This window comes from Isoptericola halotolerans, from assembly GCF_013149785.1.
In the GTDB taxonomy this organism is placed as follows: domain Bacteria; phylum Actinomycetota; class Actinomycetes; order Actinomycetales; family Cellulomonadaceae; genus Isoptericola; species Isoptericola halotolerans.
Genome location: NZ_JABEZU010000001.1, coordinates 1,417,500 through 1,531,824 on the forward strand (window position 1 = coordinate 1,417,500; position 114,325 = coordinate 1,531,824).

Annotated in this window: 107 protein-coding genes and 4 pseudogenes (1 of these 111 running past the window's edge); 83 read left to right on the forward strand and 28 right to left on the reverse strand. The window is 72.5% G+C overall.

Going from position 1 to position 114,325, the window contains the following annotated elements; translation table 11 throughout:
• A complete protein-coding gene (locus HDG69_RS06700; RefSeq protein ID WP_171782905.1) occupies positions 1–1,581 on the forward strand; it encodes a molybdopterin-dependent oxidoreductase in 1,581 nt (526 codons plus the stop codon).
• Positions 1,582–1,606: 25 nt separating this feature from the next.
• On the opposite strand, the gene HDG69_RS06705 is transcribed toward HDG69_RS06700, so the two are convergent.
• On the reverse strand, positions 1,607–2,245 hold the full coding sequence (locus tag HDG69_RS06705) for a LysE family transporter (protein WP_171782906.1): 639 nt from the start codon (positions 2,243–2,245) through the stop codon (positions 1,607–1,609).
• 17 nt (positions 2,246–2,262) lie between these two features.
• Positions 2,263–3,657, reverse strand: a complete 1,395-nt coding sequence (locus HDG69_RS06710) for an aminotransferase class I/II-fold pyridoxal phosphate-dependent enzyme (protein ID WP_171782907.1) — start codon at positions 3,655–3,657, stop codon at positions 2,263–2,265.
• 178 nt (positions 3,658–3,835) lie between these two features.
• On the opposite strand from HDG69_RS06710, the gene HDG69_RS06715 reads away from it, so the two are divergent.
• The 9 genes from HDG69_RS06715 (at position 3,836) to HDG69_RS06755 (ending at position 13,183) form a co-directional block, all read left to right on the forward strand.
• A complete protein-coding gene (locus HDG69_RS06715; RefSeq protein WP_171782908.1) occupies positions 3,836–4,684 on the forward strand; it encodes a nitrilase-related carbon-nitrogen hydrolase in 849 nt (282 codons plus the stop codon).
• 38 nt (positions 4,685–4,722) lie between these two features.
• A complete protein-coding gene (gene hydA, locus HDG69_RS06720) occupies positions 4,723–6,156 on the forward strand; it encodes a dihydropyrimidinase (protein ID WP_171782909.1) in 1,434 nt (477 codons plus the stop codon).
• A 33-nt stretch (positions 6,157–6,189) separates the two neighbouring features.
• On the forward strand, positions 6,190–7,221 hold the full coding sequence (locus HDG69_RS06725) for a TIGR03842 family LLM class F420-dependent oxidoreductase (protein ID WP_171782910.1): 1,032 nt from the start codon (positions 6,190–6,192) through the stop codon (positions 7,219–7,221).
• Entirely contained in the window at positions 7,218–8,078 is an 861-nt protein-coding gene (locus HDG69_RS06730) for an ABC transporter permease (protein WP_171782911.1), read from the forward strand. Before HDG69_RS06725 ends, HDG69_RS06730 begins: the two co-directional genes overlap by 4 nt.
• On the forward strand, positions 8,075–8,971 hold the full coding sequence (locus HDG69_RS06735; protein WP_171782912.1) for an ABC transporter ATP-binding protein: 897 nt from the start codon (positions 8,075–8,077) through the stop codon (positions 8,969–8,971). Before HDG69_RS06730 ends, HDG69_RS06735 begins: the two co-directional genes overlap by 4 nt.
• Positions 8,968–9,744: an ABC transporter permease subunit gene (locus HDG69_RS06740; RefSeq protein ID WP_171782913.1), complete on the forward strand. Its 777-nt coding sequence runs from the start codon at positions 8,968–8,970 to the stop codon at positions 9,742–9,744. Before HDG69_RS06735 ends, HDG69_RS06740 begins: the two co-directional genes overlap by 4 nt.
• 22 nt (positions 9,745–9,766) lie before the next feature.
• Positions 9,767–10,915: an ABC transporter substrate-binding protein gene (locus HDG69_RS06745; protein ID WP_171782914.1), complete on the forward strand. Its 1,149-nt coding sequence runs from the start codon at positions 9,767–9,769 to the stop codon at positions 10,913–10,915.
• Between the two features lie 96 nt (positions 10,916–11,011).
• The gene (locus HDG69_RS06750; RefSeq protein ID WP_171782915.1) at positions 11,012–12,337 is read left to right on the forward strand and encodes an aminotransferase class III-fold pyridoxal phosphate-dependent enzyme; all 1,326 of its coding nucleotides are present in this window, start codon (positions 11,012–11,014) and stop codon (positions 12,335–12,337) included.
• 54 nt (positions 12,338–12,391) lie between these two features.
• Entirely contained in the window at positions 12,392–13,183 is a 792-nt protein-coding gene (locus HDG69_RS06755; RefSeq protein ID WP_171782916.1) for an SDR family oxidoreductase, read from the forward strand.
• 10 nt (positions 13,184–13,193) lie between these two features.
• On the opposite strand, the gene HDG69_RS06760 is transcribed toward HDG69_RS06755, so the two are convergent.
• Complete coding sequence (locus HDG69_RS06760; protein WP_171782917.1) at positions 13,194–14,549, reverse strand: MFS transporter; 1,356 nt, start codon at positions 14,547–14,549, stop codon at positions 13,194–13,196.
• Between the two features lie 147 nt (positions 14,550–14,696).
• Here HDG69_RS06760 and HDG69_RS18910 point away from each other — a divergent pair.
• A pseudogene (locus tag HDG69_RS18910) lies at positions 14,697–15,272 on the forward strand (ArsR/SmtB family transcription factor); the annotation flags it as partial.
• On the opposite strand, the gene HDG69_RS06765 reads toward HDG69_RS18910, so the two are convergent.
• Positions 15,236–16,141: an alpha/beta fold hydrolase gene (locus HDG69_RS06765; protein WP_171782918.1), complete on the reverse strand. Its 906-nt coding sequence runs from the start codon at positions 16,139–16,141 to the stop codon at positions 15,236–15,238. The pseudogene HDG69_RS18910 and the gene HDG69_RS06765 overlap by 37 nt on opposite strands.
• Positions 16,142–16,716: 575 nt before the next feature.
• Here HDG69_RS06765 and ileS point away from each other — a divergent pair.
• From ileS to HDG69_RS18915, 26 genes are all read left to right on the forward strand, one after another.
• The gene (gene ileS, locus HDG69_RS06770; protein WP_171782919.1) at positions 16,717–20,040 is read left to right on the forward strand and encodes an isoleucine--tRNA ligase; all 3,324 of its coding nucleotides are present in this window, start codon (positions 16,717–16,719) and stop codon (positions 20,038–20,040) included.
• The gene (locus HDG69_RS06775) at positions 20,037–21,446 is read left to right on the forward strand and encodes a bifunctional folylpolyglutamate synthase/dihydrofolate synthase (protein ID WP_171782920.1); all 1,410 of its coding nucleotides are present in this window, start codon (positions 20,037–20,039) and stop codon (positions 21,444–21,446) included. Before ileS ends, HDG69_RS06775 begins: the two co-directional genes overlap by 4 nt.
• An 81-nt stretch (positions 21,447–21,527) precedes the next feature.
• Entirely contained in the window at positions 21,528–22,523 is a 996-nt protein-coding gene (dhaK, locus tag HDG69_RS06780; RefSeq protein ID WP_171782921.1) for a dihydroxyacetone kinase subunit DhaK, read from the forward strand.
• A 32-nt stretch (positions 22,524–22,555) separates the two neighbouring features.
• Positions 22,556–23,170 carry a dihydroxyacetone kinase subunit DhaL gene (gene dhaL / locus HDG69_RS06785; RefSeq protein ID WP_171783224.1) on the forward strand — a complete coding sequence of 205 codons (615 nt, stop codon included), beginning with the start codon at positions 22,556–22,558 and terminating at the stop codon, positions 23,168–23,170.
• The gene (dhaM, locus tag HDG69_RS06790) at positions 23,167–23,937 is read left to right on the forward strand and encodes a dihydroxyacetone kinase phosphoryl donor subunit DhaM (RefSeq protein ID WP_171782922.1); all 771 of its coding nucleotides are present in this window, start codon (positions 23,167–23,169) and stop codon (positions 23,935–23,937) included. The genes dhaL and dhaM overlap by 4 nt, the downstream gene beginning before the upstream one ends.
• A 58-nt stretch (positions 23,938–23,995) precedes the next feature.
• Positions 23,996–24,589, forward strand: coding sequence for a TetR family transcriptional regulator (locus tag HDG69_RS06795; protein WP_171782923.1), 594 nt, complete (start codon positions 23,996–23,998; stop codon positions 24,587–24,589).
• A gap of 85 nt (positions 24,590–24,674) precedes the next feature.
• Positions 24,675–26,360 (forward strand): MDR family MFS transporter, encoded by a 1,686-nt coding sequence (locus HDG69_RS06800; protein WP_171782924.1) that lies wholly within the window; start codon positions 24,675–24,677, stop codon positions 26,358–26,360.
• Positions 26,357–26,800, forward strand: a complete 444-nt coding sequence (locus HDG69_RS06805) for a DUF4233 domain-containing protein (protein ID WP_343036292.1) — start codon at positions 26,357–26,359, stop codon at positions 26,798–26,800. The genes HDG69_RS06800 and HDG69_RS06805 overlap by 4 nt, the downstream gene beginning before the upstream one ends.
• A 23-nt stretch (positions 26,801–26,823) precedes the next feature.
• Positions 26,824–27,264 (forward strand): nucleoside-diphosphate kinase, encoded by a 441-nt coding sequence (ndk, locus tag HDG69_RS06810; RefSeq protein ID WP_171782925.1) that lies wholly within the window; start codon positions 26,824–26,826, stop codon positions 27,262–27,264.
• A gap of 161 nt (positions 27,265–27,425) precedes the next feature.
• A complete protein-coding gene (smc, locus tag HDG69_RS06815) occupies positions 27,426–31,001 on the forward strand; it encodes a chromosome segregation protein SMC (protein ID WP_171782926.1) in 3,576 nt (1,191 codons plus the stop codon).
• A gap of 11 nt (positions 31,002–31,012) precedes the next feature.
• Positions 31,013–31,345 carry a hypothetical protein gene (locus tag HDG69_RS06820; protein WP_171782927.1) on the forward strand — a complete coding sequence of 111 codons (333 nt, stop codon included), beginning with the start codon at positions 31,013–31,015 and terminating at the stop codon, positions 31,343–31,345.
• 39 nt (positions 31,346–31,384) lie between these two features.
• Positions 31,385–32,554: a signal recognition particle-docking protein FtsY gene (gene ftsY, locus HDG69_RS06825; protein WP_171782928.1), complete on the forward strand. Its 1,170-nt coding sequence runs from the start codon at positions 31,385–31,387 to the stop codon at positions 32,552–32,554.
• Between the two features lie 204 nt (positions 32,555–32,758).
• A complete protein-coding gene (locus HDG69_RS06830) occupies positions 32,759–34,039 on the forward strand; it encodes an ammonium transporter (protein WP_171782929.1) in 1,281 nt (426 codons plus the stop codon).
• Positions 34,036–34,374: a P-II family nitrogen regulator gene (locus HDG69_RS06835; RefSeq protein WP_171782930.1), complete on the forward strand. Its 339-nt coding sequence runs from the start codon at positions 34,036–34,038 to the stop codon at positions 34,372–34,374. The genes HDG69_RS06830 and HDG69_RS06835 overlap by 4 nt, the downstream gene beginning before the upstream one ends.
• Before the next feature lie 5 nt (positions 34,375–34,379).
• A complete protein-coding gene (locus HDG69_RS06840) occupies positions 34,380–36,239 on the forward strand; it encodes a [protein-PII] uridylyltransferase family protein (protein WP_171782931.1) in 1,860 nt (619 codons plus the stop codon).
• A 43-nt stretch (positions 36,240–36,282) separates the two neighbouring features.
• Complete coding sequence (gene ffh, locus HDG69_RS06845) at positions 36,283–37,923, forward strand: signal recognition particle protein (RefSeq protein ID WP_171782932.1); 1,641 nt, start codon at positions 36,283–36,285, stop codon at positions 37,921–37,923.
• A 20-nt stretch (positions 37,924–37,943) separates the two neighbouring features.
• Complete coding sequence (locus HDG69_RS06850; RefSeq protein ID WP_171782933.1) at positions 37,944–39,056, forward strand: amidohydrolase family protein; 1,113 nt, start codon at positions 37,944–37,946, stop codon at positions 39,054–39,056.
• Between the two features lie 199 nt (positions 39,057–39,255).
• Positions 39,256–39,666, forward strand: a complete 411-nt coding sequence (gene rpsP, locus HDG69_RS06855) for a 30S ribosomal protein S16 (RefSeq protein ID WP_171782934.1) — start codon at positions 39,256–39,258, stop codon at positions 39,664–39,666.
• A complete protein-coding gene (locus tag HDG69_RS06860) occupies positions 39,666–39,905 on the forward strand; it encodes an RNA-binding protein (RefSeq protein WP_171782935.1) in 240 nt (79 codons plus the stop codon). The genes rpsP and HDG69_RS06860 overlap by 1 nt, the downstream gene beginning before the upstream one ends.
• A 112-nt stretch (positions 39,906–40,017) precedes the next feature.
• Entirely contained in the window at positions 40,018–40,560 is a 543-nt protein-coding gene (gene rimM, locus HDG69_RS06865; protein ID WP_171782936.1) for a ribosome maturation factor RimM, read from the forward strand.
• Between the two features lies 1 nt (position 40,561).
• Positions 40,562–41,452, forward strand: a complete 891-nt coding sequence (trmD, locus tag HDG69_RS06870; RefSeq protein WP_171782937.1) for a tRNA (guanosine(37)-N1)-methyltransferase TrmD — start codon at positions 40,562–40,564, stop codon at positions 41,450–41,452.
• A gap of 143 nt (positions 41,453–41,595) precedes the next feature.
• On the forward strand, positions 41,596–41,952 hold the full coding sequence (rplS, locus tag HDG69_RS06875; RefSeq protein WP_171782938.1) for a 50S ribosomal protein L19: 357 nt from the start codon (positions 41,596–41,598) through the stop codon (positions 41,950–41,952).
• Positions 41,953–42,088: 136 nt separating this feature from the next.
• Positions 42,089–42,886: a signal peptidase I gene (gene lepB / locus HDG69_RS06880; protein WP_343036293.1), complete on the forward strand. Its 798-nt coding sequence runs from the start codon at positions 42,089–42,091 to the stop codon at positions 42,884–42,886.
• Positions 42,883–43,698: a ribonuclease HII gene (locus HDG69_RS06885; protein ID WP_171782939.1), complete on the forward strand. Its 816-nt coding sequence runs from the start codon at positions 42,883–42,885 to the stop codon at positions 43,696–43,698. The genes lepB and HDG69_RS06885 overlap by 4 nt, the downstream gene beginning before the upstream one ends.
• Before the next feature lie 7 nt (positions 43,699–43,705).
• Positions 43,706–44,005 (forward strand): DUF2469 family protein, encoded by a 300-nt coding sequence (locus tag HDG69_RS06890; RefSeq protein ID WP_171782940.1) that lies wholly within the window; start codon positions 43,706–43,708, stop codon positions 44,003–44,005.
• 140 nt (positions 44,006–44,145) lie between these two features.
• A complete protein-coding gene (locus tag HDG69_RS18915; RefSeq protein ID WP_171781749.1) occupies positions 44,146–44,787 on the forward strand; it encodes a hypothetical protein in 642 nt (213 codons plus the stop codon).
• A 37-nt stretch (positions 44,788–44,824) separates the two neighbouring features.
• Here HDG69_RS18915 and HDG69_RS18920 read toward each other — a convergent pair.
• Positions 44,825–45,016: pseudogene (locus HDG69_RS18920) on the reverse strand (transposase); the annotation flags it as partial.
• A 185-nt stretch (positions 45,017–45,201) separates the two neighbouring features.
• On the opposite strand from HDG69_RS18920, the gene HDG69_RS06905 reads away from it, so the two are divergent.
• The 6 genes and pseudogenes from HDG69_RS06905 (at position 45,202) to HDG69_RS06930 (ending at position 51,310) form a co-directional block, all read left to right on the forward strand.
• Positions 45,202–45,558 (forward strand): YraN family protein, encoded by a 357-nt coding sequence (locus HDG69_RS06905; protein ID WP_171782941.1) that lies wholly within the window; start codon positions 45,202–45,204, stop codon positions 45,556–45,558.
• Positions 45,558–45,809 (forward strand): annotated as a pseudogene (locus HDG69_RS06910) (magnesium chelatase domain-containing protein); the annotation flags it as partial. The gene HDG69_RS06905 and the pseudogene HDG69_RS06910, both read left to right, overlap by 1 nt.
• A 22-nt stretch (positions 45,810–45,831) precedes the next feature.
• Positions 45,832–47,220, forward strand: a complete 1,389-nt coding sequence (locus HDG69_RS06915; protein ID WP_171782942.1) for a recombinase family protein — start codon at positions 45,832–45,834, stop codon at positions 47,218–47,220.
• 879 nt (positions 47,221–48,099) lie between these two features.
• Positions 48,100–49,035: an AAA family ATPase gene (locus HDG69_RS06920; protein ID WP_171782943.1), complete on the forward strand. Its 936-nt coding sequence runs from the start codon at positions 48,100–48,102 to the stop codon at positions 49,033–49,035.
• Positions 49,036–49,434: 399 nt separating this feature from the next.
• Positions 49,435–49,665, forward strand: coding sequence for a hypothetical protein (locus HDG69_RS06925; protein WP_171782944.1), 231 nt, complete (start codon positions 49,435–49,437; stop codon positions 49,663–49,665).
• Positions 49,666–50,134: 469 nt separating this feature from the next.
• On the forward strand, positions 50,135–51,310 hold the full coding sequence (locus HDG69_RS06930) for a phage major capsid protein (RefSeq protein WP_171782945.1): 1,176 nt from the start codon (positions 50,135–50,137) through the stop codon (positions 51,308–51,310).
• Between the two features lie 310 nt (positions 51,311–51,620).
• Here HDG69_RS06930 and HDG69_RS06935 read toward each other — a convergent pair whose 3' ends face one another.
• A complete protein-coding gene (locus tag HDG69_RS06935; RefSeq protein WP_171782946.1) occupies positions 51,621–52,133 on the reverse strand; it encodes a hypothetical protein in 513 nt (170 codons plus the stop codon).
• Between the two features lie 95 nt (positions 52,134–52,228).
• Here HDG69_RS06935 and HDG69_RS06940 point away from each other — a divergent pair, with 95 nt between their 5' ends.
• The 3 genes from HDG69_RS06940 (at position 52,229) to HDG69_RS06950 (ending at position 53,002) form a co-directional block, all read left to right on the forward strand.
• Positions 52,229–52,471, forward strand: a complete 243-nt coding sequence (locus HDG69_RS06940) for a helix-turn-helix domain-containing protein (protein ID WP_343036294.1) — start codon at positions 52,229–52,231, stop codon at positions 52,469–52,471.
• Positions 52,471–52,710, forward strand: coding sequence for a helix-turn-helix domain-containing protein (locus tag HDG69_RS06945; RefSeq protein WP_171782948.1), 240 nt, complete (start codon positions 52,471–52,473; stop codon positions 52,708–52,710). The genes HDG69_RS06940 and HDG69_RS06945 overlap by 1 nt, the downstream gene beginning before the upstream one ends.
• Positions 52,711–52,846: 136 nt before the next feature.
• Positions 52,847–53,002, forward strand: coding sequence for a hypothetical protein (locus HDG69_RS06950; protein ID WP_171782949.1), 156 nt, complete (start codon positions 52,847–52,849; stop codon positions 53,000–53,002).
• Positions 53,003–53,115: 113 nt separating this feature from the next.
• Here the strand turns inward: HDG69_RS06950 and HDG69_RS06955 are convergent, their stop codons facing one another.
• From HDG69_RS06955 to HDG69_RS06980, 6 genes are all read right to left on the reverse strand, one after another.
• The gene (locus HDG69_RS06955; RefSeq protein WP_171782950.1) at positions 53,116–53,760 is read right to left on the reverse strand and encodes a PIN domain-containing protein; all 645 of its coding nucleotides are present in this window, start codon (positions 53,758–53,760) and stop codon (positions 53,116–53,118) included.
• 100 nt (positions 53,761–53,860) lie between these two features.
• Positions 53,861–54,064 carry a helix-turn-helix domain-containing protein gene (locus HDG69_RS06960; RefSeq protein ID WP_171782951.1) on the reverse strand — a complete coding sequence of 68 codons (204 nt, stop codon included), beginning with the start codon at positions 54,062–54,064 and terminating at the stop codon, positions 53,861–53,863.
• A 2-nt stretch (positions 54,065–54,066) separates the two neighbouring features.
• The gene (locus HDG69_RS06965; RefSeq protein ID WP_171782952.1) at positions 54,067–54,342 is read right to left on the reverse strand and encodes a helix-turn-helix domain-containing protein; all 276 of its coding nucleotides are present in this window, start codon (positions 54,340–54,342) and stop codon (positions 54,067–54,069) included.
• 9 nt (positions 54,343–54,351) lie between these two features.
• Entirely contained in the window at positions 54,352–54,801 is a 450-nt protein-coding gene (locus HDG69_RS06970; RefSeq protein WP_171782953.1) for a hypothetical protein, read from the reverse strand.
• Entirely contained in the window at positions 54,798–54,989 is a 192-nt protein-coding gene (locus tag HDG69_RS06975; RefSeq protein WP_171782954.1) for a hypothetical protein, read from the reverse strand. Before HDG69_RS06975 ends, HDG69_RS06970 begins: the two co-directional genes overlap by 4 nt.
• 1 nt (position 54,990) lies before the next feature.
• Positions 54,991–55,197 carry a hypothetical protein gene (locus HDG69_RS06980; RefSeq protein ID WP_171782955.1) on the reverse strand — a complete coding sequence of 69 codons (207 nt, stop codon included), beginning with the start codon at positions 55,195–55,197 and terminating at the stop codon, positions 54,991–54,993.
• Between the two features lie 85 nt (positions 55,198–55,282).
• On the opposite strand from HDG69_RS06980, the gene HDG69_RS06985 reads away from it, so the two are divergent.
• From HDG69_RS06985 to HDG69_RS06995, 3 genes are all read left to right on the forward strand, one after another.
• On the forward strand, positions 55,283–56,584 hold the full coding sequence (locus HDG69_RS06985; protein ID WP_171782956.1) for an ATP-binding protein: 1,302 nt from the start codon (positions 55,283–55,285) through the stop codon (positions 56,582–56,584).
• Positions 56,577–57,827, forward strand: a complete 1,251-nt coding sequence (gene dprA, locus HDG69_RS06990; RefSeq protein WP_171782957.1) for a DNA-processing protein DprA — start codon at positions 56,577–56,579, stop codon at positions 57,825–57,827. The genes HDG69_RS06985 and dprA overlap by 8 nt, the downstream gene beginning before the upstream one ends.
• A gap of 67 nt (positions 57,828–57,894) precedes the next feature.
• Entirely contained in the window at positions 57,895–58,839 is a 945-nt protein-coding gene (locus HDG69_RS06995) for a tyrosine-type recombinase/integrase (protein ID WP_171782958.1), read from the forward strand.
• 15 nt (positions 58,840–58,854) lie between these two features.
• On the opposite strand, the gene HDG69_RS07000 is transcribed toward HDG69_RS06995, so the two are convergent.
• On the reverse strand, positions 58,855–59,358 hold the full coding sequence (locus HDG69_RS07000) for a M23 family metallopeptidase (protein ID WP_343036295.1): 504 nt from the start codon (positions 59,356–59,358) through the stop codon (positions 58,855–58,857).
• Between the two features lie 503 nt (positions 59,359–59,861).
• On the opposite strand from HDG69_RS07000, the gene rpsB reads away from it, so the two are divergent.
• From rpsB to HDG69_RS07055, 11 genes are all read left to right on the forward strand, one after another.
• Positions 59,862–60,803, forward strand: a complete 942-nt coding sequence (gene rpsB, locus HDG69_RS07005) for a 30S ribosomal protein S2 (protein ID WP_171782960.1) — start codon at positions 59,862–59,864, stop codon at positions 60,801–60,803.
• Between the two features lie 77 nt (positions 60,804–60,880).
• On the forward strand, positions 60,881–61,720 hold the full coding sequence (tsf, locus tag HDG69_RS07010) for a translation elongation factor Ts (protein WP_171782961.1): 840 nt from the start codon (positions 60,881–60,883) through the stop codon (positions 61,718–61,720).
• Between the two features lie 156 nt (positions 61,721–61,876).
• Positions 61,877–62,641: a UMP kinase gene (gene pyrH / locus HDG69_RS07015; RefSeq protein ID WP_216645170.1), complete on the forward strand. Its 765-nt coding sequence runs from the start codon at positions 61,877–61,879 to the stop codon at positions 62,639–62,641.
• A 42-nt stretch (positions 62,642–62,683) separates the two neighbouring features.
• The gene (gene frr, locus HDG69_RS07020; RefSeq protein ID WP_171782962.1) at positions 62,684–63,241 is read left to right on the forward strand and encodes a ribosome recycling factor; all 558 of its coding nucleotides are present in this window, start codon (positions 62,684–62,686) and stop codon (positions 63,239–63,241) included.
• On the forward strand, positions 63,241–64,074 hold the full coding sequence (locus HDG69_RS07025; RefSeq protein ID WP_171782963.1) for a phosphatidate cytidylyltransferase: 834 nt from the start codon (positions 63,241–63,243) through the stop codon (positions 64,072–64,074). The genes frr and HDG69_RS07025 overlap by 1 nt, the downstream gene beginning before the upstream one ends.
• Positions 64,075–64,091: 17 nt before the next feature.
• Positions 64,092–65,273: a dual-specificity RNA methyltransferase RlmN gene (gene rlmN / locus HDG69_RS07030; protein WP_171782964.1), complete on the forward strand. Its 1,182-nt coding sequence runs from the start codon at positions 64,092–64,094 to the stop codon at positions 65,271–65,273.
• The gene (locus HDG69_RS07035) at positions 65,270–65,824 is read left to right on the forward strand and encodes a DivIVA domain-containing protein (protein ID WP_171782965.1); all 555 of its coding nucleotides are present in this window, start codon (positions 65,270–65,272) and stop codon (positions 65,822–65,824) included. Before rlmN ends, HDG69_RS07035 begins: the two co-directional genes overlap by 4 nt.
• Before the next feature lie 36 nt (positions 65,825–65,860).
• A complete protein-coding gene (gene dxr, locus HDG69_RS07040) occupies positions 65,861–67,045 on the forward strand; it encodes a 1-deoxy-D-xylulose-5-phosphate reductoisomerase (RefSeq protein ID WP_425484014.1) in 1,185 nt (394 codons plus the stop codon).
• A 33-nt stretch (positions 67,046–67,078) separates the two neighbouring features.
• Entirely contained in the window at positions 67,079–68,344 is a 1,266-nt protein-coding gene (locus HDG69_RS07045) for a site-2 protease family protein (RefSeq protein WP_171782966.1), read from the forward strand.
• Positions 68,345–68,428: 84 nt separating this feature from the next.
• The gene (gene ispG, locus HDG69_RS07050; RefSeq protein WP_171782967.1) at positions 68,429–69,592 is read left to right on the forward strand and encodes a flavodoxin-dependent (E)-4-hydroxy-3-methylbut-2-enyl-diphosphate synthase; all 1,164 of its coding nucleotides are present in this window, start codon (positions 68,429–68,431) and stop codon (positions 69,590–69,592) included.
• 33 nt (positions 69,593–69,625) lie between these two features.
• A complete protein-coding gene (locus HDG69_RS07055) occupies positions 69,626–70,555 on the forward strand; it encodes a GNAT family N-acetyltransferase (RefSeq protein WP_171782968.1) in 930 nt (309 codons plus the stop codon).
• 25 nt (positions 70,556–70,580) lie between these two features.
• Here HDG69_RS07055 and HDG69_RS07060 read toward each other — a convergent pair whose 3' ends face one another.
• Complete coding sequence (locus HDG69_RS07060) at positions 70,581–71,486, reverse strand: Fpg/Nei family DNA glycosylase (protein ID WP_171782969.1); 906 nt, start codon at positions 71,484–71,486, stop codon at positions 70,581–70,583.
• Between the two features lie 48 nt (positions 71,487–71,534).
• On the opposite strand from HDG69_RS07060, the gene HDG69_RS07065 reads away from it, so the two are divergent.
• Positions 71,535–73,382: a proline--tRNA ligase gene (locus HDG69_RS07065; protein WP_171782970.1), complete on the forward strand. Its 1,848-nt coding sequence runs from the start codon at positions 71,535–71,537 to the stop codon at positions 73,380–73,382.
• Positions 73,383–73,404: 22 nt separating this feature from the next.
• On the opposite strand, the gene HDG69_RS07070 is transcribed toward HDG69_RS07065, so the two are convergent.
• Entirely contained in the window at positions 73,405–74,574 is a 1,170-nt protein-coding gene (locus HDG69_RS07070; protein WP_171782971.1) for a DUF4439 domain-containing protein, read from the reverse strand.
• A gap of 164 nt (positions 74,575–74,738) precedes the next feature.
• Between HDG69_RS07070 and HDG69_RS07075 the strand changes: the two genes are divergently transcribed.
• The 12 genes from HDG69_RS07075 to HDG69_RS07130 all read left to right on the forward strand — a co-directional run bounded on the left by HDG69_RS07075 (position 74,739) and on the right by HDG69_RS07130 (position 87,819).
• Positions 74,739–75,263, forward strand: coding sequence for an LSm family protein (locus HDG69_RS07075; protein ID WP_171782972.1), 525 nt, complete (start codon positions 74,739–74,741; stop codon positions 75,261–75,263).
• Between the two features lie 2 nt (positions 75,264–75,265).
• Entirely contained in the window at positions 75,266–76,306 is a 1,041-nt protein-coding gene (gene nusA, locus HDG69_RS07080) for a transcription termination factor NusA (protein ID WP_171782973.1), read from the forward strand.
• A 104-nt stretch (positions 76,307–76,410) separates the two neighbouring features.
• Positions 76,411–76,680, forward strand: a complete 270-nt coding sequence (locus HDG69_RS19335; protein WP_343036297.1) for a YlxR family protein — start codon at positions 76,411–76,413, stop codon at positions 76,678–76,680.
• A gap of 186 nt (positions 76,681–76,866) precedes the next feature.
• Positions 76,867–79,752, forward strand: a complete 2,886-nt coding sequence (infB, locus tag HDG69_RS07090) for a translation initiation factor IF-2 (protein ID WP_171782975.1) — start codon at positions 76,867–76,869, stop codon at positions 79,750–79,752.
• 88 nt (positions 79,753–79,840) lie between these two features.
• Positions 79,841–80,263 (forward strand): 30S ribosome-binding factor RbfA, encoded by a 423-nt coding sequence (gene rbfA, locus HDG69_RS07095; RefSeq protein ID WP_171782976.1) that lies wholly within the window; start codon positions 79,841–79,843, stop codon positions 80,261–80,263.
• A gap of 19 nt (positions 80,264–80,282) precedes the next feature.
• Positions 80,283–81,245: a tRNA pseudouridine(55) synthase TruB gene (truB, locus tag HDG69_RS07100; RefSeq protein ID WP_343036298.1), complete on the forward strand. Its 963-nt coding sequence runs from the start codon at positions 80,283–80,285 to the stop codon at positions 81,243–81,245.
• Between the two features lie 93 nt (positions 81,246–81,338).
• Entirely contained in the window at positions 81,339–82,343 is a 1,005-nt protein-coding gene (locus tag HDG69_RS07105; protein ID WP_216645172.1) for a bifunctional riboflavin kinase/FAD synthetase, read from the forward strand.
• Positions 82,344–82,471: 128 nt separating this feature from the next.
• Positions 82,472–82,741, forward strand: a complete 270-nt coding sequence (gene rpsO, locus HDG69_RS07110) for a 30S ribosomal protein S15 (protein WP_106268080.1) — start codon at positions 82,472–82,474, stop codon at positions 82,739–82,741.
• Between the two features lie 210 nt (positions 82,742–82,951).
• Positions 82,952–85,207 carry a polyribonucleotide nucleotidyltransferase gene (locus HDG69_RS07115; protein ID WP_171782978.1) on the forward strand — a complete coding sequence of 752 codons (2,256 nt, stop codon included), beginning with the start codon at positions 82,952–82,954 and terminating at the stop codon, positions 85,205–85,207.
• Positions 85,208–85,215: 8 nt separating this feature from the next.
• Entirely contained in the window at positions 85,216–86,544 is a 1,329-nt protein-coding gene (locus tag HDG69_RS07120; protein ID WP_171782979.1) for a M16 family metallopeptidase, read from the forward strand.
• Positions 86,545–86,554: 10 nt separating this feature from the next.
• Positions 86,555–87,334, forward strand: coding sequence for a 4-hydroxy-tetrahydrodipicolinate reductase (gene dapB / locus HDG69_RS07125; RefSeq protein ID WP_343036299.1), 780 nt, complete (start codon positions 86,555–86,557; stop codon positions 87,332–87,334).
• Positions 87,331–87,819 (forward strand): hypothetical protein, encoded by a 489-nt coding sequence (locus tag HDG69_RS07130; RefSeq protein ID WP_343036300.1) that lies wholly within the window; start codon positions 87,331–87,333, stop codon positions 87,817–87,819. Before dapB ends, HDG69_RS07130 begins: the two co-directional genes overlap by 4 nt.
• Here HDG69_RS07130 and HDG69_RS07135 read toward each other — a convergent pair.
• Both HDG69_RS07135 and HDG69_RS07140 read right to left on the reverse strand, forming a co-directional pair.
• Positions 87,803–88,336, reverse strand: coding sequence for a hypothetical protein (locus HDG69_RS07135; RefSeq protein WP_246256008.1), 534 nt, complete (start codon positions 88,334–88,336; stop codon positions 87,803–87,805). The genes HDG69_RS07130 and HDG69_RS07135 overlap by 17 nt on opposite strands.
• A gap of 45 nt (positions 88,337–88,381) precedes the next feature.
• A complete protein-coding gene (locus HDG69_RS07140) occupies positions 88,382–89,587 on the reverse strand; it encodes an MFS transporter (protein WP_171782980.1) in 1,206 nt (401 codons plus the stop codon).
• Positions 89,588–89,745: 158 nt separating this feature from the next.
• On the opposite strand from HDG69_RS07140, the gene HDG69_RS19340 reads away from it, so the two are divergent.
• Complete coding sequence (locus HDG69_RS19340) at positions 89,746–90,621, forward strand: HdeD family acid-resistance protein (protein WP_171782981.1); 876 nt, start codon at positions 89,746–89,748, stop codon at positions 90,619–90,621.
• Between the two features lie 20 nt (positions 90,622–90,641).
• Here HDG69_RS19340 and HDG69_RS07150 read toward each other — a convergent pair.
• Positions 90,642–92,527: pseudogene (locus HDG69_RS07150) on the reverse strand (glycoside hydrolase family 3 protein).
• A complete protein-coding gene (locus HDG69_RS07155; protein ID WP_171782982.1) occupies positions 92,527–93,795 on the reverse strand; it encodes an MFS transporter in 1,269 nt (422 codons plus the stop codon). The pseudogene HDG69_RS07150 and the gene HDG69_RS07155 overlap by 1 nt, the downstream one beginning before the upstream one ends.
• Positions 93,796–93,946: 151 nt before the next feature.
• On the opposite strand from HDG69_RS07155, the gene HDG69_RS07160 reads away from it, so the two are divergent.
• Entirely contained in the window at positions 93,947–94,582 is a 636-nt protein-coding gene (locus HDG69_RS07160) for a TetR/AcrR family transcriptional regulator (protein WP_171782983.1), read from the forward strand.
• 71 nt (positions 94,583–94,653) lie between these two features.
• On the opposite strand, the gene HDG69_RS07165 is transcribed toward HDG69_RS07160, so the two are convergent.
• From HDG69_RS07165 to HDG69_RS07190, 6 genes are all read right to left on the reverse strand, one after another.
• Positions 94,654–96,954: an aryl-beta-d-glycosidase gene (locus HDG69_RS07165; RefSeq protein ID WP_171782984.1), complete on the reverse strand. Its 2,301-nt coding sequence runs from the start codon at positions 96,952–96,954 to the stop codon at positions 94,654–94,656.
• 107 nt (positions 96,955–97,061) lie between these two features.
• A complete protein-coding gene (locus tag HDG69_RS07170) occupies positions 97,062–97,568 on the reverse strand; it encodes a GNAT family N-acetyltransferase (RefSeq protein WP_171782985.1) in 507 nt (168 codons plus the stop codon).
• Between the two features lie 9 nt (positions 97,569–97,577).
• Positions 97,578–98,804: an MFS transporter gene (locus tag HDG69_RS07175; RefSeq protein WP_171782986.1), complete on the reverse strand. Its 1,227-nt coding sequence runs from the start codon at positions 98,802–98,804 to the stop codon at positions 97,578–97,580.
• Between the two features lie 57 nt (positions 98,805–98,861).
• A complete protein-coding gene (locus HDG69_RS07180; RefSeq protein ID WP_171782987.1) occupies positions 98,862–99,182 on the reverse strand; it encodes an AzlD domain-containing protein in 321 nt (106 codons plus the stop codon).
• A complete protein-coding gene (locus tag HDG69_RS07185; RefSeq protein ID WP_171782988.1) occupies positions 99,179–99,898 on the reverse strand; it encodes an AzlC family ABC transporter permease in 720 nt (239 codons plus the stop codon). Before HDG69_RS07185 ends, HDG69_RS07180 begins: the two co-directional genes overlap by 4 nt.
• A 42-nt stretch (positions 99,899–99,940) precedes the next feature.
• Complete coding sequence (locus tag HDG69_RS07190; protein WP_171782989.1) at positions 99,941–101,404, reverse strand: NAD-dependent succinate-semialdehyde dehydrogenase; 1,464 nt, start codon at positions 101,402–101,404, stop codon at positions 99,941–99,943.
• Between the two features lie 142 nt (positions 101,405–101,546).
• Between HDG69_RS07190 and dapA the strand changes: the two genes are divergently transcribed.
• From dapA to HDG69_RS07210, 4 genes are all read left to right on the forward strand, one after another.
• Positions 101,547–102,470, forward strand: a complete 924-nt coding sequence (gene dapA, locus HDG69_RS07195) for a 4-hydroxy-tetrahydrodipicolinate synthase (protein ID WP_171782990.1) — start codon at positions 101,547–101,549, stop codon at positions 102,468–102,470.
• Between the two features lie 22 nt (positions 102,471–102,492).
• The gene (locus HDG69_RS07200; protein ID WP_343036301.1) at positions 102,493–104,178 is read left to right on the forward strand and encodes a ribonuclease J; all 1,686 of its coding nucleotides are present in this window, start codon (positions 102,493–102,495) and stop codon (positions 104,176–104,178) included.
• Positions 104,179–104,327: 149 nt separating this feature from the next.
• On the forward strand, positions 104,328–105,071 hold the full coding sequence (locus HDG69_RS07205; RefSeq protein ID WP_171782992.1) for a DUF4328 domain-containing protein: 744 nt from the start codon (positions 104,328–104,330) through the stop codon (positions 105,069–105,071).
• 315 nt (positions 105,072–105,386) lie between these two features.
• The gene (locus HDG69_RS07210) at positions 105,387–107,936 is read left to right on the forward strand and encodes an FtsK/SpoIIIE family DNA translocase (protein WP_216645403.1); all 2,550 of its coding nucleotides are present in this window, start codon (positions 105,387–105,389) and stop codon (positions 107,934–107,936) included.
• A gap of 4 nt (positions 107,937–107,940) precedes the next feature.
• Here the strand turns inward: HDG69_RS07210 and HDG69_RS07215 are convergent, their stop codons facing one another.
• A complete protein-coding gene (locus tag HDG69_RS07215) occupies positions 107,941–109,245 on the reverse strand; it encodes a CapA family protein (RefSeq protein WP_343036302.1) in 1,305 nt (434 codons plus the stop codon).
• Positions 109,246–109,324: 79 nt separating this feature from the next.
• Here HDG69_RS07215 and pgsA point away from each other — a divergent pair, with 79 nt between their 5' ends.
• The 3 genes from pgsA (at position 109,325) to HDG69_RS07230 (ending at position 110,913) form a co-directional block, all read left to right on the forward strand.
• Positions 109,325–109,918, forward strand: a complete 594-nt coding sequence (gene pgsA / locus HDG69_RS07220; protein WP_171782994.1) for a CDP-diacylglycerol--glycerol-3-phosphate 3-phosphatidyltransferase — start codon at positions 109,325–109,327, stop codon at positions 109,916–109,918.
• Positions 109,915–110,379 carry a CinA family protein gene (locus tag HDG69_RS07225; protein WP_171782995.1) on the forward strand — a complete coding sequence of 155 codons (465 nt, stop codon included), beginning with the start codon at positions 109,915–109,917 and terminating at the stop codon, positions 110,377–110,379. The genes pgsA and HDG69_RS07225 overlap by 4 nt, the downstream gene beginning before the upstream one ends.
• Before the next feature lie 204 nt (positions 110,380–110,583).
• Entirely contained in the window at positions 110,584–110,913 is a 330-nt protein-coding gene (locus HDG69_RS07230) for a helix-turn-helix domain-containing protein (protein ID WP_171782996.1), read from the forward strand.
• Here the strand turns inward: HDG69_RS07230 and HDG69_RS07235 are convergent.
• The gene (locus HDG69_RS07235) at positions 110,897–111,706 is read right to left on the reverse strand and encodes a DNA-formamidopyrimidine glycosylase family protein (RefSeq protein WP_171782997.1); all 810 of its coding nucleotides are present in this window, start codon (positions 111,704–111,706) and stop codon (positions 110,897–110,899) included. The two genes, HDG69_RS07230 and HDG69_RS07235, sit on opposite strands and share 17 nt — an antisense overlap.
• Before the next feature lie 128 nt (positions 111,707–111,834).
• Here HDG69_RS07235 and HDG69_RS07240 point away from each other — a divergent pair, with 128 nt between their 5' ends.
• Positions 111,835–112,563, forward strand: coding sequence for a DUF998 domain-containing protein (locus HDG69_RS07240; protein WP_171782998.1), 729 nt, complete (start codon positions 111,835–111,837; stop codon positions 112,561–112,563).
• Here the strand turns inward: HDG69_RS07240 and HDG69_RS07245 are convergent.
• A protein-coding gene (locus tag HDG69_RS07245; protein ID WP_171782999.1) for an ATP-dependent helicase crosses the window boundary here: on the reverse strand, positions 112,529–114,325 show its end. Its footprint extends 2,913 nt past the window's final position; only the last 1,797 of its 4,710 coding nucleotides appear in the window; the start codon falls outside the window, past its right edge; it ends in the stop codon at positions 112,529–112,531. The two genes, HDG69_RS07240 and HDG69_RS07245, sit on opposite strands and share 35 nt — an antisense overlap.

Consider the following 114,325-nt stretch of genomic DNA (forward strand, 5'->3'; position numbering starts at 1 on the left):
ATGGACCACAGCACCGGCGGCCGCTGGGCCGCCCTCGCCGGCGTCGTCGCCGCCGGGGCAGGGCTGGCGGCGGCCGAGCTGGTCGCCGCCGTCGTCGACCCCGCCGCCTCGCCCGTGCTCGCGCTGGGCGCTGCCTTCGTCGACGTCGTCCCGCCCTGGCTCAAGGACGTCGCCGTGGAGTGGTTCGGCACGGCGGACAAGGCCGTGCTGCTGGCGACGATGGGACTGGTCCTGGTGGCCGGTGCGGCGCTCGCGGGCTGGTTGCAGCACCGGCGTCCGCCGTGGGGTGGCGCCCTGCTGGGCGCGGTCGGCGTGGCGCTCGCGCTGATCGCGGTGAACCGTCCGGGCGCCACCGCCGTGTGGGCGGTGCCGAGCCTGCTCGGCGTCGGGGCTGCGGTCGTGCTGCTGCGCGTGCTCGTCGCCCGGGTGCCGGCGTCGTCGGCCGCCCTGCCGGCCGCGCTGCCGGTCACCGTGCCCGCTGGCGGGGAGGTCACCGCGCTGCCCGGTGACGGTCCCTCGCGCCGCTCGTTCCTGGCCTGGACCGGAGCGACCGCGGCCGGTGCGATCGTGGCGCTGGTGGCCGCGCGCGTGGTGTCGGCGGGAAGCCGGGCGGTCGAGGTGGTCCGCGAGGCGATCCGGTTGCCTGCTGCCGCGACCCCGGCGCCCGCCGTCCCCCCGGGCGCCGACCTCGGTGTCCCCGGCGCGGACCCGTACATCAGCCCGAACGACGGCTTCTACCGCATCGACACCGCGCTGCGGATCCCGACCGTCGACCCGGCCGACTGGTCCCTGCGGGTCACCGGACTGGTCGACGAGCCCTTCGAGCTCACCTGGGACGAGCTGCTCGCGCTGCCGCTGACCGAGCACCACGTCACCCTGGCCTGCGTGTCGAACGCGGTCGGCGGGGACCTCATCGGCAACGCGCTGTGGCTCGGCTACCCGATCCGTGAGCTGCTCGCCCGCGCCAGGCCGCAGGCGGACGCCGACATGGTGCTCTCGTCCAGCGTCGACGGCTGGACGGCCGGCACGCCGTTGGAGGTGCTGACCGACCCGGACCGCGAGAGCCTGCTGGCGATCGGCATGAACGGCGAGCCGCTGCCCGAGCGGCACGGCTTCCCGGCGCGGCTCGTGGTGCCGGGGCTGTACGGGTACGTCTCGGCGACCAAGTGGGTCACCGAGCTGAAGGTCACCCGGTTCGCCGACGACGAGGGCTACTGGACGCCGCGCGGCTGGTCGGCCCTCGGTCCGGTGAAGCTGCAGTCGCGCATCGACGTGCCGCGCTCGGGCTCCGTCGGGGCCGGCGAGGTGGTCGTTGCCGGCGTCGCCTGGGCGCAGCACACCGGCATCGACGCGGTCGAGGTCAGCATCGACGACGGCCCGTGGCAGGCCGCCGAGGTCGCCGACACCGTCGGACCGGACACGTGGCGGCAGTGGCGGTACGTGTGGGACGCGCCGCCCGGCGACCACACGATCACGGTGCGGGCCACCGACGCCGACGGCGAGGTCCAGACGAGCGACCAGGCGCCGCCCGCCCCCGACGGCGCCACCGGCTGGCACTCCGTGCAGGTCAGCGTCGGCTGACCTCTCCCCGGACGGGCGCGGCAGGTCAGGCGCGCGCCTCGAACGCGAGCCGGGCACCGAAGGCGACGAGCAACCCTCCGGTGACCCGGTCGAGCCAGCGCACGGCACCCGAGCGGCGCAGACGTGGCCCGGCGACGCCGGCACCGAGCAGGACCGCCGAGAGCCAGAGCGTGCCGAGCACGCAGTGCACGGTGGCGAGCAGCAGCCCCATGAGCAACGGGTTCACCCCGGCAGGTGTGAACTGCGGGATGGCCGCCACGTAGAAGACGCCGACCTTGGGGTTCATCAGGTTCGTGCCCAGACCCAGACCGAAGTGCCGCCATCGGCCCGACGCGGGTGGGGGTGCCCCGACGGCGCCGTCCTCGACGCGCCGGCGCAGAGAGGCCGCGATCATCGACACGCCCATCCACACGAGGTAGACGGCGCCGGCGATCGTCAGCACGCGGTACGCCGTCTGGCTCGCGGCGAGCAGCGCCGCGGCTCCACCGGCCGCGGCAGCCCCCCACAGCAGGGTGCCGACCTGGATGCCGCCGAGGGCCGCGACGCCGTGCCGGCGCGAACGCGTCAGCGTGCTGCGGAGCACGAGCGCGGTGTCCATGCCGGGGATGACGGTCAGCAGCCCGGCCACGACGACGAAGGCCAGCACGGCCTGGGTGACGGTCACGGCGTCACGGTAGCGCCTCAGGGGCGCACGGCGAGCGCCACGGCGCGGGCGACCGGTCCAGGGTCGTCGCGCAGCATCCCGACCGTCAGTCGAAGGTGCCCGTCCGCCCGACCAGCGTGCGCGCGACCGGCGCGGAACGGTGCGCCCACCGCGACGCGGACCCCTGCGGCCTCGAGGCGGGTCCGCGCGGTGGCCTCGTCGTCGACCGCGAGCCACAGGTTCACGCCGTCGCCGGCCTGCACGTCGAGGCCCTGGCGGGCGAGTGCAGCGACGAACCCGCGCTGACGCGCAAAGTACATCCGGCGGGCGTGCTCCACGGCCGCGACCGCCGTGGAGTCCGTCAGCAGGTCCACCAGGACACGCTGCAGCAGACGGCTGGTCCAGCCCGGGCCGAGCATCCGCCGGGCCACGAGCGGATCGAGGACCCGTGCCGGTCCGCCGACGGCGGCGATCCGCAGGTCGGGGCCGTGCGACTTGGAGTAGGAGCGCACGTGCACCACCTGGTCCGGCAGGTACGACCCGAGGCTGACGTCCCGCGCGGAGGAGATCAGGCCGGAGTGGTCGTCCTCGATGACGGCGACGCCGGGACCGAGCCGTCGGAGCAGACCGGCCAGCTCACGTGCCCGGGTGGGGGTCAGGCTGCGCCCGGTCGGGTTCTGCGCCCGAGGCTGGAGCACGACGGCTCGCACCCCCCGGCCGAGGGCCGCCGCCAGAGACCGGTGACGTACCCCGCGCTCGTCGAGCTCCAGCGGCACACGCTCCAGGCCGAGCTGGTCGAGAAGGTCGAACGTCGGGGGGAAGCCGGGGTCCTCGACGGCGACGCGGTCGCCGAACCCGACGACCTGCTCCAGCGTGCGGCCGATCGCATCGAGCGCGCCGTCGACGACGGTGACGCGTTGCGGGCTGAAGGGCCACGTCTCACGCGTCAGGGTCTCCAGCTCGGGCAGCACAGGCGACTCGAGATAGCTGCTGGTGTCGGCCGCCGGAACGTGGTGGGCGGCACGTGCGAGCGCCGGACCGAGTCGGGGCAGGAGGTCGGCGTCGGGGGTGCCGCTGGACAGGTCGACGCGCGGTGCACCGGGAGCCGCGCCCGCCTGGTCGGCCGGGGCGCCGGCGTCGGCCGCCATGGACCGGTAGCGAGGTGGCAGCCAGCTGCGCGGGGCGGGCAGGACGGAGGTCCCCGCCCGGCCGCGCGAGGTGACGAGCCCGACGGCGGACATCGCCTGGAACGCGCCGCTGACCGTCGCCGGGCTGACCCCCAGCTCGCGGGCCAGGTCGCGCACGGTCGGCAACCGGTCCCCGGTGCGCAGCGCGCCGGAACGGACGAGACGCGAGAGCGAGGCGGCGATGCCGCGAGGGCTGCGCTCGGCGACCTCGGCGGCGATCCGGGCGGCGTCGTAGGAGGGCTCCATGCGGTCATCGTGCCTGCCCGTGAGGCCCGGAACCGCAGTGTTTACGTGGCCGACCCCGATGGACCCGGCATCGAAACCCAGGGTTACGCCGCAGAAATGTTCAAGCCACAGAGTCACGTTCGTCGTCATCTCGTGGGAGGCCCGGCCGACCGCGACGGATCTTCGGAAGGTCGTAGACATGAGCGTGGTACGCGTCGCATTCACCCAGGCCCGGTGGACCGGTGACAAGGAGTCGATGATCGCCCTGCACGAGCAGTGGGCGCGGGAGGCGGCCTCGCAGGGCGCACAGGTCGTCGCGTTCCAGGAGCTGTTCTACGGGCCCTACTTCGGGATCACCCAGGACACGGAGTACTACGACTACGCCGAGTCGGTGCCGGGCCCGACGGTCGACCGGTTCGCCGCGCTGGCCAAGGAGCTGGGTGTCGTCATGGTGCTCCCGGTCTACGAGGAGGAGCAGCCCGGGGTGCTCTACAACACCGCGGCGGTGATCGACGCGGACGGCACCTACCTCGGCAAGTACCGCAAGCACCACATCCCGCACCTGCCGAAATTCTGGGAGAAGTTCTACTTCCGTCCCGGCAACCTCGGCTACCCGGTCTTCGAGACGGCGGTCGGCAGGATCGGCGTCAACATCTGCTACGACCGGCACTTCCCGGAGGGCTGGCGTGTGCTCGCGCTGAACGGTGCCGAGATCGTCTTCAACCCGAACGCGACCGCGCCCGGCGTCTCCAACCGGCTGTGGGAGATCGAGCAGCCGGCGGCCGCCGCCGCGAACGGCATCTTCGTCGTCGCGAACAACCGGGTCGGCCGGGAGGACAACGAGTACGGCGACGAGGCGGTGGCGTTCTACGGCAGCTCCTACGCCGTGGGACCGGACGGCAACTACGTGGGTGACGTCGCCAGCGCCACCGAGGACGAGCTCGTCATCCGTGACCTCGACCTGGGCCAGATCCGCGAGGTGCGCGAGCGCTGGCAGTTCTTCCGCGACCGCCGGCCCGACGCCTACGGGCCGATCTCGGCTCCCTGACCGGCACCCACCGCGACCTGCCAGCCCTGGAGGCCCCCATGAAGACCCTCATCACCGGCGGGACCGTCGTCAACGCGTCCGGCCGCTCCCGTGCCGACGTCCTGATCGACGGCGAGAAGGTCGTCGCCCTGCTCGACCCGGGCTCCACGGCCCTCGGCGTGGACCTCGCGGCCAGCGTGGACACGGTGATCGACGCGACCGGCAAGTACGTGGTGCCGGGCGGCATCGACGCGCACACCCACATGGAGATGCCCTTCGGCGGCACGTTCGCCTCGGACACCTTCGCCACCGGGACGACGGCGGCCGCCTGGGGCGGGACGACGACGATCGTCGACTTCGTCGTCCAGTACCCGGAGCAGAACGTGCTCGACCAGTACGCGCTCTGGCACGAGAAGGCCGCCGGGAGCTGTGCCGTCGACTACGGGTTCCACCAGATCCTCTCGGACGTGCAGGACTCCTCCCTGCAGGCCATGGACGAGCTGATCGACGAGGGCGTGACCAGCTTCAAGCTGTTCATGGCCTACAAAGGGGTCTTCCTCTCCGACGACGGCCAGATCCTGCGGGCCATGCAGAAGGCGGCCGACAACGGCGCGATGATGATGATGCACGCGGAGAACGGCGCCGTCATCGACGTCCTGGTGCAGCAGGCGCTCGCCGCGGGCAACACCTCGCCGTTCTTCCACGGCACGACCCGACCCTGGCAGGCGGAGGCCGAGGCGACGTCGCGAGCGATCATGCTCGCCGACCTGACCGGCGCGCCGCTGTACGTGGTGCACGTCTCCGCCAAGCAGGCCGTCGAGCAGATCGCGCTCGCCCGCGACCGCGGCCAGAACGTGTTCGGCGAGACGTGCCCGCAGTACCTGTACCTGTCGCTGGAGGAGCAGCTCGGCGCCCGCAGCGAGCAGTGGGGCGACTTCGAGGGCGCCAAGTGGGTGTGCTCGACGCCGCTGCGCTCGCGGGCCGAGGGCCACCAGGACCACATGTGGCAGGCGCTGCGCACCAACGACCTGCAGCTCGTCTCGACCGACCACTGCCCCTTCTGCATGGCCGACCAGAAGGAGCTGGGCACGGGGGACTTCTCGAAGATCCCCAACGGCATCGGCTCGGTCGAGCACCGGATGGACCTCATGTACCAGGGCGTCGTCACCGGCCGGATCAGTCTCGAGCGCTGGGTCGAGATCACCTCCGTCACCCCGGCGCGGATGTTCGGCATGTACGGGCGCAAGGGCGTCATCGCCCCGGGCGCCGACGCCGACGTCGTCGTCTACGACCCCGCCGGGCACACCAGCATCGGGGTGGGCAAGACCCACCACATGAACATGGACTACTCGGCCTGGGAGGGCTACGAGATCGACGGGCACGTCGACACGGTCCTGTCCCGTGGCCGCGTGATCGTCCAGGACGACGCCTTCGTGGGCGAGGTCGGCCACGGCCGGTACGTCAAGCGTGACCTGACCCAGTACCTCGTCTGACGGCACCCGCCGACCAACCTCAGGAGATTCCTCATGGACTTCGGTGTCGTCCTCCAGACCGACCCGCCCGCCTCGCGCGTCGTCGAGCTCACCCGCCAGGCCGAGAACCACGGCTTCGACTACGCGTGGACCTTCGACTCGCACCTGCTGTGGCAGGAGCCGTTCGTCATCTACTCGGCGATGCTCGCCGCCACCCGCCGGATCACGGTGGGCCCGATGGTCACCAACCCCGCGACCCGGGACTGGACGGTCCTGGCCTCGCTGTTCGCCACCCTCAACGACATGTACGGCAACCGCACCATCTGCGGGATCGGTCGGGGCGACTCCGCGGTACGCACCCTCAACGGACGGCCGTCGAACCTGGCCACGCTGCGCGACGCCGTCCACGTCATCCGCGAGCTCGGCAACTCCCGGCCGGTCGAGCTCGGCGACCGCACGGTGCAGTTCCCGTGGAGCAAGGGCTCGGTGCTGGACGTCTGGGTGGCCGCCTACGGGCCGCGGGCGCTCGCGCTGACGGGGCAGGTGGGGGACGGCTTCATCCTGCAGCTCGCCGACCCGGACATCGCCGCCTGGATGATCCGCGCGGTGCGCGACTCGGCGGAGGCCGCCGGACGTGACCCGGACGAGGTCGCGTTCTGCGTCGCGGCGCCGGCCTACACCGGCGACGGCGCCTCCCCGGCGGCGCGCGCCCACATGCGTGAGCAGTGCCGGTGGTTCGGCGGCATGGTCGGCAACCACGTGGCGGACATCGTGTCGCGGTACGGCACGGACTCGGCGATCCCGAAGGCCCTGACCGACTACGTCCGCGACCGCGAGGGGTACGACTACAACGAGCACGGCCGGGCCGGGAACACCCACACCCGGTTCGTCCCCGACGAGATCGTCGAGCGGTTCTGCGTGCTCGGCTCGCCCGCGGAGCACGTCGCCAAGCTGGAGGCGCTGCGCGACCTGGGCGTCACCCAGTTCGCCGCCTACCTGCAGCACGACAACAAGGACGACACGCTGCGCACCTACGGCGAGCGCGTCATCCCCGCGATGCGCGAGCTGGTGGCGGCGAGCGCATGAGACGCCAGGTCCTCACCGGTACCGCCGGGGTGATCTCCCTGGTCGCGCTGTGGGAGGGGTACAAGCTCCTCGCGCCCGACGACGGCGTGGTCGTCGCCGGGATGACGGTGCTGCCGCGCGCGAACGACGTCGCCATGCCGCACTTGTGGGACATGGCGGCCCGGGCGGCCGCGCCGGTGACGTCCGCCCCCGGGGCCGACCCGCTGTGGCTCGCCGTGGGGCAGGCCGCGGCGTTCACGCTCGGGGTCGCCGCGGTGGGCTGGGTGATCGGCGTGACCGTCGGTCTGCTCACGGCGACCCTCATGCAGAGGTTCCGCACGGCGGAGTCCGCCCTGCTGCCGTGGGTCGTGCTCAGCCAGACCGTCCCGCTCATCGCGCTCGCCCCGCTGGTGCGCCGCTGGGGGAGCCAGCTCGAGATCGGCGCGTTCGCCTGGCAGGACTGGATGTCGGTGGCCGTCATCGCCTCCTACCTCGCGTTCTTCCCGGTCTCCGTCGGGGCGCTGCGCGGGCTGTCCTCGCCCGACGCCGTCCACGTCGACCTGCTGCGGTCCTACGGGGTGGGCTGGTGGCGCACCTACTCCACGCTGCGGCTGCCCGCCGCGGTGCCCCACCTGCTGCCCGCCGTGCGCCTGGCCGCAGCCAACGCCGTCGTCGGCGCCGTCGTCGCCGAGGTCTCCATCGGCCTGCGCGGCGGCATCGGCCGCATGATCGTCGAGTTCGGCGCCAGCGCGAGCGCCGACCCGGCCAAGCAGTGGTCGCCCATCGCCGGCGCCGTCGTCGTCGGCCTCGTCGCCGCGGGCGTGTGCGTCCTGCTCTCCCGTGCCCTGGACCGCTACCGCGTCTCGGAGGTCTCATGAGTGCCACCGCCCCCACCAGCCGGTCCGCCCGGTCCGGTCCCGTCGAGCCGGTCGGCCCACCGGACGGCTCCGCCGCCACGGCAGCCGCGGCCGCGGTCGAGGTGCGCGGCGTCAGCCGTCGGTTCGCCTCGCGGTCGGGCGACGTGGTGGCGCTCTCGGACGTCGACCTCACCGTGCGGGCAGGGGAGTTCGTCTCGCTCATCGGCCCGTCCGGGTGCGGCAAGTCGACGCTCCTGCGCCTGATCGCCGACCTCGACCGGCCGACCGGCGGCGAGCTGACGGTCTTCGGCAGGCCGCCGCACGTGGCGCGGCAGAACCATGACTTCGGCATCGCGTTCCAGCAGGCCGGCCTGCTGCCCTGGCGATCGGTCCGGGCCAACGTCGAGCTCCCGCTCGAGCTGCACGGCACCGGTCGCGCTGCGCGACGTGCCCGGGCCGCAGAGCTGCTCGGGCTCGTCGGTCTCGCCGACTTCGCCGACCACCGCCCGGACCAGCTCTCGGGCGGGATGCAGCAGCGGGTCGCGATCGCCCGGGCGCTCGCCGAGAGCCCCAGCCTGCTGCTCATGGACGAGCCGTTCGGCGCGCTCGACGAGATGACCCGTGAGCACGTCCAGACGGAGCTGCTGAGGCTGCGGGCGGAGTCCGGTGCCGCCGTCGTCTTCGTCACCCACTCCATCCCCGAGGCCGTGTACCTCTCGGACCGGGTCGTCGTGATGTCCGCCCGGCCGGGCCGGGTCCGCGAGATCGTGCCGGTCGCGCTCGGCAGCGCCGGTGACCGGACCGAGGAGCTGCGCGAGGACGACCAGTTCTTCGACCGGGTGCGGGCCGTGCGCGAGGCGCTCCACGGCACGGACCCCGCCGACGGCACCGCGCGCGGGGTGGACCAGCGGTGAGGGCGGCCGGCCGGTGGCGTGAGGTTCTCGCGCCCGTCCTGCTCGGTGTCGTGGCGCTGCTGGCGTGGCAGGCGACCGTGATCGGCCTGGAGCTCCGGCCGTTCGTCGTGCCGAGCCCCACCGCGATCGGCGAGCAGCTCGTGGACCACGCCGCGGTGATCGCGGCGGCGAGCTGGTCGACGGCTCGCAACGCCTTCTGGGGACTGGTGATCGGTGTGGCCGTGGCGCTGCTGGCCGCCGCGGTGTCCGCCGCCGTGCGGGTGGTGGACGAGATGACCGCGCCGCTCGTCGCCGCGGCCGCCGTCGTGCCGATCGTGGCGCTGGCCCCGGTGCTGTACACGATGTTCGGCGCGAACGCGCAGACCGCACGGGTCGTCGTGGCCGCGATCGTGTCGTTCGTCCCGGTCTACGTCAACACGCTGCGGGGCCTGCGGACGGTCACGCCGGTCCACCGTGACCTCATGCGGGTCTACGCGGCGACCCGCCGCCAGGCGACACGGGTGGTCACCCTCCCCGGAGCGCTGCCGTTCTTCTTCTCCGGGCTGCGGGTCGCGGCGTCCGTGGCCGTCATCTCCGCCCTGGTCGCCGAGTACTTCGGCGGTCCGGTGGACGGGCTCGGCAAGGCGATCACCTCTGCCGTGTCGTCGAGCAACTACCCGCTCGCCTGGGCCTACGTCGTCGGGGCCGTCGTCATCGGCCTCGTCTTCTTCTGCGCCACGCTCGCCCTCGAGCGCGGTGTGCTCCACCGCGGGAACCTCCGCCAGCGACCCTGAACGACCACGAGAGGAACGGAACATGAAGCACACAGCGCGCACCACCCTCGGGATCGGTGCGATGGCGACCACCGCCGCGCTCGCCCTGTCGGCCTGTGCCGGCGAGGCCGAGTCGGCCGACGTCGGCTCGGGCGACGGGCTGACGCCCGTCACCCTGCAGCTGCAGTGGGTGGCGCAGGCGCAGTTCGCCGGCTACTACGCGGCGCTCGACCAGGGCTACTACGAGGACGAAGGACTCGACGTCACGATCGTCGAGGCCGGCACCGACACCGTCCCGATCGACGTCCTCGCCGCCGGCGACGCCGACTACGCGATCTCCTGGGTGCCCAAGGTGCTCGGCTCCATCGAGCAGGGCACCGAGGTGACGAACGTCGCCCAGGTGTTCGAGCGCTCCGGGACGCTGCAGATCGCGTTCGCGGACTCGGGCATCTCGGGACCGGAGGACCTCGCGGGCAAGAACGTCGGCTCCTGGGGCTACGGGAACGAGTGGGAGCTGTTCGCCGGGATGCAGGAGGCGGGCCTGGACACCTCGAGCGACATCTCCCTGGTGCAGCAGGCCTTCGACATGAACGGGTTCCTCGCCGGAGACATCGATGCGGCGCAGGCGATGACGTACAACGAGTACGCGCAGGTGCTGGAGACCGTGAACCCCGACACCGGGGAGCTCTACCAGCCGGAGGACCTGACCGTCATCGACTGGAACGACGTCGGCACCGCCATGCTGCAGGACGCCATCTGGGCCGACACCGCGCGGCTGGCCGAGGACGACGCCTACGCCGAGACCACCGTGAAGTTCATCAAGGCCTCGCTCCAGGGATGGGCCTACGCCCGCGACGACGCCGAGGCGGCAGCCGGCATCGTCACCGCCGCCGGCTCCACGCTCGGCCAGAGCCACCAGCTCTGGCAGACCAACGAGGTCAACAAGCTCATCTGGCCCTCGACCTCGGGCGTCGGCACGATCAACGCCGACCAGTGGGAGCAGACGGTCGACATCGCGATGGGTACGCAGAACGAGACCGGCGCCAGCATCATCACCTCCGAGCCGCCGGAGACGGCCTACTCCAACGACTACGTCGAGCAGGCGCTCGCCGAGCTCACCGAGGACGGCATCGACGTCCTGGGCGAGGACTTCGCACCGATCGACGTCACCCTCCTCGAGGGCGGCGAGTAGCACCCCGGGCACCGGGCGTGGCGCCGCACCCCCTCGGTGGCGCCACGCCCGGCCCCTCGTCCGCCCACCCCCGTCGGTCCCACGGAAGGAACCCCAGTGGACACCGCCCCCCTCACCGGCGCCGACCTCGACGCCGCGGTCCTTGCAGCCGATCACCGCCACGTGCTGCACTCCTGGTCCGCCCAGGCGCACCTGCCGTCCTTCGTCGTCGCCGGTGGTGCGGGCTGCCGGGTCTGGGACCATGCCGGGACCACCTGGCTGGACTTCTCCAGCCAGCTCGTCAACACCAACATCGGCCATCAGCACCCCGCCGTCGTCGCGGCGATCAAGGAGCAGGCGGACCTGCTGACGACCGTCTCGCCGGCCACCGCCAACGCCACCCGCGCCGAGGCCGCCGAGCGCATCCTGGCACTCGCGCCCGCCGCGTTCCGCAAGGTCTTCTTCACCAACGGCGGCGCCGACGCCAACGAGAACGCCGTCCGCATGGCCCGGTTGCACACCGGGCGCGACAAGGCGGTCTCCGCCTACCGCTCCTACCACGGCAACACGGGCGCCGCCGTCGTCGCCACGGGAGACTGGCGGCGCGTGCCGAACGAGTACGCGCGGGGTCACGTCCACGCGTTCGGGCCGTACCTGTACCGGTCCGACTTCTGGGCCGACTCGCCGGCGCAGGAGTGCGAGCGCGCCCTGCAGCACCTCGAGCGCGTCGTCGTCGCCGAGGGGGCCGCCTCGGTCGCGGCGATCCTGCTGGAGACGATCCCCGGCACCGCCGGCGTGCTCGTCCCGCCGCCCGGCTACCTCGCCGGCGTCCGCGAGATCTGCGACCGGTACGGCATCGTGCTCGTCCTCGACGAGGTGATGGCCGGGTTCGGCCGGACGGGCTCGTGGTTCGCCTTCTTGCAGCACGACGTCGTCCCGGACCTGGTGACCTTCGCCAAGGGGGTCAACTCCGGCTACGTGCCGGCCGGCGGCGTGCTCGTCAGCGCCGAGATCGCCGCCACCTTCGACGAGCAGGTGTTCCCCGGCGGGCTCACCTACTCCGGCCACCCGCTGGCGATGGCCGCGATCGTCGCGACGCTCGACGCGATGCAGTCCGACGGCGTGGTCGAGAACGCGGCCCGCATCGGCCGCGACGTGCTCGGTCCAGGCCTCGCCGAGATCGCGGCCGGGTGCCCGCTCGTGGGCGAGGTGCGGGGGACCGGCGTCTTCTGGGCCCTCGAGCTCGTGGCCGACCAGGACTCACGCGCCCCCCTGCCCCCCACCGTGATGGCCCGGATCAAGGGGTTGTGCCTGGAGCGCGGCCTGCTGCCGTTCGTGGCCGAGAACCGCGTGCACGTCGTGCCGCCGTGCATCATCGGCGAGGATGAGGCCCGCGAGGGCCTCGGGATCCTCGCGGGCGTCCTGCGCGACGTCACGACCTGAGCCGCCGTCCTGGCCCGCCACCATCGGCCACCATCGCACCACCGAGGAGATCCGATGAGCACCACCCCCGCGCCCGCACGCCGCATCCTGGTCACCGGCGCCTCGTCCGGCATCGGCGCCACCACCGTCCGTCGTCTGCGCGCCGAGGGGTTCGACGTCGTCGCCGCGGCACGGCGTGCCGACCGGCTCGAGGCGCTCGCGGCCGAGACCGGCGCCGAGGCCTACCCGCTGGACGTCACCGACGACGACGCCGTCGACTCCCTGGTCGCCCACCTGAGCGAGACCGGCGGGCTCGACGGCGTGGTGAACAACGCCGGGGGCGCGTTCGGCCTCGACCGGGTCGAGGACGCCGACGTCGACCAGTGGCGGCACATGTACGAGCTGAACGTCCTCGGCACCCTGCGCGTCACGAAGGCCGTGCTGCCGTTGCTGCGGGCGGCGGCCGAGCGTCGCGGAGGCGCGGAGGGGGGCGGCGCCGACGTCGTCGTCGTCACCTCGACTGCCGCGCACGGTGCCTACGAGGGCGGTGCCGGGTACACCGCGGCCAAGCACGGCGAGCGGATGCTGTCCACGACCCTGCGTTGGGAGCTCGCCGGCGAGCCGGTCCGGGTCGTCGAGATCGCCCCGGGCGCGGTCGCCACCGAGGAGTTCTCGCTGGTGCGGTTCGACGGCGACGCCGAGAAGGCCGCGGCCGTCTACGAGGGCTACCAGCCGCTGCAGGCCGACGACGTCGCCGACGCCATCGCGTACGCCCTGACCCGGCCGCCGCACGTCAACCTGGACCTCATGGTGATCCGGCCCCGGGCGCAGGTGCACAACACGAAGATCGCCCGCACGGGCGTCTGACGTCGCGGTGTCATGCCGCTCCGGACCGAGACGTTCGGTGCGGTGCGCGGCCGGCAAAGGCGATGACCGGCAGCACGAGCAGCGCGAGCAGGCCCCCGCCGAGGGAGAGGGCCGCGAAGCTGGACCCGGCGACGACGAACCCGGACCCGAGCCCGCCCGCCGCTCCGGCGAGCGCCACGGCCAGGTCCACCGACCCCTGCGTGCGAGCCCGGGTCGCCAGGGGCACCGACGTGGTGAGCAGGGCGGTGCCCGAGACCAGCCCGAGGCTCCAGCCGAGCCCGAGCAGGCCCAGGCCGACGGCCAGGCCGGCCACCGACGACGGCGGGACGAACGCCGAGACCAGCCCTGCGGCCAGGAGCGTGGCCGCGGCCGCGACGGCCACGCGGATCGGTCCGAAGCGGTCGGTCAGCCACCCCGACAGGGGCGAGGGCAGGTACATCATCCCGACGTGCACGGCGATCACGAACCCCGCGGTGGCCACGGCGTGCCCGTGGTGCTGCATGTGGATGGGCGTCATCGTCATGATGGCGACCATGACGCCCTGGGTGAGCACCATGATCGTCCCGGCGAGCAGCACGGTGCGGCGCACCTGGCGGTCGGTGGGCTCGACCGGCGTGGACGCTGGCGCGACCGTCGCCGTCGAGCCGGGCTCCGACGGGGCGACGGGGTGGGGTGCGGGTCGCGCCGCGACGGCGGCGCGCTGGGCCCGCTCGCGGGCGAGCAGCAGCGGGTCCGGTCGCAGCAGCACCCACAGCACGACGCCTGCCGCGGCGTAGGCGACGCCGCCGAGGAGGAACGGCCCGGCGAGCGGCGGGATGCCCCAGCCGGCTGCGAGGTCGCCCATCACGCCGACGAGGTTGGGGCCGGCGACGGCGCCCACCGTGGTCGCGACCAGCACCGTGGAGACGGCTCGTCCGCGTCGTTCGGGCGCCGCGAGGTCGGCGCCCGCGTACCGGGCCTGCAGGTTCGTCGCGGTGCCTGCCCCGTAGACGGCGAAGGAGATGAAGAGCAGCACGACGTCGTCGAGCACGGCTGCGACGACGACGCCCGCCGCGCCGACAGCCCCCGTGAGGTAGCCGAAGGTCAGGCCGGTGCGGCGGCCCCACCGCTGGGAGAAGCGGCCGACCAGGAGCGCGGCCGCCGCAGACCCTGCGGTGAACAGCGCGGCGGGCAGCCCGGCGAAGCTGGTCGCCCCGAGCATGTCGGCAGCCAGCAGGGCGCCGACGGTGATCCCGGCGGCGAGCCCGGCACCAGAGAGGACCTGCGCGAGGACGAGGACGAGGACCGTCCGGCGTTGCTGGGCGTCGGGCACCGTCGTGGGCGGCGCGGCGTCGTCGACCGCGGTGGGGTCGGGGCGTGCGCCCATTTCATTCTCCAAAGATCCATGGAATAGTGGATTCAACGGTAGGCGACGAACGGGGCGCCTGTCCACGACGAACCGACGGGCGACGGGAACTCGACGGTTCCTGGCAGGCACGCGCGCGTCCGGTGCGGCAGAGCGAGGGAGACGACGATGGGTCGGCGCGAGGAGAAGGAGCTGCTGTTCGACCAGTTCGCGCACGTGGCGCGGGCGCTCGGCAACGCCAAGCGCCTCGAGCTCGTCGACCTGCTCGCCCAGGGCGAGCGCTCCGTCGAGGCGCTCGCGGCGACGTCGGGCATGAACCTCACGACCGTCTCGGCCAATCTGCAGGCGCTCCGTCGGGCGAACCTCGTCGCGACCCGACGAGAGGGGACCCGCGTCTACTACCGGCTCGCCGGCCCCGACGTCGCCGGGCTGTACCTGCAGCTGCAGCGCGCTGCCGAGGCCAGGTCACCTGGTCTGTCGCCGGCTGCCGAGGCCTTCCTCGGGCCGGACGACACCGAGGAGATCGGCCGCGACGAGCTGCTCCGTCGTCTCGACGAGGGCAGCGTCACCCTGCTGGACGTGCGCCCGGCCGAGGAGTACGCCGGCGGGCACCTGCCCGGGGCCGTGTCGATCCCGTACGACGAGCTGGCCGAACGCCTCGACGAGCTGCCCACCGGGACAGAGGTCGTCGCCTACTGCCGCGGCCCCTACTGCGTCCTGGCCCACGACGCCGTGCGGACGCTGCGTGACCGGGGCCGCGTCGTCCGGCGGCTGGCCGACGGCGTGCTGGAGTGGGAGGCGGCGCGGCTCCCGGTCGTCAGCTCCTGACCCAGGAAGTCACGCAGCACGGCGATCCAGTCGTCGCGCGCGTCGAGGTGGGCGTCGTGGCCCGCACCGGCGAGGTCGACCCGTCGGGTCAAGGGGCGGCGACGGATCAGCTCGTCCTTGGCCTGCGCGGTGAACAGGCCGTCATCGGCGAAGATGGCGAGCGTCGGTGTGGTCAGGGCCGCCCACTCGTCCCACCGGGGGACGTGGACCGCTGCGATCACGGCCTCCATGACGTCGGCGTCGAACCGCCGGCGCAGCCCCCCGACGGTCCTCTCGAGGTCGGCGATCCAGGCGTCCGCGAGCGGGGACTCTCCGAGGAAGGCTCGTGCCGCCGCCTCGTCGGCGAAGACGGACGGCCAGGACGCGAAGAACTCACCGATCGCACGCGCCGCGCCGGGATCGTCACCGGCGACGTGCCCCTCGAGCATGACGAGACGGTCGACCAGGTCGGGGCGGGCGGAGGCGGTGAGGAAGGCCGTGTGCGCTCCCATCGACTGTCCGACGAGGCGCACCGGGCCGGCGTCCAGCTCCTCGATCATCGCGACGACGTCGGCGACGAACGCCTCGCGGGAGACGTCGCGGGGCCGCCGGCTGCTGCGTCCGTGACCGCGCTGGTCGACCAGGAGCACGTGGAAGCGGTCGGTGAGCGCGTCCGCGGTCGGCAGGAGCTCGCGCGAGCTGCCTGCCAGGCCGTGCAGCAGGACCACCGGCGGGCCGTCGCCGCCGCGGTCGGTGACGGCGAGGCTCACGCCGTCCCGCCGGAGAGTCAGCGCGGGCGTCGTCATCGGCAGGAGCCCCTTCGAAGTCGTCGGATGTCGGGCAAAGCGTACGGACTACTGGCCTCGGCGGCGAGGAGGACGGCGGCGACAACCGGTCTGTCCTGGTGAGACGTCCGGCGTCCGCTCGGGATGCTGCGCCTTCAAGCCGTGGACGCCGACCGGTGCCTCGGTGCCGGTCCCGTCGTGCAGGGCAGTGCCGTCTCGCTGCTGCTCGCGGCCTCAGGGCGCCCGTGCGCCCCGGCGAGCTGCTGGGTGCCGGTGCGGGCGGCCTGGTCTCCGCCGGCTGACCGGCGGTTTGCACGGGCTCGCTATCATCGACAGCACAGGCGTCGACCCGGCCATCACCGGTGAGCCTCCGGAAGAACAGAGCGACTCGTCGCTCCCAGTAGAACCGGACGGGCAGGCCCGTCACAGCCGTCAACGAGTGGTGGACCCCGATCCTCGACGTGAGGGGTCCGCAAGCGGGGTGGTACCGCGGCACGGTCCGCGCGACGTCCGAGAACCGGGCGGCGGGCGAGCCGACGTCGTCCTCGTGCCGCAGTGCCGTCGTCGTACCCGTCGCTCGTCCCAGGAGCCCACCCATGGCCTACCCGTTGCACCGCTCCGTCCCGTCGTCCGGGAGCACCCCCGGCGAGGCGTTCGGCATCCCCGCCTCCCCGCGACTGCCCGAGATCGAGCAGGACGTCCTGGCCTACTGGGCGTCGGACGACACGTTCCGCGCCTCGGTGGACAAGAACGACGCCGGGCAGGACGGCGACAACGAGTTCGTGTTCTACGACGGCCCGCCGTTCGCCAACGGCCTGCCGCACTACGGCCACCTGCTGACGGGCTACGCCAAGGACGTGGTGCCCCGCTACCAGACGATGCGCGGCAAGCGTGTCGAGCGCCGGTTCGGCTGGGACACCCACGGCCTGCCCGCCGAGCTCGAGGCCATGAGCCAGCTCGGCATCAAGACCAAGGACGAGATCCTCGAGCTCGGCATCTCGACGTTCAACGACGCCTGCCGCAGCTCGGTGCTGAAGTACACCTCCGAGTGGCGCGACTACGTCACCCGGCAGGCGCGCTGGGTCGACTTCGACCACGACTACCGCACCCTGAACCCCGACTACATGGAGTCGGTCATGTGGGCGTTCTCCGAGCTCTACCGCAAGGGCCTGGTGTACTCCGACTTCCGGGTGCTGCCGTACTGCTGGAACGACCAGACGCCGCTGTCCAACCACGAGCTGCGCATGGACGACGACGTCTACCAGAACCGCCAGGACCCGGCGGTGACCGTCGGCTTCGAGGTGGTCTCGGTGCCCGACGGCGGTTCGGACGCCGTGCGCCCCGGCGACAAGCTCCTCGTGTGGACCACGACGCCGTGGACCCTGCCGTCCAACCTGCTGGTCATGGTGGGCGAGGACATCGACTACGTGGTCGTGGAGTCCACGTACACCGGGGAGGCGCAGCGCTACGTGCTCGCCGAGGCGCGCCTGGGCCACTACGCCCGCGAGCTGACCGACGAGGGCGCGGACGAGCCCCGCGTCGTGGGCCGCCTCACGGGAGCCGACCTGCTCGAGGCCGTCTACCGTCCGCCGTTCTCCTACTACGAGGGGCGCGAGCGGGCCCATCGGGTCGTGGCCGCGGACTTCGTCACGACGACGGACGGCACCGGTCTGGTGCACTCCGCGGGTGCCTTCGGCGAGGACGACAAGATGGTCTGCGACCGCGAGGGCGTGGCCTCGGTCATGCCGGTGGGCGCCGACGGGAAGTTCACGCACCCCGTCGACGAGTACGCCGGGCTGCAGGTCTTCGACGCGAACCTGCCGATCATCGACCACCTCAAGGCCACCACCCGCGGCGAGCCCGACGCCGGTTCGGTCAGCTCCGGCACGGTCCTGCTGCGCCGCGAGTCCTACGACCACTCCTACCCGCACTGCTGGCGCTGCCGCCAGCCGCTGATGTACATGGGGGTGTCCTCGTGGTTCGTCGAGGTCACCAAGATCAAGGACCGGATGCTCGAGCTGAACGAGCAGATCTCCTGGACGCCGGACCACATCCAGCACGGCCAGTTCGGCCGGTGGCTGGAGAACGCCCGGGACTGGTCGATCACCCGCAACCGCTTCTGGGGGTCGCCCGTGCCGGTGTGGCAGAGCGACGACCCGGCGTACCCGCGTACCGACGTCTACGGCTCCTTCGCCGAGATCGAGCGTGACTTCGGCCGGCTGCCGCGCAATGCGGCCGGAGAGCCTGACCTTCACCGCCCGTTCGTCGACGAGCTGACCCGCCCGAACCCGGACGACCCGACGGGCCGGTCCACCATGCGCCGGGTCGAGGACGTCCTGGACGTCTGGTTCGACTCCGGCTCGATGCCGTACGCCCAGGTGCACTACCCGTTCGAGAACGCGGACTGGTTCGAGCACCACTACCCGGGCGACTTCATCGTGGAGTACATCGGCCAGACGCGTGGGTGGTTCTACACGCTGCACGTCCTGGCCACCGCCCTGTTCGACCGCCCGGCCTTCCGCACCGCCGTCTCGCACGGCATCGTGCTCGGCTCCGACGGGCGCAAGATGAGCAAGTCGCTGCGCAACTACCCGGACGTGTCCGAGGTGTTCGACCGCGACGGCTCGGACGCCATGCGCTGGTTCCTCATGGCCTCGCCGATCCTGCGCGGCGGCAACCTGGTGGTCACCGAGGACGGGATCCGTGACGCGGTGCGCCAGGTGCTGCTGCCGTTGTGGAGCACGTACTACTTCCACACCCTCTACGCGAACAGCGCCTCCGGGCCCGACGGCGCAGGCTACGTCGCGAGGCCGGTCGCGCCCGAGCGGGTGGCAGGGCTCCCGGCCCTGGACCGCTACCTCCTGGCGCGGACGCACGACCTCGTGGTCACGGTCACCGCGCAGCTCGACGCCTACGACATCTCCGGCGCCTGCGAGACCGTCCGCGAGCACCTGGACGTGCTGACCAACTGGTACGTGCGCACCCAGCGGACGAGGTTCTGGGCCGAGGACGCCGACGCCTTCGACACCCTGTCCACCGCGCTGGAGGCGCTCTGCCGGGTCATGGCGCCGCTCGCGCCGCTGCTGACCGAGGAGATCTGGCGCGGCCTGACCGGCGGCCGGTCGGTGCACCTGGCCGACTGGCCGACCACGGGTAACTCCCCGGCACTGGTGCGCGACGACGCCCTGGTCGCGGCCATGGACGAGGTGCGCGCCGTCGTGTCGACCACCCTGGCCCTGCGCAAGGCGAACCAGCTCCGGGTGCGGCAGCCGCTGGCACGCCTCACCGTGGCGGTGCCCGACCCGGCCGCGCTCGTGGACTACGTCGGCCTGCTCACCTCCGAGCTCAACGTCAAGGCCGTGGAGCTGCTGACCGCCGACGCCGAGGCCTCCGAGCGGTTCGGCATCACCGAGCGGCTCGCGGTCAACGCCCGCGCTGCCGGCCCGCGCCTGGGGCGCGGCGTGCAGGCCGTGATCAAGGCCGCCAGGTCGGGTGCCTGGCACAAGGACGAGGCCGGGGGCGTCGTGGTCGCCACCGCCGACGGCGAGGTCCCGCTGCTCGCGCCGGAGTACGAGCTGACGACGGTGGTCGGCGAGGAGGCGGGCGAGGACGTCGCGGCGAGCGTGCTGCCCGGCGGCGGGTTCGTCGTCCTCGACCTGGCGCTCGACGACGCGCTGCGCGCCGAGGGCTACGCCCGCGACGTCGTGCGCGACGTGCAGGATGCCCGCAAGGCCGCCGGGCTCGAGGTGAGCGACCGCATCGCCCTCGAGCTCGACGTCCCGACCGGGCACGAGGTCGACGTGGAGGCGCACCGTGAGCTGGTGATGCGCGAGACGCTGGCCGTCGCGATGACGGTCACGGGGGTCGACGGGCAGTCCCGTGCTGTCCGCGTCACGAAGCACGAGGGGGACGACGCATGAGCGACGCGAAGAAGGTCAAGGCTGCCGAGCGCAAGGCCGCCCGCGAGGCGGCCGAGGACGCGGCCGCCCGCGAGGACCTGGAGCGCGTCTACGCGCACATCGTCTCCCGGGCGCCCGAGCACGACGTGTCGCCGACCATCGACCGTGTGGCCCGCCTGCTGGAGCTGCTCGGCGACCCGCAGCGGTCGTTCCGGGCCATCCACCTCACCGGCACCAACGGCAAGTCGTCGACCGCCCGGATGGCCGAGCGGCTCGTGCGCGAGCACGGGCTGCGCACCGGCCTGTTCACCTCCCCGCACCTGACGAGCGTGACCGAGCGCATCTGCGTCGACGGCGAGCCCCTGAGCGCGGCACGGTTCGTCGAGGTCTGGGAGGACGTCCACCCGTACGTCCAGGTGGTCGACGCCGAGCTCGAGGAGTCGGGGCAGTCCCGGCTGAACTTCTTCGAGGTGCTCACGGGCCTGGCGTTCGCCGCCTTCGCCGACGCGCCGGTCGACGTCGCCGTGCTGGAGGTCGGCATGGGCGGCACGTGGGACACCACCAACACCGTCGACGCCGAGGTCGCCGTGGTCACGCCGGTGAGCGTCGACCACGAGAAGTGGCTCGGGTCGACCCCTGCCCGGATCGCCGAGGTGAAGTCGGGGATCATCAAGGCGGGTGCCACGGCCGTCGTGGCCGAGCAGCTCGCGGAGGTCGACGAGGTGCTCGCCGAGCGGGCCGCGACGGTCGGCGCCCGGCTGCTGCGCGAGGGCATGGAGCTCGACGTGGCCGACCGGCAGATCGCCGTCGGGGGGCAGATGGTGGCGCTGCGCACGCCGCTGGCGACGTACACCGACGTCTTCGTGCCGCTGCACGGCGCGCACCAGGCGCACAACGCCCTGCTGGCGCTGACGGCCGTCGAGCAGATGCTCGGCGGTCGTGCGCTGGACGGGGGAGTGGTGGAGGCGTCCTTCGCGGACGTGACGGTGCCGGGACGCCTCGAGCTGGTGCGCTCCAGCCCCACGGTGCTGGTCGACGCCGCCCACAACCCGCACGGTGCCGAGGCGCTGGTCGCGGCGTTGGGCGAGGCCTTCAGCCTGCGCTCGGTGGTCGGCGTGGTCGGTGTCATGGCCGACAAGGACGCCGAGGGCCTGCTCGCGGCGCTGGAGCCGGCGCTGTCGCACGTGGTGCTCACGCGCAACTCCTCGGAGCGTTCGGCGGACCCGTTCGCGGTGGCCGAGACGGCCCGCGAGATCTTCGGCGAGGACCGCGTGCACACGGCTGAACGGCTCGACTCAGCCCTGCAGCTCGCGACGGACCTGGCCGAGGTGGACGACGTCGTCGGCGTCGGCACGGGCACGGGTGTCGTCGTGACGGGGTCGGTCATCACCGTCGCGGACGCCAGGGTCCTGCTCGGCCGCGGCTGACGCCCCGGTGGCCGCGCACTCTGCGACTGACCCGCCGCGGGTGTTGGATGGTCCCAGGGACGACCGAAGGGGATGGTCCGAGTGAAGAAGCTGCTGGACGACCCGGCACAAGCCGTGACGGACTCCTTGCGCGGGTTCGCGCAGGCGCACGCCGACGAGGTGACGCTCCACGAGGACCCGACCTTCGTGGTGCGCGCCTCGGGCACGCCACCGGGCCAGGTGGCGGTGATCAGCGGCGGGGGCTCGGGGCACGAGCCGCTGCACGCCGGGTTCGTCGGGGCGGGGATGCTGGACGCGGCGGTCCCGGGAGCGGTGTTCACGTCGCCGACGGCGGACCAGGTGGCCGCCGCGATCGTCGCGGCGGACGGCGGCGCGGGTGTGCTCGCGGTGGTGAAGAACTACACCGGTGACGTGCTCAACTTCGAGACCGGTATCGAGCTGGCGCAGGCCGAGGGCGTCGAGGTGAGCAGCGTCGTCGTCAACGACGACGTCGCCGTGGAGGACTCGCTGTACACCGCCGGCCGGCGCGGCGTGGCGGGCACCCTCGCCGTGGAGAAGATCGCCGGTGCGGCGGCCGCACGGGGTGACGACCTGGCCACCGTGACGGCGCTGGCGGAGCGGGTCGTGTCCCGCGTGCGGTCGATGGGGGTGGCGCTGAGCGCCTGCACGGTCCCGCACGTGGGGCGGCCGAGCTTCGACCTGGCCGACGACGAGGTCGAGGTGGGCATCGGCATCCACGGCGAGCCCGGTCGGCACCGGGTGCAGGCGTCGGGCGCCCTCGACATCACGCGGAGGCTGGTCGAACCGGTGGTGGAGGACCTGGACCTCGCAGCGGGCGAGAAGGTGCTGCTCTTCGTCAACGGCATGGGCGGCACTCCGTCGAGCGAGCTGTACGTCGTGTACGCCCGTGCCCGTGACCTGCTCGTCGAGCGCGGCGTCGAGGTCACGCGCTCGCTGGTCGGCAGCTACGTGACGTCGCTGGAGATGCAGGGGGCGTCGGTCACCGTCCTGCGTCTCGACGAGGAGCTGACCGCGCTGTGGGACGCTCCGGTCCGGACGACGGCGCTACGCTGGTGAGCGTGCTGGACGTCGACTGGGCCGAACGCTGGATGCACACCGCCGCCGCGGACGTCGCGGCAGCGCGGGACGATCTGACGGAGCTGGACCGCCTCATCGGCGACGGCGACCACGGCGTCAACCTCGACCGCGGGCTGCGGGCTGTGGCCGAGCGCCTGGGCGACCCGGCCATCGCGCCGCGCGAGACGGTGGGGCAGGTGCTGCGGCTGGCGGCCACGACCCTGATGTCGACGGTCGGCGGCGCCGCGGGACCGCTGTACGGCACGGCGCTGCTGCGCGCGTCCAAGGTGACCGACCGGGCCGTGCTCGACGCCTCGGGCGTCGTCGCTCTGCTGGACGCCGCGCTCGAGGGCATCGTGGCCCGCGGCAAGGCGGCGTCGGGGGAGAAGACCATGGTGGACGCCTGGCAGCCCGCTGCCGAGGCCGCCGAGCGGGTGGCGGGCACCACCGACGACGTCGGGGACACGTGGCGTGCGGCCGCGGACGCCGCGGAGGCCGGCGCGCGGGCGACGATCCCGTGGGTGGCGACCAAGGGCAGGGCCTCGTACCTCGGCGAGCGCAGCGCGGGCACCGAGGACCCGGGCGCCCGCTCGACGGCGATCGTGCTGGCGGCCGCCGTCAGGGCCCTGCAGGGGCCTGGCGCGTGAGCGTCGGCCTCGTCCTCGTCTCGCACTCGGCGCGGCTGGCCGACGGCGTGGCCGAGCTCGCCGGCCAGATGGCGCCGGACGTCGTGGTCCGGTGCGCGGCCGGTGACCTTGACGGTGGGCTGGGTACCTCCCTGGATCGTGTGCAGGAGGCGCTGGCGGCAGCGTTGGAGAGTGCTGACGCGGTGGTGGTGCTGGCGGATCTCGGCTCGGCGGTGCTCACGGTGGAGTCGGCGTTCGAGCTCGACGCCGACCTGCCCTCGCGCAGCCGGCTGGTCTCCGCGCCGTTCGTCGAGGGGGCCGTCGCGGCGGCGGTGACCGCGCAGCAGGGCGCGGATCTCGAGGCGGTGGCCGAGGCGGCCGAGCGCGCGGTGCGGTCCATCGGTCCGGACCCGGTGTGGCAGGTCGTCGAGGCGGACACGGCGGCGACGGGCGACAGCCCCGCGATCGCCGCGACGCGCGCGGCGGGCGAGGCCGTGCCCGCGCCGGGCCCGCCGGCGTCGGGCGCCGTGGACGAGGTGAGCGCGACCGTCACCGTGCGCAACCCGCTGGGCCTGCACGCCCGTCCGGCCGCCGTCGTCGCCCGCGCGGTGGCGGACCTCGGCGCGCCGGTGACGGTGAACGGTGCGGACGCCACGAGCGTGCTGCAGCTCATGTCCCTCGGGACCGTGGCGGGCGACGTGGTGACCGTCACCTCACGGGGCCAGCAGGCGCAGGCCGCGGTCGCCGTCGTCGTGGGGCTGGTGGAGGGCGGGTTCGGCGAGGCGTGACGTAGGTCACCCAAATCTTGCATTGACTGCAAAGTTGCACACGCTGCAAACTTTTCCCGTGACCACCGAACCGGGCTTGCGCGAGCGCAAGAAGCAGGAGCGCGCGGACGCGATCGTCGACGCCGCGCAGTCGCTCGTGCTCGATCGCGGCCTGGACGCGGTCACGGTCGAGGAGATCGCCGACGTCGCCGGGATCAGCGCCCGGACCTTCTTCAACTACTTCGACACCAAGGACGACGCCGTGCTGGGCCAGACCGCCCTGCGGCTCGGCGAGGATTTCGTCCTGGCCTTCGTCGAGGGCGGTCCCACCGGCAGCTTCTGGGGCGACGTCGAACGGCTCGTGCTCGAGCTCGTCGGGCGCGTCGGCGACCCGGGCCGCGTGCACCGGGCGTTCGGGCTCATGCACTCCGAGCCCCGGCTCCTGGCCCGGCACGTCGTGTGGATCGAGGGGCACCGCGGGCGCATCACCGAGCTCTTCGCCGCCCGCGCCGCGACGGCCCCCCTGCCGGCTGCTGCGGACCTGTGCTCCCTGACGACCTTCACCGCGCTGCGGGCGGCCGGCGAACGCTGGGAGAGCACCGGACGTTCCGGCAGTCTCGCCGACCACCTGCACGACGTCGTGGCCGAGCTCGCCGCGCTCGGCCGGGCCTGACGGCCCCGCACGCCACCCCGGCCCCCTCCGCCGTCCCGGGCGCTCCAGCAGCCCTCCGAATCCGCTCCCCGAACGAGGTACCTCCATGGCCCACGCCCCCGCGCCGGCGCCCGACAAGCCGGTCGTCGTGCTCACGCAGCGCACGATCTGGCTGATCTTCGGCGCGCTCATGGCGTCGATGTTCCTGTCGTCGCTCGACCAGACCATCGTCTCGACCGCGATGCCCACCATCGTCGGCGACCTCGACGGCGTCGCCCGGCAGGGCTGGGTCATCACCGCGTACATCCTCGCGGTGGCGATCGGCATGCCGCTGTACGGCAAGTTCGGCGACCTGTACGGGCGACGCTGGCCCTTCCTCGTCGCCATCGGGCTGTTCACCGTCGCCTCGGCAGGAGCGGCACTGGCCGACTCCATGACGGCGCTGGTGCTGTGGCGGGCGGTCCAGGGCCTCGGTGGCGGCGGGCTGATGATCCTGTCGCAGTCGATCATCGCCGACATCGTGCCCGCTTCGGAGCGCGGCAAGTACATGGGTCCGCTGGGTGCCCTCTTCGGGGTCTCCGCCGTCCTCGGCCCGCTGCTGGGCGGCTGGCTCACCGAGGGCCCGGGCTGGCGGTGGGCGTTCTGGATCAACATCCCGGTGGGACTCGCGGCCTTCGCCATCGCGTGGTTCGCGCTCAAGCTCCCCTCGCACCGTTCGACGCGACCGGTCGACTGGGCGGGCATCGTGACGATGGCCGTGGCCACCACCGGCGTCGTGCTGGTCACCGAGACCCTCGCCGAGGGTGAGCACGGCTGGGGCGAGCCCCGGGTGATCGGGCTCGTCGCGATGACCGTGGTGGCCGTGGGTGCCTTCGTCCTCGCCGAGAACCGTGCGGCCGAGCCGCTGATCCCGCTCCGGCTGTTCAAGAACCGCACCTTCACCCTCACCACGCTCATCGGGCTCGTGCTGGGCATGGGGCTGTTCTCCGCGATGGCGATGCTGCCGACCTTCCTGCAGATGTCCACCGGCGCCGGGATCACCGAGTCCGGCTGGCTGATGCTGCCGATGATGGCGGGCGTCATGCTCACCTCGATCGTCTCGGGCTTCGCGGTCTCCCGGTCCGGGCGGTACAAGGCCTACCCCGTCGTGGGGCTGGCGGTCGTCGCGGCGGGCATGGTGTGGCTGACCACGCTGACCGGGGACACCCCGATGTGGCTGTTCGGCGCGATGATCTTCACCCTCGGTGCCGGCATGGGCCTGGTCATGCAGGTCGTGGTGCTGGCCGTGCAGAACGCGGTCGACCCGAGCGAGCTGGGCACCGCGACGAGCGCGAACAACTTCTTCCGGGAGGTGGGAGCCTCCGTCGGGGTGGCGTTGTTCACGACGATCTTCACCTCGCGGCTCACGGAGAACCTCGGCGCGGTCTTCGCGGGTGTCCCGGGTGCCGCCGACGCCGGGACGGAGTCGGGCCTGACCCCGGCGCTGGTCGCCCAGCTGCCGGAGCCCCTGCACACCGGTGTCGTCGACGCCTACGCCGACGCCCTGGCCCCGTCGTTCTGGTACCTGGTGCCGCTGGTCGTGGTCGGCTTCGTGATGGCGATTTTCCTGCCGGTCCTCAAGCTGTCCGACGTCGCCGGGATGGTGGCGCGCGGCGAGGCCGTCGAGGACCCGGAGAAGGTCGCGGCGCGCGAGCGGGCGGCGGCGGCCGACGTCTCCGGCGAGGACGACGTGCCGGCCGGTGCCCCCGCGGGACGCGAGCACGCCGCGAGGGCGGATATCGTGGACCGGTGAGCAAGAAGGACGACCGGCCCCGCCCGGGGGACACGATCAAGCCGCGCAAGTCCGCCACGGTGCAGTTCACGGCGACGGTGCTGCAGCTGGAGGCCTTCGCGGTGCTGTTCGCCGCGCTCGCGCTGCACGGCCTGCGCGGTTCCGCCTACGAGCGCGGGCCGCTCGTGCTGGACTCGGCGGCCGCCGTGTGGGCGGTCACGGGTGTGCTGTGCGTGGTGCTGATCGTGCTGTCGCGGCTGGTCTCGCGCCCCGGCGGCTACGTGGCCGGCTCGGTCGCCCAGGTACCGGTGCTGGCGCTGGGACTGTTGCTGCCCATGATGTTCCTGGTCGGGGCGATCTTCGTCGCGATGTGGGTGGTGTCGTTGCGCCTCGGCGGACGGATCGACCGGGAGCGCGCGGCCTACGACGCCGCCCACCCGGAGACGGCGCCGAACACCTGAGCCGTCCGGATAGGGTTTGCGGCATGACCGACGCAACCACTCCTGCACCTGAGCGCACCCTCGTCCTCGTCAAGCCCGACGGTGTCCGTCGCGGTCTGTCCGGCGAGATCCTGCGGCGGATCGAGGCCAAGGGGTACACCCTGACGGCCGTCGAGCTGAAGAACGCCACCCCCGACGTCCTGGCCCAGCACTATGCCGAGCACGAGGGCAAGCCGTTCTACGCACCGCTCGTGGAGTTCATGCTCTCCGGTCCCGTCCTCGCGGTCGTGGCCGAGGGGCAGGGCGTCATCGCGGGCTTCCGCTCGCTCGCCGGTGCCACGGACCCGACGGCGGCCGCCCCGGGGACGATCCGCGGCGACCTGGGCCGGGACTGGGGGCTGAAGGTCCAGCAGAACCTGGTGCACGGATCGGACTCACCGGAGTCCGCCGAGCGCGAGATCGGCCTCTGGTTCCCGCAGCCCTGACGACCACCGAGTGTTGTGGGCGCGATTTCTGGCCCGGTATGTCGCTTGAGCGCTGATATCCGGGCCAGAAATCGCGCCCACAACACTCCGACCGGGTCGGGGGCGGGCGACGCCGGGGCAGATGCGCTGGTTCCCGGCCGACGGCGGATACCCTCGGCCATGTGCACCTCAAGACGCTGACGCTCCGAGGCTTCAAGTCGTTCGCCTCGGCGACGACGCTGAGCCTGGAGCCCGGCATCACGTGCGTGGTGGGCCCCAACGGCTCGGGCAAGTCGAACGTCGTCGACGCCCTGTCCTGGGTGATGGGCGAGCAGGGCGCCAAGTCGCTGCGCGGCGGGAAGATGGAGGACGTCATCTTCGCCGGCACCGCGGGCCGCCCGCCGCTGGGCCGTGCCGAGGTGTCCCTGACGATCGACAACACCGACGGCGCCCTGCCCATCGAGTACACCGAGGTGACGATCTCGCGCACGCTGTTCCGCAGCGGCGGCTCGGAGTACGCGATCAACGGCAGCTCGTGCCGCCTGCTGGACATCCAGGAGCTCCTCAGCGACTCCGGGATCGGACGCGAGATGCACGTCGTGGTGGGCCAGGGGCAGCTCGACCAGGTGCTGCGTGCGACGCCCGAGGACCGTCGAGGCTTCATCGAGGAGGCTGCCGGCGTCCTCAAGCACCGCAAGCGCAAGGAGAAGGCGCTCCGCAAGCTGGAGGCGATGGCCGGCAACCTCGCCCGGCTGACGGACCTGACCGCCGAGCTGCGCCGCCAGCTGGGACCGCTCGGGCGGCAGGCGGAGGCCGCGCGCAGGGCGCGCACCGTGCAGTCCGACCTGCGCGACGCTCGCGCTCGGCTGCTCGCCGACGACCTCGCCCAGCTGGGTGCCCAGCTCGAGCAGGAGCGTGCGGACGAGGCCGCCGTCGCCCGGCGTCGCCAGGAGACCGAGAAGGAGCTCGACGAAGCCCGGCAGCGCCTCGCGCGGCTCGAGGCCGCCGCCGCGTCGTCGACGCAGGCCGCCTCCCGGGCCACGGACACGTTCCACGCGCTCGGGGCCGTCCGGGAGCGGCTGCGCGGCCTGGCCTCCCTCGCCGACGAGCGGGTCCGGCTCCTCGGCACGGCCGAGCCCGAGCACCGCGGCCAGGACCCGGACGAGCTCGAGGCGCAGGCCGAGCGGGCCCGGACCTCCGAGGCCGAGCTCCAGCGAGAGGTGGAGATCGCGCGGGGCACGCTGGAGGAGGCCGTCGGGGCCCGCACCCGCACCGAGGAGGCGGCCGCCGACGCCGAGAAGGAGCTCGCCACGATCCTGCGGGGTGCCGCGGACCGTCGGGAGGGACTGGCCCGGCTGTCGGGACAGGTCGCCGCGCGGCGCAGCCGCGTCGAGGCCGCCGACGCCGAGATCGAGCGGGTGCGGGCCGGGCTCGCCGAGGCGGAGCACCGGGCCGAGGACGCCGAGCGCCGCTTCGTCGAGCTGGAGCGTGAGGTGCTGGGGGCCGAGGCCGGCGAGGAGGGGCTCGACGCCGAGCACGAGAAGGCCGTGGAGGACCTCGCCCGCGCGCGCGAAGCGGTCGACGTGCTCGAGGAGCAGGCGTCCACGGCCGAGACGGACCGCTCGACCTGGGCCGCGCGGGTCGAGACCCTCAGCCTGAGCCTCGACCGCAAGGACGGTGCGGGAGCGCTGCTCGCCGCCGACCCGGCCGGCGTCCTGGGCTCCGTCGCGGCGCTCCTCGGCGTCGAGGCCGGCTACGAGGAGGCCGTCGCCGCCGCCCTGGGTCCGCTGGCCGACGCCGTCGCGGTCGAGAGCCTGGAGGCGGCCGTCGACGCGTTGCGGCTGCTGCGCGACGACGACGCCGGCCGCGCGGGGCTCGTCGTCGGTGGGTCTGACGCCGGCGCGCGGCCCCGCCCCGACGTCCCCCTGCCCGAGGGGGCCCGGTACGCGGCCGACGTGGTGACGACCGCGGGTCCGGCCGCCGGAGCCCTGCGCGAGGTGCTCTGCGACGTCGTCGTGGTCGACGACCTCGCCCAGGCACGAGCTCTCGTCGCCGGGCGACCGGGGCTGGTCGCCGTCACCCGGGCCGGCGACCTGCTCGCCGCGACGCGGGCGTCCGGCGGGTCGGCCGCCGCGCCCAGCGTCCTGCACCTGACGAGCGCGCTGGACGAGGCCCGTGCCGGGCTCGACGACGCGCTCGGCCGCGGTGCACGTGCTCGCGAGGAGCTGACGGAGGCCCGTGCTCACCTCGAGACCGCGCAGGCGCGGCACGACGCCACGCTCGAGCGGCTCCACGAGTCCGACGCCGCGATGGCCGCCGTCGCCGAACGGCTCGGGACGTTGGGCGCGGCCCGCGCCAGCGCCCAGAAGGAGGCCGGGCGGCACCGGGCGGCTCTCGCCGAGGCGACAGAGCGCCGTGGGGCGGACGTCATCGAGCTCGATGAGCTCGCCCGGCGCCTGGAGGTGGCCGAGGGCCAGGACTCGGCCGACGCTGCTGAGCTCGACGCCGCCACCGCGACCCGCGCGCGGGACGCCGCCCAGGTCGAGGCGGCCCGGGCGCGCCAGGTGGAGACCGAGGCACGGCTGGCGCTGCGGACCGCCGAGGAGCGCGCCCGCGCCGTGTCCGGCCGGGCGCAGGGGCTCGCCCGGGCGGCGGCGCAGGAACGCCGGGCGCGGGAGCAGGCCGCTGCCCGGGCGGTGCGTCGGGCAGCGGAGGCCGACCGGGCGGTGGCGGTCCGCGCCGACGTGGCCACCGCGCTGGACGCCCTGGCCGTCTCTGCCCAGCGCGCAGCGGACGAGCGAGCGGCCGCCGAGGCCGAGCGGGACGCGCAGCGCAGCGAGCTGGACGCGGTACGGGCCGACGCCGACCGCCTCGCCGGCGAGCTGCGCGACCTGACCGACGTCGCGCACCGTGACGAGGTAGCCCGCGCTCAGCAGGTCGCCCGTCTGGAGCAGCTGCAGGCGCGGGCGGTCGAGGAGACCGGCACCGATCCCGAGACGCTGGTGGAGGAGTTCGGCCCGCACCGCGACGTCCCGGTGCCTCGGCCGGTGGACGCGGCCGAGGACGACCCCGACCCCGAACCGGTGCCGTACGTCCGCGCCGAGCAGGAGAAGCGCCTGGCCGCCGCCGAACGTGCGCTGAAGCGCATCGGCACCGTCAACCCGCTGGCCCTGGAGGAGTACGCCGCGCTGGAGGAACGGCACCGGTTCCTCACGGAGCAGCTCGCCGACCTCAAGGGCTCGCGCGAGGACCTGCTGCAGATCGTCGCCGAGATCGACGAACGCGTCCAGCAGGTCTTCGCCGAGGCGTACCAGGACACCGCGGCGCAGTTCGAGAGGGTCTTCTCCCGGCTGTTCCCCGGCGGTGAGGGGCGGCTGGTGCTCACCGAACCCGGGGACCTGCTCACCACGGGGATCGAGGTCGAGGCACGGCCCGCCGGGAAGAAGGTCAAGCGGCTGTCGCTGCTGTCCGGAGGGGAGCGGTCGCTCACGGCGGTGGCGTTCCTGGTGGCCATCTTCAAGGCCCGCCCGAGCCCCTTCTACGTCATGGACGAGGTCGAGGCAGCGCTCGACGACGTCAACCTGGGTCGCCTCCTCGAGATCTTCCGCGAGCTGCAGGAGGACTCCCAGCTCGTGGTGATCACCCATCAGAAGCGCACGATGGAGATCGCGGACGCGCTCTACGGCGTGACGATGCGCGGTGACGGTGTGACGACCGTCATCTCGCAGAGACTGCGTGAGACGGCGGAGGTCGGGTGACAATGAGCGTCATGGGCCTGGTCGTGTGGATTCTCGTGTCGCTCCTGGTGGCGGCGGCCGTCTTCCTCGTCGCCAACGTCATGGAGAAGCGTGACGACGACGACGTCCGTGGCGTGCGCGCCTTCCTGCGCGACTTCCGTGCCGGCCTGAGCCGTCGCCGTCGCACCGCCGCCCCGAAGCCGGTCGACACCGACATGGACGCGTTCTTCGCCGGTGCGGTGGAGGCCGCTCCCGCCTACGTCGACGCCGACGAGCTCGGTGACGTGCTGCAGCGCGCCCAGCACCGTGTGAGCACGCCGTTCCACGGGACCCCGCGCGCCGACGGCGACGCCTCGCGCGCCTGACGTCCCCGACGGCGTCCTCGTCTGGGAGACTGGGCGACCGTGACTGACCTTCTCTGGCTCTGGATCGTTCTCGGTGTCCTTCTCGTCGCGGCCGCCGGGTCCGCGCTCGTCGTGCCCCGGCTGCGTCGTCGCGGCGGCTCCCGCACCTCCGGGCCCGACGGCGGCACCGCCGTCGAGCAGGAGCCGGAGCGCACCACCGACCCGGCCACCGCGCCGGGTCCGCAGGTCGTGCCGACAGCGCCCGCTCCCACCGCCCCGTCGCTCGAGACGCCGGCCCCGGTCGCCGGACGGATGGTCCGCCTGCGCGACCGGCTGGCCCGCTCCGGCTCCCCGCTCGGTGCCCGCCTGCTGACTGTCCTGTCGCGGGACCACCTCACCGAGGACGACTGGGACGAGCTGGAGGAGACCCTCCTGCTGGCCGACATCGGCGCCGGTCCCGCCGGGGAGCTCCTGGAGGCGCTGCGCACCCGGGTGCGGGTCGAGGGTGCGAAGGACGCCGCCACGGTGCGTGAGCTGCTGCGCGCCGAGCTGCTGACCGTCGTCGACCCGACCATGGACCGCACCCTGGCGACCACGCCGCAGCAGGTCGACGGGACGACCAAGCCGGCCGTGGTGCTCGTCGTGGGCGTGAACGGCACGGGCAAGACGACCACGGTCGGCAAGCTCGCCCGGGTGCTCGTCGCCGAGGGAAGGAGCGTCGTGCTCGGCGCCGCCGACACGTTCCGTGCCGCTGCCGCCGACCAGCTCACCACGTGGGGCGCCCGCGTCGGCGTCGAGACCGTGCGCTCGGACCGGGAGGGGGCCGACCCGGCCGCGGTGGCCTTCGACGCGGTGGCGACCGGCGCACGGGACGGCGTCGACGTCGTCCTCGTCGACACCGCCGGGCGGTTGCAGAACAAGGCCGGTCTCATGGACGAGCTCGGCAAGATCACCCGGGTCATCACGCGGGAGGCTCCGCTGGGCGAGGTCCTGCTCGTCCTGGACGCCACCACGGGGCAGAACGGGATGCAGCAGGCGAAGGTCTTCGGTGAGGTCGCGGGGGTGACCGGCATCGTGCTCACGAAGCTGGACGGGACCGCCAAGGGCGGCATCGTGGTGGCCGTGCAGCGCGAGCTCGGGGTGCCCGTGAAGCTCGTCGGTCTCGGCGAGGGCCCGGACGACCTGGCACCGTTCGACCCGGAGGACTTCGTCGACGGTCTCCTCGGCTGAACGGACGCCCGACGCCGGTCACGTTCTGATCACGAGAAGATCACGACAGGGTCAGATCGTCTCGCAGTCTGGACGGAAACCCGATGTTTACGCGGGTGAGAGGTCTGTCACACGGTTGTAACACCACCTCCGTCCGGATGAAACCCGGCGCCGCCACGGTGGGTCTCGACCGGCCACACGGGCCGGCGAGGGGAGTGACACACGATGGAGCTGGATACCGGAGTGACCGCGTGGATGCTGACCTCAGCATCCCTCGTGCTCCTGATGACGCCGGGCCTGGCGTTGTTCTACGGGGGCATGGTTCGTGGCAAGTCCGTCCTGAACATGATGATGATGTCGTTCGGCGCCATGGCGGTCGTCGGTGTCATCTACGTGCTGTGGGGCTGGTCGATGTCCTACGCCGACCAGAGCTTCGGCGGCATCGTCGGCAACCCGTTCGAGCAGTTCGGCCTCGGCGGCGGCGGCGTCCTGGACGACGCCGGTGAGTGGGTCGTCGACGGCGGGCTGCCGATCATCGTCGACGTCGGCTTCCAGGCGACGTTCGCGATCATCACCGTCGCGCTGATCTCCGGCGCCATCGCCGACCGCGTGAAGTTCGGCACCTGGATGGTCTTCGCCGGCATCTGGGCGACGCTGTCCTACTTCCCGATGTCCCACATGGTCTGGGGCGGGGGCCTGCTCTCGGACGACGGGCCGTTCGTCTTCGGCGACGCGGCCCCGATCGACTTCGCCGGTGGCACGGTGGTGCACATCAACGCCGGAGTCGCCGCCCTGGTGCTGGCGCTCATCGTCGGCAAGCGCAAGGGCTTCGGTCGCGAGCCGATGCGTCCGCACAACCTGCCGCTGGTCATGCTCGGCGCCGCCCTGCTCTGGTTCGGCTGGTTCGGCTTCAACGCGGGCTCCGCCTACGGCGCCGACGGCGCCGCCGGACTCGCCTGGGTCAACACCACGACGGCCACGGCCGCCGCGATCCTCGGCTGGCTCATCACGGAGAAGCTGCGGGACGGCTCGGCCACCTCGCTGGGTGCCGCCTCGGGCGTCGTGGCCGGTCTGGTCGCCATCACCCCGGCTGCCGGCGACGTCTCGCCGGTCGGTGCGATCGCGGTCGGTGCGATCGCCGGTGTCCTGTCCGCCTTCGCCGTGGGCCTGAAGTTCAAGTTCGGCTTCGACGACTCGCTCGACGTCGTCGGCATCCACCTGGTCGCCGGGCTGTGGGGGACCGTCGCGCTCGGCTTCCTCGCGACCGAGACAGGCCTCTTCTACGGCGGCGGCATCGAGCAGCTCGGGGTCCAGGTGATCATCGCCGTGATCGCCATCGTCTTCGCCGGTATCGTCACGCTCGTCATCGGTCTGGCGCTCAAGGCGACGATGGGCTGGCGCATCTCCGAGGACGAAGAGGTCAGCGGCATCGACCTCGCGGTGCACAGCGAGACGGCGTACGAGACGATCCAGCAGGGTTCCGTCATCAAGGAGGTCCGTTCATGAGACTCGTCACCGGAGTCATCCAGCCCCACCGTCTCGACGACGTGAAGTCGGCCCTGGAGGCCGCCGGCGTCCGGGGGATGACCGTCAGCGAGGCCAGCGGCTACGGCCGGCAGAAGGGCCACACCGAGGTCTACCGCGGCGCGGAGTACACCGTCGACCTGGTGCCCAAGGTGCGCATCGAGATCCTCGTCGCGTCCGAGGACGCCCCGTCGATCGTCGACGTCGTGGTGGGCGCCGCCCAGACCGGCAAGATCGGCGACGGCAAGGTCTGGACGGTCCCGGTCGACGACGTCGCCCGTGTCCGTACCGGCGAGCACGGCGACGCCGCGCTCTGACGCCGATGACCGACCAGCCCTCCACGGGCGGTCCCGCACGGCCCCACGACAGGGCCCCGCACCCCGGCACCGGGGTGCGGGGCCCTGTCGTCGGGCTGCGCGCGGACCTGCTCGCCGCCGCCGCCGACCTCAGCGGCCCCGGACGCTCCGGGGTCGCCCGGCGCGCCACCCTCCAGCAGATCGTCACCGACCGGCTCGCGCTGCTCTACGCCGAGGCGACGGCAGACGTCGACCCGGCCGGCCTGGCGCTGGCCGCCGTCGGCTCGCTGGGCCGTGGCGAGCTCGGGCCGCTGTCCGACCTGGACCTCGTGCTGATCCACGACGGCCGTTCGCACAAGCCGGACGCGCTGGCCGCCGTCGCCGAGCGGCTCTGGTACCCGTTGTGGGACTCCGGGGTCGACATCGACCACGCCGTCCGGTCGCTCAACCAGACCCGCCAGCTCGCGAGCCGGGACCTGCCGGCCGCCGTCGGATGGCTCGACGTGCGCCCCGTGGCGGGGGACGCCGTCGTCGTGCACCGGGCGGCCTCGGGCATCCTCACCGACTGGCGCTCCGCGTCCCGCCGCCGGCTGCCGGAGCTGCTGTCCAGCGTGCGCGAGCGGGCCGAGCGGTCCGGGGAGCTCGCCTACCTCATCGAGCCGGACCTCAAGGAGGCCCGGGGCGGCATCCGTGACGCCGTCGTGCTGTCCGCCCTCGCGGCGACCTGGTTGACCGACCGCCCGCACGGGCGGGTCGACACCGCGTACGCGCACCTGCTCGACGTCCGGGACGCGCTGCAGGTCGTCACGCGGCGTCGATCGACCCGGCTGCTGCTGGCCGACCTCGACGAGGTGGCCGGGCTGCTCGGGTACGACGACCCGGACGAGCTGCTGGCGAGCCTGGCAGAGGCGGGGCGGGAGATCTCCTTCGCGCTGGACTCCACGGTCCGGCGTGCCCGCCAGGCGCTGCAGCGACCGGCGGCACGCAAGCCCGTGCTGGTCCGTGGGAGGCGCCAGCCACCGCGGCTGCGGTCGGTCGGTGACGGGCTGGTGGAGCACGACGGCGAGCTCGTCCTCGGTGTGACCGCCCAGCCCGCGGAGGACCCGATGCTGTCCTTGCGAGCCGCCGCGACGGCAGCACGCACCGGGCTGGCCCTGTCTCCGGTCACGGTGCACTCGCTGGCCGAGTGCCCGGCGCTGCCCGAGCCGTGGCCGCGCACGGCGCGCGGCCACCTGCTCACCCTGCTCGGGTCCGGTCCGGCGCAGGTGCACGTCTGGGAGGCGCTCGACCTGGCCGGGGCCGTCACGACCTGGATCCCCGAGTGGGCGGACGTGCGCAACAAGCCGCAACGGGCGGCCATCCACCGGCACACGGTCGACCGGCACCTGGTCGAGACGGCCTCCCTGGCCGCGGCGGTGCGCAAGCAGCAGCTCGCCCGGGGGGTCGCCGCCAGGGACCTGCCTGCGGACCTGCTGCTGATCACCGCTGTCCTGCACGACATCGGCAAGCGACGCCGGGCCGAGCACTCCGACCACTCGGTCGAGGGCGCGCGCATCGTCACGCAGATCGTGCTGCGCATGGGGTTCGACGAGTCGTTCGCCGCCGACGTCGAGACCCTGGTGCGCCATCACCTGACGCTGTCGAGGCTCGCCACCACCGCCGATCCCGAGGATCCCGGGACGGTTCGCGAGCTGCTGGAGGCCCTCGACCACCGGCGCGACCTGCTCGAGGTGCTCCGGGCGCTGACCGAGAGCGACTCGTCGTCGCTCGGCCCGGCCGGCTGGACGGGGTGGCGGGCGAGCCTGGTGGACCAGCTCACCCGTGCGGCCCGCATCGCGCTGGAGGAGGCGACGTCGGCGTCCGAGGAGATCGGAGGGGGCCGGTAGGCTAGGGGACCGCACGTCATCCCCCCGTGAAGAGGACCACCTGGTGTTCAACTCCCTGTCGGACCGGCTCACCGCGACCTTCAAGAACCTGCGCGGCCGGGGACGCCTCTCCGAGGCCGACATCGACGCGACCGTCCGCGAGATCCGGCGCGCACTGCTCGACGCGGACGTCGCCGTGCCCGTGGTGCGCCAGTTCACGGCGGCCGTGCGCGAGCGCGCGCTGGGTGCTGAGGTCTCCGGGGCGCTGAACCCGGCGCAGCAGGTCGTCAAGATCGTCAACGACGAGCTCGTGGGGATCCTCGGCGGGCAGACGCGGTCGCTCCAGCTCGCCAAGACCCCGCCGACGGTCATCATGCTCGCGGGCTTGCAGGGCGCGGGCAAGACGACGCTCGCGGGCAAGCTCGCCCTCGCGCTCAAGGAGCAGGGGCACACCCCGTTGCTCGTCGCGGCGGACCTGCAGCGGCCCAACGCGGTGACCCAGCTGTCGGTGGTGGCCGAGCGTGCCGGCGTGCCCGTCTTCGCCCCGCACCCTGGCAACACCTCCGACCACGACATGGCCGACGGCGCCCTGGTGGGCGACCCCGTCGGCGTGGCGCGCGACGGGGTCGCGGAGGCACGGACGAAGCAGCACGACATCGTGATCGTCGACACCGCCGGCCGTCTCGGCGTCGACGAGCTGCTCATGCAGCAGGCCGCGGACATCCGGTCGGCGATCACACCGGACGAGGTGCTGTTCGTCATCGACGCGATGATCGGGCAGGACGCCGTCACCACGGCGAACGCGTTCGCCGAGGGCGTGGACTTCACCGGCGTCGTGCTGTCGAAGCTCGACGGTGACGCCCGCGGCGGTGCGGCGCTGTCCGTGGCGAAGGTGACCGGTCGGCCGATCATGTTCGCCTCCACGGGCGAGAAGCTGACCGACTTCGAGGTCTTCCATCCCGACCGGATGGCCTCGCGCATCCTCGACATGGGCGACGTGCTGACGCTCATCGAGCAGGCCGAGAAGGCGTTCGACGCCGACGAGGCCGAGAAGATGGCCGCGAAGGTCGCCGGTGGCGAGGACTTCACCCTCAGCGACTTCCTGGTGCAGATGCAGCAGATGAAGAAGCTGGGGTCGATGAAGAAGATGCTCGGCATGATGCCCGGCATGGCGCAGATGCGCGACCAGCTCGAGAACTTCGACGAGCGCGAGGTCGACCGCGTCCAGGCGCTCATCCAGTCCATGACCCCGGCCGAGCGGGACAACCCGAAGATCATCAACGGCTCGCGTCGTGCCCGGATCGCCCGGGGCGCCGGCCAGACGACCGCCGCCGTCAACGGCCTGCTCGACCGGTTCGCGCAGGCGCAGAAGATGATGCGGCAGATGGCCAAGGGCGGCGGTATGCCCGGGATGCCGGGCGGTGGCATGCCGGGCATGCCGGGGATGCCGGGCGGCGGCAAGAAGTCGCGCGGCAAGCAGCAGCCCAAGAAGAAGGTCAAGGGCAGGTCCGGCAACCCGGCCAAGCGTGCCCAGCAGGAGCGCGAGGCGATGCAGCGGGCTCTCGGCGGCGGGGCCAAGAAGTCCGCGCCCGCCGGGTCGGCGTTCGGGATGGCGTCGCAGCCTGAGGAGCAGCCGAGCGCGAGGGACCTCGAGAACCTCGAGCTGCCCGGTGACCTCGGCAAGCTGCTCGGCGGCGGTCGCTGACGCCCCGGTAGGCTGCGGTCATGTCGGTGCCCCACGTCCCCTTGCACGTCACGGGACACATCCTGCTCGACGGCAACCGCGAGGTCGGCGAGATGTGGGTCCGGGACGGCCGGCTGAGCCTGCTGCGGCCCACGCCCCAGGGCAGCCCGGCCACCGAGCTCGAGGGTTGGGTGCTGCCCGGTCTCGTGGACGTCCACTGCCATGTCGGGCTCGACGCCGGGGGCGCCGTCGACGAGGCCACGGCGACCAAGCAGGCTCTCGCGGACCGCGACACCGGTGTGCTGCTCGTCCGCGACGCCGGCTCCCCGCTGGACACGTCCTGGGTGGCGCGTCGCCCGGAGCTGCCTCGTCTCGTGCGTTCCGGCGTGCACGTGGCGCGCCCCAAGCGGTACCTGCGCCGCTACGGCCTGGAGCTCGAGGACGTCACGGACCTGCCGCGGGTCGTGGCCGAGCAGGCGCGTGCCGGGGACGGCTGGGTCAAGCTGGTCGGTGACTGGATCGACCGTGACCTGGGAGCCGACGGGGACCTGCGCCCGCTGTGGCCGGTCGACGTGCTCACCGAGGCGGTCGAGGCCGCGCACGCCGAGGCGGCCCGGGTCACGGTGCACGCCTTCTCCACCGAGGTGATCGAGGACCTGCTCACGGCCGGGGTCGACGGCATCGAGCACGGCACGGGCATCACCGAGGACGTCATGCCCGAGATCGCCCAGCGCGGCATCCGGGTCACACCCACCCTGCTGCAGGTCGCGCAGTTCGGTGCCATCGCGCAGCAGGCGGACGGCAAGTATCCCGTCTACGCGGCCCGTATGCGCCGCATGCACGAGCGGCGCCACGAGCAGGTGCGGGCGATGCACGACGCCGGCATCCCGCTCCTGGTGGGCACCGACGCCGGTGGCACGATCGACCACGGCCGGATCGCCGACGAGTGCTCGGAGCTGGTCGCGGCGGGGCTGCCCGACGCCGAGGTGGTGGCGATGGCGACGTGGCGAGCGCGTGCCTTCCTCGGCCACGGAGCGATGGTCGAGGGTTCCAGCGCCGACTTCGTCGTCTACGGTGCCGACCCGCGCGAGGACGTCGAGGTGCTGAGGCACCCGACGGCGGTCGTGCTCCGAGGGCGTGTCGTCGCACCATGACACCGGCCGGGCCGGTCGTGGACGCCGTGTGACCCGGTCGAGGGTTGGGGTACCGGCAGGTGTCTGGCACAATAGCGGGGTACTCGGCATGTCCAGGCCCCTCTCACCTGCACGTGCCCAGTCCTGACCCGCCCACCTGCAGGACCCCACCCGCGTGGTGTTCCGGGTCGCACCCACAGAACCAGGAGAGTCCACACCAGTGGCCGTCAAGATTCGTCTGAAGCGCCTCGGCAAGATCCGGGCACCGTACTACCGCGTCGTCGTCGCCGACTCGCGCACCAAGCGTGATGGTCGGGTGATCGAGGAGATCGGCAAGTACCACCCGACCGAGGAGCCGTCGCTCATCGACATCAGCTCGGAGCGCGCCCAGTACTGGCTCGGAGTCGGCGCCCAGCCGACCGAGCAGGTCGCCGCCCTGCTGCGTGTCACCGGCGACTGGCAGAAGTTCAAGGGCCTGCCGGGTGCCGAGGGCACCCTGCGGACCAAGGAGGCCGCGGGCGACAGCGCCGCTGCCGTCGAGGCCGTGCACGCCGAGGCCGAGAAGGCCAAGGCGAAGGCCGCCGAGAAGAAGGCCGCCGACAAGTCCGACGAGGCTGAGGCCGAGGCCTGATGCTCGCCGACGCTCTCGAGCACCTGGTGCGTGGCATCGTGGACAACCCGGACGACGTCCGGGTCACGGCACGCACGCAGCGCCGCGGTGACCTGCTCGAGGTCCGGGTGCACCCCGACGACCTCGGGCGGGTGATCGGCCGCGGCGGTCGGACGGCCAAGGCCTTGCGCACCGTCGTCGGGTCCCTGGCGGCCGACGGTCCGGTACGGGTCGATGTCGTGGACGTCGACCGCCGCTGACCACCGAGAGCGACGAGCAGCACCGACGAGGCCCGGTCCCGCCACGGGACCGGGCCTCGTCGCGCTCACGGGGCCGCGGCGTCCTGGCCGGCCCGACGAACGAGGAGGAGACATGGAGCTCGTGGTGGCTCGCATCGGCAAGGCCCACGGACTGCGGGGCGAGGTCGCGCTGGACGTCCGCACCGACGTGCCGGAAGAACGGTTCGCCGTCGGCGCGGTCCTCACGACCGTGCCCGCGGAGAGGGGCCCGCTCACCGTCACGGCGACACGCGTGCACCAGGGCCGATGGCTCGTCGCGTTCGCCGGGTCGACGGACCGCTCCACGGCGGAGGCGCTGCGGGGGGTCGAGCTGGTCGTGGAGACGGCCGACTCCGAGGAGGACGACGCGTGGTACCCGCACGAGCTCGCGGGTCTGCGCGCCGAGCTCGTCGACGGGACCGTGGTCGGCGAGGTCGTGGGTCTCGAGCACCTGCCGGCCCACGACGCCCTGGTCGTGCGCGAGACCGGTGGGCAGCGGACGCTCGTGCCCTTCGTGCACGCCATCGTGCCGGTCGTCGACGTCGGCGGCGGGCGGGTCCAGCTGACCCCACCGGGAGGACTCCTGGCGCGCGACGCGGAGGCCGTCGTCGTCGACCGGCCCGAGGGCGAGGACTGACGTGCGCATCGACGTCGTCACGATCTTCCCGGACTATCTCGCCGCTCTCGACCTGTCCCTCGTGGGCAAGGCGCGCCGCGCCGGTCTGCTCGACCTGCGGGTGCACGACCTGCGTGACTGGACCACCGACCGGCACCGCACCGTGGACGACACGCCGTTCGGCGGGGGCGCCGGCATGGTCATGAGGCCCGACGTGTGGGGCCAGGCGCTCGACGAGCTGCTGACCGACCCCGCCGAGGCGGGCGCCGGCGATGAGGCCGAGGCCGACGTCCCCCCCGTCACCCGCGGCGCACACCTGGTCGTGCCGACACCGTCGGGCGAGGTCTTCACGCAGCGGCGTGCCGAGGAGCTCGCGACCGAGGACCGGCTCGTCATCGCCTGCGGGCGGTACGAGGGCATCGACGCGCGGGTCGTGGAGCGCTACCGCGCGTCCGGCCACCGGGTCAGCGAGCTGTCGATCGGCGACTACGTGCTCAACGGCGGCGAGGTCGCTGCCCTCGTCATGGTCGAGGCGGTGGGGCGGTTGCTGCCCGGCGTCGTCGGGAACCCGCACTCGCTGGTGGAGGAGTCGCACGGGGCGGCGGGCCTGCTCGAGTACCCGGTCTACACCAAGCCCCCACGGTGGCAGGACCGGGACGTCCCCGAGGTGCTGCTCTCCGGGCACCACGCCCGCATCGAACGGTGGCGACGTGACCGCGCCCTGGAGCGGACCGCAGCGCGGCGTCCTGACATGATCGCCGCGCTGGACCCCCGGCAGCTCGACGCCCACGACCGCGACCTGCTCGCGGCGCTCGGTTGGCGGGAGGTGGTCGAGGACCCACGGGGTGGTGAGGGTCACGACGGTGGGACCGGTGCAGGCCCTGCGCTCCGCCGGGAGCATGTGGCAGAATAGGGCGCTGGTGTGCCGCAGCCCGGACTCTGCCACAGGGGAGACCATCGGGTCGAGGACGGCGCACCACCTCTCGACACGAACCCGGCCCGCCGCGTGCGGGCCCCCGAGCTTGTTCTGACCTGTGGCAGGGCGGGGAGACAACCATGAAGACGCTCGACTTCGTCGACGCGGCAGCGATGCGCGACGACATCCCGGACTTCCGCGCCGGTGACACCGTGAAGGTCAACGTGAAGGTCGTCGAGGGCAACCGCTCGCGTGTCCAGGCCTTCCAGGGCGTGGTCATCGCTCGTCGCAACAGCGGCGTCGGCTCGACCTTCACCGTCCGCAAGATCAGCTTCGGTGTCGGCGTGGAGCGCACCTTCCCGGTGCACGCCCCGACCGTGGACTCCGTCGAGGTCGTCACCCGTGGTGACGTCCGCCGTGCCAAGCTCTACTACCTGCGCTCCCTGCGCGGCAAGAAGGCGAAGATCCGCGAGAAGCGCGAGACGCCGGCCAAGTGAGCCGTGCCGGACGGTCCCTCCCGCAGGGGGACCGCCGGTCCGACGGGCGGTCCCTCCAGCCGGAGGGGCCGCCCGTCGGCGTTTCGCGGTGGCGCCGTGCGTCTGGCAGGGTGTGGACGTGGCAGACTCCGACCCTGTGACATCCGCAGAGCGCCGCCCTGAGCCCGAGGGCATACCGGACCCCGACCCCACCGAGGGCTCGGCGGCCGACGTCCGGTCCTCCGGGGTCCCCGCGCACGCGGCCGGGCCTCGCGCCCGGTCGGGCGGCGGTCTCGGTCTGCTGCGCGAGACGGCGATCATCGTGATCAGCGCTCTGGTGCTCTCGTGGCTCATCAAGACGTTCCTCGTCCAGGCGTTCTACATCCCGAGCTCGTCGATGGAAGACACCCTCCAGGTCGGCGACCGGGTGATGGTGTCCCGGCTGGTGCCGGACGCTCTCGACGTGAACCGCGGAGACGTCGTGGTCTTCAAGGACCCGGGCGGCTGGCTGCCGCCCTACCAGGCCCCGGACAGGGGGCCGGTCGGCAACGCGGCGCGCGACGCCGCGACCTTCGTCGGTCTGCTGCCTCAGGACACCGGCGAGCACCTCATCAAGCGGGTGATCGGGACGCCGGGCGACACCGTCGTGTGCTGTGACGCCGAGGGCAGCGTCAGCGTCAACGGGGTCGCGATCGACGAGACGCCGTACATCGCGCCGGGGTCGCAACCCAGCGAGACCGAGTTCGAGCACGTCGTGCCGGCGGACATGCTGTTCGTGATGGGCGACAACCGGCAGAACTCGAAGGACTCCCGGTACAACACCGGCAACCCGGGCGGAGGGTTCGTGCCGATGGGCAACGTGGTGGGTTCTGCCTTCGTGATCGTCTGGCCGTTCGGGGACGCCCGTGTCCTGCGCAACCCTGGCGACGTCTTCGCCGAGGTGCCCGAGCCGTGACCGGACGCAGCGCTCGACGCAGCCCCACGCTGCGGTCGGAACGTGCCCTGCTCGGCGAGGGGGCGACCCTCGTCGGCGGGATGGACGAGGTCGGGCGCGGCGCCCTGGCAGGTCCGGTGAGCGTAGGGCTCGTCGTCGTCGACGTGAGCACCCGGACCGCCCCGCGTGGCCTGACCGACTCCAAGCTCCTGTCGCCCTCGGCCCGCGAGGAGATGGTCGGGCCGCTGCGGCGCTGGGCCGTGGCGTGGGCGGTCGGGCACGCCGGACCGGCCGAGATCGACGCGCACGGCATCGTCGCTGCCCTACGGCTCGCCGGTCGGCGAGCACTGGCACAGGTGCGGCGGTCGGCCGGGGACGTCGACGTCGTCCTCCTCGACGGTTCGCACGACTGGCTCAGCCGACCCCACGCGGACCTCTTCGAGGCGGCGGAGCTGGACCCCAGCCGGACGCTCGACGCTCCGGAGCCGGGGGTGCGGACCCTCGTCAAGGCAGATCTGCAGTGCTCGTCGGTCGCAGCGGCGAGCGTGCTCGCCAAGGTCGAGCGCGACGGGCTGCTGCGTCGCCTCGCCGCGCAGTACCCGGCGTTCGCGTGGGAGCAGAACAAGGGCTACTCCGCGCCGGCCCACCTCGAGGCGCTCCGGCGGCACGGTCCGACCCCCCAGCATCGCCGGTCCTGGAACCTCAGGGTCCTGGACGAGACCGCCGCAGGGGCGGCTCCGACCCCGGCCGCAGAGGGTGCTGCCCCGGGAGCCCCCACGCTCGACGAGGTGAGCGTGGGCTCCGGCGTGCCGTGGCGCACGCGGGTGGGATGATGTCCCGGTGAGTGCCGAGGACCTCGAGAACTACGAGAACGACATGGAGCTCGCGCTGTACCGCGAGTACCGCGACGTCGTCGGGCTCTTCTCCTACGTGGTGGAGACCGAGCGCCGTTTCTACCTGGCCAACCAGGTCGACCTGCAGGTGAGGGCGGCCGCGGGCGAGGTCTACTTCGAGCTGCGCCTCGCCGACGCCTGGGTGTGGGACGTCTACCGTTCGGCGCGGTTCGTGAAGTCCGTCCGCGTGGTGACGTTCAAGGACGTCAACGTCGAGGAGCTTGCCAAGGCGGACATCGCGCTCTAGGTGCACCTACCTCCTGGCCGGGTACACCGAGGTGTGCTGACCCGGGACCGGGCGTCCCGTTCATCTCCTGGACAGCGCGCAGCAACCGTGCGGCGAGACGGGCCGTCTACGGTCGCAGCACCGACTTCAGGAGGCGCGACATGGGCACGGAACCAGGTACCGCACGAGAGATCGCCCACGAGCTCTCGCGTGGAATCGACCCGGACGGCCTCGGCAACGACGCCCTCGGAGTCGACGTTGCACGGGCTGCCGAGGTGCCCGGCCCACCGCTGCTCGAGGCGGGCTGCGTGCGCGCCGCGTACGAAGCGATCGCGGGCGCGGGAGAGCGTGCCGACGCACCGGACGACGCGACGTTCGTCTCGCTTCGATCCGGTGCGAGGGCGGCCGCTGATGCGGCTCGCGTCGCTGATGAGATCGGGGCAGGGGCGGGTGGAGCGCTGCGCACCGCGGCCCGGGCGTGGTATCCGTTTGCCGTCGAGAGCGAGGGCATGTCGTGGAGAGCCGGCCTGAAGGCCTTCAGTGAGACGTGCGACAGCAACGCCGACGCGGACCAGAGTCTCGTCGTGCGGGCCGTCGAGGCGGCGGGAGCGGCAGCGGGACGCGATGACACCGCCACGGGGCGCGCGATACGCGCCTTCTCCGATGAGTTGAGGCGCAGGACCTCGGCTGGAGAAGACCTGCCGACAGCTTGGGGCGGCGCCGTTCACCACACGGCCGAGGCGGCACCCGACCCTGTCTTCCAGACCGTGGTCGACGCGGTGCACGGCGTGCTGTCCCGGTAGGAGACGCCAAGACCTGATCGCACGCTGTCACGTATCCGTGCAGGGCCTTCCACGGGCCGTACTTCGCCGGCACGTCTCGCCACGCGGCGCCGGTGCGTCGCCGCCACAGGATCCCGTTGACCACCTGCCGGTGGTCACGCCACCGGCCACCACGGCCCGTCGCGACCGGCAGCAGCGGCCCGATCCGCGCCCAGGCCGAGTCTGTCAGCTCTCCACGCCCCACCCCCACAACCCGGACGTTGCGCTACGCATGCCCGGAACATTCGCAGGACCGGCCCGAGGTGGGATGCATCGGCCGTGTGCGTGACGAGCCGCTGCACCGAGGCCGTCCACCGCCGAGGCCGTCCACAGATCGCACCACCGCCCCTCGACCTGCTCGGTCGCGCGTCACAGTCTGGGCGCGGAGGTGGTTCCGTGGGGGCCAAGGACGCCGTCGGGCGATACGGAGAACGGGTGGCGGCGCGCTACCTGACCGGGCGCGGCTACGAGGTGATCGACCGCAACTGGCGCGGTACGCGGGGCGAGCTGGACCTGGTGACCCGCCACGGCGACACCCTGGTGGTGGTCGAGGTCAAGACGCGGCGGGGGACAGGCTACGGGCACCCGGCCGAGGCCGTCACGCGCGCCAAGCTCGACCGGATCCGACGGTTGACGGGGGAGTGGCTGCACACGCACGGCGTGCCGTGGTTGGAGGTGCGCGTGGACGTCGTCGCCGTCGTCGTGGCACGGGCCGGTGCGGCACGCGTCGAGCATCTGCGAGGTGTCCTCTGATGGGTCTGGGGACGACTGCCTCGGTCGCGCTGACCGGGATGGAGGGCCACGTCGTCGAGGTCCAGGCACAGCTCGCCGCCTCGGTGCCGGGCTTCACCCTCGTCGGGCTGCCGGACGCCGCCCTCGCCGAGTCCCGGGACCGGGTCCGCGCCGCCGTGCTCTCGAGCGGCATCGCCTGGCCGCAGCGCAAGATCACCGTCAACCTGTCGCCGGCGTCGCTGCGCAAGTCCGGCACAGGCTTCGACCTGTCAAGCACCTAGAGTGGACAGCACTATGGAAGCTGTCATCTACGTACGCATCAGCCGAGACCGCGAGGGCGCCGGCCTGGGGGTCGACCGTCAGGAAGCAGACTGTCGCGAACTCGCCGACCGACTTGGCTGGAACGTGGTCCAGGTCCACTCCGACAACGACCTGTCGGCCTACTCAGGGAAGCCTAGGCCTGGGTACCGAGCCATGCTCGAGGATCTTCGCCATGGGCGCGCCAACGCTGTCGTCGCCTGGCACTCCGATCGGCTGCACCGCAAGGTCGCGGAACTCGAGGAGTTCGTCGCGATCTGCGACGAGCACAAAATCGCCGTGCAGACCGTCCGCTCAGGCTCTGTCGACCTCGCAACGGCATCGGGGCGCATGGTGGCCCGGATGCTCGGCGCGGCTTCACAGCACGAGATCGACCATGCCCGCGAGCGGATGCAGCGCGCCAAGCGCCAGGCTGCAGCTGCCGGGAAGTGGCGCGGGGGACCGCGACCGTTCGGCTACGAGGCTGATGGCGTGACCGTTCGCCCGAGCGAGGCAGAGGTTCTGCTTCGTGCGGCTCGTGGCATCCTCGCCGGTCGATCGCTGAATGCCCTTGCGCGTGAACTCAACGAAGCGGGGATCACCACCACACGTGGAAGCCGGGTCGACGGAGTCAACCTCCGAACGATGCTGCTCCGGCCGCGCAATGCTGGGCTCATCGACGAGCGTGGCGAGATCGTCGGCGATGCGTCGTGGCCCGCGATCATCCCAGAGGACATCTGGCGCGGCGTTGTGGCGACGTTGTCCGACCCGACTCGCACGACCACTACGGGGCCGGAGCGACGGTGGCTCGGGTCCGGGCTGTATCGCTGCGGCGTCTGCAGAGGCCCGCTGCGAGCGTCAAAGCAGAAGATGCGTCACGCCTACCGCTGTACGCACGGGTCGCACGTGACCCGGGACGCGATCGCAGTTGACGAGTACGTGCGTCAGGTCGTCGTAGGTGTGCTCTCTCGGCCCGATGCGGCCGACCTGCTGGCAGAGTCCGACGACGGCCTGATCGAGGCTCTGCGCGCCGAGAGCGAGTCCCTGCGGGCGCGCCTGTCTAGGTTCGAGGCCGACTACGCCGAGGGGGCGATCTCAGGTCGCCAGCTCCGTGCTGCGACCGAGCGCGTCGAAGCAGACCTCGAAGCCGTAAACGCCCGTCTGGCAGGCGCACTGCGAGGCGATGCACTCGGGGGAGTGCTGGGCGCTGCGAGCCCCGGAGAGGCGTTCCTCGTGGCTCCGCTGGACGTGCAACGAGCCGTACTCGATGCCCTCGCGGAAGTCACGATCAACAAGGGTCGCAAGGGACGCCCTCGCGGGTGGAAGCCTGGAGAGCCGTACGTGGACCTCGAGACGGTCGAAATCAAGCCAAGGGGTATCTCATGAGCCGGAGAAGGCCGTCAGTTGATTCGGAGCACGTGACCGTCGACATCGAGTGCGCTGCGTGCGGCAATCGAGTCGGAATCTGCATGCTGTACATCGGTGCAAGCCCGCGTGCCGGGACCTATAGCACGGGCGGCGGCGTCCGGTTCGAGGACCGTCCGACCCCGGAAGCGTCTTCGGGAAAGGTGCGTGGACGATGCGGAAAGTGCGGCGCGGACGTCCAGCTTCGATGGTCGCGCGTGAAAGCTCGTCTCGACGGAAACCTCGTCGCGCGTAGATACAACGACTCGATGCGTGCCTAGCACCGGAGTACGTGCTAGCATCCCTAGTAGTAGCGCGACATACAGCGCCGGTTGGGCAGCCGATTAGAGCCTAGCAAGGTGCCTCTCAGCGGAGGTGCGCAGAAGCATCCCGCTGGAGGCATCATTCATGTCCCGCAGTGTCACGGTCGCTCGAGCACAGCTCGCGGCCAGACTCCGACACCATCCAGAGCAGGATCACTCCGCACTACGGGCCGAGCTGCGCGCGCTGAAACTCGAGCAGCACGTCGCCCGGACCCTCGCAGAGTTCCCGCCGCTCACTCCCGAGCAGCGTTCCCGCATCGCCGCTCTACTGGGCGGCGGTGGCGCCAATGCCTGACCTGACACGAGAAAGCCGCCCCAGGCTAGAGGGCGGCGTCTCGAACGATCACGTGGGCGCGGGATCGACTTCGACTATACCGCCCTTCCTCGACGGGTACGAGATCGGGGTCCTTCACGGAATCGCGCTGGGCAGGCGCCAGCTCGAAGAGGAAATCGCAGAGACGCAGCGACTCGGCATGGCGCGTGGCCTTCAGGCAATGGCCGTCCGTGCTGCCGGCGCCTATCTGCCGGGGGTTGCGCCATGACCGAACTCCGATCTCGAATCCTCTCCGTCTCTCAGCTCGATCGTCTCCCAGAGCCGAAGCCGCTCATTGAAGGCACGGTCGACCTCGGTACCGTGTCGGTGCTCGCTGGACCTCCGCAGTCGCTCAAGTCGTTCGTGCTGCTCGACTGGGCTTCGTGCGTAGCCACAGGCAAGGCGTGGCAGGGCCGTCCGGTGGAGCAGCGGCGAGTCCTGTATGTCGCTGGAGAGGGCGCGCACGGCATTAATCAGCGACTCAAGGCGTGGCGCGTCGGCTGGCGCCAGGAGATCCTCGAAGACCGCTTCTCGCTCCTGCCGAACCCGGTCCACCTGCTGAACCCGTCCGACGTCTCGGAACTCTGCGAGGTCGTCTGGGAGGACGGCTACGGGCTCGTCATCCTCGACACGCTCAGCAAGTCGATGGCAGGAGCCGACGAGAACTCGGCCAAGGACATGTCGTCTGCCGTGGCGTCGATGTACCGCATCCTCGCCGCGACCAACGGCGGGAGCGTCATGACGGCTCACCACACCGGCAAGGACCGTACGACGATCCGCGGTTCATCCGCACTGGAGGCCGGTGTCGACACCGTCTACACGACCGACGGCAACGCGGCTGCCATGACGCTCAAGCGAACCAAGCGGAAGGACGGTCCCGTCGAGGACCAGCTCGAACTCCGGTTCTCCGAGACACAGGGCACCCGATCCGGCACCGTCGAGCGCCGTGCACCCGTGGGAATTTCCCAAGCGGCCGAGAGCCTGCTTTCCCACGTTACTTCCCACTATGAGGGCGTTACGTTCACTCGCCAGCAGCTCGTGGATACGTCCGGGATCTCCAAGTCGACCGTCTACCGCGTGGTGTCTGACCTGGTGCGATGCGGAGAGATTCTCAACGTTGGGACCGAGCAGCGCCCTGCGTACCGAAGGGCCGAGCAGTGACAACTTCCCACGTTCCCACCGGTTCCCACGCCCCGGGAGAAGTTCCCACATTCCCCCCTGCCTATAGGCAGGGAATGGGAACTCCGGTCGAGATTCCCGGTACCTGCTTCTGCGGCCATGTCCGCCTGATGCACGGCTCACGTACCGGCCTCATCCTGCCCGACCTCCGCTGCCGCGCCTGGGTGCTCGACCACGAGTGCGACTGCCCCGACTACGTCCCTGAGGAGAACTGAAATGCCCCAGCGTCACGACCCCGGCTTCAAGAAGGCGCGTCGCCGCGGAACCCGCCGCCCCGGCGTCATCAGCGCGGCGGCCACCGAAGACCTCGCCGTCAGCCTCGTAAACCGAGGCCTCGCCAATCGCGCAATCCTCGAAGTCCCGACCCGGAAGGCCTGAGCGATGACCGACGACCTCGAAACCCGCGACGTACTCGCAATGATCGAAGCCAGCGCCACCGGCAACCACGACATCCTCGCCGCGACCGTTGCGACGCTCGACGAGGCCGAGCTCCGACGCACTGTAGCCCGCCTATGCGCACTCGTAGACCTGCGGGGCAGGGTGGGGACCGATCAGTCCTCGACGGCCGCCTGGTGCCACTTCCTGGCCCGCATGGAAGGTCTCGTGCTATGAGGCGCTGGTGGCATCTGCGGACTCAGCCTGTGCCGGCGGACGACCTCAACGAACCAGGGCTCGGCCAGGTCCGTGTGCCAACCCGTGCCGACTACACAGGCGTTGACGAATACGCCTACGCCGATCCCGAAGCTGTCGACCAGTGGGACGAAAGGCGCTGGGCGGAATGGCGATAAATAGGCTAGGATGAGCCTCAAGGAAAGTTCGACAAGGGTAGTGACAAGGACGAGGACCCTGCGGGGCAAGTCCGATGATCTAAACCCGAGGATCGACCTTCTCCCAGGTGCACGGCCAGCGGTAGCCAACCCGCCCGCCTATCAGGCCCGTCCGCACGAAGCACGGCCAGCGGTCACGCCACTCTCGGCAATGTCGACGAGAGACCAGGTTCAATCCGTCCGCCTTGTTGCTCAGCGGCCTCCCACACACATCAGACGTGCCACTGTGCACGCTTTCGCCCCAGGAGGGCACCATGAGTACTACTACACGCGCCACGCTCCTCAAGTCCGCGCAGGACACGGCAGCCAAGGCCAAGGCAGAGAACCGCGACCTCACTGAGTCCGAGGCTGCGCAGATCGAGAGCGCCGTGGCAGAGATCAAGGCGCTAGACGCCGAGGGTTCGAACGTCGCCGCGCTCGTGCAGTCGATCGGCGGCATGGACGGCTGGACGACCGACGCCAAGTCCGGCACCTCGAACCGCGACGGTTCGACCGGGGAGGCAGGAAGCATCAGCCTGCACGGCCTCGCCGACCGCATCACCGCCGGCATGAAGGCGTACAGCCTGGGCCACGGCCGGACCAAGGGCCTTGTCCCCTCCGGCGAGACGGTGGTCGACCTGCCCCTCGTCAACCGCGACGCGATCAAGGGCGATGCTTCTCACGAGCGTCCGCCGCGCCTGATCGACGTCATCCCCGGCGCGGGCCGGTCCGCCCCGCACTACAGCTTCCTCAAGCAGTCCGTCATCGCCTCGCCTGGTGGCGCGGGTGTCGTCGCTGCCGGTGCGGTCAAGCCGACCAAGAAGCTTGGCGTGGAGCGGGTCGACTCCCGCTTGCGTGTGGTCGCCGTTCTGTCCGAGGGCATCGACAAGTACCTCCTCGAAGATGCCAGCAGCCTGCGCACCTGGGTCGGTACCGAGCTGGCTGAGGCCGTTCAGACCGAGCTCGAGTCCCAGGTCCTCGCAGGAGACGGCACGGGAGAGAACTTCACCGGCCTGTCGACGATCACGGGTCACCAGACCCAGGCCTTCCAGACCGACCCGCTCGTGACCCTGCGGTACGGCCTCTCCGACCTTGAGACGCTGGGCATCACGCCCTCCTTCGTGGCGCTCTCAGCTGCGGACTGGCTGACCATCCAGACCACGCGCAACACCGGCGGCGGCTTCGACGTCGGCGGCCCGATCGACACGACGGCCCGCACCGCGTGGGGTACCCAGGTCGTCGTGGTTCCCGGTCTCGCGGCTGGGACGGGCTGGGTCGTCGGTCAGGACTCGCTCACGCTGTCCACCGACAACCACGGTGTGCGCGTCGAGTGGGGCACGCCCGGTGACACGTTCACTCGGAACCAGCTCGTGGCACGTGTCGAAGGTCGCTTCAACCTCGACGTGCTGCGCCCCCACGGTCTCGTCGAGATGACGCTGACCGACGCCTAAGACTGCTGATCGGTGGAGGTTCGTGACAGTTCCGCCAGCCGATCAGCATCGCGTCCGGTCCTGCTTTCGAGCGGGACCGGACGTGCCCCACGGGTAGGGGGTCAAGATCGCTAGCCCCCTGACCTGCGGACAGTTGTTCCGGCAGTGATTCGTCTCTCTCTAAGGGGGGTACCCCCTCCAGATGTCGAACGAAGACCTCACGAGTCTGCTGCAAGAAACGCTTGGGGACGCCCTTCTCCAACGCCCTCGGAGGAACCTGGACATGCCCAAGTCCGGACTCGCACCCTGGGATTGCGTGCTGGAGGGGCGGCTACACCGAGTCGCTGAGTAGATCTCGCCGTAGGGAAGGAATGAAGTCCTGCATCCTCTCCGCCGCGTGATAGGTGGACCCCGAGCCGGCCGAGGGGAGCGCGTAGGACTGTCCGCCCTTGTATGAGAGCTCCACGGTGACGCGACCCGGCCACTTCACGTTTCCGAAGTGATCCGCCAGTGCGCTCACGCCCGTCTGTACCCCCAGCTGGACTAGGTCGGATCGGCGATGAGCGAGGGTGGTCCGGCTCACCTCCCCGCCGATCGTCTCGGCGACCACGGCGACGAGTAGCGACTTGGTGAAGATGAGTAGGTGGGCGGTGTGATCCTCATCGTGCTGGCCGGTCGCGTAGCCATCGGCGAACACGACCTCCTCTCCATCGACGAGGAGGGCGGCATCTCCGAGCGCCTTGCCATACCAGTCCGGCAAGTCTCCCTGAAGGTAGTTCGTCGGAAGCGTCCATCCCGCGACGACTCCCTCGTGGATCGGTCGCACCAAGTTGACCACGGACATCAAGACCTCCTACATCGCAAGTTCGTATCAGGCTAGGCCACGTACCCGGACGTGTGCCTGACGGGGCCATGCCGGCCCCTGGCAGACTGCTCCGCGTGACGGCGAAGCGATTCCTTGACCTGAAGGCCGTGTCCGACGAGCTGGCGGTCACCAAGGCCCAGGTGTACACGATCCTCAAGAACGGCGATCTGCCGGCGATCCAGGTCGGTCCGAAGAAGGTGTGGCGAATCGAGCGGACCAAGCTCGAGGAGTACATCGAGCGTCGGTACGCCGCCACACGCGAGGCTGTCGAACGTGGAGACGTGCCGGACGAGGACCCTGAGGACCCCGAGGACTGATGCCGTACCCGTCGCGTCCGGTGCTGGACGTGCTGCCGCAGTTCCGCGGTGACCTCAAGAACGGGTACAACCGCTTCCAGCTCGAACGGTTCGACGCGTTCGTCGCTGCGGAGTACATGGCGGGGCGGTCGTTGCGCGAGATCGGCGAGCTGACGGGGCGCACGCAGACGGCCGTTCGGCGCAGTCTCGACCGGACGGGGACCCCGCGGCGGGGCAGAGGAGCGCGCTCGTTGCGCTAGAGTTCGAACATGCGTTCGAACCGAGGCGCGGGTGCTGGACGAGGTATCGAGAGGGTCCCGCTGCGGGACTTCGCTACTGAGGTGCCCCCCGCAAGCGAGGCCGGAGCCGCCGACGCGTCCTGACGATCCCGTGCCCGTGACTGCCTGGGTCACCGACGGCAAGGGGCGAACGTTCGAAGCTACCGGCGAGGCTCTGGCGTGGACGCCCAAGGCCGTCTACGTGCGCTACATCGATCCTGGCGGCCGTGAGGGCTTCGCGTGGCCCTGGGCGTCGGCGGTCACGCGCCGGTAGTTGGGCGGTGGGTTCACAGGCCTAATAGGTCTGTGTTACGTTACTAGCACCTACCCGGTCGCTTCGGTGGCCGGGCCCGGAGCCAGGCCCGACAGGGCCTGGCTCTTTGTCTCTCACTGCCAGGTGCCGGGCTTGCTGGTGGTGGACCCGTCAGGGAGCGTGACTGTCGAGGGGAACTGCGCACGGGCCAGTGTCTTGGGCCGAACTTCGCGGCGTTCTCGTGCGACCAGGGATGGCGCGCGGCCTTTGCGGGGGTTCGCGACGATGACGCGACGACCCATGCCTTCGAGGATTCGGACTGCCTCCTGAAGGTCTGAATCGTCGCTCACGACCAGTGACGCCTCGTGGGCGTAGACGAAGTGGTCTCGTACGAGCCGCACAGCAAGGTTGACGTCCGACCCCTTCTCCTCGGGTTTCTTGATCGTCGCAGTCGTTGCCGCACAGCACTTGCAGCCACGTGAAGCGCAGCACGTACAGCTCACGTTGGGCACGCGTGCCGACGTGACGTCTCGCACCCGGAAGTGCCCCTCGAGCACCTCTACCCTCGGCGCGAGCGACTCAAGCGCACGCAAGTAGAACTGTTGGCGAGTTGGTGCGTGCGGATCATGGGGGAGCGCGGTGACCCGAGCTGTGCAATAGACGACTGCTTCGACCTCATGGTGTGGCAGCAGCAAGCGCGACCATTCAAGGACGTCGAGCCAGCGGTGCGGGGTCTTTCGAAGTGCCCCGTAGTAGAGGTTGAAGCCATCGATGTACACGCGCGCTGTAGGTCTGCTTCCGGCCATGCCCATGGACATTACTACTCATGGAACGCCCCCGGTCCAGACGGACCGGGGGCGTTCTTCGTGCGTATGAGGCTCAGGCAGCCTGCCCAGTGACGAGCTCCGGCACCGTCACCTCGAACTGGGCAGCGATGTCGGCGAGTAGGTCGGCCTCGAACGGCCGCTTGCCCGTCATCCGCTGTGACAACTCGTCAGGGCTGACACGGACGCACACGGCAAGCTCCGACTGCCGCACGTCGTGATGCCAGCACCACCAGCGGATGCCGTCGGAGGGAGTCACGGTCAGCGAACCTCGACCGGCTCTGCCCACTCAGCTGGGAAGGGGAACAGGGCCGATGGCCGCGTGATGCCCAGGGCGCGAGCGGCGAGGATGATGTCGACCGTCGTCAGCAGGCGCGGGTTCCAGAGGTGGTTGCGGAAGGTAGACGGGTTGAGGCCCGCTGCTCGAGCGATGGCCGCCCGGGTCATCCCTCGCTCTTCGATCTCTCGGCTGATGTTCGCAGCGACGTTGTTCGCGAAGTCGCGGTAGCTCGGCTCGGGGTGCTGGGTGGTGGTCATGATGACTCCTCAGTCCTGCTGGATGTCGGCAAGTGAGGTGGCGAGACGCTGAAGTCCCTCAGCGAGGGCCATGATGTTCTCCGGCGTCTGAGCTTCCTCGGCGTCGTCGACATCGACGTACAGGGTGGCCACGCCCGCCTCGAGAGCTCCGGGCCGAAGCATGACCTCGGTCTGGGTGAGCACGGCGGAGGCGAACCCTGGCACGACGGCCGTGACGCTCAGGCTTCGCCTCCAGCCGTCCCCGTTCCCCCACCAGGACCACGGCTCGGCGTCCTCGGCCCAGTCCGGTGCGGTGGCGTCCGGTGCCGGGAAGGTGGGGACCGCGCTCTGGACGAACTCCTCGGCCCTCACGGGGTCGTCGATGACGCTGACCACGCGACGAACCTCCTTCGGCTGATTGACGGGGTAGCGGTCGACGAGCGCCTTGCGGTCGGCGTCCGTGAAGGTGGTGGCGGTCATGGTGTCTGCTCCTTCGAGATGCGTACTGCGGTGACTTCACCTGCACGGGCGACATGCGGGTGTCCCTCCAAGGTGCGGAGGATGTAGGGGTACGTCTCGTCATCGGTGACGACACGAACCTCAGCGAAGACCGGTGGTGCGCCCTCAAGCCGGAAGAGGACGAGTTCACCGACCTCGTGGCCTTCCATGTCAGGCCTGCCCGATGCGGGCGCCGACCTTGGCGCGAGCACCTGCCCGCTCGCGGGAGTCGGCGAACGCGGCAAGCGCTATCGCTTCCTCGTGCTGTCCGTCGATGATCAGGCGGTCAACCTCGGCACGCATGTCGGCGACGACCTGGGTGGTACGAGCGGCGACGCGGTCGGCCTGGGTCCGGGTGACCTGGCTAGGGTTGTTCATGGCCTGCACCTCTCACTAGGTGTTGGTCGGCCCGTTCGGTGTTCCAGCACCGGGCGGGCGTCTGTTCTAGGAGTGTCACCTACTTGTGCTTGACCTGGCCGTCGCCGTCGCCGTCCTGGCCGGCGCCGGCGTCGTGCCGCACCAGGGCCTCGAACGTGTGGTGCATCTCGCCGAGCTGGGTCTGGACGGGCGGCTGCAACCGGTCCGGGGAGTGCTCCCCGCGGTCGCGTCCGCCGTCGCGGGCGGGTGCACCGACGTGGTGGTCTCGGCCGCAGACGCCCCCGAGGCCCGCCTCGTGCCCGGCGCCACCGTGCACGAGGCGACGCACCTGGGCGACGTCGTCCGGCTCCACGGGGGAGAGCTGGACCGCGACCCGGACCTCGTCGCGGTGCCACGGAGCGCCCCGGCGGTGGCTCGACGCCCCGAGGGGGACCTGCGCGACGTCGTCGGGCAGAGCGAGGCTCGCTTGGCGCTGGAGGTGGCGGCCGCAGGCGGTCACCACCTGCTGATGATCGGTCCGCCGGGGGCAGGCAAGACGATGCTGGCGGCGCGGTTGCCCGGGATCCTGCCCGACCTCAGCGAGCCGGACGCCGTCGAGGTGACGGCCGTGCACTCCGTCGCGGGGACGTTCGACCCCGGGAGCGGGCTGCTGCGCCGCCCGCCCTTCGAGGATCCGCACCACACCGCGACGCCGGCGGCGATCGTCGGCGGGGGGACGGGGCTGGCACGGCCGGGTGCGGTGTCGCGGGCGCACCGGGGAGTGCTCTTCCTCGACGAGGCGCCCGAGTTCGCGCCCCGGGTGCTGCAGACGCTGCGCCAGCCGCTCGAGGCGGGCGAGCTCGTCCTGCACCGAGCCGGCGGTGCGACCCGGTACCCGGCGCGCTTCCAGCTCGTGCTCGCAGCCAACCCGTGCCCCTGCGGGATGGCGAGCACGAACGCCGGGCTCGAGTGCACCTGCACGTCGGTGGCACGCCGACGGTACGTCGGTCGGTTGTCGGGACCTCTCCTCGACCGGATCGACCTGCAGGTGCATCTCGCAGGCCTCACACGCGCCGAGCGTGTGCTCGGGCACCACGGCGAGTCGAGCGCGGACGTCGCGGGACGCGTCCGACAGGCTCGTGCGGCGGCACGAGAGAGATGGGCCGGCACCCGGTGGAGGACCAACGTCGAGCTGCCGGGGCCCTGGCTGCGGGACCGCCTGCGCGGCCGGCCCGGCGTGCTCGCGCAGGTCGAGCGACAGATCGACGCCGGAGACCTGTCGATGCGCGGCGCGGACCGGCTGCTGCGGGTCGCGTGGACGGTCGCGGACCTCGACGGGCGAGACGTGCCCACCACGGCGGACGTCGACGCCGCCATGATGTTCCGGACGGGTGAGCGCCGTGGCTGACCGGCTCTTCGAGCTCGACCTCCCACGGCGGCCGGCGCGCCTCCGCTTCGACGTCGACGACCCGCTGCTGGCGTCGGCGGCGTGGAGCCGGCTGGCAGAGCCGGGCGACGTCGTGGCGGGCGCGCTGGTGGAGCACCTGGGCGCGCCGGGCGCACTCGCCTGGCTGGTGCAGGCTGCGGCGGAACCTGCGCAGGCGTTCCGTGGCGACCAGCTCGGCCCTCTGGACGCGGTGGTCCGGCAGAGCACGCTGCGGCGGCTCGGCGATGCGGTCGGGCGCTGGTCCCAGCGGTTGGCGAGCCTCGACCCGCGGCGTGAGCTGCGCGTCCTGCACCGCTTCGAGGGGGTGCTGCTGACGCCGTCCGACGCACGATGGCCCGCCGGGCTCGCCGACCTGGGTGCGGCGGCGCCCTTCGCCCTGTGGGTCCGCGGCCAGGTGGAGCCGGCGGTCACCTCCCCGCGGTCCGTCGCGGTCGTCGGTGCCCGCGCGTCGACCTCGTACGGCGAGCGGGTGTCCGCGGATCTCGCGGCCGGACTCGTCGACCGCGGGTTCGCGATCGTCTCAGGAGGTGCCTACGGCATCGACGCGGCAGCTCATCGGGGCGCGCTCGCGGCGTCCGGCGCGACGTGCGCGGTCCTCGCCGGCGGGGTGGACAGGTTCTACCCGCAGGGCAACGACGGCCTCCTGAGGCGAGTGGTCGAGTCCGGCGGCGCGGTGGTCAGCGAGGTCCCTCCGGGGTCGGCGCCCTTCCGGCAGCGCTTCCTGTCGCGCAACCGCGTCATCGCCGCGATCACCGGTGCCACCGTGGTCGTCGAGGCGGCCCGGAGGTCCGGTGCGTTGTCGACCGCTCGGCGTGCTGCCGAGCTGCTGCGGCCGGTCGGTGCGGTCCCGGGTCCCGTGACGTCGATGGCGTCGTCGGGCTGCCACGCGCTGCTGCGGGACGGCGCCGCGGTCTGCGTCGCTGACGCGAACGAGGTCGCCGAGCTCGCGGGGCGCCTCGGGGCGGATGCTGCCCCGGGGGCCTCCGACGGTGTCGGGGAGGGAGCTCCCGACCCGCGGGACGGCCTACGACCCGACGAGCTGCTCGTGCTCGATGCCCTGCCGGCCCGTGCCGCGGCCACGGTGGACGCTCTCGCGCGCACCGCCGGTCTGCCTGCGCGACAGGTCATCGGGGTGCTCGGTGGGCTCGAACGACGTCGCCTGGCACGGCGCGACGGGGCGCGGTGGCTGTGCGCCCAAGGCTGACGGCAGGGGGACGAAACGCCGTGTCACCTGCGCAGTCGTTCTCTGCCGAGGAGGCACACTGAGGACGATGACGAGCCCGGACGTCCCGCCGCTGCCACCATCGCTCGCCGACGCGGTGAACGGCTTCACACGGCACCTGGCGGCCCAGAAGGGCCACTCGGCGCACACCCGGCGTGCGTACCGCGCCGATGTCACGGGCCTGCTGCGCCATGCGATGCGTCACGGGACCACGGAGCTCGGTGCCGTCGACCTCGGTGTCCTGCGGAGCTGGCTCGGCACCCAGGCGGACCGCGGGCTGTCGCGGGCCACTCTCGCGCGACGGAGCGCCGCTGCGAGGGCGTTCCTGCGATGGGCGCACCGTGAAGGACTGATCGTCTCGGACCCGTCGGTCCGGTTGGCCAACCCGCGGGTCGCGCGCACGCTTCCGACGGTGCTCTCCGAGGATGCCGCCGCCCGCCTGCTCGACACCGCGCGCCGGCAGGTCGACGAGGCCGAGCCGGGCGGACGGGCCGTGGCGCTGCGCGTGTGGGCGGCTGCCGAGCTGCTGTACGGCTCCGGCGTCCGCGTCGGCGAGCTGGTCGCCTGCGACGTGCGCGACGTGGATGTCGGCGAGAGACTGCTCCGGGTCCTGGGCAAGGGGGGCAAGGAGCGGGTGGTGCCGTTCGGCGTGCCGGCCGCCCGTGCCGTGACGGCGTGGCTCGCCGGGGGGCGGCCCGATCTCGATCGTGCCGACTCCCCGCCGGCGCTCTTCCTGGGGGACCGGGGAGGCCGGTGGGGGCAACGCCAGGCGCGCGAGTCCGTGCACCGGCTGGCTGCCGCCGCGGGGGTGGACGACGTCGCCCCCCATGCGCTGCGCCACTCGGCCGCCACCCATCTGCTGGCGGGCGGCTCTGACCTGCGCTCGGTGCAGGAGGTGCTGGGGCACGCCGACCTCGGGACGACCCAGAGGTACACGCACGTGGACGCCGAACGTCTCCAGCAGGTGTTCCGGCAGGCCTTCCCCCGTGCCTGAGTGCGGGCCGGGGGATCAGTGTGCCGGTGACGGCAGCAGCACGACGGGTGGCGCGAGACCCAGCAGCGCCAGCGGGTCGAGGTAGGCCTCCCCGCGGCGCACGCCCCAGTGCAGGCATGTGGCCGGGGAGCAGTGCAGCACGGTGGTCTCGTCGGTGACCTCGCCCACCACGTCCCCGCGTCCGACGCGGTCGCCCACCTCCCGGTGCGCCCGGACCGGTTCGAAGGTCGAGCGGAGCTCGCCGTGGGAGACGACCAGGACCGGCTTGCCCCCGACCTGTCCTGCGAACGTCACGGTCCCTGAGGTGGGCGCTACCACCGGGGTGCCCGGGGGAGCAGCGAGGTCGACACCTCGGTGACCGGGCAGCCAGGGCCGGGCCGGGGGGTCGAAGCCGTGCACGACCGCGCCGTCGACGGGAGCGTGCCAGGCCGGGGACGGGCCGGTGTCCGGGGCGCGGCTCGCGTGGGCACCCGGGGCGACCAGGCAGACGGCGGCGAGGACGGCGAGGAGGAGTGGCACGGCCCCCGTCGTCGGACGGGGTGCCGTGCGGCGCAGGTGCGGGTGGCGGAGCATGTTCCCAGGTTCGTGGCCCTGACCGGCAGCAGCGGTGCGGTCGGTCGAGGTTGTGGACGGTGACGGTCGGTGGACGGCCCCGGAGTGTGCTGGACCACGTGCGCGACCGGTGCTGCCGACCGGGCCGGTCGGGTAGACTCCTGCGTGCGACCACCCCACCTGTCCTGATCCGGTACCCAGCGTGCCGTCCGGGACTCCCGGCGGGCGTGGTCGACATCGCGTGTCACGGACGTGTCCTCCCTGCTCTCACGGTCGGGGTCGGCACGGCTGACCGGCAGCGGTCCGTCCGCCCTTCGGCGGCGGTGCCGGCTCGGCGTGACACCAGGGGTGCCGGGCCAGATGCCCGTCACCGACAACCGAAGCACTGCGACCGCTCGCCCTGCCTGCGGTCGCCTGATGCGCTCGGGTGCCGGGAGGATCCCGGTCCCGTGCGGTGAAAGGACCTCCTCATGGCCGTCGTGACCATGCGCCAGCTCCTCGAGAGCGGTGTCCACTTCGGGCACCAGACCCGCCGTTGGAACCCGAAGATGAAGCGGTTCATCTTCACGGAGCGCAACGGTATCTACATCGTCGACCTGCAGCAGTCGCTGTCCTACATCGACCGTGCCTACGAGTTCGTCAAGGAGACGGTCGCCCACGGTGGCTCGATCCTGTTCGTCGGTACCAAGAAGCAGGCGCAGGAGCCCGTCGCCGAGCAGGCCGCCCGCGTCGGCATGCCCTACGTCAACCACCGTTGGCTCGGTGGCATGCTCACCAACTTCACCACCGTGCACAAGCGTCTCCAGCGGCTCAAGGAGCTCGAGGAGATCGACTTCGACGACGTCGCCTCCTCGTCCCTGACGAAGAAGGAGCTGCTCGTCCTGCGCCGCGAGAAGGACAAGCTCGCCCGCACCCTCGGTGGTATCCGCGACATGGCCAAGACGCCGTCGGCCGTGTGGATCGTGGACACCAACAAGGAGCACCTCGCTGTCGACGAGGCCCGCAAGCTGGGGATCCCGGTCGTGGCGATCCTCGACACGAACTGCGACCCGGACATGGTCGACTACGCGATCCCGGGCAACGACGACGCGATCCGCTCCGTCACGCTGCTCACGCGCGTGGTCGCCGACGCCGCGGCCGAGGGTCTGATGCAGCGCGCCTCCGGCAAGAAGGGCGAGACGGCCGAGGCCGAGACGGAGCCCCTGGCCGAGTGGGAGCGCGAGCTGCTCGCCGGTGCGGAGGCCGAGAAGGCGGAGGACGCCGTCGAGGCCGCCGAGCAGGCGCCGGACGCTGCGGCGACCGAGGGTGCCTCCGGCGCCGAGGAGGCCGTCGCGCCCGGTGCGGACGCAGCTCCGGCCGTCGAGGCTGCCGCTGTCGCCGAGCCCGAGGCCGAGACCGAGAAGTCCGAGTGAGTCGCGGCGGGCCGGGCGCTCCGGCGCCCGGCCCGCCGACTCATCGCTTACCGACACCAGCACGGAGGACATCCCCCATGGCGAACTACACCGCCGCTGACATCAAGGCCCTGCGCGAGCGCACCGGCGCCGGCATGCTCGACGTCAAGAAGGCGCTCGACGAGGCTGACGGCAACGCGGACAAGGCCGTCGAGATCATCCGCAAGAAGGGCCTCGCCCGCGCCGCCAAGCGTGAGGGCAACGCGGCGTCCGAGGGTCTGGTGGCCGTCAAGGTCGCCGAGGGTGACGCCGGGCAGGCCGCCACCCTGATCGAGCTCAACTCCGAGACCGACTTCGTCGCGAAGAACGACCAGTTCATCGCGCTGGCCGACGCCGTGCTCGAGGCCGTTGCCGCGGCCGGGGCGGCCGACCTCGACGCCGCGCTCGCCGCGCCGGCCGAGGGCGGCACCGTCGCGGACCTCGTCGCCGCCCAGGGCGCGACGATGGGCGAGAAGATCGTCCTGCGTCGTGTCGCACGGGTCGAGGGCCCGAAGGTCACGGCGTACCTGCACAAGACCGCCAAGGACCTGCCGCCGTCGATCGGCGTCCTCGTGGTCACCGACGCCGCCGCCGAGCCGGTGGCGAAGGACATCGCCCAGCACGTCGCCGCTATCGCGCCGAAGTTCCTGACGCGCGACGACGTGCCGGCCGACACCGTGGCCAAGGAGCGCGAGATCGCTCTGGAGACCTCGAAGAACGAGGGCAAGCCCGAGGCGGCGCTGCCCAAGATCGTCGAGGGGCGGCTGAACGGCTTCTTCAAGGAGGTCGTCCTGCTGGACCAGCCGCTGGCGAAGGACCCCAAGACGACGGTGGCCAAGCACGTCGCCTCCACCGGTGGCGAGCTGCTCGGCTTCGTCCGCTTCCGCGTCGGCAACTGACGCTTCCCGGCCCGGCCGCACCACGAGGTGCGGCCGGGCCGTCGCATGCTCGCTCACGGCAGGCACCGCAAGCGGGCGGCCGCATCCGGTGCCAGGATGCGCGAGGAGACCCAACCCGGGGAGACGTCCCGGGCGTGCACAGAGACGGACGGTGGCATGACCCAGATCGACCAGAACCAGCGTGTCCAGCGGGACGTCCCGCCGAGGGAGTCCGGTACCCGACGGGTGCTGCTGAAGCTGTCCGGGGAGACTTTCGGTGGGGGCAAGGTCGGTCTGGAGACCGGCGTCGTGCGCCGCGTCGCCCAGGAGATCGGTGATGCCGTCCGTCAGAGGGTCCAGGTCGCGATCGTCGTCGGCGGGGGCAACTTCTTCCGGGGGGCCGAGCTCTCCCGGGCCGGGCTGGACCGTGCGCGCGCCGACTACATGGGCATGCTGGGCACCGTCATGAACTGTCTGGCGCTGCAGGACTTCCTCGAGCAGGACGGTGTCAAGACCCGGGTGCAGACGGCGATCACGATGGGTCAGGTCGCCGAGCCCTACATCCCCCTCCGTGCGATCCGTCACCTGGAGAAGGGGCGCGTGGTCATCTTCGGCGCCGGGGCGGGCATGCCGTACTTCTCGACCGACACCGTCTCGGTCCAGCGGGCGCTCGAGACGCACTGCGACGAGGTGCTCATGGGCAAGAACGGCGTGGACGGCGTCTACACCGCTGATCCTCGCACCGACGCCGGTGCGGAGAAGCTCGACCACGTCACGTACACGGACGCGCTGGTGCGCGGCCTGAACGTCATGGATGCCACCGCCCTGTCGCTGTGCCGGGACAACGGCGTGCGCATGCGCGTCTTCGGGCTCGAGGAGAACGGTAACGTGACCCGTGCACTGCTCGGCGACCAGATCGGGACCTTGGTCACGACCCGCTGAGACGTCCTGACGAAGCCAGACCACATCGACAAGGAGCACCGGGTGATCGACGACACCCTCCTCGAGGCCGAGGAGAAGATGGACACGGCGATCGAGTTCGCCAAGGAGCAGTTCGCCGGCATCCGCACGGGCCGCGCGAACTCCGGGATGTTCTCCTCGATCGAGGTGGACTACTACGGGGCACCCACGCCGCTGCAGCAGCTCGCCTCTTTCAACATCCCGGACGCGCGGACCGTGCTCATCACCCCGTTCGACAAGGGGTCGATGGCTGCGATCGAGAAGGCGCTGCGCGAGTCGGACCTCGGCGTCAACCCGTCCAACGACGGCAACGCGATCCGGATCGTCATGCCCACGCTGACCGAGGAGCGGCGGCGCGACTACGTCAAGCTCGCCAAGACCAAGGCCGAGGACGCCCGCATCTCCGTGCGGGGCGTGCGACGCAAGGCCAAGGAGCAGATCGACCGGCTCGTCAAGGACGGCGACGTCGGCGAGGACGAGGGCTCGCGCGCGGAGAAGGAGCTCGAGTCGCTCACCAAGAAGCACGTCGACCTCGTGGACCAGCTCCTCGCCGGCAAGGAGAGCGAGCTGCTCGAGGTCTGATGTCACCTGTCGACGCGCAGCGCGGTCCGTCCCGCGCCGGGCGCAACCTTCCGGCGGCCATCGCGGTCGGCGTCGGTCTCCTGGTGGCGGTCGGGGCGTCGTTGTGGTTCCGGCCGGAGCCGTTCGTGGCCTTCGTCGTCGTGGCCCAGAGCGCGGCCCTGTGGGAGCTGCGGACCGCGTTCGCGCGGCGCGACGTCGCCATCCCGTTGACCCCGCTGCTCGTCGGCGGGGCAGGCATGGCGGTGTCCGCCTACGCCGCAGGTCCCGAAGCGCTCCTGGTGGCCTTCGTGCTGACGGTGGGGGCGGTCGTCGTCTGGCGGGTCCTCGACGGGTCGGGGCCGCGGGCGCTGCGCGACGCTGCGGCGGGCGTCTTCGCGGCGACGTACCTCCCGTTCCTGGCCGGGTTCGTGCTGCTGATCCTCACCGGCCCCGACGGCGAGCTGCGGGTCGTGCTCTTCGTGCTGCTCGCGGTGGCGAACGACGTCGGCGGCTACGTCGCCGGGGTGCTGTTCGGACGGCACCCGATGGCCCCGTCGGTCAGTCCCAAGAAGAGCTGGGAGGGCCTGGGCGGCTCGATCGCCCTGGCGGTCGTGGTGGGGGTGCTGGGTGCCCTGGTCGTCCTCGACGCGCCCTGGTGGGTCGGGGTCGGGCTCGGCGTGCTGACGGCGGTCACCGCGACCGCCGGGGATCTCGCCGAGTCCCTCATCAAGCGGGACCTAGACTTGAAGGACATGGGTTCGCTGCTCCCGGGCCACGGGGGCGTGCTGGACCGACTCGACTCGCTCGTGGTCACTGCACCGTTCGTGTACCTCGTCCTGCAGACGACCGTCTGAGCCCCGAAGGAACCGTCATGGCAACCCCCTCCGCTCGCACCGCGACCGAGCTCGGCGTCCCCGCCGTCCGGCCGTCCGACGAGACCCGGCCCATCCCGCTGCAGATGGCGCCCAAGCGCCGCGGCAAGCCGCCGAAGCACTTCGCCGACCTGACCCCCGAGGAGCGGGTCGCGTCCGTCGTGGAGCTGGGGGAGAAGCCCTTCCGCGCCAAGCAGCTCGCGGCGCACTACTTCACGCACTTCACCTCGGACCCTGCCGAGATGACCGACCTGCCGAAGGCGACCCGCGAGAGCCTCGCCACGACGATGTTCCCGCCGCTGATCCGCCCCACCAAGCGGATGGAGGCCGACGGCGGCACCACGGTCAAGACGCTCTGGCACCTGTTCGACGACGCCAAGGTCGAGTCCGTGCTGATGCGCTACCCGAACCGGACCACGCTGTGCGTCTCCTCGCAGGCCGGGTGCGGCATGGCGTGCCCGTTCTGCGCCACCGGGCAGCTCGGCCTGACCCGGAACCTGTCGACCGCGGAGATCCTCGAGCAGGTCCGGGCGGCGTTCCGCTCCCTGGACCGCGGGGAGATCCCCGGCGGCCCGGCACGCCTGAACAACCTGGTGTTCATGGGCATGGGCGAGCCGTTGGCCAACTACAAGGCGGTCATCGAGACCGTCCGGGCGCTCGTCGCCCCGTCGCCGCAGGGCTTGGGCATGTCGGCCCGCAACATCACCGTCTCGACGGTGGGCCTGGTCCCGGCGATGCGCCGCCTGACGGACGAGGGCATCCCGGTCACGCTGGCCCTGAGCCTGCACGCCCCGGACGACGACCTGCGCTCGGAGCTGGTGCCGATCAACACCCGGTGGAGCGTCGACGAGACCCTGGACACGGCTCGCCGGTACTTCGAGGTGACGGGCCGCCGGGTGTCGATCGAGTACGCCCTCATCAAGGACATGAACGACCACGCCTGGCGCGCGGACCTGCTGGGCGAGAAGCTCAACGCGCGCGGCAGGGGTTGGGTGCACGTGAACCCCATCCCGCTGAACCCGACCCCGGGATCCATCTGGACCGCCAGCGAGCGTTCCGTCGAGGACGAGTTCGTGGCACGATTGCGCGGGCACGGCATCCCCACCACGATCCGTGACACCCGCGGGAGCGACATCGACGGCGCCTGCGGACAGCTGGCCGCCGAGGAGGACGACGAGTGAGCAGCACGCTCTTTTCGACCGTGTCGAAGATGCGTTCCGGATACGACCCGGACGAGGTCGACGAGTTCTTCGACCACGCCCGTCAGGCGTACGAGGGGCGCACCCCTGAGCCGATGACGAACGCCGACATCGCCACGTCGACGTTCGAGCTCGTGCGGGGCGGTTACAACACCCACGAGGTCGACGCCGCGCTCGACCGGCTGGAGGGCGCCTTCATCGCTCGCCAGCGGGCCGACTTCGTCAACCAGCACGGCCAGGAGGCGTGGATGGGGGCGCTCGCCGAGCGGGCGCGCACGCTGTACGGCCGCCTCGGCCGGCCCGACGGCGCCAAGTTCGCCCCGGCGGAACGCGGTCAGCAGGGCTACGACATGGACGACGTGGATGCCCTCTGCGACCGGCTGGTGGGCTACTTCGACCGCCAGGAGCCGCTGACGGCAGCCGATGTGCGCTCGGCCACCTTCGGCCGTGCCAAGGGTGCCGACGCGTACGGTGAGGCTGCGGTCGACAGGTTCCTGGCACGCGCCATCGAGGTGTTGCTCGGCGTCGAGTAGCCCGGCCACGGCGAGCGGTGCGGGATGATGTCGCTCATGCGTTCTGTCACCCTGCTCGGGTCCACCGGTTCCATCGGCACGCAAGCCATCGACGTCGTCCGGGCCCATCCCGGCCGGTTCCGGGTCGAGGCCATCAGTGCCGGTGGCTCCGACGTGGCCCTGCTGGCCGACCAGGCCGCACTCCTCGACGTGCGCGCCGTCGCTGTCGCGGACACGGCGCGTGCGGGAGACCTGCGCGAGGCCCTCAGAGGCCGCCTCGGTGACCGGGCGCGTGACGTCGAGGTCCTGGCCGGACCGGACGCGGCCGCGCAGGTCGCCGGACGGGGCGCCGACGTGGTGCTCAACGGCATCACGGGCTCGGTCGGGCTGCGGCCCACGCTCGCGGCCCTGGAGGCGGGCTCGACGCTGGCGCTGGCGAACAAGGAGTCGCTGGTGGTGGGCGGGCCGCTGGTCAAGGCGGCGGCCGACCCGGGCCAGATCGTCCCGGTCGACTCCGAGCACTCGGCGATCGCCCAGGCCTTGCGCGGTGGCGCCCACACGGCCGACCGCAGCGAGGTCCGTCGGCTGGTGCTGACGGCCTCGGGCGGGCCGTTCCGCGGGCGCACACGCGACGAGATCGAGGGTGTCACCGCCGAGCAGGCCCTCGCGCACCCCACCTGGGCCATGGGCCCCGTGGTCACCGTGAACTCGGCGAGCCTGATGAACAAGGGCCTCGAGCTCATCGAGGCCCACCTGCTGTTCGACGTCCCCACCGACGACATCACCGTCGTCGTGCACCCGCAGTCCGTGGTGCACTCCATGGTCGAGTTCTGCGACGGCTCCACGATCGCCCAGGCCTCGCCGCCCGACATGCGCCTGCCCATCGCCCTGGGGCTGTCCTGGCCGCAGCGGTTGGACGTCGTGAGCCCGCCGTGCGACTGGACGCAGGCGGCGAGCTGGACCTTCGAGCCGCTGGACGACGCGACGTTCCCGGCCGTGGGCCTCGCCCGAGCCGCCGCCGCGGCGTCGGGCACCCACCCTGCGGTGTACAACGCCGCGAACGAGCAGGGCGTCGCCGCGTTCCTGGACGGTCGGGTCGGCTTCACGGACATCGTGGACACGGTCGCGGACGTCCTGGGCGAGCACGACGGCGTCCCCCCGGCCGCCGTCACGCTCGAGACGGTCGAGGCGGCGGAGGACTGGGCGCGGCGCCGGGCCGACGAGCTGCTCGCCCGTCGCTGACCGGTTCCCAGATTCGTCGCCTACCCTGCTGGCGTGGACATCCTTCCCGTCGTCGTCGGCATCGTCGTCATCGTTCTCGGCATCCTGGTGTCGATCGCCCTGCACGAGGTCGGTCACATGGTGCCGGCCAAGAGGTTCGGCGTGCGCGTGAGCGAGTACATGGTCGGCTTCGGACCGACGTTGTGGTCGCGGAAGCGGGGAGAGACCGAGTACGGGCTCAAGGCCATCCCGCTGGGCGGCTACGTCCGTCTGGTCGGCATGATGCCGCCGGCCCGCCCGGGGACCCGGGCCCGGGGCGGCATGTTCGGCCAGGTGATCGCCGACGCCCGGGAGGCCAGCGTCAGCGAGATCCGCCCGGGGGAGGAGCACCGCGCCTTCTACCACCTCTCGACCCCCAAGAAGCTCGTGGTGATGCTCGGCGGGCCGGTGATGAACCTCGTCATCGCGGTCGTGCTGCTGGCCGTGGTGTTCCTCGGCATCGGCATGCCGGCGGCGACGACGACGGTCGCGGACGTCGGCGAGGACTCGGCGGCGGCCGTCGCCGGGGTGCAGCCCGGCGACGAGGTCCTGGCGTTCGACGGCGCCCCGGTCGCGGAGTGGTCGCAGCTGGTCGGCATGGTCAACGACCGCGCCGACGAGGAGGTGCCGCTGACGGTGCTGCGCGACGGCGAGGAGATCACCCTGACAGTCATGCCGACCCCGGCGGAGCGACCGCTCACCGACGACGAGGGCTACGCCGTGACCGGGGACGACGGCGAGCCGGTGATGGTCGACGGCGCCCTGCTGGGCGTGTCGTCCAGCGTGGAGCGTCAGCCGCTGCCCGCCTCCAGCGTGCCCGAGGCGGTGTGGATGCAGACCGCCGGCACCGCGCACGCGATCGCCACCCTGCCGGTACGGATCTACGACGCGGCCTACCAGGCGTTCTCCGCCGAGCCGCGCGCCCAGGACTCGGTGATGTCCGTGGTCGGTGTCGGCCGGGTCGCCGTCGACTACGCGGGCGCCGAGGACTACACGGTCCTGGCCCGTGTCCAGCTCATGCTCATGCTGCTGGCGGCGCTCAACATCGCGCTGTTCATGTTCAACCTCATCCCTCTGCTGCCGCTCGACGGCGGCCACGTGGTCAACGCGCTGTACGAGGGCGGGCGCAGGACGCTGGCGCGGGTGCGCGGGCGGGCGCTGCCCGGACCGGCGGACGTCGCGAGGATGATGCCGGTGGCCTACGTCGTGTTCGTCGTGCTCATCGGTGTGGGGGCGGTGCTCATGGTCGCCGACATCGTGGATCCCGTCCGGCTGCTGTGAAGGTCGTGTGAGCGGTCGCCCCCGGCGGGGTGAGGTGCGTCTCCGGCGTGCGCAGCACCCCTCGGGGCGCGCGATACTGGTCACGTGACTGCAGTGAACCTCGGAATCCCGGCCGCCCCCCCTCCCGTGCTGGCCCCGCGCAGGAAGACGCGCAAGATCCGGGTCGGTGACGTGTATGTCGGTGGCGACGCGCCCGTGAGCGTCCAGTCGATGACCACGACGAAGACGACGGACATCAACGGCACGCTCCAGCAGATCGCCGAGCTCACGGCGTCCGGGTGCGACATCGTGCGCGTCGCCTGCCCGACGCAGGACGACGCCGATGCGCTGCCGATCATCGCCAAGAAGTCCCAGATCCCGGTGATCGCGGACATCCACTTCCAGCCGAAGTACGTGTTCGCCGCGATCGAGGCGGGGTGTGCCGCGGTTCGCGTCAACCCCGGCAACATCAAGAGGTTCGACGACCAGGTCAAGGAGATCGCCCAGGCGGCCAAGGACCACGGCACGTCGCTGCGCATCGGGGTCAACGCCGGCTCGCTCGACAAGAGGCTGCTCGCCAAGTACGGCAAGCCCACGCCCGAGGCGTTGGTCGAGTCGGCGGTGTGGGAGGCGAGCCTCTTCGAGGAGCACGACTTCCACGACTTCAAGATCTCGGTCAAGCACAACGACCCCGTCGTCATGGTCCGGGCCTACGAGCTCCTCTCGCAGCGCGGCGACTGGCCCCTGCACCTGGGGGTGACGGAGGCGGGACCGGCGTTCCAGGGCACGATCAAGTCCGCCACGGCGTTCGGCGCGCTGCTGAGCCAGGGCATCGGGGACACGATCCGGGTCTCGCTCTCCGCCCCGCCGGTGGAGGAGGTCAAGGTCGGGCTGCAGATCCTGCAGTCGCTCAACCTGCGCGAGCGCAAGCTGGAGATCGTGTCGTGCCCCTCCTGCGGCCGTGCCCAGGTCGACGTCTACACGCTGGCCGAGAAGGTCACCGCGGGTCTCGAGGGCATGGAGGTCCCGCTGCGCGTCGCCGTCATGGGCTGTGTCGTCAACGGCCCGGGCGAGGCGCGCGAGGCGGACCTCGGTGTCGCCTCCGGCAACGGCAAGGGACAGATCTTCGTCAAGGGCGAGGTCATCAAGACCGTCCCGGAGGCCATGATCGTCGAGACGCTCATCGAGGAGGCCATGCGCATCGCCGAGTCGATGCCGGCCCCGGAGAACGACGCGCAGGCCGGCGCACCGGTCGTGTCGGTGTCCTGAGGCGCGCCGAGGACTTCACGAGGAGGCGGGGCGATGGGCTGGCGACCGGCGCTGCGGGACGTAGGACCGTCGTCCTCCGCCGCGCGCCGCGTGCCCGCCGCCCGCGTCCTGGGGCCGGCGGACCTGGCCGACGCGAGGCAGGTGTGCGCAGCCGACCCGGTCGCCTCGGTGCTGGCCGCAGCCCGGGTCGACGTCGCGATCCGTGCGGGCCTCGCCGCGGCGGGTGGCGAGCTGTGGGGCTACCCCGCGTCCGGGCCGCCGGTCGCCGTGTGCTGGGCGGGGGCGAACCTGGTCCCGGTCGTGCCGGCGGGCCTCGGGCGCGAGGGTGTCACGGAGGCGGTGGACGCGTTCGCCGCGACGGCCAGGGCGCAAGGACGACGCTCCAGCTCGATCGTGGGCGAGCGCGACGTCGTCCGGCGGTTGTGGGAGCTGTTGTCGCGCACGTGGCCCCCACCGCGGGAGGTGCGGGCCGACCAGCCGTCGCTGGTGATCGACCACGACCCCGACGTCGAGCCGGACCCGTGGGTGCGCAGGTCACGGACCGCCGAGATCGACCTGGTGCTGCCGGCCTGCGTGCGGATGTTCACCGAGGAGGTCGGCTACTCGCCGGTCGCCGGTGGAGGAGGCGCCTACGCCGCCCGGGTGCGGTCGTTGATCGCCGAGGGACGCTCGTACGTCCGGGTCGCGCCGGACCCCGACGACGGCGGCGCCTCGGTGGCCTTCAAGGCCGAGCTCGGCGCGGTCGCGGGAGGCGTCGCCCAGGTGCAAGGTGTCTGGGTCGACCCCCGCCGCCGGGGCGAGGGGCTGTCGGTGTCGGGGATGGCCGCCGTCGTCGCACTGACACGGCGCGACGTCGCCCCGACGGTGTCGTTGTACGTCAACGGGTACAACGCCCCGGCCCTGGCCGCGTACCGGCACGTCGGGTTCGAGCGGGTCGGCACCTTCTCCACGGTGCTGTTCTGAGCGCCGCGGTCCTGCTCACGCCTGGTCAGCGCAGGAACTTCGACGTGCGTCGGTCGGCCAGCGCCTGCCCGCCGGTCTGGCACGTCGCGCAGTACTGCAGGGAGCTGTCAGCGAAGCTCACCTCGCGCACGGTGTCCCCGCACACGGGGCAGGTCTCGCCGGTGCGGCCGTGCACACGCATCGCGGTGCGCTTGGCGTCCTTGAGCTGCTCGGCGGGCCGGCCCACCGACGCGGCGACGGCAGCGCGCAGGGTCTCGACGACCGTGACGTGCAGGGCGGCGACGTCGTCGTCGGTGAGCGACCGGGTGAGCCGGAAGGGCGACATGCCGGCCGCGTGCAGGATCTCGTCCGAGTAGGCGTTGCCGATCCCTGCGATCGCGTGCTGGTCGCGCAGCAGCCCCTTGACCTGCTGGTTGCGGGCGTTCAGCAGGTCCTCGAGCGCCTCCGGGGTGAACTGCGCGGACAGCGGCTCGATCCCGAGGGTGCGCACCTGCTCGACCTCCTGCGGGTCGCGGACGACGTGCACCGCGAGGCGCTTGCGGGTGCCTGCCTCGGTGAGGTCGATGCCCGACCCGTCGTCGAGGCGCAGGCGGAGCGCCAGCGCCGCGCCTCTCGACGAGCCTCCGAGGCGGGGACGCACGGGTGTGGTCGGGGCGGTCTCGTGCCAGCGCACCCAACCGCCGCGTGCCAGGTGGAAGACGAGGTGCAGGGCGCCGGGCTCCGACGCCCGCGGGTCCGGCGCGACGGCGAGGTCCAGCCACTTGCCGTGCCGGACGGCGCCGTCGACCGTCCCACCGACGAGAGCGGTGACCGGCGGGTGGTGGGTCTTGAGCGCCGCGATCGCCGCGACGTCGGCGGACACGACGGTTCGTCCGGTCGTCCGTTCGTCGAGGAACCGGGCGAGCGCCTCGACCTCGGGCAGCTCGGGCATGCACCCAGTGTCGCCGAAGCACCCGGTGCGCGCCGCTAGGCTGGGCGCATGTCGATCGCGTCCCCCCGCAGCGCCGCCCGTCGTGGTGACCTGCTGAGGCTCTCCTCCTTGTTCGTCCGTACACTGCGCGAGGACCCGGTTGACGCCGAGGTCGCCAGCCACCGGCTGCTCGTGCGGGCCGGCTACATCCGCCGTGCGGCTCCGGGGGTCTACTCCTGGCTGCCCCTGGGGCTGCGGGTCCTGGCGAAGGTCGAGGCCGTCGTCCGCGAGGAGATGAACGCCATCGGCGCCCAGGAGGTCCACTTCCCGGCGCTGCTGCCGCGCGAGCCCTACGAGGCGACCGGACGCTGGAGCGAGTACGGCCCGAACCTCTTCCGGCTCCAGGACCGCAAGCAGGCGGACTACCTGCTCGCCCCGACGCACGAGGAGATGTTCACGCTCCTGGTCAAGGACCTGTACTCCTCGTACAAGGACCTCCCGCTGGCCCTGTACCAGGTCCAGACGAAGTACCGCGACGAGGCGCGCCCGCGCGCCGGCCTGATCCGCGGCCGTGAGTTCATCATGAAGGACGCCTACTCCTTCGACATCGACGACGAGGGCCTGGCGCAGGCGTACGAGCGCCAGCGCGGCGCCTACCAGCGGATCTTCGAGCGGCTCGGCCTGGACTTCGTCATCGTCTCGGCGACCTCGGGGGCCATGGGCGGGTCGCGCTCGGAGGAGTTCCTGTCGCCGTCGCCGATCGGTGAGGACACGTTCGTGCGGTCCGCCGGCGGCTACGCGGCGAACGTCGAGGCCGTGGTCACGACGGTGCCGGACCCCGTGCCCTCCGACGACGCCCCGGCGGCGCACGTCGAGGACACACCGGACACGCCGACCATCGCCACGCTGGTGGACGTCGCCAACTCCGCGCACGCGCGGCCGGACCGGGCCTGGACGGCCGCCGACACGCTCAAGAACGTCGTGCTCGCCGTGAGGCAGCCCGACGGGTCGCGCGAGCTGTTGGTCGTCGGCCTGCCGGGGGACCGTGAGGTCGACGTCAAGCGGCTCGAGGCCGCCCTCGCGCCCGCCGAGGCGGAGCCCGCCACCGACGCCGACTTCGCGGCCCATCCCGAGCTGGTCAAGGGCTACATCGGCCCGGGCGTGCTCGGACCTCAGGGCAAGCAGCTGATCGACGCGGAGACCGGCGAGCCGCGTTCCGCGATCCGGTACCTGCTCGACCCGCGTGTGGTGGCGGGGACCCGGTGGATCACCGGGGCCGACGCACCCGGCAAGCACGTCTTCGACCTCGTCGCGGAGCGCGACTTCACCGCCGACGGCACCATCGAGGCCGCCGAGGTCCGGGCGGGCGACCCTGCTCCGGACGGCTCCGGGCCGCTCGAGCTGGCCCGTGGCATCGAGATCGGCCACATCTTCCAGCTCGGCCGCAAGTACGCCGAGGCGCTCGACCTCAAGGTCCTCGACCCGAACGGCAAGCAGACGGTCGTCACGATGGGCTCGTACGGGATCGGCGTCACCCGGGTGCTCGCCGCGCTCGCCGAGGCTCACCACGACGATCGCGGCCTGGCCTGGCCCGCGCACGTCGCCCCGGCCCACGTGCACGTGGTCGCGACGGGCAAGGGCGCCGAGGTGTTCGACGCCGCCGCCGACATCGCCGAGGGCCTGGCCGACCGGGGGGTCGAGGTCATCTACGACGACCGGCCCAAGGTGTCGCCCGGCGTGAAGTTCAAGGACGCCGAGCTGTTCGGCGTGCCGCTGCTCGTCGTCGTGGGCCGCGGGCTGGCAGACGGCGTGGTGGAGGTGCGCCCGCGGGCCGGTGACGCGGTGCAGGTGGCGGTGGCCGAGGCCGTGACGACGGTCGTCGACCGGGTCGAGGAGATGCTGTCCCGGAACGGGTGACGGCACCGGCCCAGGACTGGCGTCAGTCCTGCTGCTCGGGCAGGCCGGGGAACGGTACGGGGTCGGCGCCCCAGTCGTCGAGGACGACGGCGGACTCCACGAGGAGGTCGACCAGGATCGCCCGCGTGCTCGGGGCCGTCGTCCCGATCAAGGTGGCGTAGCCGGTGGCCAGGTCGTTCTCGACCGCCCGCACCAGGGCGGCGTCGCCGGGTTCGCGCGGCACGGCGTAGGCGACCTGGCGTGGGTCCTGGTCGGTGCGGCTGGTCCCGGCGACGTCCGCCCACGCCTGCGCGCGGGCGGTGTGCTGGTCGGCCCGGTCGGCCAGGCGCTCCCGCTCGTCACCGGACGTCAGCGCGGCGCGGAGCCGCAGCGCGTAGCCGGCGGAGTCCTCGGACTCGACGAGCGTGCGCAGGTCGCTCGCCGTGAGCCCGCGAGGCACCACCGCCGGCTCGTCGGAGTCGGGCACGGTGCTCGAGATCCCGTCCGGTGCCACGTCCTCGGAGGGCTCGTCCGAGGGCTCGACCTCGGCCGGCGCGGCGAGCAGCGACAGGGCCGAGGCGGCGTCGTCCGAGGGCTCGGCCGCGCTGTCGTCCTCCTCCTCGTCGCCCGGGGCGATCTCGGCCGGCCGGGGGACGACCGGGACGACCGGGGGCGGCAGGTCACCGTCGACGTACTCCACGACGCGACGCGCCGAGACGGCCTGTGCGGCACCGACGGAGGCCAGGAGCCGGGCGAGCGGACCGTCGCCGGTCGTACCGGCGGCGGTGCGGCTGCGGCCGGAGGCGTCCACGAGCGCGTCGACCACGTCCTGCAGGCTCGTCCGCTCCTCGTCCGCGGAGGTCTCCGGGGACGACTCGGGAGAGCCTTCCGGCTCCAGCCCGGAGTCGTACTCGCCGCCGAGCTCGTCGGCCTGCTCGCGTGACTCGGTGGCGACCCGCTCGAGCTCGGCCGTGAGCCTCGGCCGGCGACCGTCGAGCCGGTCGATCGCGACCTCCGCCAGCTCGGCGACGTAGAGGGCGTCGGAGACCGCTGTCCTGCGCACGATCTCGATGGTGTCGGGGACGGGCTCCCCCGGCGGGGGCGTCTCGAGCCGCAGCCCGCAACCCGACAGCACGACGGCGACGACCAGGCCGACGACGGCGACCCGGCCACGACGTCGGGTCGCCGGGGCTGGGGTGGGGTGCGGTTCCATCGTGCCTGATCTTGCCACGTCGCGATGTGACGTTCCTCCACCTGGTGGCGCGGGTCGTTCGGCACGCGTGCCCTGCGGCGTTCGTTAGGCTGGACGACGCACGACGTACAACGACACACCGGCCGCGGGACGTCCCGGCGCGGGAGAACCCACGGGAGGCATCCATGGCAGCAGAGCGGAGCCATACCTCGGACGATCGTGTCCGGTCGGTGGTGGGCCCGGTCGTCGATTCCGCCGGGCTGTACCTCGAGGACGCACGCGTGGTGCGGGCGGGAAACCGGTCCGTGGTGCGGATCACGATCGACCTGACGCAGGACGAGCTCGGGAGCCTGGACTCGGACCGGCTCGGGGACGCCTCGCGCGCGATCTCGGCCGCCCTCGACGAGGCCGACGTCGTCCGGGGCCAGTACACGCTCGAGGTGTCGACGCCCGGCGCCTCGCGCCCGTTGACGGAGCCTCGCCACTTCCGCCGCGCGCGGACGCGCCGGGTCGTCCTGACGCTGGTCGACGGCGGTGCGGCGTCGGGCCGGCTGCGCGACGTGGTCGGCGCGGCGGGCGACGAGGAGCTGGTGCTCGACGACGGGACGCACATCGCGCTCGCGCAGGTGCGCCGGGGCAAGGTCGAGGTCGAGCTGAAGCGGCTCGAGGACGAAGATGCGGGCGCCGCCCGCGACGGTGAGGAGGGCTGACGATGGACATCGACATGAGTGCGCTGAGACTTCTGGAGCGCGAGAGGGAGATCAGCCTGGACGTCCTGGTCGGGGCCATCGAGGAGGCGCTCCTGTCCGCCTACCACCGGACGCCGGACGCCTATCAGAACGCCCGGGTCGAGCTCGACCGGCGTTCCGGACACGTCACGGTCCACGCCCGCGAGGCGATCCGCACCCCGGACCCCGAAGATCCCGAGGGACGCGACCTCGTCGAGCTCGGACCGGAGTTCGACCACACACCGGCGAACTTCGGCCGCATCGCGACCGCCACGGCGCGCCAGGTCATCGTCCAGCGACTGCGTGACGCCGAGGACGACCAGGTCCTGGGCATGTTCCGCGGCAAGGAGGGCGAGGTGCTCGCGGGCGTGATCCAGCAGGGCCGCGACCCCCGGGTCGTCCTCGTCGACGTCGGCGGTACCGAGGCCGTGCTGCCGCCGCACGAGCAGGTGCCGGGTGAGGACTACACCCACGGCGAGCGCCTGCGCGGCTACGTGGTGGAGGTCTCACGGGGGATGAAGGGCGCTCAGGTCACCCTGAGCCGCACGCATCCCGGGCTGGTGCGCAAGCTGTTCGAGCTCGAGGTCCCGGAGGTCGCCGACGGGTCGGTGGAGATCACCGCCGTGGCGCGCGAGGCCGGGCACCGCACGAAGGTCGCGGTGCGTTCGAAGGTCAGCGGGCTCAACGCGAAGGGTGCCTGCATCGGTCCGATGGGTTCGCGTGTCCGTGCCGTGATGGCTGAGCTGCACGGCGAGAAGATCGATCTGGTCGACCACAGCGACGACCCGGCCCGCTTCGTGGCCAACGCCCTGTCGCCTGCTCGTGTGAGCTCGGTCACGGTCGTGGACGCCGACGCCCGGGCGGCGCGTGCCGTCGTCCCGGACTACCAGCTGTCGCTCGCGATCGGCAAGGAAGGGCAGAACGCCCGCCTTGCGGCCAAGCTCACCGGGTGGCGGATCGACATCCGCTCGGACGAGGAGTCGACGGGGTCGGGCGCCGAGGGTGCGCCGGACGAGGACGCCTGAGCTGGTCGAGAGCCGTGAGCAGTCACGTTAGACTGGCCAGGACCGGGTCACGCGACCAGGGTCCGACGCGCCCGCACCATTCCACGCCCACGTCGGCGGGACCGGTGCGCACCTGCGTCGGATGCCGGGACCGTGACCTGCGGTCGGACCTCCTGCGGCTGGTGCTCGCGGCGGCCGACGGCGTACCCGCGGGGGAACCTCGGGTGGTCGTGGACGTCCGTGGGAGCCTGTCGGGGCGAGGGGCCTGGATCCATCCGGTCCTCGCCTGCCTGGATCTCGCCGTCCGGCGGCGAGCCGTGCCGCGCGCTCTGCGTGCTGCCGGCCCGCTCGACCTGACGGCGGTCCGGGCATATCTGGAGCAGCAGGACCGTTGAACGACCTGGCGGCACCGTCGGTGCCGCCCGGCTGACACGACCGGACGCCATCGTCCGGCCGCACCACGCGTACATCGACAAGGAAGCGGGTCAGAAGCCGATGGGCACCCGATGAGTCCCCAGCGATGAGTACTCGGTACTAACGACGGTCCTGCCTGTTCTCGGTGGGGCCGAGACAGGAGAGATGTGGCGAAGATCCGCGTCCACGAGCTGGCGAAGCAGCTCGGAGTGGAGAGCAAGACCTTGATGGCCGAGCTGAAGGCGTCGGGCGAGTTCGTCCGATCGGCCTCCTCGACCCTCGAGGCACCGGTCGAGCGCACGATGCGCGACAAGTTCCAGGGCGGCGCCGGCGGTGAGCAGGGTGCGAAGAGCGCTCCGGCCGCGGCGAAGAAGCCCGCAGCGCCCAAGCCGGGCGCTCGGAACGCGCCGGCGAAGCCTGCCCCGGCCGAGCCCGCGGCCGCACCGGCCGATGAGCCCGCGGCGGCACAGCCCGCGCCCGCACCCGAGGCCACGCCTCGGGCGGAAGCCGAGCCCGCGGCCGAGGCGTCGAAGGCGGCCGCACCTCGCTCGGGTGGTGCGCCCAAGCCGGGTGCCGCCCCGAAGCCGGGTGCTGCGCCCAAGCCTGCGGCTGCGCCCAAGCCTGCTGCGGGGCCGAAGCCGGGCTCCAAGCCCGCGGGCCAGCAGCGGTCCGGTGGCCGCGGTGGCAGCCCTCGACCGGGCAACAACCCCTATGCCTCGCAGCAGGGCATGCAGCGCTCGGGCGGTCCCCGCCCGGGCAACAACCCGTACGCGTCGCAGCAGGGTATGCAGCGCCCGCAGCGGGGCGAGTCCGGACCGGCCGCCCAGGGCGAGCGTCCTGGTGGCCCCCGCCCGGGTGGCCCGCGCCCCGCGGCTCCGCGCCCCGGCGGTCCGCGCCCCAACCCGGGCATGATGCCCGGCAAGACGAGCATGCCCCGCCCGGGCGAGCGTCCGGCCGCGGGCGGTCGCGGTGGTGGCGGCGGTCGTGGTCGTGGCGGTCAGGGCGGCGGTCCCGGTGGCCCCGGTGGTGCCGGTGCGGCCCCCGGTGGTCGCGGAGGCGGCATGCGTCCTGGCGGCGGCGGTGGCTTCCGCGGTCGCGGTGGTGCCGGTCGCGGCAGCACGCAGGGTGCGTTCGGTCGTGCCGGCGGTCGTCCCGTCCGGGGACGGAAGTCGAAGCGGGCGAAGCGCCAGGAGTTCGAGGCGATGCAGGCTCCGTCGCTCGGTGGCGTCAGCGTCCCGCGCGGCAACGGTCAGACGGTCGTCCGCCTGCGCCACGGCGCCTCGCTGAACGACTTCGCCGACAAGATCGACGCGAACCCTGCGTCGCTCGTCACCGTGCTGTTCCACCTCGGTGAGATGGCGACGGCGACGCAGTCCCTCGACGAGGACACCTTCGCGACGCTGGGCGTCGAGCTCGGCTACCGGATCGAGATGGTCTCCGCCGAGGAGGAGGACCGCGAGCTGCTCGGGGCCTTCGACATCGACCTCGAGGCCGAGGAGGCCGCCGAGGACGACGAGGACCTGTTCCCGCGTCCGCCGGTCGTGACCGTCATGGGTCACGTCGACCACGGTAAGACCAAGCTGCTCGACGCCATCCGTTCCACCGATGTGGTGGCCGGTGAAGCGGGCGGGATCACCCAGCACATCGGTGCCTACCAGGTCCACACCGAGCACGAGGGTGCGGACCGTGCCGTGACGTTCATCGACACGCCGGGCCACGAGGCGTTCACCGCCATGCGTGCCCGTGGTGCCAAGGTCACGGACATCGCGATCCTCGTGGTGGCCGCGGACGACGGCGTGATGCCGCAGACGATCGAGGCGCTGAACCACGCCCAGGCGGCCGATGTGCCGATCGTGGTCGCGGTCAACAAGGTGGACAAGGAGGGCGCGAACCCGGACAAGATCCGTCAGCAGCTCACCGAGTACAACCTGGTGGCCGAGGAGTACGGCGGCGAGACGATGTTCGTCGACGTCTCCGCCCTGCGGCGTCAGGGCATCGACGCGTTGCTGGAGGCCGTGCTGCTCACGGCGGACGCGGCGCTCGACCTGCGGGCCAACCCTGAGAAGGACGCCCGCGGTGTCGCGATCGAGGCACACCTCGACAAGGGCCGCGGCCCGGTGGCCACGGTGCTGGTGCAGTCCGGCACGCTGAGCGTCGGTGACGCGATCGTCGCGGGCACGGCGCACGGGCGCGTGCGCGCCATGTTCGACGAGCACGGCGAGTCGGTCCGCGAGGCGGGCCCGGCGCGCCCGGTCCTGGTGCTGGGGCTCGCCTCGGTGCCGGGTGCCGGGGACACCTTCCTGGTGGCTCCGGACGAGCGGACCGGTCGGCAGATCGCCGAGAAGCGCGAGGCGGCCGAGCGTGCTGCCCTCCTGGCGAAGCGTCGCAAGCGCATCAGCCTCGAGGACTTCACCAAGGCGCTGGAGCAGGGCAAGGTCGAGACCCTCAACCTGGTCCTCAAGGGCGACGTCTCCGGTGCCGTGGAGGCACTCGAGGACGCGCTGCTCAAGATCGACGTGGGCGACGAGGTCGACCTGCGGGTCATCCACCGCGGTGTCGGCGACATCACGCAGAACGACGTGAACCTGGCCACGGTGGACAACGCCGTGATCATCGGCTTCAACGTCCGTTACGGCGAGCGTGTCGAGGACCTGGCGGAGCGCGAGGGCGTGGACGTCAAGTTCTACTCGGTCATCTACCAGGCGATCGACGACATCGAGGCGGCCCTCAAGGGCATGCTCAAGCCGGAGTTCGAGGAGGCGAAGCTCGGCAGCGCCGAGATCCGCCAGGTCTTCCGTTCCTCCAAGTTCGGCAACATCGCCGGTTCGATCGTCCGGTCCGGCACCATCCGACGGAACTCCAAGGCGCGCGTCCTGCGCGACGGCAAGGTCGTCGGGGACAACCTCACGGTGGAGTCGCTGCGACGCGAGAAGGATGACGTCACCGAGGTCCGCGAGGGCTTCGAGTGCGGTATCGGTCTCGGGTCGTTCAACGACGTCACCGAGGGTGACATCATCGAGACCTTCGAGATGCGCGAGATCCCGCGCGACTGAGGTCGACAACCGCCGACGGCGTCCCGCCCGTCCCGCTGACCGCAGCGGTGGCGGCGGGGCGCCGTCGGCGTCACGAGAGGGAGCACGGATGAGTGAGAACCCCAGGGCCCGCAAGCTGGCGGACCGCATCAAGGAGATCGTCGCGCAGCTGCTCGACACCCGGATCAAGGACCCCCGGCTCGGGTTCGTCACGATCACGGACGTGCGCGTCACCGGTGATCTGCAGCAGGCGTCGGTGTTCTACACGGTGTACGGCGACGAGGAGGCGCACGCCGGGACCGCCGCGGCGTTGGAGAGCGCCAAGGGCATGATCCGTTCGGAGGTGGGCAAGCAGACCCAGATGCGGCTGACCCCCAGCATCGAGTTCCACCTCGACTCGGTTCCGGAGACCGCGGCCCACCTGGACGCAGCACTGATCGAGGCGCGTCGGCGGGATGCCGAGCTGGCGGCGCTGCGTGAGGGCAAGCAGCCGGCCGGCGACGCGGACCCGTACCGCACCGACGACGACTGACCGCGGGACGGGAGCACACGTGGTGGACCAGCGGCGCGAACGGCCGCCTCGGCGACCGACGGCACCGGACGGCTTCCTCGTCGTCGACAAGCCTGCCGGGCTGACGAGCCACGACGTCGTCGCGCGGTGTCGGCGCCTGGCCGGGACACGCAAGGTGGGGCACGCCGGCACCCTCGACCCGATGGCCACGGGAGTGCTGGTCGTCGGCGTCGGTCGGGCCACCCGTCTGCTGACCTACGTCGTCGGCGCCGACAAGGAGTACGACGCCACGATCCGGCTGGGCGTCGGCACGACGACGGACGACGCCGAGGGTGCTGTCGTCTCCGCACCCGGGGTCGGGCAGGGCGTGGAGCGCGCTGCGCTCGAGTCCGCGGTGGCGGCCCTCACCGGTGAGATCGAGCAGGTGCCGACCACGGTCAGCGCGATCAAGGTCGACGGGAAGCGTGCCTACGACCTGGCCCGCGCGGGCGAGGAGGTGCAGCTCGCGGCGCGCCCGGTCATCGTCAGCACCTTCGACGTCCTCGCGGTGCGCCCCGGCCTGTCCGACGACGGCACGTCCGTGCTCGACCTGGACGCCCGGGTGGTCGTCTCGTCGGGGACCTACGTCCGGGCGCTCGCCCGCGACCTCGGTGCGGCCCTGGGGACGGCAGGGCACCTCACCGCGCTGCGGCGCACGCGGGTGGGCGGCTACGACCTCGCCCGGGCCCGGAGCCTGGAGCAGCTCGAGCACCAGGCGGACGACGACGGTGTGCTGGCCACGACGCCGCTCGCCGACGCCGCGCGCGCGACCTTCGCCGTGCGTGACCTGACCGATGCCGAGGCCAGAGCGCTCGGCTACGGGCAGTGGGTGGCGCCGTCGGGCACGGACGGCACGGTGGCCGGCGTGGGGCCCGACGGTGCGCTCGTCGCGCTCCTCGAGGACACGTCACGTCGCGGCGAGCAGCTCGCCAAGCCGGTCCTCGTGCTCGCGCCGGCGCCCTGAGGAGGAGAGCTCGCACGAGGCGGGTCGGCTCCTCGAGGGCGCCGGGGCTACTCTTGACGGTCGGCGCCCCACCGGGCGTCGACGGCTGAGCGGATGGGAGCGGCGCGCGTGCAGGTGTTCACGGACCTGAGCGAGGTCCCCGACGGCTTCGGGCCGTCTGCGGTCACGATCGGGAACTTCGACGGCGTCCATCGCGGTCACCAGGCGGTGCTGCGCCGTCTCGTCCGGCTCGCCCAGGGCGACGAGCGCGCTGCCGTCGCCGTGACCTTCGACCCGCACCCGGCCGCGGTGCACCGGCCGGGTTCCGCGCCCGAGCTGCTCACCGGGCTGCACGACCGGCTGGACCTGCTGGCCGCGACGGGCCTGGACGCCGTCCTGGTCATCTCGTACTCGCTGGAGTTCGCCGCGCAGAGCCCCGAGGAGTTCGTCACCCGCTACCTCACCGGCGCCCTGGGCGCGCGCAGCGTCGTGGTGGGGCACGACGTGCGGTTCGGGCAGGACAACGTCGGGACGCTCGCGACCATGGTCGAGCTGGGCGGCGAGCACGGGTTCGAGGTCGTGGCCATCGACGACGTGGGGGAGTGCCTGGCGGAGTCGCCCGGCGCGCGGCAGCGCTGGTCGAGCTCGGCGGCGCGCGCGCTGCTCGCCGAGGGCGACGTCGCGCAGGCCGCGGACGTCCTCGGCCGCCCGCACCGTCTGCGCGGCACCGTGGTCCACGGCGACGCGCGCGGACGCGAGCTCGGGTTCCCGACGGCGAACCTGGGGGCGATCGCGGGCATGGTCCCGGCGGACGGCGTGTACGCGGGATGGCTCAGGCGTCCGGTCCTGGCCGCACGGGAGCCCCAGCACCCTGACGCGCGGCTGCCTGCCGCGATCTCCATCGGCACCAACCCGACGTTCGACGGGGTGGAGCGCCGCGTCGAGGCCTACGTGCTCGACCGCACCGACCTGGACCTGTACGACGAGGAGGTCGTCCTCGAGCTCGTCGAGCACCTGCGGCCCACCCTGCGCTTCGACGGCATCGACCCGCTCGTCCGCCAGATGCACGACGACGTCGCCCGCGCCCGCGAGATCCTCCGGCCGGGTGGCGGTCGGTGACGCCGGTCACGCGCCACCGTCGTGACCGTCCGCGCTGGTAGCATGAGGGTGCCGTAGTTCGGCCGCGGACCCAGAGCGCCCGGTGAAGAAGTCCCGGAGCACCGCGCAACGACACCAGAAGGAGAGCCATGCCGCTCGACGCTGCCACCAAGCAGTCCATCATCACCGAGTACGCCACTCACGAGGGCGACACCGGCTCGCCGGAGGTGCAGATCGCGCTGCTCACCCAGCGCATCAACGACCTGAACGAGCACCTCAAGGAGCACAAGCACGACCACCACTCGCGTCGTGGCCTGCTGCTGCTCGTCGGCCAGCGTCGCCGCCTGCAGGGCTACCTGCAGAAGGTCGACATCGTGCGCTACCGCGCGCTCATCGAGCGCCTCGGTCTGCGCCGCTGACACCACCGGGCCGGCCCGGTCCCTCTCGCAGGGGCCGGGCTGGTCTGATGTGATGTCCTGGTAACTACCACCATCGCGCTGCCGGACCGTCGTCCGGTCCTCGGTAGTGGCTCCCCGAACCGCCCGGTCCGTCCGGTGCGCGGCTCCGTGGGCCTCGATCGAAGACCGTCGCACGGAGGGGCGGCGCCTTCGAGAATCAGGAGGGCACCCATGGAGGGTCCCGAGATCCAGTTCGCCGAGGCCGTCATCGACAACGGTCGCTTCGGCACCCGTACCGTCCGCTTCGAGACGGGCCGTCTGGCCCGGCAGGCTGCCGGCGCCGTCGCCGCCTACCTCGACGACGAGACCATGCTGCTGTCGACCACCGCGGTCGGCAAGCACCCCAAGGACCACTTCGACTTCTTCCCGCTGACGGTGGACGTCGAGGAGCGCATGTACGCCGCGGGGCGCATCCCCGGGTCGTTCTTCCGCCGCGAGGGTCGCCCGTCGACCGAGGCGATCCTCACCTGCCGCCTGACCGACCGGCCGCTGCGTCCGCTCTTCGTCAAGGGTCTGCGCAACGAGGTCCAGATCGTCATCACGGTCATGGCCCAGCACCCCGACGACGCCTACGACGTGCTGGCGATGAACGCCGCGTCCGCGTCCACGCAGATCTCCGGCCTGCCGTTCTCCGGTCCTGCCGGCGCCGTGCGGATCGCGCTCATCGACGACCAGTGGGTCGCGTTCCCGAAGTACTCCGACAAGGAGCGCGCCGTCTTCGAGATGGTCGTGGCCGGCCGCAAGGTCGTCGCCGCGGACGGTTCCGAGGACGTCGCCATCGCGATGATCGAGGCAGAGGCCACCGACGACGCGTGGAACCTGGTCAAGAACCAGGGTGCCACCGCACCGACGGAGCAGGTCGTCGCCGAGGGCATCGACGCGGCCAAGCCGTTCATCGCCGCGCTGTGCGACGCCCAGGCCGCGCTGGCCGCCCAGGCGACCACCGAGGTGCGCGAGTTCCCGCTGTTCCCGGACTACGCCGACGACGTCTACGCCGCCGTGGAGTCCGCCGTCTCCGCCACCACCACCGAGGCGCTGACCATCGGTGACAAGCAGGAGCGCAACGACCGTCTCGACGAGATCAAGGCGGGCCTGAAGACCGAGCTCGCCGAGCAGTTCGAGGGGCGTGACAAGGAGGTGTCGGCCGCCTTCGCCGCGCTGCAGAAGCAGCTCGTGCGCCGGCGCGTGCTCACCGAGGGCGTGCGCATCGACGGGCGTGGGCTCGCCGACATCCGCACCCTGTCGGCCGAGGTCGAGGTGCTGCCCCGCGTGCACGGCTCCGCGATCTTCGAGCGCGGCGAGACCCAGATCCTGGGTGTGACCACGCTGAACATGCTGCGCATGGAGCAGCAGATCGACTCGCTCGGGCCGGTCACGCGCAAGCGCTACATGCACAACTACAACTTCCCGCCGTACTCGACCGGTGAGACCGGCCGCGTCGGCAGCCCGAAGCGTCGCGAGATCGGACACGGCGCTCTCGCCGAGCGTGCCCTGGTGCCGGTGCTGCCGAGCCGCGAGGAGTTCCCCTACGCGATCCGTCAGGTCTCCGAGGCGCTCGGCTCCAACGGGTCGACGTCGATGGGCTCCGTCTGCGCCTCGACCCTGTCGCTGCTCAACGCCGGTGTGCCCCTCAAGGCGCCCGTCGCGGGCATCGCGATGGGGCTCGTCTCCGACACGGTCGACGACGAGACCCGCTACGCGGCCATGACCGACATCCTGGGCGTCGAGGACGCGTTCGGCGACATGGACTTCAAGGTCGCCGGTACCCGCGAGTTCGTCACGGCGATCCAGCTCGACACCAAGCTCGACGGGATCCCCGCCTCGGTCCTGACGGCCGCTCTCGGTCAGGCCCGCGACGCGCGCCTGACGATCCTGGACGTGCTCGCCGAGGCGATCGACACCCCGGACGAGATGTCCGTCAACGCCCCGCGTGTCATCGCCGTCAAGGTCCCCGTGGACAAGATCGGCGAGGTCATCGGGCCCAAGGGCAAGATGATCAACCAGATCCAGGAGGAGACCGGCGCCGACATCTCCATCGAGGACGACGGCACGGTCTACATCGGTGCGACGGACGGCCCGTCCGCCGAGGCCGCGCGCGCGGCGATCAACGCGATCGCCAACCCGCACGTGCCGGAGGTCGGCGAGCGCTTCGTCGGCACCGTCGTGAAGACGACGTCGTTCGGCGCCTTCATCTCGCTCTCCCCGGGCAAGGACGGGCTGCTGCACATCAGCCAGCTCCGCAAGCTCGTGGGCGGCAAGCGGGTCGAGAACGTCGACGACGTGCTGTCCATCGGCCAGAAGATCCAGGTCGAGATCGGTGAGATCGACCCGCGCGGCAAGCTGTCGCTCGTGGCGGTCACCGAGGACGACGACAAGGCCGACGCGGAGCCGGACGCCGAGCAGGCCGAGCAGCCGAGCGAGGCCTGATCGACCGCATGAGCCAGCACCTCCCGCTCGTCGGAGCGGGCCAGCCGGGTGCCGAGCTGACCGCCGGGCAGGACGGCGCGACGATCCGTCGCAGCGTCCTGCCCGGCGGTGTGCGTGTGCTCACCGAGCACATGCCGGGGCTCCGCTCGTCCACCGTCGGCGCCTGGGTCGGCGTCGGGTCCCGGGACGAGACCGACGGCCACCACGGGTCGACCCACTTCCTGGAGCACCTGCTCTTCAAGGGCACGCAGCGACGCAGCGCGCTCGCCATCGCCGAGGCGTTCGACGCCGTCGGCGGCGAGGCCAACGCCGCCACCGGCAAGGAGCACACCTGCTACTACGCGCGGGTGCTCGACGAGGACGTCCCGATGGCGGTCGACGTCATCGCGGACATGGTCACCTCGGCACGGCTGGACGCCGACGAGCTCGAGACCGAGCGAGGGGTGATCCTCGAGGAGCTCGCGATGACCGACGACGACCCGAGCGAGGTCGTCCACGAGGAGTTCGCCGCGGCCGTGCTCGGCGCCCACCCGTTGGGACGCCCGATCGGGGGGACCCCGGACACGATCCGCGCCGTCCCTCGTGACGCGGTGCTGGAGCACTATCGCTGGCACTACCGCCCGGAGACCCTGGTGATCGCCGCGGCGGGTGGTGTCGACCACGACCAGATCGTCCAGCAGGTCGGCGAGGCGCTCGTCGCGGGCGGCTGGTCCCTCGAGCCGGCAGGCCTGCCCCGCCAGCGCCGCTCCGGGGTCCCGGAGTGCGACGGCGTGCCGACCGAGGGCGTCGAGCTGACGGTCCACCGGCAGGTGGAGCAGGCCAACGTCGTCGTCGGCGGGACCGGCCTGAGCGCGTCGGACGAACGGCGCTACACCCTGACGGTCCTCAACGCGGTCCTGGGCGGCGGCATGTCGTCCCGGTTGTTCCAGGAGGTCCGGGAGAAGCGTGGCCTCGCGTACTCCACCTACTCGTTCAGCCAGGGGCACGGCGGGCTGGGCCTCTTCGGCCTGTACGCCGGGTGCACCCCGGCGAAGGCCGATCAGGTGACCACGCTGATGATCGCCGAGCTGGAACGGCTCGCCGCGGACGGGATCACCGACGACGAGCTGCAGCGGTCGGTCGGTCAGCTCTCCGGCGGCCTCGTCCTCGGCCTGGAGGACTCCGGCTCGCGCATGAGCAGGCTGGGCCGTGCCGAGCTCGTGCTCGGCGAGCTCCTGACGGTCGACGAGTCCTTGGAACGTGTTCGTGCCGTGACCGCGGCCGACGTGCGCGACCTGGCCGCCGACCTCGCGTCGCGACCTCGCTCCGTCGTGCGGGTCGGCCCCTTCGGAGAGTGAGGAAGCGACTGTGAGCAGCAACGCCATCAGGGTGGCCGTCATCGGTGCCGCCGGACGGATGGGCGCACAGGCCTGTGCCGCGGTGGAGCAGGCCGCCGGCCTGGAGCTCGTGGCACGTCTGGACGCCGGCGACGACGTCGGCGCCGGCGTGCGCGACTCCGGCGCCCAGGTCGCGGTGGACTTCACCGTGCCGGCCGTCACCGAGGCCAACGTGCACGCGGTCCTGGACGCCGGCGCGCACGCGGTGGTCGGCACGACCGGGTGGGACGACGAGTCGCGCGGTCGGGTCGTCGAGCACCTCGCGCGCGTCAACGCCGACCGGTCGGACGACTCCGCGCTCGGGGTCCTCATCGCACCGAACTTCGGTCTGTCGGCCGTGCTGGCCATGACGTTCGCCGCGAAGGCGGCTCGCTACTTCGAGTCCGCCGAGGTGGTCGAGCTGCACCACCCGAACAAGGTCGACGCGCCGTCCGGCACCGCCCGGCACACGGCGGCCGCGATCGCTGCCGCTCGGGCGGACGCCGGCCTCGGGCCGTCGCCGGACGCCACCGAGGTCGGCTGGGAAGCGCGCGGCGCCGACGTCGACGGTGTGCGGGTGCACGCGGTCCGTCTGCGTGGCCTCGTGGCCCACGAGGAGATCCTCTTCGGCAACGAGGGAGAGCAGCTCACCATCCGCCAGGACTCGTTCGACCGGGCCAGCTTCATGCCCGGCGTCCTGCTGGCCGTTCGAGAGGTCGGGTCGCGGCCGGGGCTGACCGTCGGGCTCGAGAACGTGCTGGACCTGTCGTGACCGACGAGGGCGTGCCGACGCCACCAGCCCGGCGTCGGCTTCCGCGCGGCCTGGTCGGTGCCGTGGCGGTCACGGCTCTGCTCGCCCTGTACGTGTGGGCCATCGCCGGTCGGGGGGCGGCGATGCTGACCAGCGGCGAGCCGGTGCTGATCGGCATCGGGGCGGCCGTGCTCGTCATCCCGCTGCTCGTCCTCGGGCTCGTCGCCCGCGAGTTCTGGCTCGCCGCCAGGGTGCAGCGGATGGCCGACGAGCTGGCCGCGGCGGGCGAGCTGCCGGTGGACGAGCTGCCCCGGTCGCCGGGTGGTCGGATCGACCGCGTGGCGGCGGACGAGGCCTTCGGCGGCGCACGTGATGCCGTCGACGCCGCTCCTCAGGACTGGCGGGCGTGGTACCACCTGGCGTTCGCCTACGACGCGGCCGGAGACCGCCGCCGTGCCCGAGGCGCGCTGCGGCGGGCCTCGGCGCTCTTCACCCCGTCGCGCTGAGCCCGGGCAGCACCGCCCAGCAGTAGAGGGTGTGCCGGACGGATCGAGCACGCCCGGCCAGCTCGCCGAGCTCGCGCAGGGCGTCCGCGAGCACGGCGGCGCGGTGGTCGTCCTCGTCCGTCGTGCGCGCGACGGCGGTGAGCCGGGCCGGGGCGGCGCCGGCGAGCTCGGTGGTGACGAGCTCCGAGACGGTGACGACCCAGGGCCCCTCCGTGCCGCCGCTGATCACCTGCGCGTGCCGGGGGAGCGCCGTGACCTCGGCGTAGGTTCGCCCGCTGAGCAGTCCGCCGAGCGTGGCCAGCGCGACGAACGGGTCCGTCGACGGCACCCGGACGGTGTCGAACAGGGGCTCCCCGGAACCGCGGGCCGGCGTCGACGGCCCGTCGAGCTCGCGACCGACGGTGGCCGCCAACGCATCCGTCGGCGCGGCGAAGTAGTCCGTGACCATCGAGGTCCCGCGATGGTCACGGGGCGTCCGTCGCCGACGAGCGTCGGCGCTCCTGCCCTCGTGACCCATGCGGACAGGCTGGCACGTGCGTGCTACGGCCGGGTCACACGACGGTTACCGTGCCGGGTCCGGCGCGGCCGTCGGGTCGCGGGGGAAGGCACCTCGGTCCGTCAGGACGGCCACGGCGGCGAGGGCGACGACCCCGGCCCCGGTCGCCGCCAGCGCCTGCATGCCCGGCCCGGCGAGCACGACGGCGCCGAGCGCGGCTCCCAGCCCGATCCCGAGGTTGGACGTCGCGTTGACGAAGGCCCCTGCGATGTCGGCCGACGCGCCCTGGGTGCGCAGGGCGGCGGCCTGGAACGTGGCGGGGATGGCACCGAAGGCTGCGAGCCACAGCCCGCCCGCCAGGAGCACACCCACGGGGTGCGGGAGTGCGACCGCGAGCAGGGCCAGGGCGACGACGATCGTCGACATCGCGGCGAGCGTGAGGGTGCGCGGAGCCCGGTCCAGGTACCGTGCGGCGGCCCACAGCCCGAGCAGCCCCAGGGCCCCGAACACGAGCAGCACGGGCCCGACGGACGCCTCGGACAGGCCGGTCGCGAGCAGCAGCACCGAGATGTAGGTGTAGACCGCGTAGTGGCCGCCGAACAGCAGGGTGTTCGTCCCCACGACCACGCCCAGGCGTCGACGGCCCTGGCGCGCCCCCGAGCGGTCTCGCGCCGGTGCCGCCTCGACCTGGACGGCGGGAAGCAGCCGTGCGACGAGCAGAGCCGTCACGGCGCAGACGCCGGCGAGCACGGCGAACGACCACCGCCAGCCCACCGCGGCGCCCAACGACGTCGACAGGGGCACGCCGAGGACGAAGCCGAGCGTGCCGCCCGCGGTGACCAGGGTCAGGGCTCGACCGGTGTAGAGAGGGCTCACCAGCCTGGCCGCGTACGCGATCGACACCGAGAAGAACACGGCGTGCCCCAGACCGCCGAGGGTGCGTCCCGCCGCCACGACGCCGTACGACGGTGCGACGGCGACGAGGAGGTTGCCTGCCACGTACACCACGAGGGTGACCAGCAGCAGGGGCTTGCGGGGAAAGCGCTGGGTGGCCAGGGTCAGCGGCACCGCGAAGGCTGCGACCACCAGGGCGTACACGGTGACGAGCAGACCGGCCGTCGACTCGGTGACCCCGACGCCACGGGCGAGCTGGGGCAGCAGCCCCACGGGCAGCACCTCGGTGGTGATGGCGACGAAGTTGGCCACGGCGAGGACCGTGATCCCTGCGGCGGCGTCGCGGACGGTACCGGTGCGGGGGGCAGGTGCGGGCACCGACCCATCCTGTCATCCGCCGACGTCGGGCCCTGCACGGACGCAGCCCGGGGCGCCACCGTCGTCGTGCGCGCCGGACCGCCACGACCTAGCATGGCCGCAGGTCAGGGGCGGCCAGGAGGTCGCCGGATCGTGTGACCGCCGGACGAGGAGATCGCATGGCACGAGCACCGCAGGACGCTCCGGAGCAGGCCGACCCGGCGACGCCCACCGCGCGGAACCCGTTCCGGCGCGTGTGGTGGTTGCCCGTGGTGCGCGGTACCGCGTTCATCGTCCTGGGGCTGCTGCTGATGATCGAGCCGCTCGGGGAGCTCGAGGTGCTGCGCCTGCTGCTCGGTGCGTTCCTCGTGCTCGACGCCGTCCTCGTCGCCGTCCAGTGGTTCGTGCACCGACAGCAGGTCGGGTCGGCGTGGTGGCTCGCCCAGACGGGCGTCAACGTGCTGTTCGGCGTCGCCGTCGCGTTCTGGCCGGACCTGTCCGCGACCCCGCTGTACTACGTGCTGGCGGCGTGGACCATCGTGCTCGGGATCGTCACCGTCGTCGGGGGGTCGGCGCTCGCCCGCAACCGCGACCTCGGGTGGCCCTGGATGCTCTCGTTCGGCATCACCGCGGGGCTGTTCGGGCTGCTTCTGGTGACCCGTCCCCTGGACTCCTTCGACGTGCTGCGCCTGGTGACGGTCGTGTTCGCCCTGTTCGCCTTCGTGGCAGGGGCCGTCCACATCGTCTCGGGGTTCGCCGTCCGCTCCGTCTCCCGTGAGCTGTGGGGTCTGCGGGAGCAGGCCGAGAAGGTCGGGGTCGTGGTGACCGGTGGCTCCGTCCTCGGTGCGGCGAACCCGCAGGTGGGGCCCGCTGCTGCCACCGGTCCCGTGCCCGCCGCCGGGGAGGGGGGCGCTACCCGGGCGACGGACGAGGCGGTCTCCACCCCGGAGGTCGACGAGGCGGCCGCGGTCCCGGAGGTGGCGGGGTCGCCGCCCTCGGCATCGCCCACGACCTCCCCGGCGGACGGGTCCGGGCGGGAGCGCGGCGCGGACTGACGCCGTGCTCCCGCCCGGGGTCACCTCGCGGGGACGGGAGATCCCGGCGTCAGCCCGTGGCCGAACCGGAACAGCGGGTCCGCCGTGTCGAACGGGACGTCCTCGCGGGACGCCGCGACGGCGGCGGACGACCGGGGCAGGTCGAAGGGGAGCCTGCCCTCGGGGCGACCGCGCCGGTGAGGGCGTCGTGCAGGGCCGCGGTGGAGGCGCCGAAGTCCACCACCAGCGTGCCGCGCCCGCCGAGCGCGGAGACGAGCGGCGTGAGGATCGCAGGACGGTCGAGGTAGACGTCCACGACGGTCGGCACCGCGGCCGCGACCTCGGCGACGTGCTCGACCACCTCGGCGGGGAAGTCGAGCGAACCGGCGTGGAAGAAGCTCTCGAAACCGGGCCCGCGCTCCTCGAAGGGCGCCTTGAGGCGCAGCAGCGCCACGTCGGCCTCGGCGGGGCTCGGGACGAGGGTCGTCCCCGGCAGGGAGTCGAGGTCGGCCGCACCTTCGACGTAGACCCGCAGGCCCGGGGCGAGCGGCAGCGCCGCCGGCCCGGTGGTGGCGGTCGCCAGCACCGTCACCGACCGTGACTGCGCGCGCCGGCCGGCGGCCACGACGTCGGGATGGCCGACGATCCGCTCGGCGGCGTCGACGTCGACGGTGCGGCCCTCGTCGAACAGGCCGAGCACGAACTTCTCGCGCAGCAGTCGTGCGACGGACTCATCGACCCGGGCCTCCTCGACCCGGCCGCTCCGGACGAGCTCGACGACGAGCTCCGGGCAGGCCTCCCCGCCGACCTGGTCGGCTCCCGCGTCGAGGATCCGGGCGAGCCGGTCGAGCGGGCTCAGGTGCTCGACGCCCCACGCGCGCGCGGGGAAGGGCCGACCGAGGATCTCGGCGTCGTCGACCAGTCCCCAGTCGGTGCAGACGACGCCGTCGAACCCGAGCTGCTCGCGCAGCATGCCGGTGACGACCTGGCGGTTGAAGCCGAACCCGACGGCCTCGATCGCCTCGCCGTCGACCACCAGGTCGACCGGCATGCCGTAGTAGGGCATCATCTGCCGGGTGCCGGCGGCCAGGAGCTCGGTGAAGGGTGCCAGGTGCTCGGCGAAGCGCCCGCCGGGGTACACCTGCTCGCGGCCGTACGCGAAGTGTGGGTCCTCGCCGTCGAGCTGCGGCCCGCCGCCGGGGAAGTGCTTCGTCATGGTGGACACGGACGCCGCGCCGAACTCGCCGGTGAGGCCCGCCTCGCGGGCGACCTCACCGCCGGCCTGGAGGCCGCGCACGTAGGCGGCGCCCAGGGTCCCGGTGAGGGCCGCGTCCTCCCCGAAGGTGCCGTTGGACCGTGCCCAGCGGGGCTCTGTCGCGAGGTCCACCTGCGGGTGCAGCGCGGTGCGGATCCCGACGGCGAGGTACTCACGCCGAGCGGTGTCGGCATGCTCCTCGACGAGGCGCTCGTCGCGCGTGGCGGCGAGCCCGAGGGTCTCGGGCCACTGGGAGAACGGGCCGGACAGCAGGGCCGTGCCGGGGTTGTCGGTGAACGCGTGACGCGGGTCGGACGACACGGTCACGGGGATCCCCAGCCGGGTGGAGGCGGCGAGGTCCTGGAGCCGGTTGTGCCAGGTGGCGAACTCCCGTGCGGTGGCCGGGGCGGCCAGCACGTTGAAGTGCGTCATGTGACGGTCGAGGACCATGTCACCGGTACCGGGCACCCCCATCGCCGACGGGCCCTCGGCGAGCGTGCCGTCCGGGCCCACCTCGATCATGGTGTGGAAGAGCTGCCCGGCCTTCTCGGCGAGCGTCATGCGCGCCAGGAGGTCCGTGACGCGCTCGTCGACGGGTCGGGCGGCGTCCCGGTAGGGGGCGTCGTCGGGCACGCCGTCGAGGGCGGTGGGACCAAGGTCGGTGGACGTCATCAGCGGACTCCCTTGATGCGGTAGACGAGGATGGCGCCGGAGAGGGCCACGAGCGCCCCGAACAGGTACCAGGTGGTGTACCCGCCGATCCCGGCGGCGGAGCCGAGGCCGATGATCGCGGGTGCCATGGCGGGGGCGACGGACTGGGGGAGTGCGTTGGCCATGTTGAGCACGCCGAGGTCCTTGGCAGCGTCCTCGGGGTTCGGCAGCACCTGGGTGGCGAGGGCCTGGTCGACCGAGAGGAACGCGCCGGCACCGAGGCCGATGATGCCCTGGGCGACGACGAGCACGGGGATGGACGGCGCCAGGGCCAGGAGCAGCAGGCCGGCGACCATGACCAGGCCGGCGGCGGTGACGAACGGCTTGCGTCGGCCGATCCGGTCGGACAGCAGGCCACCGAGCGGGCTGGAGACCACCATCGCGACGGTGGAGACGAGGTTGGCCGTGAGGATGACGCCCGTGGCCTCCTGCTCCACGAGGCCGAAGTCGGAGGTCAGGTAGTACGGCAGGTAGGTGGCGATGCCCGCGTAGCCGAACATGACGAGGAACTTGGTCAGCCAGGTCCAGCCGAAGTCCGGGTTGTGCCGGGGGTTGAACACGAAGGAGCCGAAGAACTCCTTGGCTCCGAACTTCTCGGTCGGGGGGACGGTGCGGACCTTGTCCTCCAGCACGAGGCAGAACGCGACGGCGAGGACGGCGGCCACGGCGGCCGGGATCGTGAAGCGCAGGACGTCGGAGGCGGTCGCGTTGGCCACGACCGATCCGGCAAGGATGGACAGCGGGGTGCCCACGCCGATGAGTCCGGAGACCTTGCCACGTCCGGCGGGCTCGACCTGGTCGTGCAGCGTCGCGACGACCGCCGACAGCGCGGCGTTGAGACCGGCCTGGGCGAGGCACCAGCCGGCGAGCACCACGGGCACCGAGGTGGTGAACCCGATGAGGACGAGCGCGGCCGCGCCGACGAGCGTGCCGCCGAGGACGAACGGGCGACGCTTGCCCCAGCGGGCGGTGGAACGGTCGGAGAGTCGTCCGAACAAGGGGTTCGCGAAGAGGGCGAAGGCCGCACCGGCACCGAGGACCAGGCCGAGGCTCGCCACGGCGTTCTCGGGGTCGATGCGCTGGATCTTGAACGCCATCGCCACCATCACGGGGGTGAACAGGGCGAAGTAGATGCCGAACGCGGCGGTGCTCACGCCGACGACGTAGCGCGTGCTCGTGCGTTCGACAGCACCGGTGGTGCTGCTCCGGGTGGTGGGCGACAGGCTCATGGGGTCTCCGGTGAGGTGAGGCGCGCAGCTCTGCGCGACCGACCAATACCTACCAGGTGGTAGGCGGTGAAAGGCTACCAAGTGGTAGGCATCATGCCAACCCTGCACGTCAGCGGTGACGGGCCCCGCCCGAGCGGGTGAGAATGGGGGTATGACCGCCACGACCGCCGCCGCCGGGCGCGGCTACGCCAAGGGGCGCGCCAAGCGCGAGGAGATCGTCCAGGCCGCGATCGGCTTGTTCGCCGAGACCGGCTACCACGGCACCTCCCTGCGGGAGATCGCCGGGCGGGTGGGCATCTCCCACCCCGGGCTCCTGCACCACTTCCCGACCAAGGCCGCCCTGCTGGAGGCCGTGCTCGAGCACCGCGACGTCGTGGACCGCGCCGACTTCGAGGACGACCGCGAGCAGGGCCGATCGGTCCCGGAGTCGCTCGTCCGCCTGGTCCGGCGCAACGCCCTGCGCCGTCCCATCGTCGAGGTCTTCGCCGTCCTCGCGGCGGAGGCGACGTCGCCCGACCATCCTGCGCACGAGTACTTCGTGCGGCGATACGCCGAAACGCTGGCGGACTCGAGGATCGACCTGGAGCGGGCCGCTGCCGAGGGACGGCTGCGGCCGGGGGTCGATCCCGCCGCCGCGGCGCGCGCGATCGTCGCGCTCATGGACGGCCTGCAGGTGCAGTGGCTGTACTCGCTGGACCACCCGAAGGAGGCGCGGGTCGACATGGCCGCCGACCTGGAGGCCTACCTGGCCACGGTCTACACGGACAGGGGTGACCTCCGGGCCTGACCGCGACGCACGACGGCCGCCGCCCCGGTCAGGGGCGGCGGCCGTCGTGGGTGGCTGCGTGGGAGGGGTGGTCAGCGACCTGTGCTCGCCGCCTCGACCAGCCGTTCGAGCCCGGACCGGTCCAGGCCCGCCATGCCGAAGTCGGCGACGACGGCGAGCGGCATGTCCGTGGCCATCGCGAGCAGGCCGGGGTCGACCGGGTGCGCCGCCAGGGCCGCCTTGAGCTCGTCGCCCACGACCGGGTGGGCGAGGGCCTCGCCGAAGGTCGACAGCTCGTGCAGCGGGAGCGTCACGTCCTCGCCGTCGACCTGCACCCGTACCTCACCCCGCAGGTCACGGGACGACGCCCCCACCGCGACGACGAACTCGCCGCCCTCGACCACCCAGCGACGCAGCACCGGATGCCAGTAGGACAGGTCGCGGGCGTCGAGGTCGAACGTCACGACCTCGCTCGCCCCCGGGGCCAGCTCGACCTTGGCGAACGCCCTGAGCTCGCGGACCGGGCGCTGCACCTGGGACCGCGGGTCGCCGACGTACACCTGCACGACCTCGGCGCCGCTCCGGTCGCCCGTGTTGGTGATCCGGGCACGGACGCGGACGCCTGCCTGCGCACCGGAGCCCGTCACCTCGGCCGTGACGTCGTCGTGGGTGAAGGTCGTGTAGGACAGCCCGTGCCCGAAGGGGTAGGCGACCTCGGCGCGGCGAGCGTCGTACCAGCGGTAGCCCACCAGGACGCCCTCGCCGTAGCGGACGTGGCCCAGCTCGCCCGGGAAGTTGCCGAACGACGGGTTGTCCTCCAGGCGCAGCGGGATCGTCTCGGTGAGCTTCGCGGACGGGTTCACCGCACCGGTGAGCACGTCGACGACGCCCGAGCCGCCGGCCTGGCCGCCGAGCCATCCCACGACCAGCGACGCCACCTCGTCCTGCCACGGCGAGACGGACATGACCGACCCGCCGCTGAGCACCACGACGACGCGGCGGTTCGCCGCGGCGACGGCGCGCAGCAGGGCCACCTGGGCGGCGGGCAGGTCCATGTGCTCGCGGTCGTAGCCCTCGGACTCGTCGGCGGCGGGCAGGCCCAGGAACACCACGACGGTCCCGGCGTCGCGGGCGATGTCGACGGCCTCGGCGACCAGCGCCTCGGCGGGGCGGTCGTCGGCCGGGCCCTCGGCCAGCGTGTATCCGGGGGCGAACGGGACTTCGCCGAGCGTGTCGCGCAGGCTCGACAGGGCGTCGTCGAGGCGGGTGGGGTTCACCTGCGAGGAGCCCGCGCCCTGGTAGCGGGGTGTGCGGGCGAGCTCGCCGACGACGGCGACGTCACCGGCGAGGGGGAGCGACGGCGAGCCGTCGACGAGGTCGTTGCGCAGCAGCACGGTGCCGGCCGCGGCGGCCTCGCGGGCGAGGGCGTGGTGGGCGTCGACGTCGACGGTGCGGGCGTCGGTGGGGGTCATGGCGGGCAGCGACCGGGCCACGAGGTGCAGGACGCGGCGCGCGGCCTGGTCGAGCACGGCCTCGTCGAGCTCGCCGGCGCGCACCGCCGCGACCACCTCGGCGTCGGTGCGCCCTCCGCTGGCGGGCATCTCGAGGTCGAGCCCGGCGGCGACGCCCGCGACACGCTCGCGCACGGCGCCCCAGTCGGACATGACCAGGCCCTCGAAGCCCCACTCGTCGCGCAGGACGGTGGTCAGGAGCCAGTCGTGCTGGGAGGCGTAGACACCGTTGACCTTGTTGTAGGCGCACATCACGGTCCATGGCTGGGCCTTGGTGACCACGCGCTCGAACGCGGGCAGGTAGATCTCCCGCAGGGTGCGCTCGTCGACGTCCGCCGAGACGCGCATCCGGTCGGCCTCCTGGTTGTTGGCCGCGAAGTGCTTGAGGGACGTGCCGACCCCCTGGGACTGGATGCCCTGGACGAGCGCTGCCCCGAGCTCGCCGGCGACCACGGGGTCCTCGGAGACGTACTCGAAGTTCCGGCCGCACAGCGGGGACCGCTTGATGTTCACACCGGGTCCGAGCAGCACCGCCACGTCGTGGGCGCGGGTCTCTCGGCCCAGCGCCTCGCCGACCCGGCGGAGCAGCCCGAGGTCCCAGCTCGAGCCCAGGGCGGTGGCGGTGGGGAAGCAGGTCGCGGGCACGCTGCCGCCGAGGCCGAGGTGGTCGGCGCTCGCCTCCTGCTTGCGCAGCCCGTGGGGGCCATCGGTGACCATGACGGGCGGGACGACGACCGTGCCGTCGCGCTCGACGGCCTGGGTGTGCCAGAAGTCCTGCCCGGAGAGCAGGGAGGCCTTCTCCTCGAGGGTGAGGTCGGCGAGCACGCGCTCGACGTCGAGGGTGGAGGTGAGGGTCTGGGGGGTCTCCGGCAGGGCGGTCATGGGTGCACTTCCTCGCGTCGGGATCTTTCGACGACGAGCCTAACTCAATTTTTACCGGGTGGTAGGTAATTGATGCGTCGTCCCGACGTGCGCCGGGTTCGCCGACGTCAGATCGCGGCGGACCAACGACGTTCGACGACGTCGCGCACCCCGGTCGCGAGTGACCGCTCGGGGCCGTCCGGACCCAGCCCGGACGAGGACAGGAAGCGCTCGCGGCCCTCGTCGCCGTCGAGCACCCAGGTGACCACGTCGGTGGCACCGTCGGTGCGCAGACGGTCCACGGCGGCGGCCAGCAGCCGCGAGCCGTGGCCGGCGAGCCGGTGCCCGGGCGAGACCTCGAGCGCCATCACCTGACCGGGGGCGACCGCGGCGAACCCGACGACCTGCGGGCCGTCCAGGGCGACGAGCACCGCGAACCCCGGTCCGGGCGGGCGGTTGATCGCGTCGCTCCACCGTCGCTGCATGGCCTCCACGTCCAGGGCGTCGACGACGTCGCCGAGCGTCTCGACGTGGGTGGCGCGCCAGGCCTCGACCTGGACGCGGGTCACGGCCTCCTCGTCGCCGGGGACGGCAGGACGGACGGAGACGTCGGCGGTCTCGCGGAACAGAGCCATGACCACACCCTAGAGGGCGGTCCGGGACTCCTGGGGCGGCCGGACCTGGCCGGCGACCGACAGGCTCAGGACGACGGCGCCGCAGAGCACGAGCAGGGCGGAGCGCACCCCCACCTGGTCCGCGAGCAGGCCGAGCAACGGTGGTGCGGCGAGCATCGCCACCGTGGTGAACGACGTCGCGACCGCCACCCGCGGGGCTGCGTGGAGCGGGTCGTCGGAGGCGGCGGAGATCGCGACCGGGTTCGCCAGCGCAGCGCCGCAGCCCCACAGGACGATCCCGACCCAGGCCAGCACGAGCGACGGGCCCAGGCCGAACAGCAGCAGGCCGACCAGGGCGGCGGCACCGGAGGCGCGCAGGACGACGACGCGTCCCCACCGGTCGATCAGACCGGTCCCTGCCAGCCGGACGACGGTCATCGAGGTGACGAAGGTGCCGTAGGCCACGGCGCCGACGGCCTCGCGGGCGGCGAAGCCGTCGACGACGGCCAGGGACAGCCACGTCCCGGCGGAACCCTCCGACAGCGAGGCCGCCAGCAGCACCAGGCCGATGAGCAGGGTGCGAGGCTCGCGCCAGGCGCCGAGCGCGGCCCGGATCCCGCTGCGGGGAGTCCTCGACGCCGGCGCCGAGCCGTCGCCGAGCGCGGTCGCCGGGACGATGAGGAGCGCCCGGACCACGGTCACCACGGCGACCACGGAGGCGAGCTGGACGGCGACGTGCAGCCCTGACCACGCGAAGGCTGCTGCGACGAGAGCACCGAGCGCCGCCCCGATCGAGAACGCCGCGTGGAAGTGCGGCAGGACGGCCCTGCCGACCGCACGCTCCACCCCGGCGGCGCAGATGTTGATCGGGATGTTGGTCAGGGCGCCGCTCATGCCGTTGAGGCACGCCCCGACGGCGAAGAGCGCCACGTTGCCGGTGCTGGTCGCCGCCGCGAGGAGCCCGAAGCCGACGACGTTGCCCGTGGTGGCCGCCACGAGCGTGGTCCGGCTGCCGAACCGGGCCACGATCCCGCCGGTGACCAGGACCGCGACCAGGGTGCCGGCGCCCCCGACGACGAGGAGCGAGCCGAGCTGACCGGCGCTGAGCCCCAGCTCGGTGCGGATCGACGGCAGCCGACTCATCCAGGACGTCCCCAGCACGCCGAACAGGGCGAACTGGACCAGCAGGGACCAGCGGGCCGCCTCGACCGTCGCGCGGGCGCGCGCACCACCGGGCACGGCATCGGGGGAGGGCATCGCCCCAGCGTAGGGGAGGCGAGCAGCCGGCGACGCGCCCGCTGCGGCGCGCGGAGCTCAGCCCCAGCCGAGGGCGCGCAGCGCGGCGGCCGAACCGGCCGCGAGCACCACCACCAGGATGAACGGCGCGCGCAGGGCCAGGGCGACGGCTGCGACCGCGAGAGCCGGGACGCGCGCGTCGACGACGACCGACGACCCGTCGGTGAAGGTCTGCACCACCACGAGCGACACGAGCAGCGCGACGGTCACGAGCGTCGACGTGCGCTGCACCCGTTCGGTGGCCAACCAGTGCTCGGGGACCAGGTGTCCCGCGAGCTTCAGGCCGAAGCTCGCGGCAGAGGCGACGAGCACGGTCACCCAGAGCACGGTGGTGGTCACGCTCCGCCTCCTGTGCGGAGGGAGGGACGCGCCGGCGGGGCGACGAGCCCGACGACGACGGCGACCGCCGCGGCCGCCAGCACCGGCACGCCCGCCGGGGTCACCGGGACCAGCGCGAGCGAGACGACGACGGCCAGCCCGGCGACGAGCTGGGCGGTGCGTGCGGCGAGCCGCGGCCACACCAGCGCGAGGAACGCAGCCCCCGCGGCGGCGTCCAGCCCCCAGGCGCGCGGGTCACCGAGCGCGTCTCCCGCCAGCGCGCCGACGAGGGTGAACACGTTCCACAGCACGAACACCCCGATGCCGGTGGCCCAGAACCCCGCGCGGACCGCGGCGGGGGTGCGTTGGCCCACGGCGACCGCCGTCGACTCGTCGATCGTGAGCTGCGCGGCGCCCAGCCGGCGCCACCCGGACAGCGACAGCAGCGGGGAGACCACGGCGCCGTAGAGCATGTTGCGCGCCCCGAGCAGGGTCGACGTCGCCACGGCCGCGACCGGTGAACCACCCGCGGCGACGACGCCGATGAGGGCGAACTGCGACCCCCCGGAGAAGAGCAGCAGGCTCAGTGCCGCGGTCTGCGCCACGGACAGCCCGGCGACCACCGCCAGCGCGCCGAAGGAGATGCCGTACAGGCCGGTCGCCACGGCGACGCTCGCTCCTTGCCGGACGGCTGCCGAGACCTCGGGGGAGGCCCGTGCGAAGAACTGTCGTGTCACGCCCTCAGGAGAACACGGCGGCGGGGACGTGCGGGGCCGGTCTCACATCGCGACGTACAACGTCTCCAGGTACTCCTCCAGCCCGGCCGCCCCGCCCTCCCGGCCGAGCCCGGACTGCTTGACACCGCCGAACGGGGCGCTCGCGTCGGAGACCATCCCGCGATTGATGCCGATCATGCCGGCGTCGATCTCGTGCGCCGCGCGCATCGCCAGGTCGACGTCGCGGGTGTACGCGTACGCGGCGAGGCCGTACTGGGTGCCGTTGGCCAGCACGAAGGCCTCGTCGACGTCGTCGAAGGCGACGACGGGCGCCACGGGGCCGAAGATCTCCTCGGTGACGCAGCGGGCGTCGGCCGGTGCGTCGGCGAGGACCGTGGGGGAGTAGAAGTAGCCCTTGCCCTCGGGACGCGAGCCGCCGGCCAGGACGCGTGCGCCGCGGTCCGTCGCGTCCGTCACGAGCTCGTCGACCTTGTCGACGGCGGCGGCGGAGATCAGCGGGCCGACGTCGTGGCCCTCGGCGCCCGGCCCGACCGACAGCTCGGCGAACCGTGCCGCGAGCCGCTCGGCGAACCGGCTCGCGAGCGAGCGGTGCACGAGGAACCGGTTGGCCCCCACGCAGGACTGTCCGCCGTTGCGGAGCTTGGCGACCATCGCGCCGTCCACGGCGGCATCGAGGTCCGCGTCGGCGAAGACGACGAACGGGGCGTTCCCCCCGAGCTCCATCGAGCAGTTGAGCACCTGGTCGGCGGCCTGACCCAGCAGGACCTGTCCCACACCGGTCGACCCCGTGAACGACAGCTTGCGCAGCCGTCCGTCGCCGATGACGGGGCCGGTGACGGTCTTCGCCGAGGACGTCGGGACGACGTTGACGACGCCGGTCGGCAGGTCACGTGCGGCCAGCTCGGCACGGAGTATCTCGGCGACGGCCATCGTGGTCAGCGGGGTGAGCTGGGCCGGCTTGATGACGACCGGGCAGCCCGCGGCGAGCGCCGGGCCGATCTTGCGTGTCGCCATCGCGATCGGGAAGTTCCACGGGGTGATGAGCAGCGCGGGCCCGACGGGGCGGCGGTGGACGAGCTGGCGGTTCGCACCGGCCGGCGCGGTCCTCGACAGCCCGGGCGCCCGGACGGCCTCCTCGGCGAACCAGCGGAAGAACTCGGCGCCGTAGGCGACCTCCGCCCGTGACTCGGCGAGAGGCTTGCCACCCTCCGCGGTGATGAGCGCGGCCAGCTCCTCCGTGCGGTCCACGATCGACTCGAAGCATGCCCGCAACAGCTCGGAACGCTCCCTCGGTGCGACCGCTGCCCACGCCGGCGCGGCGTCGTGCGCCGCGGTCAGGGCCGCGAGACCGTCCTCGCCGGTGCCGTCGGCGACCTGCGCCACGAGCTCGGTCGTGGCGGGGTCCACCACCTCGAAGGTGGATCCACCCGTGGCCGGGCGCCACTCGCCGGCGACCAGGATCCCGGTCGGTACGTCGTGGGCGGAGGCGGCAGTCGTGGCAGTCATACCGACCAGTATGTGGGGGTGTCGCGGCTACGCAACAGCCTCGCGCGACGACGGCGGCACCCTGGGACGACGTCTCACGACACGGGCGCGACAGGCGTGGACGACGGCCCGCAGCAGGGCCCCCGAACGGTACGGTTGGCCCATGACGCTGCCCGGTACCCCTGCGCGCCCGTTCGGCGCCGTCCTCACCGCGATGGTCACGCCGATGACGACCGCGGGCGAGATCGACCTGGAAGCCGCCGCGACGCTCGCGCGTCGCCTGGTCGCGGAAGGGAACGACGGTCTCGTGCTGTCGGGGACGACGGGCGAGGCGCCCGCCACCCACGCCCCCGAGAAGGCGGCGCTCGTCCGGACCGTCGTCGACGCCGTCGGCGACCGCGCCGCGGTGCTCACGGGGGCCGGTTCGAACGACACGGCGCACGCCGTCCGCATGGCCGAGCAGGCCGCCGAGGCGGGCGCCGACGGCCTCCTGGTCGTCTCGCCGTACTACTCACGTCCCACCCAGGAGGGGCTCTACCGGCACTTCGCGACCGTCGCGGACGCCACCGAGCTGCCCGTCATGCTGTACGACATCCCCGGGCGTGCCGGGGTGCGGATCGCCCCGGCGACGTACGAGCGCATCGCTGCGCACCCCCACGTCGTCGCCACGAAGGACGCCACCGGGGACCTCACCGACGTCCCGGCGCTGCGCGCCGCCACCGGGCTCGCGTGGTACTCCGGTGACGACACCCTCCTGCTGCCGTTCCTCGCCCACGGCGCGACGGGGATCGTGTCCGTCTCCGCGCACGTCGTCGGCGGTGCCTTCGCCGAGGTGGTGCGCCGTTTCGACGCGGGGGACCACGCCGGCGCGCTCGAGGTCTTCACCACGACGCTGCCCGTCGTCGCCGCCATTAACGGGGCCGGTGCGCAGGCCGTCATGACCAAGGCCGCGCTCGAGGTGCTCGGGGTCCTGGGCAACCGTGAGCTGCGCCTGCCCAACGTCTCGGCCACGGACGCCGACGTCGATGCGGTCCGCGCCGCCCTCGTCGCCGGTGGCGTCCTGGACGCCGCCCCAGCCCTCCCGTGACACCCGTAGGCCAGGAGCACACGTGAGCCACCCCCACCCCGAGCTGCCCCTCCCTCCCGAGCTGCCGGCGGGAGGGCTGCGTGTCGTGGCGCTCGGCGGCCTCGGTGAGGTCGGTCGCAACATGGCCGTCCTGGAGTACGACGGCAGGCTCCTCGTCATCGACTGCGGGGTGCTGTTCCCGGAGGACCACCAGCCCGGTGTGGACCTCATCCTGCCGGACTTCGAGTACATCGCCGACCGGATGGACGACATCGAGGCGATCGTGCTCACGCACGGCCACGAGGACCACATCGGAGCGGTGCCGTATCTGCTGCGCCGACGCCAGGACATCCCGATCTACGGCTCACGGCTGACGCTCGCCTTCCTCGAGGCGAAGCTCAAGGAGCACCGGATCAGGCCGGTGACCCGGGTGGTCGCCGAGGACGACACGGTGCGGCTCGGGGTCTTCGACCTGGAGTTCGTGGTGGTGAACCACTCCATCCCGGACGCGCTCGCGGTCGCCGTCACCACGGGTGCGGGCACGGTGCTGCACACCGGCGACTTCAAGATGGACCAGCTCCCGCTCGACGGCCGCGTGACCGACCTGCGCGCCTTCGCCCGCCTCGGCGAGCGGGGGGTGGACCTGTTCATGGTCGACTCGACGAACGCCGAGGTGCCCGGCTTCGTGACGAACGAGATCGAGATCGGACCGGTGCTCGACAGCGTGTTCGCCCAGGCGGAGAAGCGGGTCGTCGTGGCCTCGTTCTCGTCGCACGTGCACCGCGTCCAGCAGGTCCTGCACGCCGCGCACGCGCACGGCCGGAAGGTCGCGCTGGCCGGGAGGTCGATGATCCGCAACATGGGCATCGCCGCGGAGCTGGGCTACCTCGACGTCCCCGAGGGTGTGCTGGTCGACCTGAAGCGCACCGGCGACGTGCCGGACGACCGGCTGGTGTACATGTGCACGGGATCCCAGGGCGAACCGATGGCGGCGCTGAGCCGGATGGCGAACGGCGACCACCGGGTCACGATCGGGCACGGCGACACCGTGATCCTCGCGAGCTCGCTCATCCCGGGCAACGAGAACTCCGTCTTCCGTGTCATCAACGGCCTGACACGCCTCGGCGCCCGGGTGGTGCACTCGGGCAACGCGAAGGTCCACGTGTCCGGCCACGCCAGTGCCGGCGAGCTGCTCTACTGCTACAACATCCTGCGGCCGAAGAACGTGATGCCGGTGCACGGCGAGGTGCGCCACCTGGTCGCGAACGCCGCCCTGGCGGTGCGGACCGGGGTCCCGGCGGACCGTGTGGTGCTCGCCGAGGACGGCGTGGTCGTGGACCTGGTGGACGGCAAGGCGTCGGTCGTGGGCGCGGTGCCGTGCGGTTACGTGTACGTGGACGGCTCCTCGGTCGGGGAGGTCACGGAGAACGAGCTGAAGGATCGCCGCACCCTGGGCGAGGAGGGCTTCGTCTCCGTGTTCGCGGTCGTGGACACCGCGACCGGGAAGGTGCTGGCCGGCCCGCAGATCCTGGCCCGCGGGATGGCCGAGGACGACGCCGTCTTCGCGGAGATCCACCCGGACGTGGTCGCGGCCCTCGAGGGCGCGGTCGCGGGCGGTGCGACGGACACGCACCAGCTCCAGCAGGTGATGCGTCGCGTCATCGGGCAGTGGCTCAACCGCAGGCTCCGTCGCCGTCCGATGATCGTCCCCGTCGTCGTCGAGGCCTGACCCGGAGCGAGCCTGCGAGCGCAGGGGCGGGCCGACCGGGGGTGCTGGGCCTGACCCGGAGCGAGCCTGCGAGCGCAGGGGCGGGCCGACCGACGGCCTGCTGCGAGGGCGCTACCCTGGGGCGACTTGTCCGTTTGATGGAGGATGTCATGACCGTTCCTGACCCGTTCGCACCACCGTCCGGCGCTCTCGGGGGGCGCCCCGGCCCTGTCGGCGCGACGTGGGATCCGGCGGCGGACGTGCACGCGGTGCGACGACCGGGGGCGGAACCGTGGGCCGTCGATCAGGCGGCACCGCAGCCTCCGGTGACGTTGGCGGCGTGGACGGTCGGACTGGCGTCGGTGTGGGCGGCGCTCCAGGTGGTGCTCTTCGCGCTGGCCCCTGCGGCCGCCGACGAGTACGCCCGGGCGATCGCCGTGGGCACGAGCCCGCTGTACGTCGACACGTGGTACGACACGGTCGGGGCGTTCCTCCTGCCGGTCCAGGTGGCGGTGTTCGTGGTCGGTTGCCTGTGGCTGCAGCGCAGCCGCGAGATCGCGGTCCGGCGGTCGCCGCACGTGCGACAGGTGCGAGGCGCCGTATGGGTGTGGCTGGGTTGGGTCGTGCCGATCGTCCTGCTCTGGTTCCCGTTTCAGGTCGTGCGTGACGTGCGGGCGGGGACGGTCGGGTCGACCCGCGGTGCCGGTCTGGGGCTCTGGTGGACCTGCTGGCTGGTGTACCTGGTGGCGGCGAACCAGACGGGTCTCGTCTCGCTGAGCGTCGGTTCGCGAGGGCCGGAGTCGCTGCCGTGGTGGGAAGGGGTCGCCACCCTGGCGTGCGTGGTCGGGCTCGTGGTGTGGGCCCGCACCGTGCGCGCGATCACCGCGTCCCAGGTCTCCGGCCAGATCCGCTGACAGGTCCGTGACGGGGCTCACCACCGGAGCGGCGGGACACGCGTTCGCGACCTGCGGCGTCGTCCGGGCCCGCCCGGGTACGGTGGAGGCATCATGGCGACCCGGACGACCGCCCGGAGCAGCTCCGGGAGACCGCGAGGTGCGGCACGCACGGGACGGAGCCCTGCGGTGTCCGCCCCGGGCCGCCGCGCGTCCACGGGGCGTGGTGGCGGGGCCGGGCAGGGCACGAACCGGTCGCCGGCGTCGAAAGGGTCGGGCAGACGTCCGGCCAAGGGTCGGCGTCCGGCGAGGACCGGGCCGCCGTGGCCCGTGCGCATGGTGCGCGGCGCCTACCTGGGTGTCGCGCACGGCCTGGGGGCCGTCACCCGCACGATCACCAAGGGAGCGAGAGACCTGGAACCCGAGCACCGCCGTGACGGCGTCGCCTTCTTCCTCATCGCGCTCGCGCTCGTCGTGGCGGCGCGGGAGTGGTGGGGGATCCCGGGCACGTTCGGCGACGTCGTCCACGCCGTCGTGGCAGGGACCGTCGGCCTCGCCGGCGTCGCGGTGCCGGTCCTGCTGCTCTGGCTCGGGGTGCGGATCATGCGCCACCCCGAGCGTGGTCGCGCGAACTCCCGCGTCGCGATCGGCCTGAGCCTCATCGTCGTCTCCGTCTGCTCCCTCGTGGCTGTCGCCGAGGGCACGCCCTCGCCGCGTGACGGGTTCGCCGGCGTGCAGGACGCCGGGGGGATCATCGGGTATCTCGCCGGGACACCCGTGGTCACCGGGGTGACGGAGTGGGTCGCCGTCCCGTTGTTCCTCCTGCTGGGCTTCTTCGGGCTGCTCGTGGTCACGGCGACGCCGGTGCATCGCATCCCGGAACGGGTGCAAGGGCTCTACGACCGTCTGACGGGCAACCACCACGAGGTCGACGAGAGCGACGACGGTCTGCGGCTCGCGGACGGCGTCTCGGCGCACGACGGGTCGGACGCGCCGGCCCCCCGCAAGCGGCGCAAGCGGCGCACCAAGGCGGAGCGGGCGGCGGACGCCGCTGCGGCGGAGCTCGACCAGTACGCGGGGGACGAGGCCTTCGAGAAGGCCGCCACCCTCGACCCGGTCGACGACGACGGTCAACCGGTGGACCGCGCCGCCGCCACGCAGCGGGTGCCGTCGGGGACGAAGGCGGCCCCGGCCGTCCCCGCCGCCCCGGTCGAGCGGGCCGCTCCCGAACCGTCTCCCGCCCCGCCGGGCCGGGCGGAGCAGCCGATGCTCTCCGGCGACACCGTCTACCTCCTGCCCAGCGAGGAGGCGCTCGTCGAGGGCGCCCCGCACAAGACCCGTTCCGCGGTGAACGACCGCGTCGTCGAGGCGCTCACGAAGGTCTTCGCGGACTTCGGGGTGGACGCCGAGGTCACGAACTTCACCCGAGGCCCCACGGTGACCCGTTACGAGGTCGAGGTGGGTGCCAAGACCAAGGTCGAACGCATCACCTCGCTGTCGAACAACATCGCGTACGCGGTGGCCAGCGCCGACGTGCGGATCCTGTCGCCCATCCCGGGGAAGTCGGCGATCGGCATCGAGATCCCGAACTCGGACCGCGAGACCGTCGTCCTCGGGGACGTGCTGCGGTCCTCGGCCGCGCGCCGGACCGAGCACCCGATGGTGATGGGCGTCGGCAAGGACGTCGAGGGCGGCTTCGTCGTGGCCAACCTGGCGAAGATGCCGCACATCCTGGTGGCCGGTGCGACGGGCGCCGGGAAGTCGAGCTTCATCAACTCGATGATCACCTCGATCCTCATGCGCGCGACGCCGGAGCAGGTGCGCCTGGTCCTCGTGGACCCGAAGCGGGTCGAGCTGACCATCTACGAGGGCATCCCGCACCTGATCACGCCGATCATCACGAACCCGAAGAAGGCGGCCGAGGCGCTGGAGTGGGTGGTCCGGGAGATGGACGCCCGGTACGACGACCTCGCGGCCTTCGGGTTCAAGCACATCGACGACTTCAACGCGGGGGTGCGGTCGGGCAAGGTCAAGCCGTTGCCCGGCTCGGAGCGCAAGATCGCCCCGTACCCGTACCTGCTCGTCGTCGTGGACGAGCTGGCCGACCTGATGATGGTCGCACCGCGTGACGTCGAGGCCTCGATCCAGCGCATCACCCAGCTGGCCCGTGCAGCGGGCATCCACCTGGTGCTGGCCACGCAGCGGCCGTCGGTGGACGTCGTCACCGGTCTGATCAAGGCGAACGTGCCCTCGCGGCTGGCCTTCGCGACGTCGTCGCTGGCGGACTCGCGGGTGGTCCTCGACCAGCCGGGCGCCGAGAAGCTCATCGGGCAGGGTGATGCGTTGTTCCTGCCGATGGGCGCGGCCAAGCCGATGCGCGTGCAGGGGGCGTGGGTGACCGAGTCCGAGGTGCACTCGGTCGTCGAGCACGTGAAGTCCCAGCTCAAGCCCGTGTACCGGCCGGACGTCACGGCCCCCGCGGCGGCGAAGAAGCAGATCGACGAGGACATCGGTGACGACCTCGACCTGCTGCTGCAGGCTGCCGAGCTCGTGGTCTCCACCCAGTTCGGCTCGACCTCCATGCTGCAGCGCAAGCTCCGGGTCGGCTTCGCCAAGGCCGGCCGGCTGATGGACCTGCTCGAGTCCCGCGAGATCGTCGGCCCCTCCGAGGGGTCCAAGGCGCGCGAGGTGCTGGTGCAGCCGGACGACCTCCCGGCGGCGCTCGCGCTCATCCGGGGCGAGACCACGCCGACGGAGGCCTACGACCAGGAGTCGGCGCAGGCGAGCGCGGACCCGTACGCGGACGGGACGGACGGGCATCGTCCTCCTCCCGCCGCCGAGTACCACGACGGTGCCGACACCGACGCCGAGAACCCGGTGCGCTGAGTCCTCACCCGTTCGTCGGGTCCGTCCGGGGCAGGACGACCGGCTCGTCCCCGGTGGACGCGGGCGGTCGCCTGCGTTCGGCCGCGGCGTCCTGGACTGCTGCGGCGACCTGGTCCTGGCGCAGGGCGAGCTGTTCACCGGAGAGCGTCGTCGAGCCGGGGTCGTCCAGGACGTCCGGCAGCGCGTGGACCCGGTGACCGGCCGCGATGTCGACCGTCGTGGCCGTCCAACCGACGTCGGTGACGAGCGTGGGACCGGAGCGGCGCTCCTGGGTGAAGGTCGCCGACAGCAGCACGCCGTTGCTGGTGCGCGAGTCGCAACAGGCCGCGCTCTGGTTCGACAGCAGGTTCCCGAGCCCGTACGCGACCCACATGCCGTCACCGGCAGGTCCGCCGTCGACCCGGTCGATGCGCTGCGGCACGTGCGCATGGTGCCCGATGACCAGGTCCACGGCTCCGGAGGCCCCCAGCTCGGCGACCACCTCGACCTGCTGGTCGGTGAGCTGCTCGGTGTACTCCACGCCGGCGTGGAGGCTGACGAGCACGGCGTCGGCACCGTCCTCGCGCGCCCGCCGGGCGTCGGCCACCAGGCGGTCGGCGTCGATGAGGTCGACCGCCCAGGGCGCCTCGGCCGGCATGGGCAACCCGTTGAGGCCGTAGGTCGCCGAGAGGTGCGCGACGCTGATCGTGCGGCCGGACCGGTCGAGCTCGTAGCGTTGGGGAGCCGACTGCTCCTCGGCCGAGCGGGCGGTCCCCACGTGACCCAGCCCGGCGTCGTCGAACGTGTCCAGGGTGGTGACGACACCGGCGTAGGCGCGGTCCACCGAGTGGTTGGACGCCGTCGAGCAGCCGTCCCAGCCCTGCACCGCCAGGGCGTCGACCATGCCCGCGGGGGCGCCGAACATCGGGTAGCCGCTGGGTGAGGTCCCCTCCGGCGCGACGGGGACCTCCATGTGGCACAGCGCCAGGTCGGCGCCGTCGACCCACGGGTCGAGACCGGACAGCAGCTCCCCGAAGTCGCTGCCGCCGCCGGCGGAGCGGACCACCGGCCCGTGCGGCAGGAGGTCGCCCGCCGCGAGGACGGTGAAGGTGGCCGGTGGGAGGGGTTCGGGCGGGGCGGCCTTCGGCGTACCCACGTCGGGTGACGCGGTGACGGTGGGTGGTGGTTCGGTCGTCGGGCCGGTGAGCGCCTGGCAGGCCCCTGCGGTCGCCAGCACGGCGACCACGAGCGCGAGCAGGGCGCCCAGCGGTCGCGGCCTGCGGGGCAGGCGGCGCGCGTGCGCGGGTCGGTCCGGCGTCCGGTGCTGCACCTCGCGAGACTATCGGGGACGGCCCCCGGACGGGAGGGCTGAGCGCAGAACCGTGCGACGCCCCCAGTAGGCTGGGCGGATGACCGACCCCGCTCCTTCACCGTGGAACATCGCGAACGCCGTGACCATGGTGCGCATCGCCCTCGTGCCGGTCTTCGCGTGGGCGTTGCTCGTGGACGACGGCCAGTCCGTGACGTGGCGCCTGGTGGCCACGGGGATCTTCGCCGCGGCGGCCCTGAGCGACCAGATCGACGGCCACCTGGCCCGGTCGCGGGGGCTGGTCACCGATCTCGGCAAGATCCTCGACCCGGTCGCCGACAAGGCGCTGGTCGGCGCGGCACTCGTCCTGCTCTGGTGGCCGTTGGCCGAGCTGCCCTGGTGGGTGCCTGCCGTGATCCTCGTCCGTGAGCTCGGGATCACCGTGATGCGCATGGCGATGCTGCGGTACGCGGTGATGCCGGCGTCACGGGGCGGCAAGATCAAGACCGTCCTGCAGATCGCGGCGATCCTGCTCTTCCTGCTCCCGCTGGCGCACCTGCCCGAGGCTGTCCTGGTGGTGGCGTGGGTGGCGATGGGTGCGGCGATCGTGGTCACGGTGGTCACCGGGGTCGACTACGTGGTCCAGGGCTGGCGGATCCGGCGCGACGCACGCCGTACCGGGGAGCGCCGATGACCGCGAGGCGGATCCTCGAGGCCGCGGGTCGGCACGGCTGGACGATCGGCGTCGCCGAGTCGCTCACCGGCGGGCTGGTGACCGCCGCGCTGGTCGAGGTGCCTGGCGCATCGTCGGTCCTGCGGGGTGCCGTGGTCGCCTATGCGACCGAGCTGAAGGCGACCCTGCTGGACGTCGACGGCGACCTGCTCGCCGAGCGTGGCGCCGTCGACCCTGACGTGGCCCGGGCGATGGCGGACGGTGTGCGACGTGCGACGGGTGCGGACGTCGGGCTCGCGACCACCGGCGTCGCCGGCCCGGAACCGCAGGACGGCCGGCCGCCCGGCCTGGTGTACGTCGCGGTCGTCACGCCGGCGGCAGCAGCGGTCCGTCGGCTCGACGTCCAGGCGGACCGGATGGGTGTCCGTACCGCGGCGGTCGGGGCGGTGCTGGGCCTGGCCACCGAGCTGGTGGACGGGTGAAGGTCCGGTGCGTGCTGAGCGTCGGTCGTGCGCCCGGCGCGCGGGCGGGAACACCGGGGGCCGACGGGGCGTTGGGCAGGTGTGATCGCAGACAGGCCACGAACCCGTATCGATGCGCGTCCAGGTCGGCGCGCCCTGCCCGGCACGGGGTACGGTAGTGCCACTCCTCGACACGGGGTGGCGGACAAGGAAAGGGGGCGCGACATGATCGTCCTACGACGAGAGATCGGTGACGTGCTGCGCGACGCGCGGCAACGTCAGGGGCGCACCCTGCGTGAGGTCTCCTCGGCCGCGCGGGTCTCGCTGGGTTATCTCAGCGAGGTGGAGCGTGGCCAGAAGGAAGCCTCCTCGGAGCTGCTGGCGTCGATCTGCGAGGCCCTGGACGTCCCGCTGTCGCTCGTGCTGCGCGAGGTCAGCGACAAGATCGCGGTGGCCGAAGGGCTGCACGTCCCGGACACCATCCCCGCGGACGTGCTCGCGAGCATGTACTCCCGGGGCGGCGCCTCGCGCGACGACCTCACACCGGTCGGCTGAGGCGCGTCGTCGCCTGGCACGTCGGGCACCAGAACACCGGCCGTTCGTACGGCGGTGCGTTCGCGGTCCCGACGGCGATCGGGGTGCGACAGCGCCGGCACGGTCGCCCCAGCTGACCGTGCACGGCCCGCGGGACGCCCTGGAGGCCGCGGGTTCTGCCGATGTCGACGCTACGGCCCATGAGCCGACGGGCGGTCGCCAGCAGGTCACGCCGACGGTCCGGGTCCAGGTGGTCCACCGTCGTCCAGGGGTACAGGCGCAGGGCGAACAAGGTCTCGGCCGTCCAGATCGTCCCGAGGCCTGCCACCACCTGCTGGTCGAGCAGGACGTCGCACAGGGGTCGTGAGCGCTGGCGGGCGAGCCGGCGCACCCCTTCGTCGACGCCGGCGGACGGGAAGTCGTCGCCCAGCACGTCGGGCCCCAGGTGCCCGAGCAGCTGCGGCTCGTCGCGTGTGCGGAGCAGGTCGAGCATCCCCAGGCGCCACCCGACGCAGGTCCACCGAGACGTCGCCAGCACCGCTCGCACCTCGGGATGCCGGGCCGCTGCTGAGGGCTCCCCGGTGCGCTCCACGCGCCACGCGCCCTCCATCCGCAGGTGCGTGTGCAGGGTGCGGCCGTCGTCGAACCGGGTGAGCAGGTGCTTGCCGTACGCCACGCACCCCGTGACCGTCCGGCCCGTGAGGTCGGCCCCGCCGGCTCCGGGCCACCGCAGCTCCGACCGGACCAGGGGTGCTTCCTGGAGTGCCTGCTCGAGGCGCTCGGCGGTGAGTCGCAGCACATCTCCCTCAGGCACCTTGACCTCCTTCGGGGCCCCGTCCTCCCGGGCCCGGCGACGTCCAGGGTGGCACAGTCGACGATCAGGGATCGACCAGGGGGGTACCTGATGGTTCGACGCGGACTTTTCGGACATGATGGTGCGCCATGCGCCCCGATGCCGAGACCTCTTGCCTGCAACCTGCCGACCGTCCCAGCGTCCGCACGGTCGGCTGGTCGGGCCTCGTCGCGCTCGCGGCGATGGCTGCCGCCCACCTGCTCGGTGCGGGGGTCGTGGACCCGTTCGTCGACCCCGTGAGCTTCTACGCGTTCGTCCCCGGGGGAGGCGAGGCCATCCTGCTCGGCGGGACGATCCTGGCGGTGATGGGGGTCGTGCTGGTCGCCCGGGCCTATCGAGCGGGTCTGGTGACGGGTGCCGCGCCGGCAGTGGCGATGGCGACGTTCGCCGTCGCGATGGTGCTGGTGGGCGTCTTCCCCACGGACCCGCCCGGCGTGCCGACGACGGCCTCCGCCGTCGTGCACCGGGTCAGCGCCGCCGCGGCGTTCGTGGTGCTCCCGCTGGTCGGGCACTGCGTGGTCCGGCGGACGCACCCGTCGCGTTCCTCGGCGCCCCGCAGGTTGCAGCGGGCGACGATCGGTCTGGGCATCGTGGTTCTCGCGTTCCTCGCCGTGCATCTTCCCCTGGCGGCCGTCGGCTCGGGCATCGCGGCCTTCGGCTTCCTCGAGAGAGTCGGCTTCGTGCTCATGATCGGCTACCTGTTCCTGCTCGCGGACACGATCGATCGCGAGGCGGCACCCCGGCCGGCGGTCCGGGACGAGCCGCTGCCCGCGGTGCCGCCCGTCAGCGGGTCGCGATCCGTAGACCTTGCGGTGTGACACCGAAACCGCGGTCCAGCAACGCAGCGGCCACCGGTCCGCGGTCCCGGGCGGCGGCCAGGGCCGGTGTCCCGTCGACGCGCTGGACCAGCACCCGGCCGAGGCGTCCGTCACGTGCCGCGTCGGCGAGCACGGTCGCCGCCGCGTCGAGGTCGGCCGCGTCGTCGGTGAAGGAGAGCAGGCTGCGGCCACCACGCTCGACGTAGAGGGTCAGTGACCCGGACGTCAGCACGACGACGGCTCCCGCCTTGCGGCCGGGACGGTGCCCCGCGCCGTCCGTCGGGTCGTGCGGCGGTCGGGGCCAGCCCAACGCCGCCCCGTAGGGGTTGGCGGGGTCCGTGGCGGCGAGCAGCACCGACCGGCGAGCTGCGTCCGGGTCGGAGCGCAGGCGGTCGCGTTCCGCCGCGTCGGCACGCAGCTGGTCGACGGCGCCGGGCAGGGCGAACTGTGACCCTCCGAGCCGCTCGACGAAGTAGCCACGGCGCACGGCTCCGCGGTCCTCCAGCCCGGACAGCACCCGGTAGACGTCTCGGAAGCGGCTGGTGGCCCCCTCGGACGGCGCCGTCGCGCGGGTGAGCACGCCGTGCCGGTCCAGGAGCACCTGGGTCAGGGCATGGGTGCGCAGCGTCGGGTCGGTCTCGGGCACCGGCAGCGCGGACCAGCGCCCTCCGCCGCCGCGCGGAGCCGCCGCGCGGGCGACGGCGAAGCGCGAGCGGCGGACCGGGCGGGGACGGGCCGCAGCCCGTGGCGCGCGGTGCACCCCGCCGCCCGCCCCGAGCCTCTCGCGGAGCACCGCGAGCCCGTCGTTCGTCACGTGACCGGCCCAGACCAGGTCCCACAGGACCTCGAGGGTGTCCTGGGCGCTGGCGTCGGCCAGCTCGGCCAGGCGGGGGAGGAAGTGCCCGCCCGTGCCGGTGAGCAGGTCGAGGACGACGCGGTGCAGGGCCGAGTCGAGCGGACCGTCCGGCTCGAGCTCCGACGGCGTGGCGAGGGTGAGCGGCGCGTCGTCGCTCAGGTGCAGGCTCATCAGGCCGTCGCCGCCGCCGCTGCCGGTGAGCGGCCCGTGCCCTGCCCACAGCACCTCGCCCGTGGTGGTCAGTGCGTCGAGCATCGACGGGTCGTAGTCCGCCACCCGGGCGGGGAGCACGAGTGTCTCCAGGGCCGAGGCGGGGACCGCCGCCCCGGCGAGCTGCTCGACCGCCCGCAGCAGACCGTCGGTACCGCGCAGCGCCGTGGAGGCGACGTTCTGCCACCGGGGCAGGAAGACCCCGAGCGCCTCGGGCTCGACCGGCTCCACCTCGGCGCGCAGCGCGGCCAGCGAACGACGGCGCAGCGACCGCAGCACCCGGGGGTCGCACAGGTCGTCCCCGGTGCCACCCAGCACCTCGGGGCGCAGCGCCCCGCGGACCAGCAGCCCGTCGGTCTCCAGCCGTGCGGCCACCGTGGCGACCACCGCGACCCCGAGCCCGAACCGGTGGGCCACGTCCGCCGTCGTGAACGGGCCGTGCGTCCGGGCGTGCCGCCGCACGAGGTCGCCCAGCGGGTCGGGCACCGGTGTCGTGTGGGCCTCGGCGAGCCCGGTCGGCAGGGCGACGCCGAGTGCGTCACGCAACCGCGCGGCGTCGTCGACGACGGCCCACTGCTCGACCCCCGCGATGCGCACGGCGATCACCCGGCGGGCCCGCGCCAGGTCGTCGAGCCAGCCGTCGACGTCGTCGCGCACGTCGGACCGGGTGCGCTCGCGCAGCGCCGCGACGGGGTG

Excerpts from the sequence above, each read along its gene's own strand:
- HDG69_RS06970 (WP_171782953.1), bottom strand. The coding sequence starts at position 54,801 with ATGACCGCCACCACCTTCACGGACGCCGACCGCAAGGCGCTCGTCGAC.
- HDG69_RS07230 (WP_171782996.1), top strand. The coding sequence starts at position 110,584 with ATGATCGTCCTACGACGAGAGATCGGTGACGTGCTGCGCGACGCGCGG.
- HDG69_RS07240 (WP_171782998.1), top strand. The coding sequence starts at position 111,835 with ATGCGCCCCGATGCCGAGACCTCTTGCCTGCAACCTGCCGACCGTCCC.
- HDG69_RS06835 (WP_171782930.1), top strand. The coding sequence starts at position 34,036 with ATGAGACTCGTCACCGGAGTCATCCAGCCCCACCGTCTCGACGACGTG.
- HDG69_RS07170 (WP_171782985.1), bottom strand. The coding sequence starts at position 97,568 with ATGGCTCTGTTCCGCGAGACCGCCGACGTCTCCGTCCGTCCTGCCGTC.
- HDG69_RS06965 (WP_171782952.1), bottom strand. The coding sequence starts at position 54,342 with ATGACCACCACCCAGCACCCCGAGCCGAGCTACCGCGACTTCGCGAAC.
- hydA (WP_171782909.1), top strand. The coding sequence starts at position 4,723 with ATGAAGACCCTCATCACCGGCGGGACCGTCGTCAACGCGTCCGGCCGC.
- HDG69_RS06775 (WP_171782920.1), top strand. The coding sequence starts at position 20,037 with ATGAGCGACGCGAAGAAGGTCAAGGCTGCCGAGCGCAAGGCCGCCCGC.
- HDG69_RS07165 (WP_171782984.1), bottom strand. The coding sequence starts at position 96,954 with ATGACCGCCCTGCCGGAGACCCCCCAGACCCTCACCTCCACCCTCGAC.
- HDG69_RS06935 (WP_171782946.1), bottom strand. The coding sequence starts at position 52,133 with ATGTCCGTGGTCAACTTGGTGCGACCGATCCACGAGGGAGTCGTCGCG.
- pyrH (WP_216645170.1), top strand. The coding sequence starts at position 61,877 with ATGACCCAGATCGACCAGAACCAGCGTGTCCAGCGGGACGTCCCGCCG.
- HDG69_RS06980 (WP_171782955.1), bottom strand. The coding sequence starts at position 55,197 with ATGAACAACCCTAGCCAGGTCACCCGGACCCAGGCCGACCGCGTCGCC.
- HDG69_RS07070 (WP_171782971.1), bottom strand. The coding sequence starts at position 74,574 with ATGGAACCGCACCCCACCCCAGCCCCGGCGACCCGACGTCGTGGCCGG.
- pgsA (WP_171782994.1), top strand. The coding sequence starts at position 109,325 with ATGACCGACCCCGCTCCTTCACCGTGGAACATCGCGAACGCCGTGACC.
- rbfA (WP_171782976.1), top strand. The coding sequence starts at position 79,841 with ATGAGTGAGAACCCCAGGGCCCGCAAGCTGGCGGACCGCATCAAGGAG.
- HDG69_RS06925 (WP_171782944.1), top strand. The coding sequence starts at position 49,435 with ATGACCGACGACCTCGAAACCCGCGACGTACTCGCAATGATCGAAGCC.
- HDG69_RS06800 (WP_171782924.1), top strand. The coding sequence starts at position 24,675 with ATGGCCCACGCCCCCGCGCCGGCGCCCGACAAGCCGGTCGTCGTGCTC.
- HDG69_RS06755 (WP_171782916.1), top strand. The coding sequence starts at position 12,392 with ATGAGCACCACCCCCGCGCCCGCACGCCGCATCCTGGTCACCGGCGCC.
- HDG69_RS07065 (WP_171782970.1), top strand. The coding sequence starts at position 71,535 with ATGTCGATCGCGTCCCCCCGCAGCGCCGCCCGTCGTGGTGACCTGCTG.
- rplS (WP_171782938.1), top strand. The coding sequence starts at position 41,596 with ATGAAGACGCTCGACTTCGTCGACGCGGCAGCGATGCGCGACGACATC.
- HDG69_RS06840 (WP_171782931.1), top strand. The coding sequence starts at position 34,380 with ATGACCGACCAGCCCTCCACGGGCGGTCCCGCACGGCCCCACGACAGG.
- HDG69_RS07190 (WP_171782989.1), bottom strand. The coding sequence starts at position 101,404 with ATGACTGCCACGACTGCCGCCTCCGCCCACGACGTACCGACCGGGATC.
- rimM (WP_171782936.1), top strand. The coding sequence starts at position 40,018 with ATGGAGCTCGTGGTGGCTCGCATCGGCAAGGCCCACGGACTGCGGGGC.
- HDG69_RS07115 (WP_171782978.1), top strand. The coding sequence starts at position 82,952 with ATGGAGGGTCCCGAGATCCAGTTCGCCGAGGCCGTCATCGACAACGGT.
- HDG69_RS07055 (WP_171782968.1), top strand. The coding sequence starts at position 69,626 with ATGGGCTGGCGACCGGCGCTGCGGGACGTAGGACCGTCGTCCTCCGCC.
- ndk (WP_171782925.1), top strand. The coding sequence starts at position 26,824 with ATGACCGACGCAACCACTCCTGCACCTGAGCGCACCCTCGTCCTCGTC.
- HDG69_RS06830 (WP_171782929.1), top strand. The coding sequence starts at position 32,759 with ATGGAGCTGGATACCGGAGTGACCGCGTGGATGCTGACCTCAGCATCC.
- dhaL (WP_171783224.1), top strand. The coding sequence starts at position 22,556 with ATGCACACCGCCGCCGCGGACGTCGCGGCAGCGCGGGACGATCTGACG.
- HDG69_RS06735 (WP_171782912.1), top strand. The coding sequence starts at position 8,075 with ATGAGTGCCACCGCCCCCACCAGCCGGTCCGCCCGGTCCGGTCCCGTC.
- HDG69_RS07205 (WP_171782992.1), top strand. The coding sequence starts at position 104,328 with ATGACCGTTCCTGACCCGTTCGCACCACCGTCCGGCGCTCTCGGGGGG.
- HDG69_RS07160 (WP_171782983.1), top strand. The coding sequence starts at position 93,947 with ATGACCGCCACGACCGCCGCCGCCGGGCGCGGCTACGCCAAGGGGCGC.
- HDG69_RS07120 (WP_171782979.1), top strand. The coding sequence starts at position 85,216 with ATGAGCCAGCACCTCCCGCTCGTCGGAGCGGGCCAGCCGGGTGCCGAG.
- HDG69_RS07025 (WP_171782963.1), top strand. The coding sequence starts at position 63,241 with ATGTCACCTGTCGACGCGCAGCGCGGTCCGTCCCGCGCCGGGCGCAAC.
- HDG69_RS06730 (WP_171782911.1), top strand. The coding sequence starts at position 7,218 with ATGAGACGCCAGGTCCTCACCGGTACCGCCGGGGTGATCTCCCTGGTC.
- HDG69_RS07225 (WP_171782995.1), top strand. The coding sequence starts at position 109,915 with ATGACCGCGAGGCGGATCCTCGAGGCCGCGGGTCGGCACGGCTGGACG.
- HDG69_RS06945 (WP_171782948.1), top strand. The coding sequence starts at position 52,471 with ATGCCGTACCCGTCGCGTCCGGTGCTGGACGTGCTGCCGCAGTTCCGC.
- rpsB (WP_171782960.1), top strand. The coding sequence starts at position 59,862 with ATGGCCGTCGTGACCATGCGCCAGCTCCTCGAGAGCGGTGTCCACTTC.
- HDG69_RS06975 (WP_171782954.1), bottom strand. The coding sequence starts at position 54,989 with ATGGAAGGCCACGAGGTCGGTGAACTCGTCCTCTTCCGGCTTGAGGGC.
- rlmN (WP_171782964.1), top strand. The coding sequence starts at position 64,092 with ATGGCAACCCCCTCCGCTCGCACCGCGACCGAGCTCGGCGTCCCCGCC.
- HDG69_RS07105 (WP_216645172.1), top strand. The coding sequence starts at position 81,339 with ATGGGAGCGGCGCGCGTGCAGGTGTTCACGGACCTGAGCGAGGTCCCC.
- rpsO (WP_106268080.1), top strand. The coding sequence starts at position 82,472 with ATGCCGCTCGACGCTGCCACCAAGCAGTCCATCATCACCGAGTACGCC.
- HDG69_RS06700 (WP_171782905.1), top strand. The coding sequence starts at position 1 with ATGGACCACAGCACCGGCGGCCGCTGGGCCGCCCTCGCCGGCGTCGTC.
- HDG69_RS07175 (WP_171782986.1), bottom strand. The coding sequence starts at position 98,804 with ATGCCCTCCCCCGATGCCGTGCCCGGTGGTGCGCGCGCCCGCGCGACG.
- HDG69_RS07060 (WP_171782969.1), bottom strand. The coding sequence starts at position 71,486 with ATGCCCGAGCTGCCCGAGGTCGAGGCGCTCGCCCGGTTCCTCGACGAA.
- HDG69_RS06760 (WP_171782917.1), bottom strand. The coding sequence starts at position 14,549 with ATGGGCGCACGCCCCGACCCCACCGCGGTCGACGACGCCGCGCCGCCC.
- HDG69_RS06920 (WP_171782943.1), top strand. The coding sequence starts at position 48,100 with ATGACCGAACTCCGATCTCGAATCCTCTCCGTCTCTCAGCTCGATCGT.
- HDG69_RS07075 (WP_171782972.1), top strand. The coding sequence starts at position 74,739 with ATGGCAGCAGAGCGGAGCCATACCTCGGACGATCGTGTCCGGTCGGTG.
- HDG69_RS19340 (WP_171782981.1), top strand. The coding sequence starts at position 89,746 with ATGGCACGAGCACCGCAGGACGCTCCGGAGCAGGCCGACCCGGCGACG.
- HDG69_RS06915 (WP_171782942.1), top strand. The coding sequence starts at position 45,832 with ATGGAAGCTGTCATCTACGTACGCATCAGCCGAGACCGCGAGGGCGCC.
- HDG69_RS06745 (WP_171782914.1), top strand. The coding sequence starts at position 9,767 with ATGAAGCACACAGCGCGCACCACCCTCGGGATCGGTGCGATGGCGACC.
- nusA (WP_171782973.1), top strand. The coding sequence starts at position 75,266 with ATGGACATCGACATGAGTGCGCTGAGACTTCTGGAGCGCGAGAGGGAG.
- HDG69_RS07135 (WP_246256008.1), bottom strand. The coding sequence starts at position 88,336 with ATGGGTCACGAGGGCAGGAGCGCCGACGCTCGTCGGCGACGGACGCCC.
- HDG69_RS06850 (WP_171782933.1), top strand. The coding sequence starts at position 37,944 with ATGTCGGTGCCCCACGTCCCCTTGCACGTCACGGGACACATCCTGCTC.
- HDG69_RS06765 (WP_171782918.1), bottom strand. The coding sequence starts at position 16,141 with ATGACGACGCCCGCGCTGACTCTCCGGCGGGACGGCGTGAGCCTCGCC.
- HDG69_RS06930 (WP_171782945.1), top strand. The coding sequence starts at position 50,135 with ATGAGTACTACTACACGCGCCACGCTCCTCAAGTCCGCGCAGGACACG.
- HDG69_RS06725 (WP_171782910.1), top strand. The coding sequence starts at position 6,190 with ATGGACTTCGGTGTCGTCCTCCAGACCGACCCGCCCGCCTCGCGCGTC.
- HDG69_RS18915 (WP_171781749.1), top strand. The coding sequence starts at position 44,146 with ATGGGCACGGAACCAGGTACCGCACGAGAGATCGCCCACGAGCTCTCG.
- HDG69_RS07210 (WP_216645403.1), top strand. The coding sequence starts at position 105,387 with ATGGTGCGCGGCGCCTACCTGGGTGTCGCGCACGGCCTGGGGGCCGTC.
- ileS (WP_171782919.1), top strand. The coding sequence starts at position 16,717 with ATGGCCTACCCGTTGCACCGCTCCGTCCCGTCGTCCGGGAGCACCCCC.
- dxr (WP_425484014.1), top strand. The coding sequence starts at position 65,861 with ATGCGTTCTGTCACCCTGCTCGGGTCCACCGGTTCCATCGGCACGCAA.
- dapA (WP_171782990.1), top strand. The coding sequence starts at position 101,547 with ATGACGCTGCCCGGTACCCCTGCGCGCCCGTTCGGCGCCGTCCTCACC.
- HDG69_RS06995 (WP_171782958.1), top strand. The coding sequence starts at position 57,895 with ATGACGAGCCCGGACGTCCCGCCGCTGCCACCATCGCTCGCCGACGCG.
- tsf (WP_171782961.1), top strand. The coding sequence starts at position 60,881 with ATGGCGAACTACACCGCCGCTGACATCAAGGCCCTGCGCGAGCGCACC.
- HDG69_RS07155 (WP_171782982.1), bottom strand. The coding sequence starts at position 93,795 with ATGAGCCTGTCGCCCACCACCCGGAGCAGCACCACCGGTGCTGTCGAA.
- HDG69_RS06860 (WP_171782935.1), top strand. The coding sequence starts at position 39,666 with ATGCTCGCCGACGCTCTCGAGCACCTGGTGCGTGGCATCGTGGACAAC.
- HDG69_RS06820 (WP_171782927.1), top strand. The coding sequence starts at position 31,013 with ATGGGCCTGGTCGTGTGGATTCTCGTGTCGCTCCTGGTGGCGGCGGCC.
- HDG69_RS06710 (WP_171782907.1), bottom strand. The coding sequence starts at position 3,657 with ATGGAGCCCTCCTACGACGCCGCCCGGATCGCCGCCGAGGTCGCCGAG.
- HDG69_RS06715 (WP_171782908.1), top strand. The coding sequence starts at position 3,836 with ATGAGCGTGGTACGCGTCGCATTCACCCAGGCCCGGTGGACCGGTGAC.